The sequence below is a fragment of the Hydrogenophaga sp. genome (genome assembly GCF_051860785.1).
Taxonomy (GTDB): Bacteria; Pseudomonadota; Gammaproteobacteria; order Burkholderiales; family Burkholderiaceae_C; genus Hydrogenophaga.
Window position 1 is genome coordinate 110,649 of record NZ_JBIMLB010000002.1, and the last position, 112,098, is coordinate 222,746.

The 112,098-nt window shown below is 65.5% G+C and carries 107 protein-coding genes, 1 tRNA gene and 1 riboswitch (2 of these 109 running past the window's edge); of the genes, 69 read left to right on the forward strand and 39 right to left on the reverse strand.

Annotated elements, in window-relative coordinates; all coding sequences use genetic code 11:
* From ACTIF6_RS03555 to ACTIF6_RS03675, 25 genes are all read left to right on the forward strand, one after another.
* Positions 1-1,360: the end of a DUF3683 domain-containing protein gene (locus ACTIF6_RS03555; RefSeq protein WP_439586630.1), read on the forward strand. 2,519 nt of this gene lie to the left of the window's left edge; only the last 1,360 of its 3,879 coding nucleotides appear in the window; its start codon lies beyond the left edge, outside the window; its stop codon occupies positions 1,358-1,360.
* Positions 1,361-1,383: 23 nt separating this feature from the next.
* On the forward strand, positions 1,384-1,797 hold the full coding sequence (locus ACTIF6_RS03560; RefSeq protein ID WP_439586631.1) for a gamma-butyrobetaine hydroxylase-like domain-containing protein: 414 nt from the start codon (positions 1,384-1,386) through the stop codon (positions 1,795-1,797).
* A 17-nt stretch (positions 1,798-1,814) separates the two neighbouring features.
* Positions 1,815-2,546, forward strand: coding sequence for a bifunctional demethylmenaquinone methyltransferase/2-methoxy-6-polyprenyl-1,4-benzoquinol methylase UbiE (gene ubiE, locus ACTIF6_RS03565; RefSeq protein ID WP_439586632.1), 732 nt, complete (start codon positions 1,815-1,817; stop codon positions 2,544-2,546).
* 43 nt (positions 2,547-2,589) lie between these two features.
* Positions 2,590-3,585 carry a Tim44 domain-containing protein gene (locus ACTIF6_RS03570; RefSeq protein ID WP_439586633.1) on the forward strand — a complete coding sequence of 332 codons (996 nt, stop codon included), beginning with the start codon at positions 2,590-2,592 and terminating at the stop codon, positions 3,583-3,585.
* A 31-nt stretch (positions 3,586-3,616) separates the two neighbouring features.
* Positions 3,617-4,225, forward strand: a complete 609-nt coding sequence (locus ACTIF6_RS03575; RefSeq protein WP_439586634.1) for a hypothetical protein — start codon at positions 3,617-3,619, stop codon at positions 4,223-4,225.
* Positions 4,222-5,787, forward strand: a complete 1,566-nt coding sequence (ubiB, locus tag ACTIF6_RS03580) for a ubiquinone biosynthesis regulatory protein kinase UbiB (protein ID WP_439586635.1) — start codon at positions 4,222-4,224, stop codon at positions 5,785-5,787. Before ACTIF6_RS03575 ends, ubiB begins: the two co-directional genes overlap by 4 nt.
* Before the next feature lie 139 nt (positions 5,788-5,926).
* Complete coding sequence (locus tag ACTIF6_RS03585) at positions 5,927-6,277, forward strand: FmdB family zinc ribbon protein (protein ID WP_439586636.1); 351 nt, start codon at positions 5,927-5,929, stop codon at positions 6,275-6,277.
* 7 nt (positions 6,278-6,284) lie between these two features.
* Entirely contained in the window at positions 6,285-6,965 is a 681-nt protein-coding gene (locus ACTIF6_RS03590) for a DUF502 domain-containing protein (protein WP_439586637.1), read from the forward strand.
* Between the two features lie 48 nt (positions 6,966-7,013).
* Positions 7,014-8,813: an aspartate--tRNA ligase gene (gene aspS, locus ACTIF6_RS03595; protein WP_439586638.1), complete on the forward strand. Its 1,800-nt coding sequence runs from the start codon at positions 7,014-7,016 to the stop codon at positions 8,811-8,813.
* Positions 8,814-8,951: 138 nt separating this feature from the next.
* Complete coding sequence (locus tag ACTIF6_RS03600) at positions 8,952-9,272, forward strand: DUF883 family protein (protein ID WP_439586639.1); 321 nt, start codon at positions 8,952-8,954, stop codon at positions 9,270-9,272.
* A 20-nt stretch (positions 9,273-9,292) separates the two neighbouring features.
* On the forward strand, positions 9,293-9,664 hold the full coding sequence (locus ACTIF6_RS03605) for a phage holin family protein (protein WP_439586640.1): 372 nt from the start codon (positions 9,293-9,295) through the stop codon (positions 9,662-9,664).
* Positions 9,661-9,963: a YqjK family protein gene (locus ACTIF6_RS03610; RefSeq protein ID WP_439586641.1), complete on the forward strand. Its 303-nt coding sequence runs from the start codon at positions 9,661-9,663 to the stop codon at positions 9,961-9,963. The genes ACTIF6_RS03605 and ACTIF6_RS03610 overlap by 4 nt, the downstream gene beginning before the upstream one ends.
* 7 nt (positions 9,964-9,970) lie before the next feature.
* Positions 9,971-10,429: a dihydroneopterin triphosphate diphosphatase gene (nudB, locus tag ACTIF6_RS03615; RefSeq protein WP_439586642.1), complete on the forward strand. Its 459-nt coding sequence runs from the start codon at positions 9,971-9,973 to the stop codon at positions 10,427-10,429.
* 23 nt (positions 10,430-10,452) lie between these two features.
* Positions 10,453-11,181 carry an endonuclease/exonuclease/phosphatase family protein gene (locus tag ACTIF6_RS03620; protein WP_439586643.1) on the forward strand — a complete coding sequence of 243 codons (729 nt, stop codon included), beginning with the start codon at positions 10,453-10,455 and terminating at the stop codon, positions 11,179-11,181.
* A gap of 47 nt (positions 11,182-11,228) precedes the next feature.
* Complete coding sequence (gene clsB / locus ACTIF6_RS03625) at positions 11,229-12,494, forward strand: cardiolipin synthase ClsB (RefSeq protein WP_439586644.1); 1,266 nt, start codon at positions 11,229-11,231, stop codon at positions 12,492-12,494.
* Entirely contained in the window at positions 12,491-13,519 is a 1,029-nt protein-coding gene (locus tag ACTIF6_RS03630) for a ligase-associated DNA damage response exonuclease (protein WP_439586645.1), read from the forward strand. The genes clsB and ACTIF6_RS03630 overlap by 4 nt, the downstream gene beginning before the upstream one ends.
* Positions 13,516-15,288, forward strand: a complete 1,773-nt coding sequence (locus ACTIF6_RS03635) for an ATP-dependent DNA ligase (protein WP_439586646.1) — start codon at positions 13,516-13,518, stop codon at positions 15,286-15,288. Before ACTIF6_RS03630 ends, ACTIF6_RS03635 begins: the two co-directional genes overlap by 4 nt.
* Positions 15,289-15,356: 68 nt before the next feature.
* Positions 15,357-16,085 carry a GTP cyclohydrolase I gene (folE, locus tag ACTIF6_RS03640; protein ID WP_439586647.1) on the forward strand — a complete coding sequence of 243 codons (729 nt, stop codon included), beginning with the start codon at positions 15,357-15,359 and terminating at the stop codon, positions 16,083-16,085.
* Positions 16,086-16,111: 26 nt separating this feature from the next.
* On the forward strand, positions 16,112-16,534 hold the full coding sequence (locus ACTIF6_RS03645; protein ID WP_439586648.1) for a BLUF domain-containing protein: 423 nt from the start codon (positions 16,112-16,114) through the stop codon (positions 16,532-16,534).
* A gap of 8 nt (positions 16,535-16,542) precedes the next feature.
* Positions 16,543-17,376 (forward strand): DUF429 domain-containing protein, encoded by an 834-nt coding sequence (locus ACTIF6_RS03650; RefSeq protein ID WP_439586649.1) that lies wholly within the window; start codon positions 16,543-16,545, stop codon positions 17,374-17,376.
* Between the two features lie 75 nt (positions 17,377-17,451).
* Positions 17,452-17,643: riboswitch (FMN riboswitch) on the forward strand.
* Between the two features lie 90 nt (positions 17,644-17,733).
* Positions 17,734-18,231: a 6,7-dimethyl-8-ribityllumazine synthase gene (locus tag ACTIF6_RS03655; RefSeq protein ID WP_439586650.1), complete on the forward strand. Its 498-nt coding sequence runs from the start codon at positions 17,734-17,736 to the stop codon at positions 18,229-18,231.
* Between the two features lie 49 nt (positions 18,232-18,280).
* Positions 18,281-19,123, forward strand: coding sequence for a helix-turn-helix domain-containing protein (locus ACTIF6_RS03660; protein WP_439586651.1), 843 nt, complete (start codon positions 18,281-18,283; stop codon positions 19,121-19,123).
* A gap of 75 nt (positions 19,124-19,198) precedes the next feature.
* The gene (locus ACTIF6_RS03665) at positions 19,199-19,642 is read left to right on the forward strand and encodes a VOC family protein (RefSeq protein ID WP_439586652.1); all 444 of its coding nucleotides are present in this window, start codon (positions 19,199-19,201) and stop codon (positions 19,640-19,642) included.
* A 119-nt stretch (positions 19,643-19,761) separates the two neighbouring features.
* Positions 19,762-19,983, forward strand: a complete 222-nt coding sequence (locus ACTIF6_RS03670; RefSeq protein WP_439586653.1) for a hypothetical protein — start codon at positions 19,762-19,764, stop codon at positions 19,981-19,983.
* 86 nt (positions 19,984-20,069) lie between these two features.
* A complete protein-coding gene (locus ACTIF6_RS03675) occupies positions 20,070-20,495 on the forward strand; it encodes a thermonuclease family protein (protein WP_439586654.1) in 426 nt (141 codons plus the stop codon).
* Positions 20,496-20,498: 3 nt separating this feature from the next.
* Here ACTIF6_RS03675 and ACTIF6_RS03680 read toward each other — a convergent pair whose 3' ends face one another.
* The 3 genes from ACTIF6_RS03680 to gpmA form a co-directional block, all read right to left on the reverse strand.
* A complete protein-coding gene (locus ACTIF6_RS03680; RefSeq protein ID WP_439586655.1) occupies positions 20,499-21,251 on the reverse strand; it encodes a HesA/MoeB/ThiF family protein in 753 nt (250 codons plus the stop codon).
* A gap of 46 nt (positions 21,252-21,297) precedes the next feature.
* Positions 21,298-22,773 (reverse strand): S41 family peptidase, encoded by a 1,476-nt coding sequence (locus ACTIF6_RS03685; RefSeq protein WP_439586656.1) that lies wholly within the window; start codon positions 22,771-22,773, stop codon positions 21,298-21,300.
* A 150-nt stretch (positions 22,774-22,923) separates the two neighbouring features.
* Positions 22,924-23,667: a 2,3-diphosphoglycerate-dependent phosphoglycerate mutase gene (gpmA, locus tag ACTIF6_RS03690; protein ID WP_439586657.1), complete on the reverse strand. Its 744-nt coding sequence runs from the start codon at positions 23,665-23,667 to the stop codon at positions 22,924-22,926.
* Positions 23,668-23,749: 82 nt separating this feature from the next.
* Here gpmA and ACTIF6_RS03695 point away from each other — a divergent pair, with 82 nt between their 5' ends.
* From ACTIF6_RS03695 to ACTIF6_RS03710, 4 genes are all read left to right on the forward strand, one after another.
* Positions 23,750-24,160 carry a rhodanese-like domain-containing protein gene (locus ACTIF6_RS03695; protein ID WP_439586927.1) on the forward strand — a complete coding sequence of 137 codons (411 nt, stop codon included), beginning with the start codon at positions 23,750-23,752 and terminating at the stop codon, positions 24,158-24,160.
* A 35-nt stretch (positions 24,161-24,195) separates the two neighbouring features.
* Positions 24,196-24,453, forward strand: coding sequence for a glutaredoxin 3 (gene grxC / locus ACTIF6_RS03700; RefSeq protein WP_439586658.1), 258 nt, complete (start codon positions 24,196-24,198; stop codon positions 24,451-24,453).
* A gap of 108 nt (positions 24,454-24,561) precedes the next feature.
* Positions 24,562-25,020: a protein-export chaperone SecB gene (gene secB, locus ACTIF6_RS03705; protein ID WP_428288285.1), complete on the forward strand. Its 459-nt coding sequence runs from the start codon at positions 24,562-24,564 to the stop codon at positions 25,018-25,020.
* Between the two features lie 26 nt (positions 25,021-25,046).
* Positions 25,047-26,069 carry an NAD(P)H-dependent glycerol-3-phosphate dehydrogenase gene (locus ACTIF6_RS03710; protein WP_439586659.1) on the forward strand — a complete coding sequence of 341 codons (1,023 nt, stop codon included), beginning with the start codon at positions 25,047-25,049 and terminating at the stop codon, positions 26,067-26,069.
* Here the strand turns inward: ACTIF6_RS03710 and panC are convergent.
* The 3 genes from panC to panB all read right to left on the reverse strand — a co-directional run bounded on the left by panC (position 26,066) and on the right by panB (position 28,681).
* Positions 26,066-26,917 (reverse strand): pantoate--beta-alanine ligase, encoded by an 852-nt coding sequence (panC, locus tag ACTIF6_RS03715; protein ID WP_439586660.1) that lies wholly within the window; start codon positions 26,915-26,917, stop codon positions 26,066-26,068. The genes ACTIF6_RS03710 and panC overlap by 4 nt on opposite strands.
* A 52-nt stretch (positions 26,918-26,969) precedes the next feature.
* Positions 26,970-27,665: a hypothetical protein gene (locus tag ACTIF6_RS03720; RefSeq protein ID WP_439586661.1), complete on the reverse strand. Its 696-nt coding sequence runs from the start codon at positions 27,663-27,665 to the stop codon at positions 26,970-26,972.
* A gap of 128 nt (positions 27,666-27,793) precedes the next feature.
* On the reverse strand, positions 27,794-28,681 hold the full coding sequence (panB, locus tag ACTIF6_RS03725; protein WP_439586662.1) for a 3-methyl-2-oxobutanoate hydroxymethyltransferase: 888 nt from the start codon (positions 28,679-28,681) through the stop codon (positions 27,794-27,796).
* 72 nt (positions 28,682-28,753) lie between these two features.
* On the opposite strand from panB, the gene nadC reads away from it, so the two are divergent.
* Together nadC and nadA are read left to right on the forward strand one after the other, a co-directional pair.
* Positions 28,754-29,617, forward strand: a complete 864-nt coding sequence (gene nadC / locus ACTIF6_RS03730) for a carboxylating nicotinate-nucleotide diphosphorylase (protein WP_439586663.1) — start codon at positions 28,754-28,756, stop codon at positions 29,615-29,617.
* A 27-nt stretch (positions 29,618-29,644) separates the two neighbouring features.
* A complete protein-coding gene (gene nadA, locus ACTIF6_RS03735) occupies positions 29,645-30,763 on the forward strand; it encodes a quinolinate synthase NadA (RefSeq protein ID WP_439586664.1) in 1,119 nt (372 codons plus the stop codon).
* A gap of 73 nt (positions 30,764-30,836) precedes the next feature.
* Here nadA and nadB read toward each other — a convergent pair whose 3' ends face one another.
* From nadB to ACTIF6_RS03755, 4 genes are all read right to left on the reverse strand, one after another.
* Positions 30,837-32,444: an L-aspartate oxidase gene (gene nadB / locus ACTIF6_RS03740; RefSeq protein WP_439586665.1), complete on the reverse strand. Its 1,608-nt coding sequence runs from the start codon at positions 32,442-32,444 to the stop codon at positions 30,837-30,839.
* A 94-nt stretch (positions 32,445-32,538) separates the two neighbouring features.
* A complete protein-coding gene (locus ACTIF6_RS03745) occupies positions 32,539-33,390 on the reverse strand; it encodes a segregation and condensation protein A (protein WP_439586666.1) in 852 nt (283 codons plus the stop codon).
* A gap of 8 nt (positions 33,391-33,398) precedes the next feature.
* The gene (locus tag ACTIF6_RS03750; protein ID WP_439586667.1) at positions 33,399-33,611 is read right to left on the reverse strand and encodes a DUF3460 family protein; all 213 of its coding nucleotides are present in this window, start codon (positions 33,609-33,611) and stop codon (positions 33,399-33,401) included.
* 50 nt (positions 33,612-33,661) lie between these two features.
* The gene (locus tag ACTIF6_RS03755; RefSeq protein WP_439586668.1) at positions 33,662-35,305 is read right to left on the reverse strand and encodes a SulP family inorganic anion transporter; all 1,644 of its coding nucleotides are present in this window, start codon (positions 35,303-35,305) and stop codon (positions 33,662-33,664) included.
* Positions 35,306-35,403: 98 nt separating this feature from the next.
* On the opposite strand from ACTIF6_RS03755, the gene bamE reads away from it, so the two are divergent.
* The gene (bamE, locus tag ACTIF6_RS03760; protein ID WP_439586669.1) at positions 35,404-35,913 is read left to right on the forward strand and encodes an outer membrane protein assembly factor BamE domain-containing protein; all 510 of its coding nucleotides are present in this window, start codon (positions 35,404-35,406) and stop codon (positions 35,911-35,913) included.
* Positions 35,914-35,925: 12 nt separating this feature from the next.
* Here the strand turns inward: bamE and ACTIF6_RS03765 are convergent, their stop codons facing one another.
* The gene (locus tag ACTIF6_RS03765) at positions 35,926-36,666 is read right to left on the reverse strand and encodes a YoaK family protein (protein ID WP_439586670.1); all 741 of its coding nucleotides are present in this window, start codon (positions 36,664-36,666) and stop codon (positions 35,926-35,928) included.
* 14 nt (positions 36,667-36,680) lie between these two features.
* Positions 36,681-38,729, reverse strand: coding sequence for a methionine--tRNA ligase (gene metG, locus ACTIF6_RS03770; RefSeq protein ID WP_439586671.1), 2,049 nt, complete (start codon positions 38,727-38,729; stop codon positions 36,681-36,683).
* 150 nt (positions 38,730-38,879) lie between these two features.
* Here metG and apbC point away from each other — a divergent pair, with 150 nt between their 5' ends.
* Positions 38,880-39,971: an iron-sulfur cluster carrier protein ApbC gene (gene apbC / locus ACTIF6_RS03775; RefSeq protein ID WP_439586672.1), complete on the forward strand. Its 1,092-nt coding sequence runs from the start codon at positions 38,880-38,882 to the stop codon at positions 39,969-39,971.
* A gap of 2 nt (positions 39,972-39,973) precedes the next feature.
* Here apbC and ACTIF6_RS03780 read toward each other — a convergent pair whose 3' ends face one another.
* Positions 39,974-41,527: a benzoate-CoA ligase family protein gene (locus ACTIF6_RS03780; RefSeq protein WP_439586673.1), complete on the reverse strand. Its 1,554-nt coding sequence runs from the start codon at positions 41,525-41,527 to the stop codon at positions 39,974-39,976.
* A 19-nt stretch (positions 41,528-41,546) separates the two neighbouring features.
* Positions 41,547-43,121, reverse strand: a complete 1,575-nt coding sequence (locus ACTIF6_RS03785; RefSeq protein ID WP_439586674.1) for a 3,4-dehydroadipyl-CoA semialdehyde dehydrogenase — start codon at positions 43,119-43,121, stop codon at positions 41,547-41,549.
* Positions 43,122-43,297: 176 nt separating this feature from the next.
* Here ACTIF6_RS03785 and ACTIF6_RS03790 point away from each other — a divergent pair, with 176 nt between their 5' ends.
* The 8 genes from ACTIF6_RS03790 (at position 43,298) to ACTIF6_RS03825 (ending at position 53,022) form a co-directional block, all read left to right on the forward strand.
* Complete coding sequence (locus ACTIF6_RS03790; protein ID WP_439586675.1) at positions 43,298-44,242, forward strand: helix-turn-helix transcriptional regulator; 945 nt, start codon at positions 43,298-43,300, stop codon at positions 44,240-44,242.
* Positions 44,243-44,390: 148 nt separating this feature from the next.
* Positions 44,391-46,058, forward strand: a complete 1,668-nt coding sequence (boxC, locus tag ACTIF6_RS03795) for a 2,3-epoxybenzoyl-CoA dihydrolase (RefSeq protein WP_439586676.1) — start codon at positions 44,391-44,393, stop codon at positions 46,056-46,058.
* 129 nt (positions 46,059-46,187) lie between these two features.
* Positions 46,188-47,615 carry a benzoyl-CoA 2,3-epoxidase subunit BoxB gene (gene boxB, locus ACTIF6_RS03800; protein WP_439586677.1) on the forward strand — a complete coding sequence of 476 codons (1,428 nt, stop codon included), beginning with the start codon at positions 46,188-46,190 and terminating at the stop codon, positions 47,613-47,615.
* 41 nt (positions 47,616-47,656) lie between these two features.
* Entirely contained in the window at positions 47,657-48,958 is a 1,302-nt protein-coding gene (boxA, locus tag ACTIF6_RS03805; RefSeq protein ID WP_439586678.1) for a benzoyl-CoA 2,3-epoxidase subunit BoxA, read from the forward strand.
* A gap of 130 nt (positions 48,959-49,088) precedes the next feature.
* Positions 49,089-49,721 (forward strand): DUF3305 domain-containing protein, encoded by a 633-nt coding sequence (locus ACTIF6_RS03810; RefSeq protein ID WP_439586679.1) that lies wholly within the window; start codon positions 49,089-49,091, stop codon positions 49,719-49,721.
* A 2-nt stretch (positions 49,722-49,723) separates the two neighbouring features.
* Positions 49,724-50,359, forward strand: a complete 636-nt coding sequence (locus tag ACTIF6_RS03815) for a DUF3306 domain-containing protein (RefSeq protein WP_439586680.1) — start codon at positions 49,724-49,726, stop codon at positions 50,357-50,359.
* Positions 50,286-52,388, forward strand: coding sequence for a 4Fe-4S binding protein (locus ACTIF6_RS03820; protein ID WP_439586681.1), 2,103 nt, complete (start codon positions 50,286-50,288; stop codon positions 52,386-52,388). The genes ACTIF6_RS03815 and ACTIF6_RS03820 overlap by 74 nt, the downstream gene beginning before the upstream one ends.
* 13 nt (positions 52,389-52,401) lie before the next feature.
* Positions 52,402-53,022: a TorD/DmsD family molecular chaperone gene (locus ACTIF6_RS03825; RefSeq protein ID WP_439586682.1), complete on the forward strand. Its 621-nt coding sequence runs from the start codon at positions 52,402-52,404 to the stop codon at positions 53,020-53,022.
* Between the two features lie 21 nt (positions 53,023-53,043).
* Here the strand turns inward: ACTIF6_RS03825 and ACTIF6_RS03830 are convergent, their stop codons facing one another.
* Together ACTIF6_RS03830 and ACTIF6_RS03835 are read right to left on the reverse strand one after the other, a co-directional pair.
* A complete protein-coding gene (locus ACTIF6_RS03830) occupies positions 53,044-55,149 on the reverse strand; it encodes a sensor histidine kinase (protein WP_439586683.1) in 2,106 nt (701 codons plus the stop codon).
* On the reverse strand, positions 55,146-56,531 hold the full coding sequence (locus tag ACTIF6_RS03835) for a sigma-54-dependent transcriptional regulator (protein WP_439586684.1): 1,386 nt from the start codon (positions 56,529-56,531) through the stop codon (positions 55,146-55,148). The genes ACTIF6_RS03830 and ACTIF6_RS03835 overlap by 4 nt, the downstream gene beginning before the upstream one ends.
* Before the next feature lie 441 nt (positions 56,532-56,972).
* Between ACTIF6_RS03835 and ACTIF6_RS03840 the strand changes: the two genes are divergently transcribed.
* From ACTIF6_RS03840 to ACTIF6_RS03885, 10 genes are all read left to right on the forward strand, one after another.
* Positions 56,973-57,206 carry a formate dehydrogenase gene (locus tag ACTIF6_RS03840; RefSeq protein WP_439586685.1) on the forward strand — a complete coding sequence of 78 codons (234 nt, stop codon included), beginning with the start codon at positions 56,973-56,975 and terminating at the stop codon, positions 57,204-57,206.
* Between the two features lie 16 nt (positions 57,207-57,222).
* Positions 57,223-60,186, forward strand: coding sequence for a formate dehydrogenase subunit alpha (locus ACTIF6_RS03845; RefSeq protein WP_439586686.1), 2,964 nt, complete (start codon positions 57,223-57,225; stop codon positions 60,184-60,186).
* A gap of 10 nt (positions 60,187-60,196) precedes the next feature.
* Complete coding sequence (gene fdh3B / locus ACTIF6_RS03850) at positions 60,197-60,799, forward strand: formate dehydrogenase FDH3 subunit beta (protein ID WP_439517667.1); 603 nt, start codon at positions 60,197-60,199, stop codon at positions 60,797-60,799.
* A complete protein-coding gene (locus ACTIF6_RS03855; RefSeq protein ID WP_439586687.1) occupies positions 60,796-61,050 on the forward strand; it encodes a hypothetical protein in 255 nt (84 codons plus the stop codon). Before fdh3B ends, ACTIF6_RS03855 begins: the two co-directional genes overlap by 4 nt.
* A 9-nt stretch (positions 61,051-61,059) precedes the next feature.
* Positions 61,060-62,292, forward strand: coding sequence for a formate dehydrogenase subunit gamma (locus ACTIF6_RS03860; RefSeq protein WP_439586688.1), 1,233 nt, complete (start codon positions 61,060-61,062; stop codon positions 62,290-62,292).
* Between the two features lie 34 nt (positions 62,293-62,326).
* The gene (locus ACTIF6_RS03865) at positions 62,327-62,710 is read left to right on the forward strand and encodes a hypothetical protein (protein ID WP_439586689.1); all 384 of its coding nucleotides are present in this window, start codon (positions 62,327-62,329) and stop codon (positions 62,708-62,710) included.
* A 100-nt stretch (positions 62,711-62,810) separates the two neighbouring features.
* The gene (locus ACTIF6_RS03870; RefSeq protein ID WP_439586690.1) at positions 62,811-63,671 is read left to right on the forward strand and encodes a formate dehydrogenase accessory sulfurtransferase FdhD; all 861 of its coding nucleotides are present in this window, start codon (positions 62,811-62,813) and stop codon (positions 63,669-63,671) included.
* A gap of 59 nt (positions 63,672-63,730) precedes the next feature.
* The gene (upp, locus tag ACTIF6_RS03875) at positions 63,731-64,363 is read left to right on the forward strand and encodes a uracil phosphoribosyltransferase (RefSeq protein ID WP_439586691.1); all 633 of its coding nucleotides are present in this window, start codon (positions 63,731-63,733) and stop codon (positions 64,361-64,363) included.
* A gap of 145 nt (positions 64,364-64,508) precedes the next feature.
* Positions 64,509-67,052, forward strand: a complete 2,544-nt coding sequence (locus ACTIF6_RS03880) for an ABC transporter permease (protein WP_439586692.1) — start codon at positions 64,509-64,511, stop codon at positions 67,050-67,052.
* The gene (locus tag ACTIF6_RS03885) at positions 67,049-67,468 is read left to right on the forward strand and encodes a group II truncated hemoglobin (protein WP_439586693.1); all 420 of its coding nucleotides are present in this window, start codon (positions 67,049-67,051) and stop codon (positions 67,466-67,468) included. Before ACTIF6_RS03880 ends, ACTIF6_RS03885 begins: the two co-directional genes overlap by 4 nt.
* 9 nt (positions 67,469-67,477) lie before the next feature.
* Here ACTIF6_RS03885 and ACTIF6_RS03890 read toward each other — a convergent pair whose 3' ends face one another.
* The 3 genes from ACTIF6_RS03890 to ACTIF6_RS03900 all read right to left on the reverse strand — a co-directional run bounded on the left by ACTIF6_RS03890 (position 67,478) and on the right by ACTIF6_RS03900 (position 69,444).
* Positions 67,478-67,735 carry a hypothetical protein gene (locus ACTIF6_RS03890; protein ID WP_439586694.1) on the reverse strand — a complete coding sequence of 86 codons (258 nt, stop codon included), beginning with the start codon at positions 67,733-67,735 and terminating at the stop codon, positions 67,478-67,480.
* 68 nt (positions 67,736-67,803) lie between these two features.
* On the reverse strand, positions 67,804-68,811 hold the full coding sequence (locus ACTIF6_RS03895; protein WP_439586695.1) for a TRAP transporter substrate-binding protein: 1,008 nt from the start codon (positions 68,809-68,811) through the stop codon (positions 67,804-67,806).
* Positions 68,812-68,868: 57 nt separating this feature from the next.
* Positions 68,869-69,444: a hypothetical protein gene (locus tag ACTIF6_RS03900; RefSeq protein ID WP_439586696.1), complete on the reverse strand. Its 576-nt coding sequence runs from the start codon at positions 69,442-69,444 to the stop codon at positions 68,869-68,871.
* 218 nt (positions 69,445-69,662) lie between these two features.
* On the opposite strand from ACTIF6_RS03900, the gene ACTIF6_RS03905 reads away from it, so the two are divergent.
* Entirely contained in the window at positions 69,663-70,505 is an 843-nt protein-coding gene (locus tag ACTIF6_RS03905) for an IclR family transcriptional regulator (RefSeq protein WP_439586697.1), read from the forward strand.
* Between the two features lie 7 nt (positions 70,506-70,512).
* Here the strand turns inward: ACTIF6_RS03905 and ACTIF6_RS03910 are convergent, their stop codons facing one another.
* Entirely contained in the window at positions 70,513-71,148 is a 636-nt protein-coding gene (locus tag ACTIF6_RS03910; protein ID WP_439586698.1) for a Smr/MutS family protein, read from the reverse strand.
* An 18-nt stretch (positions 71,149-71,166) separates the two neighbouring features.
* Positions 71,167-71,859 (reverse strand): RadC family protein, encoded by a 693-nt coding sequence (radC, locus tag ACTIF6_RS03915; protein WP_439586699.1) that lies wholly within the window; start codon positions 71,857-71,859, stop codon positions 71,167-71,169.
* Between the two features lie 65 nt (positions 71,860-71,924).
* On the opposite strand from radC, the gene ACTIF6_RS03920 reads away from it, so the two are divergent.
* From ACTIF6_RS03920 to ACTIF6_RS03950, 7 genes are all read left to right on the forward strand, one after another.
* Positions 71,925-72,371, forward strand: coding sequence for an FKBP-type peptidyl-prolyl cis-trans isomerase (locus ACTIF6_RS03920; RefSeq protein ID WP_439586700.1), 447 nt, complete (start codon positions 71,925-71,927; stop codon positions 72,369-72,371).
* Positions 72,371-73,342, forward strand: coding sequence for a 4-hydroxy-3-methylbut-2-enyl diphosphate reductase (ispH, locus tag ACTIF6_RS03925; protein ID WP_439586701.1), 972 nt, complete (start codon positions 72,371-72,373; stop codon positions 73,340-73,342). The genes ACTIF6_RS03920 and ispH overlap by 1 nt, the downstream gene beginning before the upstream one ends.
* A gap of 42 nt (positions 73,343-73,384) precedes the next feature.
* Positions 73,385-74,698 carry a serine--tRNA ligase gene (gene serS, locus ACTIF6_RS03930; RefSeq protein ID WP_439586702.1) on the forward strand — a complete coding sequence of 438 codons (1,314 nt, stop codon included), beginning with the start codon at positions 73,385-73,387 and terminating at the stop codon, positions 74,696-74,698.
* Positions 74,699-74,753: 55 nt separating this feature from the next.
* A complete protein-coding gene (locus ACTIF6_RS03935; RefSeq protein ID WP_439586703.1) occupies positions 74,754-75,194 on the forward strand; it encodes a hypothetical protein in 441 nt (146 codons plus the stop codon).
* Positions 75,195-75,304: 110 nt separating this feature from the next.
* Positions 75,305-75,865 carry a FecR family protein gene (locus ACTIF6_RS03940; protein WP_439586704.1) on the forward strand — a complete coding sequence of 187 codons (561 nt, stop codon included), beginning with the start codon at positions 75,305-75,307 and terminating at the stop codon, positions 75,863-75,865.
* A 113-nt stretch (positions 75,866-75,978) separates the two neighbouring features.
* Positions 75,979-76,497, forward strand: a complete 519-nt coding sequence (locus tag ACTIF6_RS03945) for an OmpA family protein (RefSeq protein ID WP_439586705.1) — start codon at positions 75,979-75,981, stop codon at positions 76,495-76,497.
* A gap of 90 nt (positions 76,498-76,587) precedes the next feature.
* Positions 76,588-78,603, forward strand: coding sequence for a 4-oxalomesaconate tautomerase (locus ACTIF6_RS03950; RefSeq protein WP_439586706.1), 2,016 nt, complete (start codon positions 76,588-76,590; stop codon positions 78,601-78,603).
* Between the two features lie 85 nt (positions 78,604-78,688).
* On the opposite strand, the gene ACTIF6_RS03955 is transcribed toward ACTIF6_RS03950, so the two are convergent.
* Together ACTIF6_RS03955 and ACTIF6_RS03960 are read right to left on the reverse strand one after the other, a co-directional pair.
* Positions 78,689-79,774, reverse strand: coding sequence for a porin (locus ACTIF6_RS03955; protein ID WP_439586707.1), 1,086 nt, complete (start codon positions 79,772-79,774; stop codon positions 78,689-78,691).
* 29 nt (positions 79,775-79,803) lie between these two features.
* Entirely contained in the window at positions 79,804-80,775 is a 972-nt protein-coding gene (locus tag ACTIF6_RS03960; protein ID WP_439586708.1) for a Bug family tripartite tricarboxylate transporter substrate binding protein, read from the reverse strand.
* A 137-nt stretch (positions 80,776-80,912) separates the two neighbouring features.
* Here ACTIF6_RS03960 and ACTIF6_RS03965 point away from each other — a divergent pair, with 137 nt between their 5' ends.
* Positions 80,913-81,839 (forward strand): LysR family transcriptional regulator, encoded by a 927-nt coding sequence (locus ACTIF6_RS03965; protein WP_439586709.1) that lies wholly within the window; start codon positions 80,913-80,915, stop codon positions 81,837-81,839.
* Between the two features lie 7 nt (positions 81,840-81,846).
* Here ACTIF6_RS03965 and pcaB read toward each other — a convergent pair whose 3' ends face one another.
* The 5 genes from pcaB to ACTIF6_RS03990 all read right to left on the reverse strand — a co-directional run bounded on the left by pcaB (position 81,847) and on the right by ACTIF6_RS03990 (position 86,472).
* Positions 81,847-83,193, reverse strand: a complete 1,347-nt coding sequence (gene pcaB / locus ACTIF6_RS03970; RefSeq protein WP_439586710.1) for a 3-carboxy-cis,cis-muconate cycloisomerase — start codon at positions 83,191-83,193, stop codon at positions 81,847-81,849.
* Between the two features lie 31 nt (positions 83,194-83,224).
* On the reverse strand, positions 83,225-84,058 hold the full coding sequence (locus ACTIF6_RS03975) for an HpcH/HpaI aldolase/citrate lyase family protein (RefSeq protein WP_439586711.1): 834 nt from the start codon (positions 84,056-84,058) through the stop codon (positions 83,225-83,227).
* A 14-nt stretch (positions 84,059-84,072) separates the two neighbouring features.
* Positions 84,073-85,263 (reverse strand): CaiB/BaiF CoA transferase family protein, encoded by a 1,191-nt coding sequence (locus tag ACTIF6_RS03980; protein ID WP_439586712.1) that lies wholly within the window; start codon positions 85,261-85,263, stop codon positions 84,073-84,075.
* A gap of 16 nt (positions 85,264-85,279) precedes the next feature.
* On the reverse strand, positions 85,280-86,137 hold the full coding sequence (locus ACTIF6_RS03985; RefSeq protein WP_439586713.1) for an FAS1-like dehydratase domain-containing protein: 858 nt from the start codon (positions 86,135-86,137) through the stop codon (positions 85,280-85,282).
* 244 nt (positions 86,138-86,381) lie between these two features.
* A tRNA-Ser gene (locus ACTIF6_RS03990) sits at positions 86,382-86,472 on the reverse strand.
* Between the two features lie 110 nt (positions 86,473-86,582).
* On the opposite strand from ACTIF6_RS03990, the gene ACTIF6_RS03995 reads away from it, so the two are divergent.
* Positions 86,583-88,010: a sensor histidine kinase gene (locus ACTIF6_RS03995; protein ID WP_439586714.1), complete on the forward strand. Its 1,428-nt coding sequence runs from the start codon at positions 86,583-86,585 to the stop codon at positions 88,008-88,010.
* Here ACTIF6_RS03995 and ACTIF6_RS04000 read toward each other — a convergent pair.
* The 7 genes from ACTIF6_RS04000 to ppc all read right to left on the reverse strand — a co-directional run bounded on the left by ACTIF6_RS04000 (position 87,999) and on the right by ppc (position 96,159).
* Complete coding sequence (locus ACTIF6_RS04000; RefSeq protein ID WP_086122810.1) at positions 87,999-88,592, reverse strand: LuxR C-terminal-related transcriptional regulator; 594 nt, start codon at positions 88,590-88,592, stop codon at positions 87,999-88,001. The two genes, ACTIF6_RS03995 and ACTIF6_RS04000, sit on opposite strands and share 12 nt — an antisense overlap.
* A gap of 247 nt (positions 88,593-88,839) precedes the next feature.
* Positions 88,840-90,132 carry a tryptophan--tRNA ligase gene (locus ACTIF6_RS04005; RefSeq protein WP_439586715.1) on the reverse strand — a complete coding sequence of 431 codons (1,293 nt, stop codon included), beginning with the start codon at positions 90,130-90,132 and terminating at the stop codon, positions 88,840-88,842.
* A 19-nt stretch (positions 90,133-90,151) separates the two neighbouring features.
* On the reverse strand, positions 90,152-90,820 hold the full coding sequence (locus tag ACTIF6_RS04010; RefSeq protein ID WP_439586716.1) for a site-2 protease family protein: 669 nt from the start codon (positions 90,818-90,820) through the stop codon (positions 90,152-90,154).
* 46 nt (positions 90,821-90,866) lie between these two features.
* Entirely contained in the window at positions 90,867-91,502 is a 636-nt protein-coding gene (locus ACTIF6_RS04015) for an L-threonylcarbamoyladenylate synthase (protein ID WP_439586717.1), read from the reverse strand.
* A gap of 34 nt (positions 91,503-91,536) precedes the next feature.
* On the reverse strand, positions 91,537-92,448 hold the full coding sequence (locus tag ACTIF6_RS04020) for a DMT family transporter (RefSeq protein WP_439586718.1): 912 nt from the start codon (positions 92,446-92,448) through the stop codon (positions 91,537-91,539).
* Positions 92,445-93,299 (reverse strand): 3',5'-nucleoside bisphosphate phosphatase, encoded by an 855-nt coding sequence (locus ACTIF6_RS04025; protein WP_439586719.1) that lies wholly within the window; start codon positions 93,297-93,299, stop codon positions 92,445-92,447. Before ACTIF6_RS04025 ends, ACTIF6_RS04020 begins: the two co-directional genes overlap by 4 nt.
* 43 nt (positions 93,300-93,342) lie before the next feature.
* Positions 93,343-96,159 carry a phosphoenolpyruvate carboxylase gene (ppc, locus tag ACTIF6_RS04030; RefSeq protein ID WP_439586928.1) on the reverse strand — a complete coding sequence of 939 codons (2,817 nt, stop codon included), beginning with the start codon at positions 96,157-96,159 and terminating at the stop codon, positions 93,343-93,345.
* A gap of 127 nt (positions 96,160-96,286) precedes the next feature.
* Between ppc and hemC the strand changes: the two genes are divergently transcribed.
* From hemC to ACTIF6_RS04050, 4 genes are read left to right on the forward strand one after another with little or no spacing between them, the layout of a single operon-like run.
* Positions 96,287-97,243, forward strand: a complete 957-nt coding sequence (gene hemC, locus ACTIF6_RS04035; RefSeq protein ID WP_439586720.1) for a hydroxymethylbilane synthase — start codon at positions 96,287-96,289, stop codon at positions 97,241-97,243.
* 4 nt (positions 97,244-97,247) lie between these two features.
* The gene (locus ACTIF6_RS04040; RefSeq protein ID WP_439586721.1) at positions 97,248-98,114 is read left to right on the forward strand and encodes a uroporphyrinogen-III synthase; all 867 of its coding nucleotides are present in this window, start codon (positions 97,248-97,250) and stop codon (positions 98,112-98,114) included.
* A complete protein-coding gene (locus tag ACTIF6_RS04045; protein WP_439586722.1) occupies positions 98,111-99,304 on the forward strand; it encodes a uroporphyrinogen-III C-methyltransferase in 1,194 nt (397 codons plus the stop codon). The genes ACTIF6_RS04040 and ACTIF6_RS04045 overlap by 4 nt, the downstream gene beginning before the upstream one ends.
* Entirely contained in the window at positions 99,304-100,617 is a 1,314-nt protein-coding gene (locus ACTIF6_RS04050; RefSeq protein WP_439586723.1) for a heme biosynthesis protein HemY, read from the forward strand. The genes ACTIF6_RS04045 and ACTIF6_RS04050 overlap by 1 nt, the downstream gene beginning before the upstream one ends.
* Positions 100,618-100,875: 258 nt before the next feature.
* On the opposite strand, the gene ACTIF6_RS04055 is transcribed toward ACTIF6_RS04050, so the two are convergent.
* Positions 100,876-103,932: an Rne/Rng family ribonuclease gene (locus ACTIF6_RS04055; protein WP_439586724.1), complete on the reverse strand. Its 3,057-nt coding sequence runs from the start codon at positions 103,930-103,932 to the stop codon at positions 100,876-100,878.
* Positions 103,933-104,525: 593 nt separating this feature from the next.
* Here ACTIF6_RS04055 and ACTIF6_RS04060 point away from each other — a divergent pair.
* The 3 genes from ACTIF6_RS04060 to ACTIF6_RS04070 all read left to right on the forward strand — a co-directional run bounded on the left by ACTIF6_RS04060 (position 104,526) and on the right by ACTIF6_RS04070 (position 106,460).
* The gene (locus tag ACTIF6_RS04060; RefSeq protein WP_439586725.1) at positions 104,526-105,518 is read left to right on the forward strand and encodes an RluA family pseudouridine synthase; all 993 of its coding nucleotides are present in this window, start codon (positions 104,526-104,528) and stop codon (positions 105,516-105,518) included.
* A gap of 70 nt (positions 105,519-105,588) precedes the next feature.
* A complete protein-coding gene (locus tag ACTIF6_RS04065; protein WP_439586726.1) occupies positions 105,589-105,897 on the forward strand; it encodes an H-NS histone family protein in 309 nt (102 codons plus the stop codon).
* Positions 105,898-105,962: 65 nt separating this feature from the next.
* Positions 105,963-106,460, forward strand: coding sequence for a low molecular weight protein-tyrosine-phosphatase (locus ACTIF6_RS04070; RefSeq protein WP_439586727.1), 498 nt, complete (start codon positions 105,963-105,965; stop codon positions 106,458-106,460).
* Here the strand turns inward: ACTIF6_RS04070 and ACTIF6_RS04075 are convergent.
* The 3 genes from ACTIF6_RS04075 to ACTIF6_RS04085 form a co-directional block, all read right to left on the reverse strand.
* The gene (locus ACTIF6_RS04075; protein WP_439586728.1) at positions 106,447-108,132 is read right to left on the reverse strand and encodes an AMP-binding protein; all 1,686 of its coding nucleotides are present in this window, start codon (positions 108,130-108,132) and stop codon (positions 106,447-106,449) included. The genes ACTIF6_RS04070 and ACTIF6_RS04075 overlap by 14 nt on opposite strands.
* 94 nt (positions 108,133-108,226) lie before the next feature.
* Positions 108,227-109,027 carry a 2-keto-4-pentenoate hydratase gene (locus ACTIF6_RS04080; RefSeq protein ID WP_439586729.1) on the reverse strand — a complete coding sequence of 267 codons (801 nt, stop codon included), beginning with the start codon at positions 109,025-109,027 and terminating at the stop codon, positions 108,227-108,229.
* 14 nt (positions 109,028-109,041) lie between these two features.
* Complete coding sequence (locus ACTIF6_RS04085; RefSeq protein ID WP_439586730.1) at positions 109,042-109,974, reverse strand: LysR family transcriptional regulator; 933 nt, start codon at positions 109,972-109,974, stop codon at positions 109,042-109,044.
* Positions 109,975-110,106: 132 nt separating this feature from the next.
* Between ACTIF6_RS04085 and ACTIF6_RS04090 the strand changes: the two genes are divergently transcribed.
* On the forward strand, positions 110,107-112,098 hold the 5' portion of the coding sequence (locus ACTIF6_RS04090) for a thiamine pyrophosphate-dependent enzyme (RefSeq protein WP_439586731.1). The gene runs 156 nt beyond the window's last position; 1,992 of the gene's 2,148 nt are visible here — the first part of the coding sequence; it begins with the start codon at positions 110,107-110,109; its stop codon lies beyond the right edge, outside the window.

The window sequence follows — 112,098 nt, forward strand, 5'->3', positions numbered from 1 at the left end:
CCTGCTTTATTCGCCGCGCAACAAGATCCTGGCCACGTCGCTGCTGATCGAGGCGTTTCTCTACGAAGAGCAGACGCGTCGGGGCATCAGCATCAAGCACTGGGAAGAATTCGAGGACGTGGCCGACCACTGCACTGTGTGCCACAAGTGCCTGTCGCCTTGCCCGGTGAAGATCGACTTCGGCGATGTGACGATGAACATGCGCAACCTGCTGCGCAAGATGGGGCAGAAGAGCTTCCGCCCCGGCAACGCGGCGGCCATGTTCTTCCTGAACGCGACCAACCCTGAAACCATCAAGTTCATGCGGGGCGCGATGGTGGGTGTGGGCTTCAAGGCCCAGCGCCTGGCCAACGACCTGTTCAAGCGCCTGGCGCGCAAGCAGACCAGCGCTCCGCCGGCCACGCTGGGTGCTGCTCCCATCAAGGAACAGGTGATCCACTTCATCAACAAGAAGATGCCGGGCGGCCTGCCGAAGAGGACCGCGCGCGCCTTGCTCGACATAGAGGACAAGGACTACGTGCCCATCATCCGCAACCCGGTAGCCACCACGGCGGAAACCGAGGCGGTGTTCTATTTCCCGGGCTGTGGTTCCGAGCGCCTGTTCAGCCAGGTGGGTCTCGCCACGCAGGCCATGCTGTGGCACGCGGGTGTACAAACCGTGCTGCCGCCGGGCTACCTCTGCTGCGGCTATCCCCAGCGCGGCAGTGGCCAGTTCGACAAGGCGGAAAAGATCATCACCGACAACCGGGTGCTGTTCCACCGTGTGGCCAACACCCTCAACTACCTGGACATCAAGACGGTGGTGGTGAGCTGCGGCACCTGCTACGACCAGCTCCAAGGGTATGAGTTCGACAAGATCTTTCCAGGCTGCCGGATCATCGACATCCACGAGTACCTGCTGGAAAAAGGCATCACGCTGGGCGCGGGGCAGGGTGGCTACCTCTACCACGACCCCTGCCACACGCCCATGAAGCTGCAGGACCCGATGAAGACCGTCAAGGGACTCATGGGCGACAACGTGCTGGAGAGCAAGCGCTGCTGCGGCGAATCGGGCACGCTGGGCGTGACCCGACCCGATGTCTCCACCCAGATCCGCTTCCGCAAGGAAGAGGAGATCCAGAAGGGCGAAGCGGCGTTGCGCGAGGCTGGCACCGTGGGTGAAAAGGACAACGTGAAGATCCTGACCTCGTGCCCCAGCTGCCTGCAGGGGCTGTCGCGCTACACGGACGACCTTCAGAACGGGCTGCTGGAAGCCGATTACATCGTTGTGGAAATGGCGCGCCAGATTCTGGGTGAACAGTGGTTGCCCGAGTACGTGGCCAAGGCCAATGAAGGCGGCATCGAGCGCGTGCTCGTCTGACCGCAGACCCCACGGAGACCACCATGGCCGGACTTGACAAGAACACCCCCACGCCGGAATCGATCACCCTGCACCAGCAGTCGCGCGTGCTGGAGATCGGCTTTTCCGACGGCAGCGAGTACCGCATTCCTTTCGAGCTGATGCGCGTGTGTTCGCCGTCGGCGGAAGTGCAGGGCCATGGCAAGGGCCAGGAAGTGCTGCAGACCGGCAAGCGCGACGTGGACATCGTTGCGCTGGAGCCGGTGGGCAACTACGCAGTGCAGCCCACCTTCAGCGACGGTCACAGCTCCGGCATCTTTTCCTGGGACTACCTGTACTTTCTGGGCTCTAAACAGACCGAACTGTGGGCTGATTACAACGCACGGCTGGTGGCAGCGGGTGTGGAGCGCGACGCGCCGATGCCGGAAAAAGGCGGCCACGCCTGCGGTAGTCATTGAGCAGAACGGAGCACCCCATGGCATCGACGCATTTCGGATTCAAGACGGTCGACGAAGGCGAGAAGGCGCAGCGCGTGCGAGGCGTGTTCGATTCGGTGGCGCCCAAATACGACGTGATGAACGATCTCATGTCGGCCGGGCTGCATCGGCTGTGGAAGCGTTACACGATCAGCGTGGCCAATCCACAGCCCGGCGATCAGGTGCTCGACATTGCCGGTGGCACCGGTGATCTGGCCCTGGCCTTCGCACGCAAGGTGGGCGAGAGCGGGCGTGTGGTGCACACCGACATCAACGAAGCCATGCTGCGCGAAGGCCGCACCCGCCTGCTTGATAACGGCGTGGTGCTCCCCACCTTGGTCTGTGATGCCGAGCACCTGCCTTTTGCCAGCGATTCCTTCGATCTGATCACCGTGGCCTTCGGCCTGCGCAACATGACGCACAAGGAACTTGCGCTGAGTGAGATGTATCGCACGCTCAAGCCGGGGGGCAAGCTGCTGGTGCTGGAGTTTTCCCGGGTGGCGAAGCCCCTGGAAAAAGCTTATGACTGGTACTCGTTCAACGTGCTGCCCAAATTGGGCAAGCTGGTGGCCAACGACGAGGCCAGTTACCGCTACCTCGCCGAGTCCATCCGCATGCATCCAGGGCAGGAAGCCTTGAGGCAATTGATGCGCGAGGCAGGCTTCGGTCATGTCGATGTGCACAATCTGTCGGCCGGGGTGGTCGCGCTGCACGTGGGCATCAAGTGTTGATCCGGTCTGGATTTTTTGTTTGTAATTTGTAGGGGGCAAAGGCATGAACAAGTTGTGGTCGTTGGTTCTGGTGTGCGTCATGGCGCTGGGATCGCAGGATGTGTGGGCCAAGCGCATGGGCGGTGGCATGTCGTTCGGCAAGCAGTCGGGCAACGTGACGCAGCAGCGCAACGCCGCCCCGCCTGCGCAGCAGCAGGCTGCGCCCGCGCAGAACGCAGCGCGCCCTGCCAACGCCGCCAACCCTGCCGGTGCGGCCGCAGCAGCGCCCAAGCGCCCCTGGGGTGCCATGCTGGGCGGCCTGGCGGCTGGCCTGGGCCTGGCCTGGCTGGCCTCGGCGCTGGGCTTTGGCGAAGCGTTTGCCCAGATTCTGCTGTTCGCCTTGCTGGCGGTCGTGGTCATGGCCGTGATCGGTATGGTCATGCGTCGACGTGCCTCGTCTTCCCAGGGCCTGGCCTACCAGGCCGCTGGCCAGACCGGCAACTCCCAGTACGACCCGGCCACACCGCGCAGCTACCTGCCGCAGAACGTGGGCAACGACGCTTCGGCGCGTCCCTGGGAACGCAGCGGCCCGGTGGCGCTGGACAACCGCAACGTCCACAGTGGTGGTGGCTCCCTGATCGGCTCTGCGCTCGGGGGTAGCCAGTCCTGGGGCGTGCCGGCAGGTTTCGACGTGGACGGTTTCCTGAGTGCGTCCAAGAAGAATTTTGTGAACCTGCAGGACGCCTGGGATCGCTCCGACATCCCCAGCCTGCGCGCCATGATGACCGACGGCATGCTGGAGCAGATCCGCAGCCAGCTTGCCGAACGTGAGCAGGCCAGCGCCGGCATCCAGAACAAGACCGAGGTCGTCATGCTGGACGCGCAACTGCTGGGCATCGAGGAAATGGACGACGAGTACATGGCCAGCGTGGAGTTCTCGGGCCTGATTCGCGAAGACGCTTCCGCTGGGCCGAACCCGTTCCGCGAAGTCTGGAACATCACCCGTCCCAAGAGTGGCTCGGGTGGCTGGCTGGTCGCCGGCGTTCAGGCGCTCCAGTAAGGCAGGAAAGAGGTGTCAGAATCGGGCGGTCATGAACCATGAACCACCCGCTCCACCACCTGCTGCTGGCCCCGGGCCGCTGAATTTCCTGCAATCCCTGCTGGGTGCCATTCGTCCGCCTGAATGGGTTGTGGACGAATTGCAGAACCGGTTGGTGCTCTTTCTCAACCACGTCTTGATGCAGGAGAAGGTTGCGCAGGATCGCCTGCGTCGCCAGAAGGGCAAGGCGGTGCGCATCCAGTGGGGCGACTTCCACCTCACGCTGGCATCCACCGCCGCAGGCCTGCTGGAGCGTTGTACCCCGGACACGAAGGCCGAACTCAGCATGACGCTGACGCAGACTTCGCCTTTCGATCTCGCACAGAGCCTGCTGGCCGGGGACAAACCGGGCGTGGACATTCAGGGCGATGTGCAACTGGCTGCCGAAGTGGCCTGGCTGGTGGACAACGTGCGTTGGGACGTGGAGGAAGACCTGTCCCGCGTGCTGGGCGATGCCACGGCCCACACGCTGTCGCGGTTCGCGCGCTCGGCGGCCCAGGCCGTCAAGGCCTTTGTCGACCGTCTCCCGGCAGGCTTTCCGCCCAGGCCACCCAACGCCGCTGCACCCGCCAGCGAACGCCCCGACGGTCCTTCGGCATGACGCGTCTGTTCCGCGGCGCCTTCATCGTCTGGGTGGTGTTGCGCTACGGGCTCGACGAGCTCGTGCTTTCCAGCTTCCGTCGGCCCGCCATCCGGCTGCTCACGCGCATCGTCTCGATCGGCCGGAACCTCGATGCACCACGCGGCCAGCGCCTGCGCCAGGCCCTGGAACGCCTGGGGCCGATCTTTGTCAAGTTTGGCCAGGTGCTGTCGACCCGGCGCGACCTGCTGCCCAGCGACATTGCCGACGAGCTGGCCCATCTGCAGGACCGGGTGCCGCCCTTTCCCAGCGCCGTGGCCGTGGCCACCATCGAGCGCGCCTTCGGCAAACCCCTCTCCGAGGTGTTTACCCATTTCGAGCAGGTGCCGGAGGCGAGTGCCTCCATCGCCCAGGTGCACTTCGCCACACTGCGCGACGGACGCCACGGGGGGCGAGACGTGGCGGTCAAGGTCCTGCGGCCCAACATGCTGCCGGTGATCGACAAGGACCTGAGCCTCATGCGCATGATGGCCGGCTGGGTGGAGCGCCTTTCCGCCGACGGCAAGCGACTCAAGCCGCGAGAGGTGGTGGCGGAGTTTGACAAATACCTGCACGACGAACTCGACCTGCTGCGCGAAGCCGCCAACGCTGCCCAGCTGCGCCGCAACATGCAGGGCCTGGACCTGGTGCTCATTCCCGAGATGCTCTGGGACTATTGCCACACCGACGTGATGGTGATGGAGCGCATGCATGGCGTCCCCATCAACCGTGTCGATGAGTTGCGCAGCCAGGGGGTGGACATTCCGAAGCTGGCACGCGATGGCGTCACCATCTTCTTCACGCAGGTGTTTCGCGACGGCTTCTTCCATGCCGACATGCACCCAGGCAACATCCAGGTCAGCACGGCGCCCGGTACTTTCGGGCGCTACATCTCGCTCGATTTCGGCATCGTGGGCACGCTCACCGAGTTCGACAAGGAGTACCTGGCGCAGAACTTCACCGCGTTCTTCCGGCGCGACTACAAGCGCGTGGCGGAACTCCACATCGAATCGGGCTGGGTGCCGGCCGACACACGGGTGGACGAACTGGAGTCGGCGATTCGCGCCGTCTGCGAACCCTATTTCGATCGGCCGCTGAAGGAAATCTCGCTTGGCCTGGTGCTCATGCGCCTGTTCCAGACCTCGCGTCGCTTTCACGTGGAAATCCAGCCGCAACTGGTGCTGCTGCAGAAGACGCTGCTCAACATTGAAGGGCTGGGGCGCGAACTCGACCCCGAACTCGACCTCTGGAACACCGCCAAGCCCTTCCTGGAGAGCTGGATGATCGAGCAGGTGGGTCCCCAGAAACTGTTGCAGCAACTCAAAACCGAGGCTCCGCAGTACGCCAAGCTGTTGCCGGCGCTGCCGCGTCTGCTGCACGACTATCTGCAGCACAAACCGCACGAACTGCGCCGGGCGATCGATCAGCTCGTGGCCGAGCAGCGCCGCACCAACCGCCTGCTGCAAGGCCTCATTTACGCCGGCCTGGGCTTTCTGCTGGGGCTGCTGGCCATGCAACTGCTGGTGCGCGTGCAGCTCTGGTAGCGTCCGATACCCGGGCGGGCGGAGGCGAAACCCTCAATTTATAATGACGGGTTTTGTTCCACGCCCCAGGCGAGGAGCGTCTGGCGTCGCTTCGCGACCCTCTTCTTGCGGCGCTCCCGCACCTCAACCGGTTCACGTCATGCCCATCTATGCCTACAAGTGCGAGTCCTGCGGCCATGCCAAGGACGTGTTGCAGAAAATGTCGGACGACCCGCTCAGCGTCTGCCCTGCGTGTGGCCAGGCCACTTTCCGCAAACAACTGACCGCCGCCGGCTTCCAGCTCAAGGGATCGGGCTGGTACGTCACCGATTTCCGTGAGGGTCAGAAGCCTGCCGCTGCCGCTGCCACCCCGGCTGCAGAGTCCGCCAAGCCGGCCGGGGAGTCTGTCCCCGCCCCATCTCCCGGCACAGCGGCTGCCCCTGCCCCTGCGGCTGCAACCCCGGCGGCAGCGCCTGCTGCCACGCCCGCAGCGCCTCCCACGACCACCTGAGCATCCCATGCCCTCCCTTCGCAAGTGGCTGTTCTCGGGCCTGCTGGTACTGGTTCCTCTGATCGTCACCCTCTGGGTGCTCGAGTGGGTGGTCAGCACGCTCGACCAGACGCTGCGCATCCTGCCCACAAGCTGGCAACCCGACCAGCTGCTGGGCGTGCACATCCCGGGGCTGGGCGTGCTGTTTGCGCTGGTGGTGGTGCTGTCCATCGGCGCGCTGGCGTCCAACATCATCGGCAACAAGCTCGTGCACTGGTGGCACGCGCTGTTGCACCGCATCCCCGTGGTGCGGTCGGTGTATTCGGGTGTCAAGCAGGTGTCCGACACGCTGTTTTCGGAGAAGGGCAACGCCTTTCGCAAGGCCTTGCTCGTGGAGTGGCCGCACGAGGGCATGTGGACCATCGCCTTCCTCACGGGCACGCCAGCGGGCGATGTGTTGCGCCACCTGCAGAACAAGCCCGGCAGCATGGGCGAGTTCGACGAATTCCACAGCGTCTACGTGCCTACCACCCCCAACCCCACCGGTGGCTACTTCGTGATGGTGCGAAAGAGCGCCTGCGTGGAGCTGGAAATGAGCGTGGACGAGGCGCTGACCTACATCGTGTCCATGGGCGTGATCGTGCCCGGTGGTCCCAAGAATGCCCAACTCAGGGTGGTTGCCGACGCAACTGCCCGCTCGAATCCCTGATGTTGACCGGCAGGACCGTCCTGCCACTCTGTTGAAAGAAGAAACCCGATGGCCATGCGTTCCCACTATTGCGGTCTTGTGACCGAAGCCCAACTGGGCGAAACCGTCAAGCTCTGTGGCTGGGTGAACCGTCGGCGCGACCATGGTGGCGTGATCTTCATCGACCTGCGCGACCGCGAAGGCTATGTGCAGGTGGTCTGCGACCCCGACCGCGCAGAGATGTTCAAGACGGCCGAGGGCGTGCGCAACGAGTTCTGCGTGCAGGTCACCGGTCTGGTGCGCGCGCGCCCGGCGGGCACCACCAACGACAAGCTCAAGAGCGGCCAGATCGAGGTGCTGTGCCACGAGCTCAAGGTGCTCAACCCCTCGGTCACACCGCCGTTCCAGCTCGACGACGAGAACCTGTCGGAGACCACGCGCCTCACGCACCGCGTGCTCGACCTGCGCCGTCCCTACATGCAGAACAACCTGATGCTGCGTTACCGCGTGGCCATGGAAGTGCGCAAGTTCCTCGACGCCAACGGCTTCATCGACATCGAAACGCCCATGCTTACCAAGAGCACGCCAGAGGGCGCGCGAGACTACCTGGTGCCCAGCCGCGTGCACGCCGGCCATTTCTTTGCCTTGCCGCAGTCGCCGCAGCTTTTCAAGCAGTTGCTCATGGTGGCCGGCTTCGACCGCTACTACCAGATCACCAAGTGCTTCCGCGACGAAGACCTGCGCGCCGACCGCCAGCCCGAGTTCACGCAGATCGACATCGAGACCTCGTTTCTCACGGAAGAAGACATCCGCGACATGTTCCAGGGGATGATCAAGACGGTGTTCCAGAACACGCTGGGTGTGGACCTGGGCGAGTTCCCCATCATGGCGTACAGCGAGGCCATGCACCGCTTCGGCTCCGACAAGCCCGACCTGCGCGTGCGGCTCGAATTCACCGAGCTCACCGACGTGATGGGCGACGTGGATTTCAAGGTTTTCTCGGCGCCCGCCACCATGAAGGGTGGCCGCGTGGTGGCGTTGTGCGTGCGCGGCGGTGGCGACATGAGCCGCAGCGAGATCGACGCCTACACCGAGTTCGTGAAAATCTACGGCGCCAAAGGCTTGGCCTGGATCAAGGTCAACGACCCTGCCAAAGGCCGGGACGGCCTGCAAAGCCCGATCGTGAAGAACCTGCACGACAAGGCGGTGGCCGACGTGCTGTCGCGCACGGGCGCCAAGGCCGGTGACATCATATTTTTCGGTGCGGACAAGGCCAAGATCGTCAACGACGCCATCGGCGCGCTGCGCCTGAAAATCGGCCACAGCGAGCTCGGCCGCAAGAACGGTTTGTTCGAAGACCGCTGGGCCCCCATGTGGGTGGTGGACTTTCCGATGTTCGAGCACGACGAGGAAGCCGATCGATGGACGGCGGTGCACCACCCCTTCACCGCGCCGAAAGACGGGCACGAGGACTGGATGGTCACGGCCCCGGAGAAGTGCATCGCCAAGGGCTACGACATGGTGCTCAACGGCTGGGAAATCGGCGGCGGTTCGGTGCGCATCCACACGGCGGCCGTGCAGCAGAAGGTGTTCGACGCGCTCAAGATTTCGCCCGAGGAAGCGCAACTGAAGTTCGGTTTTCTGCTGGACGCGCTTCAGTACGGCGCACCGCCCCATGGCGGTCTGGCCTTCGGTCTGGACCGTATCGTCACGCTCATGACGGGTGCGGAGTCCATCCGTGACGTGATTGCCTTCCCCAAGACCCAGCGCGCGCAGTGCCTGTTGACCCAGGCGCCCAGCCCGGTTGACGAAAAACAGTTGCGCGAGTTGCACATCCGTCTGCGCAACGCCGAGGCGGCCAAAGCCTGAGGCTCCTGCGAGACGACTTCCGGAAGGGCGCCAAAGGGCGCCCTTTTTGTTGTATCGCACCACTTTGCGCGGATATCTGCAGGGAAGTTTTTCGTTCTGATCGGGTTTGTTAGGATGGCCTTTTGAAAGGAGTCCGACATGAGCACCCGCAAGACCGAATCCATCGACCCCAAAGAGAAGCTCGTTGCCGATCTCCAGCGCGTCATTGCCGATGCTGAAGAACTGATGCAGGCCACCGCCCACCAGACCGAGGGCAAGGTGGCCGAGTTGCGCGAGCGCATCAACGAGAACCTGCGCGCTGCGCGCCACAAGCTGGCCGATGCGGAAGACACCATCAAGGAAAAGACGCGTGAGGTGGCCCGGGCCACCGATGACTACGTGCACGAGCACCCTTGGCGCGCCATCGGCACCGCCGCTGGGGTGGGCCTGGTCATCGGTCTGCTGATCGGGCGTCGCTGAACCCGGCACCGGAACACCTCATGGCTTCGCCGCAACGCCTGTCTTCGTCGCTGCGCGGTCTCGCCAGCACGGTGCTGGAACTGCTCCAGGTTCGCCTGGAGTTGTTCAGCGTGGAAGCGCAGGAAGAGGTGCTGCGCGTCGGTGCGCTGATGGTGTATGGCGCCATCGCGGTCACCTTCCTCAGCCTGGGCCTGACCTTCCTCGCCTTGTTCATCACGGTGGCCCTGTGGGACAGCCACCGCCTGCTGGCCCTGGGCATTTTCACGGCGCTCTTCCTGTTGACGGGTGGGGTGGCCGCCTGGCTGGCACGCGGGCGGGTGCAGAGCGGCACCCGCCTGTTCTCAGCCAGCATCGAAGAGCTGCGGCAGGATCGTGCGGAGCTGGGCTCATGAATCCGCGTGCCCGGGTGCTGGCACGCCGCCGCGAGCGCCTGGTGCAGCGTTCGTCGTACCTGCGTCGGCAGGCCGAAACTGAAGTACGGGGTCTGCAATCGACCTTCACCTGGGTCGACCGGATTCAGGACGCCTGGCACTGGTTGCGCGCCAACCCGCTGGCGGTGGCCGGCGGTGTGGGTGCGCTGGCGCTGTGGCGGCCGCGAAGAGCGCTGGGCCTGGGGGTTCGTGCGTGGTCCATGTGGCGTCTGGTGCGCCGCGTGATGGCGCTGCGCGCCGCGTTCATGCCACCTCGCTGAGCGTTCCATGAAGATTCCCCAGTCGGTGCTGGTGGTGATCCACACGCCGGCGCTCGAGGTGTTGCTGATCGAACGCGCCGACGCAGCGGGTTTCTGGCAATCGGTGACTGGCTCCAAGGACACCGAGGAAGAAAGCTTCGAGGCCACAGCGGTGCGCGAGGTGAGGGAAGAAACCGGGCTCGACGCACGCGCACCCGGTCACCTGTTGAGCGACTGGGCGCTGGAGAACGTTTACGAGATCTACCCGCAGTGGCGCCATCGCTACGCGAGTGGCGTCACACACAACACCGAACACCTGTTCGGGCTGCGCGTGCCGCTAGCGGTGCCGGTGGTGCTCAGCCCGCGCGAGCACAGCGCCCAGATCTGGCTGCCCTGGGCCGAAGCGGCCGAGCGCTGCTTTTCACCGTCCAACGCCGAAGCCATCACATGGCTGCCCCGCCTTGCGGCTGCGTTCACCATCGGTTAACCACCTGATGGCATGATTTGCCCATGAGCATCCTGCGCGTCGCCACTTACAACATCCACAAAGGCGTCCAGGGCCTGGGGCCAGCGCGCCGGCTGGAGATCCACAACCTGGCGCATGCGGTGGAGCAATTCGACGCCGACATCGTCTGCCTGCAGGAGGTGCGCCGCCACCACAGGAAGCTCGAAAAGCACTTCACCCGCTGGCCCGACCTGGACCAGGCCAACTACCTCACGCCCGACGGCTACGAGGCGGTCTACCGCACCAACGCGACCACCCGTCATGGCGAGCATGGCAACGCCCTGCTTTCGCGCTGGCCGGTTCTCGACAGCAATCACTCCGACGTGTCCGACCACCGTTTCGAGCAGCGCGGCCTGCTGCACGTGCAGCTCTTCATCGAAGGTGTCGACGTGCACGTGGTGGTGGTGCACCTGGGGCTCATCCACGCCAGCCGCGAACGCCAGGTTCAGCGCCTGGGCCAGTACATCGCCAACGAACTGCCCGAGACCGCACCGTTGATCGTGGCGGGCGATTTCAACGACTGGGGCGCACAGCTGCTGCGGCCCATGGCCGACCTCGGCCTGCGCACCTTCGAAGGCATCCGCCTCCCCACCTATCCCTCGCGCCTGCCGCTGCTGCACCTGGACCGCATCTTCGTGCGGGGCCTGCGCCCGCTCTCGGCCCAGGTGCCGCATGGCAAGGTGTGGTCGCGCATGTCCGATCACCTGCCGCTGATTGCCGAGTTGGAGCTGTGAGCGCCGACCCTTCAGATCGTCAGGCTCGACGAGCCTCTCCCGGCCCGATGCGAGGGGGCCACCAGTTGCTGTTGCTGCAGGGCGGCGCCGAGTTCTTTCCGGCCCTCGTCGAGGCCATGGACGAAGCGCGTCAGGTGGTTCACCTGGAAACCTACATCTTCGAGTTCGCGGGATCGGCACTCGCCGTGGCCGAAGCGCTGGAGCGCGCCGCCCGACGCGGCGTGGTGGTGCGCCTGGTGATCGATGGTGTGGGGTCGCCCAGCGTGCCCGCCGAGTGGCGCGAGCGTCTGGAGCGAGCGGGCGTCATGCTCTACATCTACGCACCATTGGGCCGTCTAGGCCTGCTGCTGCCCAGCCGCTGGCGGCGCCTGCACCGCAAGCTCTGCGTGATCGACGGCACCGTGGGTTTCTGCGGCGGCATCAACATCATCGACGACCAGGACGACGTGGCGCTGGGCCGCCTGTCTGCACCGCGCCTGGATTTCTGCCTGCGAGTGGCCGGCCCGCTGGTGCAGGACATGGTCGACACCATGGAGCAGCTCTGGTGGCGCCTGCGGGCGGCGAACAAGGCCCGTCAGCGCGAGTTCAAGGCGGCATGGGATGCGCTGCGCGAGTCCCGGCCTGCGGGGGACTTCTCGCGCCTGCTGCGCAAGATCGAGGCCCACGCTGGTGCGGCGGTGGGGCGAGGTTTTTCCGGCTCGGGCAACGAGAGCGCACCTGCGCCCCTGGGCGTGGACGGCGCACGCGCGTGCCTCCTGCTGCGCGACAACGTCGGCCACCGGCACGACATCGAGCGCGCCTACCTCAAGGCCATTGGCGATGCGCGGCACGACATCGTGATCGCCAACGCCTATTTCATTCCCGGGCGCAAGCTGCGCAGGGCCCTCAAGATGGCCGCTTCGCGCGGCGTTCGCGTGCGCCTGCTGCTGCAAGGCAAGTACGAGCATTTCCTGCAATACCGCGCGGCTCGCCCGGTGTACGCGCCGCTGCTGGCGGCGGGCATCGAGATCCACGAGTACGCGCCCAGCGCGCTGCACGCCAAGGTGGCGGTGGTCGACGAGCGCTGGTGCACAGTAGGTTCCACCAACCTCGATCCGCTGTCGATGTTGCTGGCGCGCGAGGCGAATGTGATGACCACCGACCGCCGCTTCTCCAGCCTGCTGCAAAGCTACCTGAATGGCATCGTGCTCAACGCCGGGAACACCCTGGATGCCCAGACACTGAGCAGCCGGCCCTGGCATGAGCGCCTGCTTGACCGCGTGGCCTTCGGCATCATGCGGACCACGCTGTTCCTCACCGGCCATCGCTATTGAAGCCCGATCTCATCGTCCAGCGCCCCGAGGGCCTGTATTGCCCGCCGGGTGACTTCTATATCGATCCCTGGCGACGGGTGGACCGGGCCGTGATCACGCATGCGCATGCCGACCACGCTCGCGTGGGACATGCGCACTACCTGGCCACGGCGGTGTCCGAGGGCTTGCTGCGTTCCCGGTTGGGTGCGGACATCACCTTGCAGGGCGTGGCCTATGGCGAGGCCGTGGTCCACCACGGCGTGCGCATCTCGCTGCACCCGGCCGGCCACGTGCTGGGTTCGGCGCAGGTGCGCGTGGAGCACGAGGGCCAGGTCTGGGTCGCCAGCGGCGACTACCGGCCCACGCCAGCAGGCGCCGTGCCTGACCACACCTGCGCGCCTTTCGAACCCGTGCGTTGCGACGTCTTCATCACCGAATCCACCTTCGGCCTGCCGATCTACCGCTGGCGTCCAGACGCCGAGCTGTTCGCGCAGATCAACCAATGGTGGGCCGACAACGCCGCCGCCGGGCGCGCCAGCGTGCTGGTGTGCTACAGCCTGGGCAAGGCGCAGCGCATCCTTGGCGGCGTGGACGCGTCCATCGGCACCATCGTCTGCCACGGCGCTGCCGATGCGCTGAACCGGGTCTACCGCGCAGCGGGTGTGTCATTGCCCGAGACGACCACGGTCACCGAGGTCGCCGATCCGGCCCTGCTGCGCCGGGCGCTGGTGCTGACGCCGGGCAGCGCACTCGGCACCCCCTGGATCCGCCGCTTCGGCGATTTCTCCGATGCCTTTGCCAGCGGCTGGATGCAGGTGCGCGGCATGCGCCGGCGCGGCGGGCACGACCGCGGTTTCGTGCTCAGCGACCACGCCGACTGGTCGGGCCTGCTCGGCGCCATCGAGGCCACCCGCGCCGAGCGCGTCATCGTCACCCACGGCAGCGCGGTTGAACTGGTGCGCCACCTGAACGAGCGAGGCCTGCGCGCCGAAGAGTTCCATACCGAATACGGCGACGACCAAGAGGCCCGCGCCGAGACCGCATGAACCGGTTCGCTGCCCTGTTCGCCGAGCTCGACGCCAGCACCGCCACCAGTGCCAAGCTGGCGGCGCTGCAGCGCTACCTGGCTGATGTGGACGATGCCGATGCCGCCTGGGCGGTGTACTTTCTCTCGGGCGGCAAGCCGCGCCAACTGATCAAGACGGCGCGCCTGCGCGAGCTCGCCATCCAGGCCGCAGGCCTGTCCGACTGGCTGTTCGAAGCTTGCTACCAGACGGTGGGTGATCTGGCCGAGACCATTGCGCTGGTGCTGCCCGACGCGGTCGATGCCGGCGGCATGGACGTCTCGCTGAGCCAGTGGATGCACGAGCGCCTGCTGCCGCTGCGCGGCCAGGACGACGACACTGTGGCCCGCGCGCTGCTGGGCTGGTGGGGCGAGCTTGATCCCACTGGCCGCTTCCTGCTCATCAAGCTGGTGGGCGGTGGATTCCGGGTGGGTGTGAGCAAGCTGCTGGTGCAACGTGCCGTCGCCGCCCATGCCGGGCTTGACGCCCGCCACGTGGCCGCTCGCATGATGGGCTACACCGACAGTCAGCGTGCGCCGACCGCAGCCATGTACCGCGCGCTGATCTCGGATGAGGCGGAGCAGGAAACCGAGCCCAGTCAGCCGTACCCGTTCTTTCTCGCCAGCGCGCTCGACGCCGAAACCGCCACCGACCTGCGCACCCGGGAGCCGGTGGGCAACTGGCTCGCGGAGTGGAAGTTCGACGGCATTCGTGGCCAGATCGTCAAGCGCGCCGGGCGCGTATGGGTCTGGTCGCGCGGCGAGGAATTGATGAGCGAGCGCTTCCCCGAGCTGTTGGCGCTCGCGCAGCGCTGGCCCGATGGCACTGTGGTCGATGGCGAAATCCTGGTCTGGGACGCATCGGCCGTCACGCCGCTGCTGCCCGGCAGTGAGCGCCCTGGCCGGCCCGCGCCTTTTTCCCTGCTGCAACAACGCATCGGCCGCAAGACCCTTGGCCCCAAGGTGCTGGCCGATGCACCCGTGAGCTTCATGGCCTACGACTTGCTGGAAGCCGAAGGCGTGGATCTGCGCGGCCTGCCGCAACACGAGCGCCGCTCGCGCCTGGCGTCACTGGCCGCCGCGCTCGACGGCGCACCCGGACCGCGCTTGTGGCTCTCGCCCGTTCTCGCCGTCGAGACATGGGACGCACTGGCCGCGCTGCGTGTGCAGGCGCGTGAACTGGGTGTCGAAGGGCTCATGCTCAAGCACCGCGACAGTGTCTATGGCACCGGACGGCAGAAGCGCGATGGCGATGGCGCGCGGCTGGCCTGGTGGAAATGGAAGCTCGATCCGTTCACGGTGGATGGCGTGCTGATCTACGCCCAGGCCGGCCATGGTCGCCGCGCGTCGGTTTACACCGACTACACCTTCGCGGTCTGGAACCGCGCGCCGAAAGATGCAGCCGAAGTGGAGGCCGTGGTCGAGGCGATCGCCGGGCGCCGCCCTGCCGACCCCGATGGCCTGCAGCTGGTGGCCTTTACCAAAGCCTATTCGGGACTGAGTGATCAGGAGTTCGATCGCGTGGACGCGGTGATCCGCAAGACCACGCTGGAGAAGTTCGGGCCGGTTCGCAGCATGCGGCCCACGCTGGTGTTCGAACTCGCTTTCGAGGGCATTGCGCGCAGCGCGCGCCACAAGAGCGGTGTGGCGCTGCGCTTTCCGCGCATGCAGCGCCTGCGCCCGGACAAACCGCTGCACGAGGCCGATACCCTGCAGGACCTTCAGCGCCTGCTGGAGACCCCGCAAGCCTGAAAACCCCTGTCTGTCGGGCGCTATTTCCCCCATGAGGTCTGGCCCGGAGTCCGGTGTTAGCATGCGCCATGCTGAGGAAAACCGAACCCGACATGACCCCCGCCGCCCCCCCCGACGACGACATCGGTGTGCCCGTTTCCGTCAAGATCCGCGAGCGCGTCAAGGCGGCTCGCAAGCGCTTCCATTCCAACGACAACATCGCCGAATTCATCCAGCCCGGTGAGCTCGACCAGTTGCTCGAGGAAGTGACGGTTCATATGCAGGGCGTGCTCGACGCCATGGTGATCGACACCGAGAACGACCACAACACCGGCGACACCGCGCGCCGTGTGGCCAAGATGTACCTCAAGGAGGTGTTCAATGGCCGTTATGTGCACGGCCCGAGCGTCACCGAGTTTCCCAACGCCGAACACCTCAATGAGCTGATGATCGTGGGCCCGATCACCGTGCGCAGTGCCTGCAGCCACCACTTCTGCCCCGTCATTGGCCGCATCTGGATCGGTGTGATGCCCAACGAGCACACCAACGTGATCGGCTTGTCCAAGTACGCGCGGATGGCCGAGTGGATCATGGGCCGTCCGCAGATCCAGGAAGAGGCGGTGGTGCAACTGGCCGATCTGATCCAGGAGAAGACCCAGCCCGATGGACTGGCCATCGTGATGGAGGCCAGCCACTACTGCATGGCCTGGCGCGGCGTGAAGGACATGGACAGCAAGATGATCAACTCGGTCATGCGCGGCGTGTTCCTCAAGGACTCCAACCTGCGGCGGGAATTCCTCGCGCTCATTCCCCGCTGACCCACCCATATTCGAAGAAGAACCCTATGCTGGTACGCCTGCTCTACGTCAGTCGCGCTGTTGAAAAAGACGCCAAGGCCATCGAGTCCATCCTGGAGGCCTCGCGCTCGCACAACCTGGGCAACGGCATCACCGGCGTGCTCTGCTACGGTGGTGGCGTGTTCCTGCAGGCCATCGAGGGCGGGCGCAGTGCGGTCAACGCGCTCTACAACCACATCGTGGCCGACCCGCGACACGCCGGCGTGGAACTGCTTCACTACGAGGAAATCTCCGAGCGCCGCTTCGGCGGCTGGACCATGGGCCAGGTCAATCTCTCCAAGCTCAACACCTCCATCGTGCTGAAGTACTCCGAGCGACCCGAATTCGATCCCTATGCCGTATCGGGCAAGGTCTCGCTGGCGCTGCTGGAAGAACTGATGGCAACGGCCAGCATCATCGGCCGCGCCTGAGCGCGGTCGTGAGTCCGCTCCTGCTCGGCTGCGATTTCACCAGCGCGCCGAGCCGCCGCAAACCCATTGCCCTGGCCGTGGGCCACATCGACCGTGGCCGTGTGCTGCTCGACACCATGGAGCGGTTCGAGTCGCTGGATGGCTGGCGTGAGCGCCTCGCCGCGCCTGGCGAATGGGTGGGTGGCTTCGACCTCCCATTCGGCTTGCCACGCGAACTCGTCACCACCCTGGGATGGCCCACGGACTGGGGCGCCTGCATGGCGCACTATGCCGGGATGTCCCGCCCCGCCATTCGCGATGCCTTCTCGTCGTTCTGCGATGCAAGACCGGCTGGCGGCAAGTTCGCCCACCGCGCCACCGATGGCCCCGCCGGCTCCAGCCCGAGCATGAAATGGGTCAATCCACCCGTGGCCTACATGCTGCACGCGGGTGTGCCGCGCCTCATCGAAGCCGGCGTGACACTGCCCAGCCTGTGGCCGGGCGACGGCACGCGCGTGGGGCTGGAAGCGTATCCCGGCCTGCTGGCGCGCAGCGTGCTGGGCACGGTCTCGTACAAGAGCGACGACAAGGCCCGCCAGACGCCGGATCGCCTGATCGCACGCAAGACGCTCGTGAATGCGCTGGAGAACGGGCAGGCTCCATTGCTGGCCACCTGCGGTCTGCGCCTGCGGCTCACCCATGGCCAGCGCGATGCCCTCGCCGACGACGCCAGCGGCGACAGCCTGGACGCCGTGCTGTGTCTGCTGCAGGCTGCTTGGGCTCTGCACCAGCACGAGGCGGGTCACCCCCGCTGGGGTTTGCCGGAGTTCGATCCGCTCGAAGGCTGGATCGTCGGCGCCTGAGCCTTCAACCCGAGTGACAGTGGGGTTGGCGGACCCTGCCTACAATGAGATCGGTTCGGCCCATGTGCCGGACAACAGCGTTCTCAGGGCGGGGTGAGATTCCCCACCGGCGGTGATGGTGGCGTGGCGACACGACCATACGAGTGCCGCGAGCGCCCAGGCACCCATTCGGTGGGGTGCCCGGGGTCAGCAGACCCGGTGAGATCCCGGGACCGACGGTAAGACATCCGCCAGCGGGTGTCAGAGTCCGGATGAAAGAGAGCGCGAGCCGCATGCCCGGATGGTGCCTTCGCGCCATCGGATGGCATTCGCGCTTGTGCGCCCTGATTTTTTGGCCCCTCTCATTTCGAGAAATCCATGAATCAGTCAGAAACCTCCCCCTCCGTTCAACTGCCGGGCCACCTGCGTTTCGCCTTTGTCGAAGCGTCCTGGCATGCGGACATCGTGCACCAGGCGCGTGACGCCTTCTTTGCCGAGATGGCGAAAAGCGGTTTCGATACCGACGCGATCGACGTGTTCGACGTGCCCGGTGCGTTCGAGATCCCGCTGCACGCCCAGCGCCTGGCCCGTTCGGGACGCTACGCGGCCGTGGTGGGCAGCGCGCTGGTGGTCGACGGCGGTATCTACCGCCACGACTTCGTGTCGCAAACCGTGGTGCAGGCGCTCATGGACGTGCAACTCGACACCGGCGTGCCCATGATCTCCGCCGTGCTCACGCCGCACCACTTTCACGAACACGCCGAGCATAGAAAATATTTCCTGCGGCATTTCGCCGTGAAGGGCACCGAGGCCGCGCAGGCCTGTCTGCAGACGGTGGCCGGGCTGCGGCGGCTCGACGAGCGCCTGAGCGCCTGATACGCTGGTGTTTCCGGGCCAGGGGTCCGGCCTGTCGCGAGGACCCGCCATGACCACACTGCAACGCCCGCCGATGCCCGCACTGCGACCTTTCGTGTCGCTGGTGTGGGCGAGCGAAGGCGGTGCATCCGGCGTCGCAGAACAGGCGGTGCGCGAGCACGCGCTGCCCACCGGCATGATGCACCTCGTGCTGCGCCTGACCGACAGCCCGTTGCGCATCGCAGACCTGCGCAACGACCCCATCGCGCGGACCATGCCTGCTGCGCTGGTGGGTGGCGCGCGCTCCGGCTTCTACGTGCGGGAGAGCTCAGGGGCCTCTTGTTCGGTGGGCGCGGTGCTGCGTCCGGGTGCCGCACCCTGCCTGTTTGGTGTGGGCGCGGATGAACTGGCCGAGCGGCACACGCCGCTGGAAGATCTGTGGGGCGAGGGCGTTCGCCGTTTGCGGGCTCGGTTGCAGGAGACCCAGGGGGCCGAAGACCGGCTGACCCTGCTCGAAGCCGCGCTTCTGGCGCACCTGCCACGCGTGCGCGGGCTGCATCCCGCGATCGCTTCCGTGTTGGGCGAGAAGCCCGCCACCTGGACCGTGGCGGATGCCGTGCGCCACAGCGGCGTCAGCCATCGCCGGTTCATCGCGCTGTTCCGGCAGTCCGTGGGCCTGCCACCCAAGAGCTGGCTGCGGGTGCAGCGGTTCCAGGGGGTGCTCTCCGCCATGGGCCGGGACGCAGACGAGCCGCTCGCTGCGCTGGCAGCGGACGCCGGCTACAGCGACCAGTCTCATTTCAACCGCGATTTCCTGGCGTTCGCCGGCGTCACGCCGCAAGCGTATCGGCGCCTCTCACCGGCTCACGCCAATCACCTGCCGATCGAGAGCGTGCCCCCGCCATCGGCCTGAGGTCAATTTTTTTCTATACGCCCCGGCACCGTGTGCAGAAGATGCCACTCTCTTCATAACTTCCAGAGGTGACTCATGAAAATCGAAGAAGTGTTTGCCTACCTGTGCGTGTCCGACACCGCCGCCGCCATCGATTTCTACCAGCGCGCTTTCGGCGCAAGCGAGAAATTCCGTCTGACCGAACCCAGCGGTCGTATCGGCCATGCGGAGATGGCGTTCGGGCCCATGACGGTGATGTTGTGCGACGAGTTTCCGGAGTACGGTATTCGCAGCGCCTCGTCCATCGGCGCGACGCCGGTGTCCATCCACCTGCACGTGGACAATGCCGATCGCATGATCGAACAGGCTGTGGCAGCCGGCGCCAGCCTGGAGCGAGAGGCGCAGGACGCGTTCTACGGCGAGCGCTCAGGGGTGGTGCGTGATCCGTTCGGGCATCGATGGCTGGTTGGCCATTCGATTGAGGAGGTGGCGACCGACGAGATGCAGCGCAGGTACACCCGCCTGTTCGATGCCCCCTGAGCACGTGTTGTTGCATGCCCGCAAAGAGCGTCTGTGTTTGATGCATCATCGGCACTGCGCTGCGTGACGTCCATGTCGGACGTACAACGGAAGCGCGAGACCTTCAGAGGACATCACCCATGAACACCGCAAAGTTGATCGGCATCATCCTCATCGCCGCCGGCGCCATCGGCCTGGTTTATGGCAGCTTCAGCTACACCAAGAACACAGAGGCTGTGAAGCTCGGCCCCCTGGAGCTCTCCGTGAAGGAAAAGGAAACCGTCAACGTTCCGGTATGGGTCGGCGTCGGCGCGATCGTGGTCGGTGCCGTTCTGCTCGTCATGGGTGGCAAGAAAGGGTGAGGCCTCTGCGCAGGCTGGTCCTGTGCCTGGCGGCGCTAACCTGCATCGCGACCCGTGCTCAGACACTTGAGTCCCGCGATGACCATGTGTATCCCGCCCGCGTGAGCCGCGTGTTCGATGGCGACACCCTGTGGGTCAAGCCGCTCGCGGGTGGGCGCTACCGCAAGCTTCGTCTGGACGGCATCGACGCCCCCGAAATCTGCCAGGTGGGTGGTGAGGCCGCGCGCGATGCGCTGGCCGCGCGCGTGCTGGACCAGGTGGTGCAGGTGCGCGTGAGAAGTCACGACGACTATGGAAGGGGGCTGGCCCGCATCAGCCACCGGAGTGAAGATGTGGGCGGCTGGTTGGTCGCGCGCGGCATGGCCTGGTCGTACCGCTGGGGTCGCAGCCCGGGGCCCTATGCGCGGCAGGAAGACGCCGCGCGAAAGGCAGGCCTGGGTGTGGTGGCCGACGCAGCCGCCGAGTTGCCACGCGACTTTCGCCGCCGACACGGCCCCTGCCATCTGCCCTGAGCCTCAGGCGCGTGTCGAACACACCTCGCAATGCGGATTGCGAGGCAGCGCGATCTGATGGAAACCCATGTCCCGCGCATCGAGCATGAGCAATTGACCTGCAAGCCGCGAGCCCAGGCCGGTGAGCAGCTTCAGTGCTTCGGCCGCCTGCATGCTGCCAACGATGCCGACCAGCGGCGCGAACACGCCCAGCGTGGCGCAGCGCGTTTCTTCCAGCCCGGCGTTTTCGGGAAACACGCAGGCGTAGCAAGGTCGATCGGATTCGCGGGTGTCGTACACACTGAGCTGTCCGTCCATGCGGATGGCCGCGCCCGATATGAGCGGCCTGGCGTGCTTCACGCAAGCGCGGTTGATGGCGTGGCGAATGGCGAAGTTGTCGGTGCAGTCCAGCACCACGTCGGCCTGGGGGACCCACGCATCGAGCAAGGCTTCGTCGGCGCGTTGTACCAACGGCGTCACGCGCACGTCGGGATTGATGGCTGCGATGGCATCGCGCACCGACTGGGCCTTGGGGTGACCCACGCGTGCCAGGTTGTGTGCGATCTGGCGCTGCAGGTTTGTCTCGTCGACCACGTCGTGGTCCACCACCGTGATGCGGCCCACGCCAGCGCTGCCCAGGTAGAGCGCTACCGGCGAGCCCAAACCCCCCGCGCCGATGATCAGCGCATGCGAAGCGAGCAGCTTTTCCTGGCCCTCGATGCCGAGTTCGTTGAGCAGGATGTGGCGCGAATAGCGCAGGAGCTGAGCGTCGTCCAAGGCAGTGTCCCAGGGGGGGCCCGCAGGCAGCCGCCCTGTGTGAGCGTCAGTTTTCCTTCTTCTCGGGCGGACGCACTTCCAGCGTCTTGCTCACCAGCACGGGTCGACCCTTGAGCTGGTTCAGGGCTTGCTGAAGCTGGAAGTCCTTGTCGCTGCCGAACTCGGGCACGAGTCGCTGACCCGGGTTCTTCCGGGCTTCTTCTTCCACCCGCTTGCGTGCGGCCTCGCGGGCCTCATCGCGCTGCTGCTCTTCGGCGCGGCGCGCGTCCGTCATGGGCGGCTCTGCCGGATTCTTGCCGTTGCCCAGGTGCTTCTGCAGGTCCGCCTCGCGGGTTCGCAGCGCCGCGAACACATTGCCTTCCTGCGTCTCGTCGACCATCACGTCGGGCACGATGCCCTTGGCCTGGATGGAGTTGCCCGAGGGCGTGTAGTAGCGCGCGGTGGTGAGCTTGAGGCCGGTGTCCGGGGTCAGCTGGCGCACCGTCTGCACGGAACCCTTGCCGAACGTCTGGCTGCCCAGAATGGTGGCGCGCTTGTGGTCCTGCAGGGCGCCGGCCACGATCTCGCTCGCCGAGGCCGATCCTTCGTTGACCAGCACCACCAGCGGCACCTTCTTGAGCGCACCCTTGGTGTTCTCCGTGAGTCGCTTGATGGGGTCGGTGCCGCCGCGGCGCAGGTAGTGCTGCGGGATCGCCTTGTAGATGAACTTGCTGTCTTCGAGCTGCCCGTTGGTGGACACCACGGTCACGTTCTCGGGAAGGAACACGGCCGACAGGGCGACGGCTGCGTCCAGTAGGCCCCCCGGGTCATTGCGCAGGTCCAGCACCAGGCCCCTGAGGTTGGGGTCCGCCTTGTAGACGTCCTCGAGCTTGCGGGCGAAGTCCTCGATGGTGCGTTCCTGGAACTGGGACACGCGCACCCAGGCGTAGCCGGGTTCGACGACGCGGGACTTCACGCTCTGTGTCTTGATTTCCTCGCGCGTGATGGTCACCGGGAAGGTGCGGTCCTCGTCTTTGCGAAAGATGGTCAACAACACTTTGGTGCGGGGCTCGCCGCGCATGAGCTTGACGGCATCGTTGATCGTCAGGCCCTTGACGGCGGTGTCGTCGATCTTGGTGATCAGGTCACCCGACTTGAGACCGGCGCGAAAGGCGGGCGAATCCTCGATGGGGGATACCACCTTGACCAGGCCGTCTTCCATGGAGATTTCGATGCCGACACCCACGAATCGGCCGCTCGTACCTTCCCGGAATTCCTTGTAAGACTTCTTGTCGAAGTACTGGGAATGGGGGTCCAGGCTGGCCACCATGCCGGAAATGGCCTCGGAAATGAGCTTCTTCTCGTCGACTGGTTCCACGTAGTCGGTCTTGACCATGCCGAAGACGGCCGCAAGCTGCTGCAGCTCTTCCAGTGGCAGGGGGGCAAGCGTGCCGCGCGCAACCGCCTGGAGCTGAACCGTGGTCAAGGCCCCGGCCACCGCACCAATGGCCACCCAGCCTGCGATCTTCAGCTTGTGACTCACCTGTTTTGCCATCGAAATACCCCAAATAAGACGCCCGAGCAGGGCCTGCCAGGCCCTGTCGGACCAATATACACCTTGGAGCAAGGCGGATTGGGTCGGTTCCCCAAGTCTCGCCCTGGTTATTCGATGTAGGCGTGAAGGATCACCCGGTCAGGCCTTGCCCTGCGCCGCGACCGAAGCGGCTGCCTTGGCCGCTGCCTCGGCGTCGCCCAGGTAATAGTGCTTCAGGGGGCGCAACTCGGCATCGAGTTCGTACACCAGCGGTATGCCGTTGGGGATGTTGAGACCGACGATGTCGGCGTCGGAAATGCCGTCGAGGTACTTCACCAGGGCGCGGATGCTGTTGCCGTGCGCGGCCACCACCACGCGCTTGCCGGAGCGAATGGCCGGAGCCATGGCCTCATTCCAGAATGGCAGCACGCGCGCCACGGTGTCCTGGAGGCACTCGGTCAGGGGAATCTCTTCGGGCTTGAGGCGGTCGTACCGGCGGTCGCCACGCTCGCTGCGCGGATCCCCGGGCTCCAGCGGCGGCGGCGGGGTGTCGTAGCTGCGGCGCCAGACCAGCACCTGTTCGTCGCCGTACTGGCGTGCCATGTCGGCCTTGTTCAGGCCTTGCAGCGCTCCATAGTGACGCTCGTTGAGCCGCCAGCTGTGCACCACCGGCAGCCAGGTGCGGTCCATTTCATCGAGCACATGCCAGAGCGTGCGGGTGGCGCGCTTGAGTACGCTGGTGTAGGCCAGATCGAAGTCGTAGCCCTCAGCCTTGAGCAGGCGACCGCCGGCCTTGGCCTGTTCCAGTCCGGTCGGGGTCAGGTCCACATCGGTCCAGCCAGTGAAGCGGTTTTCGAGGTTCCAGGTGGATTCGCCGTGGCGGATCAGAACGAGTTTGTGCATGAAAAAGGGGCGTGTTGAGAGTCGAGAGCGGGCGAAGCGAGCGAGCATTCTAAAATCTCCCGCTTACTCGAAAGGTATCTCCGTGAGTTTCTTCATCGAAAACTGGGTTCTTATCGCCGTGGCATTTTCTGCTGGCGCCATGTTGGTCTGGCCTGCGGTCTCTGCGGGCGGTCGCGCCGGGACGCTCAGCGCCACGCAGGCGGTGCAGCGCATGAACCGTGAGAAAGCGGTTGTGATTGACGTCAGCGAGCCCAAGGAATTTGAAGCCGGGCACGTGATAGGGGCGAAGAATCTGCCTCTGAACGAGCTCGAGGCCAAGCTGCCGACAGCGGTCAAGAACAAGGCCACGCCGTTGATCATGGTGTGCGCCACAGGCGCGCGGGCCAACCGGGGTCTGGCCATAGCGAAAAAACTGGGCTATGCCGATGTCCAATCCCTGACCGGCGGCATGGGTGCATGGCGCTCGGCCAGCCTGCCAGTGGAAAAAGCCTGATCATCCAAACTTTCGGATTTCAGGAAATTGCCCGCATGGCCAAGGTCAAGATGTTCACCAGTGCCTACTGTCCGTACTGCAGCCGGGCCAAATCGCTGCTCGAGCGCCGGGGCGTGGTCGATCTGGAAGAAATCTACGTGGACGGCCAGCCCGGTTTGCGGTCTCAAATGACCCAGTTGACCGGGCGCACCAGCGTGCCGCAGATCTTCATTGGCGACACCCATGTCGGTGGTTGCGACGACCTGCACGCGCTCGACGGCCGTGGTGGCCTGATGCCCCTGCTGCAGGCTTGAGCGGCCCGAGGGGGCGCGATGGACTGCCTGCCATAATTGCCATCTTTGCCCGCTGCGGGATCGACGCCCCGGCGGGCTTGACTTTTTCCCCCTCTTTCGAGACACACCATGGCAGAAAACCAGGAACCCACCTTCCAGATTCAGCGCGTCTACCTCAAGGAGGCCTCGCTGGAGCAGCCCAATTCGCCGGCCATCCTGCTGGAACAGGAGCAGCCTTCGGTGGACATCCAGCTTGGCGTGGAGGCCAGCCCGGTCGCCGACGGCATCTTCGAGGTCTGCGTGACCGCAACCGTCACCACCAAGATCAAGGACCGCACGGTGTTCCTGGTGGAAGCCAAGCAGGCCGGCATTTTCGAGATCCGCAACCTGCCGCAGGACCAGATGGGCCCCATCATGGGCATTGCCTGCCCCCAGATCGTGTACCCCTACCTGCGCAGCAACGTGGCCGACCTGGTCCAGCGTGGCGGCTTCCCGCCGGTCCATCTGGCTGAAATCAACTTCCAGGCCATGTACGAGCAGCAGCAAGCCCAGGCGGAGCAGGACGCGCCGCGCATCGTGACGCAGTAAGCAGCTCACTGCCCGGCACAGGAGAGATGAAAATCGTCGTGCTTGGAGCGGGTGCCTGGGGCACCGCGCTGGCTGCGAGCGCGGCCGCTCAGGAAGGTGAGTTCCGGCAAGTCAGCCTGTGGGCGCGCGATGCGCGGCAGGCAGAAGACATGCGTGTCCACCGCGAAAACCGCCGCTACCTTCCCGGCCTGGCACTGCCGCCGACCCTCGCCCTCACCAGCGGGCCCATGGACGACCATGCTGCCGAATGGCGCGATGCCGATCTCCTGGTGATCGGCACCCCGATGGCCGGGCTGCGCGGGCTCCTGGGTCAGTTGACGGAACATCCCTCGCCAGTGGCCTGGCTCTGCAAGGGTTTCGAGGCGCCACAGGAGGACGCGTGGTCCGCAGGTCTGCTGGGTCATGAAATCCGCGCGCAGGTGGCGCCTCGGCTCAAGGCTGGCGTGCTCAGCGGGCCCAGCTTTGCACAGGAAGTGGCGCACGGCCAGCCCACCGCGCTGGTGGCTGCCAGCGAGCATGCCAGCGTGCGCGACGTGCTGGTGGCGGCCTTTCACAGCCCGATCCTGCGCGTGTATGCGAACGAAGACATTGTGGGCGTCGAGGTGGGCGGTGCGATCAAGAACGTGCTGGCCATTGCCACCGGCCTGTGCGATGGGCTTGGGCTGGGGCTGAACGCGCGCGCCGCGCTGATCACGCGGGGTCTGGCCGAGATGACACGACTGGGGCTGGCGCTGGGCGCACGCGCGGAAACCTTCATGGGCCTCTCAGGCCTGGGGGACTTGGTGCTCACGGCCACGGGCGACCTGTCGCGCAACCGCAAGGTCGGCCAGTTGCTGGCCGAAGGCATGAACCTGCGGCAGGCGGTGGATTCGCTGGGCCATGTGGCCGAAGGCGTCTACACCGCACGAACCGCCGTGCAGCGCGCCCGCTTGCTGGGGGTGGACATGCCGATCAGCGAGGCCGTGGTGGCGCTGCTCGAAGGCCGCCTGAAACCCGCGCAGGCCGTGGCCACGCTGATGGGCCGCGACCCCAAGCAGGAAACGCTTTAGATCTCGAAGTTGTCGATGAGGCGGGTCTTGCCCAGACGCGCCGCACCGAGAACCACCAATGCATCGCCTGCCTGTGGCGACTGCAGGTCCGTCCGGCGACGCACGGTCAGGTAGTCGGGTTGCCAGCCGCGCGCGGCCAGCGCCTGCATGGCGCGGTCTTCCAGTGCAGGCAGGTGGCGCACCAGGCCGTCGGCGGCGGCCAGCGCATCGCGTCCGAGCGCGCGCAAGGCCAGCGAAAGCTGGACCGCTTCGGTGCGCTCGGTCTCGCTCAGATAGCCATTGCGCGAACTCAGCGCCAGTCCATCGGCTGCGCGTTGCGTGGGCACGCTCACGATGCTGACCGGCAGCGCAAACTGCTGCACCATGCGGCGAATCACCATCTGCTGCTGGTAATCCTTCTGACCGAAGACGGCGTAGCGCGGGCCCTTGGCTTCGCTCAGCACGGTCTGGAAAAGCTTCATCACCACCGTGCACACGCCGGTGAAGAAACCGGGTCGGAAGTGACCTTCCAGGATGTCGGCCAGTTCGGTGGGCGGCTGTACCTTGAAGCCCTGTGGTTCGGGGTACATCTCTTTTTCCGAAGGCGCAAACACCACGTCGCAACCCTGCGCGGCGAGCTTGTCGCAATCGGCCTGCAGGGTGCGTGGGTAGGTGTCGAAATCCTCGTGCGGTGCGAATTGCAGGCGGTTCACGAAGATGCTTGCCACGGTGACGTCACCCAGCGGCTTCGCGGTACGGACCAGGTCCAGATGACCGTCGTGCAGGTTGCCCATGGTGGGCACCAGAGCGGGCGAGTTGAAAGGGCGCAGCGCGGTGCGCAGTTCCTCGATGGTGTGGACGATTTTCATGAGATGGGCGGTGGGGCCGAAGCGATGGGCCGGGGCATTATCGCCTTGCTCCTCACGGACGGCTGGTGGCTTCCTGCAGCACGCCGCCGAGCGAATGCGCCTGGGGTGCATACCATTGCATGGTGGCTCCGCCTACGCTCAGGAACGCAGCGGTCAAGGCGAACGGCACAGCCGTGCGACGCAGTGCGGTTTCCAGCCAGTGCCGTGATTCCAGGTGGCGCAGTCGTCGGTAGAGCGTCGCCGCCAGCACGCCGTCCAGCAGCAACTCGGCGAACAGTCCGGGCGCTGCATACAGGATGTAGAGAGAAGATACCGCCGCGCCCAGCATGCCCACAAGCAGCGCTGCGACCAGCAGAAGTCCCAGCAGGGGCAAGGCGGCCTCATCGGCATCACCCACGGAAGCCAGTCCATCACTGACGAGACTGGAACCCGGCAACTCGCTGGGATCGACAGGGTTTGCCGGTGCGTCGAATTGAGCCGAGGCGCCACCTCCACCGAAATCCCCGCCGCCACCGCTCTGCAGATCGGCAAGGCATTCTGAATCGGCACCGCCGTTCGATGCCCCGTTCCCTGAGATGGTGGGCACATCCGCGTAGTCGGAGGCCTTGGTTTTCATCCACAGCCAAAGCAGCAGGAGAAACACCCCGTATGCGAAGCCGACCGACACCGGGTATCGCATCCACATGGCCTGCAGGCCTGCTTGCAGGAGCAGAAAGGAAGCCAGGAACCCGCTTGCTCCCGTGAGCATGACCAGGAAGGCCATCTGCAACCGGGGCCAGGAGTCTTGTTCCAGCCGAATCCGCAGATGTGTGACGGCGCGGGATCGGGATGACGCAGGGAAGCGGTGCTCCCTCAAGGACGGCCCTGTGGCGCCTCTCACCACGCGTGCAATTGGTCGTCGGGGAAGCTGCCGTCCTTGACGGCGGCCACATACGCCGCCATCGCCTCGCGCACGCCGCTGACGCCTTCCATGAAGTTGCGCACGAACTTCGGGTTCTTGCCCAGGTTCACGCCCAGCATGTCGTGCATCACCAGCACCTGCCCGGCGGTGCCCTTGCCGGCGCCGATGCCGATGGTGTGGCAGTGCGGCAGTTGTTGCGTGATTTCGGCCGAGAGGGCGGCGGGCACCATTTCCAGCACCAGCATGGTGGCGCCGGCGTCCTGCAGTTCGAGCGCATGCCGCTTGAGCGTGAGCGCGGCCGCATCGCCGCGGCCCTGAACGCGGTAGCCGCCGAGGGCGTGCACCGTCTGTGGCGTGAGCCCGAGGTGGGCACAGACCGGGATGCCGCGCTCGACCAGGAAACGCACGGTTTCGGCTGTCCAGCCACCGCCTTCGAGCTTGATCATGTGCGCGCCCGCATGCACCAGTTGCGCCGCGCTGCGCATGGCCTGTTCTTTCGATTCGTGGTAGCTGCCGAACGGCAGGTCGCCCAGCAGCCAGGCCGTGCCCTGCACGCGACGCAGGCCGCGCGCCACGCTCTCCACGTGGTAGGCCATGGTTTCGAGCGTGACGCCTGCCGTACTGGCCAGGCCCTGGCAGACCATGCCCAGCGAGTCGCCCACCAGGATGCATTCGACGCCCGCCGCATCGGCCACGGCGGCGAAGGTGGCGTCGTAGGCCGTGAGCATGGTGATTTTTTCACCGCGCTCGCGCAGTTCATTCAGGCGCGGCAGGCTGACGGGTTTGCGCTGGGGCAGGGGCGATGCCGTGGGCAGCGTGCCATAAGGCGTGGCCATGGGCGCGGTGGTGGTGGGGGTGCTCATGCGTGGTTCCCGCGTGTTTCAGGGGTGGGTGAGAATGCGGGACTATAGACCATCCCGTTATGCTTGCGGCCCATGAAACATCTCTCCGAATTCACTTCCTTTGACATTGAAGAACTGGCGCGCGCCGACGTGGCCAGAGCGCTGGCGGAGGACGTGGGCGAAGGGGATCTGACGGCTGCATTGGTCGATGGCGATCGCATGGCGCGTGCGCGCATCCTGGCGCGCGAATCGGCGGTGATCTGTGGCACACCCTGGGTGGAAGCGGCGGTGCTCGCGCTGGATCCGCAGGCCCGGTTGCAATGGCACGCGGCCGAAGGCCAGCGCTGCGCGGCGGACCAGACCGTGCTCTCCATCGAAGGCCGCGCACAGAAGCTCCTGACAGCCGAACGCACGGCCCTCAATTTCCTGCAACTGCTCTCGGCCGTGGCGACGCAGACGGCGACGTACGTAGACGCCGTCGCCGGCACGCGCGCGCGCATCGTGGACACGCGCAAGACCTTGCCAGGCTTGCGGCTGGCGCAGAAATACGCGGTGACGACCGGTGGCGGACTGAACCACCGCATCGGGCTTTACGACGCGGTGCTGATCAAGGAGAACCACATTGCCGCTGCGGGTGGCGTGGCCCAGGTGCTGCAACGCGTGCGCGATACCGCGCCAGCAGCCCGCTTCGTGGAGATCGAGGTGGAGACGCTGGCCCAGCTCGACGAAGCCCTGGCCCACGGCGCCACCATGGTGCTGCTGGACAACATGGCCAACGCCGACCTGCTGGAGGCCGTGCGCCGAAATGCCGGGCGCGCGGTGCTTGAAATCTCGGGCGGCGTCAACTTGAAGACCGTGCGCGCCCTTGCAGAAACCGGTGTCGACCGCATTTCCATCGGGTCACTCACCAAGGACATCCGGGCGATCGATTTCTCCATGCGCTTCGAGACCCTCTGAAGCGGCTCACCTGGAAGATACAACCACATGAACCCCACGAACGAATCCAGCGGCGACGTCATCGACGTCGAATACGAACAACCGGCCTGCCCCACGCAACACGCCTGGGCACGCGTGCCGGTGGAGCCGGGGCCGAAGCAGCGCGCCGCGCTCAAGGAGCGCATCCGCGCACTGCTCAAGGAGCGCAACGCGGTGATGGTGTCTCACTACTACGTGCACCCTGACCTGCAGGATCTGGCCGTGGAGACCGGCGGCATCGTGAGCGATTCGCTGGAGATGGCGCGCTTCGGGCGCGACCATCCCGCCACCACCCTGGTGGTCTCGGGCGTGCGCTTCATGGGCGAGACGGCCAAGATCCTGAGCCCGGAGAAGACCGTGCTCATGCCCGATCTGGATGCGAACTGCTCGCTCGACCTGGGCTGCCCCATCGATGAATTCAGCGCCTTCTGCGATGCGCACCCCGACCGCACGGTGGTGGTGTACGCCAACACCAGTGCAGCGGTGAAGGCGCGGTCGGACTGGTTGGTGACCTCCAGCTGCGCGCTTGACATCGTGAGCGCACTCAAGGACAAGGGCCACAAGATCCTGTGGGCGCCCGACAAGCACCTGGGTGCCTACATTCAGCGCGAGACCGGTGCCGACATGGTGATGTGGACGGGCTCCTGCATCGTGCACGACGAATTCAAGTCGTTCGAACTGGAGGCGCTCAAGAAGGAGCATCCCAAGGCAAAGGTGCTGGTGCACCCGGAAAGTCCAGCGGAAGTGGTGGCCCTGGCCGACGCCGTGGGCTCCACCTCGGCCATCCTGAAGGCGGCGCGCGAGATGGACGCCACCGAGTTCATCGTGGCCACCGACAACGGCATGATGCACATGCTGCGACAGCAGAACCCGGGCAAAGTGTTCTTCGAAGCACCCACCGCCGGCAACAGCGCCACCTGCAAGAGCTGCGCGCACTGCCCCTGGATGGCAATGAACGGGCTGGCGGGCGTGGCGCAGGTGCTGGAAAAGGGGCTGAACGAGATCCACGTCGATCCGGCGCTCATCCCGCGCGCGCGTCAGCCCATCGATCGCATGCTGGCGTTCACCTCCGCGCTGAAATCTGGCAACAACCCTGGCGCGCTGGTGCCCCATATCGGCGCGGCCTAGCGGCGCCACAACCGAGGATGCCGCGGAACTGGCTCTGCCAGGCCGCAGGCATCGCCCCCTTGGGGGGTGCGCGTCAGCGCGCGGGGGGGACCAATATCGTCGGCTTGGCTTCCGGCAGCAACTCGGGGTAGTCGCGGCTGAAGTGCAGGCCGCGGCTCTCGCGGCGCATCATGGCCGACATGACGATCAGGTCAGCCACCTGCACCAGGTTGCGCAGCTCCAGCAGGTCGCGCGTGACGTGGAACTGCGAATAGAACTCGTGGATTTCCGCTTGCAGCAGCGAGATGCGGTGCGCGGCGCGCTCCAGTCGTTTGTCGGTGCGCACGATGCCCACGTAGTCCCACATGAAGCGGCGCAGTTCATCCCAGTTGTGCGAGATGACCACGTGCTCGTCGGCGTCGGTCACGCGGCTGTCGTCCCACAACGGCATGGCTGGCGTGGCCGCACCCGGGGCGCTTCGGATCGCACCCACGGCACCTTGTGCGAACACCATGCACTCCACCAGCGAATTGCTGGCCAGGCGGTTGGCGCCGTGCAGGCCGGTGCAGGTGGTCTCGCCCACCGCATACAGCCCGGCGATGCCGGTGCTGCCGGTGAGATCGGTCACCAGGCCGCCGCAGGTGTAGTGCGCCGCGGGCACCACGGGGATGGGCTCCCGGGTGATGTCGATGCCCAGCTCGGCGCAGCGCGCCAGGATGTTGGGGAAGTGCTCGCGCAGGAACTCGGGCGGCTGGTGGGAGATGTCCAGGTGCACGCAGTCCAGGCCGTGCTTCTTCATCTCGAAGTCGATCGCGCGGGCCACCACGTCGCGCGGCGCGAGTTCGGCACGCGGATCATGGTCGGGCATGAAGCGGTGTCCGCCGTGGGAGGCAGGCAACTTGAGCAGCCCACCTTCCCCGCGCACCGCCTCGGAGATCAGGAAACTCTTGGCGTGTGGGTGATACAGACAGGTAGGATGGAACTGGATGAATTCCATGTTGCCCACCTGGCAACCCGCGCGCCAGCCGGCCGCGATGCCGTCGCCCGTGGCGGTGTCGGGGTTGGTGGTGTAGAGGTACACCTTGCCCGCGCCGCCCGTGGCCAGCACGGTGTGGGTGGCGCTGAAGGTCACGACCTCGTCGCGCACGGTGTCGAGCACGTAAGCGCCATGGCAGCGTGTGGCCGCGCGAGGCGCCGGATCGTGACCGGGCAGCTTGCGGTCGGTGATGAGGTCAACCAGCATGTGGTGCTCGAACACCTGGATGGCCGGTGTGGCGAGCACGCGCTCGATCAGCGTGGCCTGCACCGCCGCGCCGGTGGCGTCGGCGGCGTGCACGATGCGCCGGTGGCTGTGGCCGCCCTCGCGCGTGAGGTGCAGTTCGCCGTCCTCGGTGGAGAAGGGCACGCCGAGTTCCTGCAGCCAGGCGATGGCCGCCGGGGCGTTTTCTACGGTGAAGCGTGTGGCTTCCAGATCGCACAGGCCTGCGCCCGCCACCAGCGTGTCGTCCACATGCGAGGCGTAGCTGTCTCCCTCGGCCAGCACGGCGGCGATGCCGCCCTGCGCCCAGTTGCTGGAGCCATCGGTGAGAGCCCTTTTGGTGACGACGGCCACGCGGTGGGTGGAGGCCAGGTGCAGGGCGGTGGTGAGACCCGCCAGGCCGCTGCCGATGATCAGGACGTCGAAACGGTGCAGGTCGGTCATGTCGAAGAGTGAGTCGAGCCGCCGCCGGGCCGCTCCCAAGGCGGCTCAGCCCCCGTGGGGGGCAGCGACCCGCGAAGCGGCGGAGCGTGGGGGTTCATGTGGGCGAGTACGCCAAGCGGACGTAGATGGGGGCAAAGGCTTCGGCCTGGGTCAGCTCGATGAGCGTTTCCTTGGCCAGCTCCAGCATGGCGATAAAAGTGACCACCAGCACGGGCGAGCCGTGCGTGGGGTCGAACAGCTCGCCGAACTCGACGAACTTTCGACCTTGCAGGCGGCGCAGCACGATGCTCATGTGCTCGCGCACCGAGAGTTCTTCACGGCTGATCTTGTGGTGCTGCACCAGCTTGGCGCGCTTGAGGATGTCGCGCCAGGCGCTTTGCAGATCGATGGCGTTCACATCGGGAAAGCGCGGCGCCAGCGCCTGCTCCACATAGACTTGGGCGCGCAGGAAATCGCGGCCGTATTGCGGGCAGTCGGCCAGGCGCTGCGCGGCCAGCTTCATCTGCTCGTATTCCAGCAGGCGGCGGACCAGTTCGGCTCGCGGGTCCTCGGGCTCCTCGCCTTCGGCCGTCTTCTTGGGCGGCAGCAGCATGCGCGACTTGATCTCGATCAGCATGGCCGCCATCAGCAGGTACTCGGCCGCCAGTTCCAGGTTGCTGGCGCGGATTTCATCCACGTAGGTCAGGTACTGGCGGGTCACCGCCGCCATCGGGATGTCGAGGATGTTGAAGTTCTGCTTGCGGATCAGGTAGAGCAGCAGGTCCAGCGGACCTTCAAAGGCTTCCAGGAAAATCTGCAGCGCATCGGGCGGGATGTAGAGATCGCGCGGCATGGCGAACAGGGGCTCGCCGTACAGGCGGGCCAGCGCCACGTGGTCCACCACGCTGGGCAGCACCGCGTCCAGGCCCTGAGGGGCCTCGTCGAGCATGTGGGGCTCGCCGGTCATTCGGAGGCTCAGATGTGGTCGGAGCCGGTCTGGTACACGTAGGGCTGCTGCGGCACGCGGGCGGCTTCGGCCCTGGCCTGGAATTCCCGGTCGATCTGCTTGTCCCACAGCAGCGCACGGCCCTTGCGCTGCTCCTGCTCCAGCGAAGGCTTTTTCTGCTTGAGCGACTCGATGAACTGGGTCGCGTCGGAGGTGTAGTCGGGGCGGCGGAAGAAGGACATGGTGGGCAGCCGGGGCGGGCGCAGGGGAAAGCGGCGATTTTACCGGTCTGCTACTGGCAGGTGTTCAGCCGGCTGGCAAAGCCCGATCGTTCGATCAGGGAGCGTGGCTGATCATGCAGCCCCACCATGCCCAGATGGCCACCGCGCTTGTGCACCGCCTTGTGCAGCTGTTCCAGCGCATCGAGCCCCGAGGCGTCCAGGGAAATCATATGACTGGCGTCGAGCATCACGTTCACCGGCGATGGCGAGGTTTCCACGGCGGTCACGATCGGATCGATCTTGGTGACAGCGCCGAAGAACAGCGAGCCATAGAGCTTGTAAGTGAGTTGCTGCTCGGTGCGGGCCACCGGTTCGGCGCGAAAGATCGAACTCTGCCGGCGCACGAACAGCACCACGGCCAGCACCAGCCCGAGCTCCACCGCCACCGTGAGATCGAAAATGATCGTCACCGCGAAGGTGGACAACATCATCAGCCGGTAGTGGTTGCTGAATTGTTTCAGCCGGCCGAACTCGCGCCATTCCCCCATGTTCCAGGCCACGAACAGCAGCACGCCGGCCAACACCGCCAGCGGAATGTGGAACGCCAGCGGCGCGGCCAGCAGCACCACGGCGGCCAGGGTGATGGCATGTACCATGCCCGCCACGGGCGAGGCCGCGCCCGAGCGGATGTTGGTGACCGTGCGGGCGATCGTGCCGGTGGCCGGCATGCCACCGAAGAAGGGCACCACGGTGTTCGCGACGCCTTGTGCCATCAGTTCCTGGTTGGGGTCGTGCTTGGGCGCATCGCCCAACTGGTCGGCCACGCGGGCGCACAGCAGGGATTCGATGGCGCCCAGCATGGCGATGGTGAGCGTGGGCGTGACCAGCAGGCGCACGGTTTCCCAGGAGAAATCGGGCAGTTCGAAGGCCGGCACGCCCTGCGGGATGCCGCCAAAGCGTGTGCCGATGGTCTCCACCGGCAAGGCCAGCGCCCAGGCCAGCAAGGAAAGGGTGACCAGCGCCACCACCGGGCCCGGGATGCGTGAGGTGGCCTTGAGCGCGCTCACCCGGTCCAGCACCGCGATCTGGCGGCGGAACTGCGAGTCCACCGCCCACAGCCGGGGCCACACGAACAAGCCCAGCACGCACAACGCGCCCAGAGCGAAGGCAAACACGTTGAAGCTTCCGAGGTGCAGCGCCATGGCGTTGATCTGGCCGAAGAAACTCGCGGGCATCTTCGCGATGTCCAACCCCAGCAGGTCGCGCACCTGCGACAACGCGATCAGCACCGCGATGCCGTTGGTGAAACCGATCACCACGCTCACCGGCACGTAGCGCACCAGCGAACCCAGGCGAAACAGCCCCATGAGGAACAGCAGCACACCCGCGCTGGCCGTGGCGATCAGCAGGTTGGCCACGCCGTAGCGCTCGACGATGCCGTAGACAATGACGATGAAGGCACCCGCAGGGCCACCGATCTGCATGGAGGTTCCACCCAGGGCCGAAATGAGAAAGCCCGCGATGATGGCCGTCCACAGGCCGGCCTCGGGTTTGAGGCCACTGGCGATGGCAAACGCCATGGCCAGGGGGAGCGCCACGATGCCCACCGTCGCGCCCGCGCCGATGTCGCGCACCAGCTTGTCCCGGTTGTAGCCCTTCATGTCCTGCACGAGGCGCGGACGGAAGGGGGCCAGGGGCGGCAGTCCTTGGAGCATGGGGCATGTTACCTTTCGCAACCGTTCACGGGGCTGACAAACCGGCGGGTGGGGCCAGCGCGACTAAACTGGATTTTTCTGTTTTGACGAGGATCCGCATGAAATCTTCCTGGACGCGATGGCGTTGGCGCGTGGCGCTCCTGACCTGCGTCTGGCTGGTCGGTGGCTGCGACCCGCAGAACATCAGCGAACTCGAAGAGGGCGTGTCCACCGAGGCCGACGTGCGCGAACGCTTCGGCACGCCCGAAGCAGTGTGGGAGGCCGAGGACGGCGCTCAGATCTACGAATACAACCGCCAGCCCGCCGGCCACCGCAACTACATGATCACCATCGGCCCGGATGGTCGCATGGCCGCGCTGCGCCAGGTGCTGACACCACAGAACTTCAAGCAGGTGGTTCCCGGCATGCCCATGGAGACGGTGCGCCGCATGCTGGGCAAGCCGATGAAGATCACGACCTACGATATCAAGCGCGAAACCCACTACGACTGGCGTTACCTGGACGGTCCCAACGCGGGCGATTCGAAGATCTTCACCGTGGTGTTCGACCGCGACCTGCGCGTGGTGTCCACCGGGTCGACGCGGGACCCGGAGATCGATCCGAAGTAGGCGGGTGGCTCCTCAGGCCGCGCGCAGGCGTTGCCAGTCGTCCAGAGCCGGGCGCATGACCAGCAGCAACAGCATCAGCGCCAGGGGCAGGGTGCTGATGTAGCCCAGGTACTTGAAGCCAAGGGCCCCAGTCAGGCCACCCATGAAGAAGCAGGCAATGAGCTGGCTGTGCACACGCAGGCGGTAGCGATCGGCCAGCACCCGTGCCGAGCCTGCCTGCCGGTTCACGTAGAGCAGCTTGCCCAGTTCGATGCCGAGGTCGGTGACCAATCCTGTTACGTGGGTGGTGCGGATCACCGCGCGCGAGATCTTGGTGATCACCGCATTCTGCAGACCCATGATGAAGCACAGCACCACCACAGTGAGGGGCAGAAAGACCGGCGTCATGAAGCCGATGGCGGCCCCGAACAGGCCGAACACCAAAAGTGCTGCGGCTTCCAGGATGAGCGGCAGGCCGTAGGCGCTGCGCAATTCGTGCCGCATGCCCCAGTTCACCAGCCAGGCTGTGGTCATGGCGCCAAGCAGAAAAGCGAGCACCGATCCGACACCCGCCAGAGCCAGGGTGAATTCACCCAGCACCAGGTGGTCGGCCACCGAGGAGACGATGCCCGTCATGTGCGAGGTGTACTGACCCACGGCCAGAAACCCACCCGCGTTGGCCGCGCCGGCCACGAAGGCCAGCACCGAGCCGAGCTTCAGATCGGCCTGCGGCGTGCGCTGCAGACTGGTGAAGCCACGGATCGGCTTGAACATGGGCGATCGATCGTTCAGCGCACCCGCATGCCAGGCGTGGCGCCGGGCCAGGGGTTGAGCACATGGATGCCGGGCTGCGCCTTTTCGTCGGCGTGGCTGGCGGCCAGCACCATGCCTTCGCTCACACCGAATTTCATCTTGCGTGGCGCGAGGTTGGCCACCACCACGGTGAGCTTGCCCACCAGGTCCTCGGGTTTGTAGGCGCTGGCGATGCCGCTGAACACGTTGCGCGTGCGGCCTTCGCCCACGTCGAGCGTGAGGCGCAGCAGCTTGGTCGAGCCTTCCACGGTTTCGCAGTTCACGATCTGCGCGATGCGCAGGTCGATCTTCGCGAAGTCGTCGATGGTGATGGTCTCGGCGATCGGCTCACCACCCGGGACTGCGGCCACTTCGACTGGTGCGGGCGGGGGCTCGAAAAGCGCGTCGAGCTGCTTGACGTCCACCCGTTGCATGAGGTGCTGGTAGGGCTGGATGCGGGCCACGTCGGCGCGGTTGGACCAGGTCTTCAGGTCGGTGCCGGTCAAGGCCTGCACGCGTTGCGTCAGGTCGGGCAGCACGGGCGCAAGGTAACGCGCCAGCGCCGTGAACGCGTTGACGAGCACCGAACACACCTGGTGCAGTTGTTGGTCGTTGGCGCTGTCCTTGGCCAGGTCCCAGGGCTTGTGCTGGTCGACGTAGGCGTTCACGCGATCGGCCAGGGCCATGATCTCGCGCATCGCCTTGCCGTATTCGCGGTCGTTGTACAGCGCGGCAATGCTCGGCGCAGCGTCGCGGATGTCGTTCAACAGGGCCGCGCCTTGCGGGTCGAAGGTATGCGTGAGCCCGCCGTTGAAGCGCTTGGTGAGGAAGCCCGCCGACCGGGAGACGATGTTGACGAACTTGCCGATCAGGTCGCTGTTGACCCGCAGCATGAAGTCCTCGGAGTTGAAGTCCAGGTCTTCGTTGCGCGCCGACAGCTTGGCCGCGAGGTAGTAGCGCAGCCACTCGGGGTTCATGCCCAGGTTCAGGTACTTCAGGGGGTCGAGCCCGGTACCGCGGCTCTTGCTCATCTTCTCGCCGTTGTTCACCGTCAGGAAGCCGTGCACGAACACCGCGTTGGGCACCTTGCGGCCGCTGAACTTCAGCATGGCAGGCCAGAACAGCGTGTGGAAGGTGATGATGTCCTTGCCGATGAAGTGGTACTGCTCGGTGGACGGGTCGGCCATGAAGGCCTCGAAGTCGCGACCGGTCTTGTCGAACAGGTTCTTGAGCGAAGCGAGGTAGCCGATCGGTGCGTCCAGCCACACGTAGAAATACTTGCCCGGGGCATCCGGAATCTCGATGCCGAAGTAGGGCGCATCACGGCTGATGTCCCAGTCGCCCATCTTCGGCCTGCCGTCGTCGCCGGGGGCGATCCACTCGGTGATCTTATTGAGCACCTCCGGTTGCACCGCGCCGCTGGTGGTCCAGGCTTTCAGGAACTCGATGCAGCGCGGGTCGGAGAGCTTGAAGAAGAAGTGCTCGGAGTTCTTCAGCACCGGCTTGGCGCCCGAGAGCGCGGAATATGGGTTGATCAGGTCGGTCGGGCTGTAGACCTTGCTGCAGACCTCGCAGTTGTCGCCGTACTGGTCCTTGGCGTGGCAGTTCGGGCATTCGCCCTTGATGAAGCGGTCGGGCAGGAACATGTTCTTCTCGGGGTCGAAGAACTGTTCGATGGTGCGCGTCTCGATCAGGCCATTGGCCTTGAGCGCGCGGTACACGTCCTGCGCCAGCACGTGGTTTTCCGGGCCGTCGGTGCTGTGCCAGTTGTCGAAGCCGATGTGGAAACCGTCCAGGTAGGGCTTGCGGCCGGCGGCGATGTCGGCCACGAACTGCTGCGGCGTCTTGCCCGCCTTGTCGGCGGCGATCATGATCGGCGCGCCATGGGCGTCGTCGGCGCACACGAAGTTCACCTCGTGGCCCTGCATGCGCTGGAACCGCACCCAGATGTCGGCCTGGATGTATTCCATGATGTGGCCAATGTGGAAGTGGCCGTTGGCGTAGGGCAGGGCGGTGGTGACGAACAGGCGTCGCGGCTGGCTCATGGGAGGGGCTTTCTGTCGGGGAACCGGTCATTTTACGAGGCTATGCCCTCATGGCGCCTGTGTGAATGCCCCTCGCGGGGGCAGGACGTTAGACTCTTCCCCGCCTACCCGATAACCATTGCACCCCCACCCTTCTGGAGACCATTCCCCATGGCCGTTGATTCCCAGGCGCTGCTGACCGCGCTGCAAGGCGTGACCGACCCGAACACGGGCAAGGACTTCGTGTCCACCAAGGCGCTGAAAAACCTGCAGGCCAGCGACGGCGACGTGGCTTTCGATCTGGAAATGGGTTACCCGGCCAAGAGCCAGATTCCCGCCTTGCGCCGCGCGCTCATCGCCGCCGCCAAGTCGGTGCCCGGCGTGGACAACGTGTCGGTCAACGTCACGACGAAGATCACCGCCCATGCGGTGCAGCGCGGCGTGCAGCTCATGCCCAATGTGAAGAACATCATCGCCGTGGCCTCTGGCAAGGGCGGCGTTGGCAAGAGCACCACGGCCGTCAACCTGGCACTCGCGCTGGCGGCAGAAGGCGCGAAGGTCGGCATCCTGGATGCCGACATCTATGGTCCCAGCCAGCCGATGATGATGGGCGTGGAAGGCCGGCCCGAGAGCGAGGACGGCAAGACCATGGAACCGCTGGAGAACTATGGGGTGCAGGTCATCTCCATCGGTTTCCTGATCGACCGCGACGAAGCCATGATCTGGCGCGGTCCCATGGCCACGCAGGCGCTGGAGCAGTTGCTGCGACAGACCAACTGGAAAGAACTGGACTACCTCATCGTCGACATGCCGCCCGGCACCGGCGACATCCAGCTCACCCTGAGCCAGCGCGTGCCGCTCACTGGCGCGGTGATCGTCACCACACCGCAGGACATTGCGCTGCTCGACGCGCGCAAGGGCATCAAGATGTTCGAGAAGGTGGGCGTGCCGATTCTGGGCATCGTGGAGAACATGGCGGTGCACGTGTGCGAGAAGTGCGGCCACGTGGAGCACATCTTCGGTGCCGATGGCGGCAAGAACATGGCGGCCGAGTACGGCATGGACTACCTCGGCGCGCTGCCGCTGAACATGAGCATCCGCGTGCAGGCCGACAGCGGCATGCCCACGGTGGTGGCCGACCCGGAGGGCGAGATCGCCGGTCTCTACAAGGGCGTGGCGAGGCAGGTGGCGATCAAGATCGCGGCCAAGGCCAAGGATTTCTCGAGCAAGTTTCCAAGCATCAAGGTTTCCAAGGACACCTGAGCTCAGCCGGCTTCGCGCTCGCGCAGTCTGAAGCGCTGGATCTTGCCAGTCGCCGTCTTCGGCAGCTCCGGCAGGAACTCGATGAAGCGCGGGTACTTGTAGGGCGCGAGCTTTTCCTTCACGAAGGCCTGCAGTTCCGCTTCGGTCGCCTGCGCGCCGGCCTTGAGCACCACGAAAGCCTTGGTCTTGGTCAGGCCATCGGCATCCAGCTTGCCGATCACGGCGGTCTCGAGCACGGCGGGGTGCTGCACCAGCGTGGCCTCCACCTCGAACGGGCTCACGTAGATGCCGCTGACTTTCAGCATGTCGTCGTTGCGGCCGGCGTAGGTGCAGTAGCCGTCGGCGTCGCGCGTGTACTTGTCGCCCGCCTTGGTCCAGCCGCCCTGGAAGGTGTCGCGGCTCTTGTCGCGGTTGTTCCAGTACATCAGCGCAGCGCTTGGGCCGCGGATGTAGAGATCGCCGATCTCGCCGTCGGCCACCGGCTGGCCGTCCTCGCCGCGCAGTTCAATCTCGTAGCCCGGCACCGGCTTGCCGGTGGTGCCATAGCGCACGTCGCCCGGCCGATTCGAGAGGAACACGTGCAGCATCTCGGTGGAGCCGATGCCGTCGATGATCTCGACGTCGAAGTGCTTCGTCCAGCGCTGGCCGATGTCTTGTGGCAGGGCCTCGCCAGCGGACGAACACAGGCGCAGCGCGACATCGCTTTTGCCCGGCAGGTCCGGGCTCGCCAGCATGCCGCCGTAGCCCGTGGGTGCGCCGTAGAACACCGTGGGCTTCAGCTCCTTGAAGCGCTTGAAGCAGGCTTGCGGTGTGGGCCGCTCGGCCATCAGCACCACGCTGGCGCCCACGCTGAGCGGGAAACTCAGCGCGTTGCCCAGGCCGTAGGCAAAGAACAGCTTGGCGGCGGAGAACACCACGTCGTCTTCGCGCAGTTCGAGCACCGCCTTGCCATACAGCTCGGCCGTCCAGTACAGGCTGGCCTGCGTGTGCACCGTGCCCTTGGGCGCGCCAGTGGAACCACTGGAATACAGCCAGAAGGCCGGTTCGTCGCCGTGGGTGTCGGCCGCTTGCGCAGGCTCACTCTGCGCAACCAGCTTCGCGAAATCGTGCGCGCCCGATGGCAGTGGTTCGGTAGCGCGCGAGACGATGAGGTGTTGCACTTCGGTGGATTTCGAGGCCAGGGCGGTCTGCAGCGTGGGCAGCAGCGCCGCCGACACGAGCACGGCCTGGGCACGGCTGTTGGCCAGCATGTACGCATAGTCCTGCGCAGTGAGCAGGGTGTTCACCGCCACCGGCACCACGCCCGCGTGCAAAGCGCCCAGAAAAGCCACCACCCAGTCGCTGCTGTCGTGCATGAGCAGCAGCACGCGTTCTTCTCGCCGCAGGCCCAGGGTGCGGAGCGCGCCCGCGAAACGCTGCACCTGGTCGGCGAGCTGACCGTAGCTGAGAGACCCCTGGTCGTCGATCAATGCGGTTTTCTGCGCACGGCCGACGTTGAGTTCGAGCAAGTGGCTTGCGAAATTGAAGCGCTCGGGTGGGGCGGCGGTTGCGGTCATGTGGTGTCTCCTCTGCAGTTCAATACGTCAAGGCTACTGCCGAGGCAGCCAGTGCGTCCAGAGCGGCGCTGCTGGCCTGCACGGCGCTGCGGCGGTGGTAGAAGCCCAGTGCTCGCAGGCCACCCAGCTCTTCGCCGCCACCGGCGCGGCCCGGGCCGCCATGCAACGACATGGGCATCACGTTGCCGTGGCCGGTCTGGCTGGCCGCCACATCGGGCGAGATGGCGTGCACGCGTCCGTGTGCGGAGCCGAGTTCCAGCGCGGCGCGGGCGATGAAAGCGGGGTCGGCGCTGTACACCGAAGACACCAGTGAGCCTTCGCCGCGGTGGATGAGCTCGAAGGCCTGTTCGATGCTGTCGTAGGCCATGAGCGTGGCGACCGGACCGAACACCTCCACCTCGTGCAGCAGCCTGGCCTTCGCGGGCTCGCGCGATCCCAGCAGCACCGGTGCCACGCAGGCCGCCACGACCGGGTCGGCGTCCAGCAGCGTGGCACTGCCGCCGTCGAACAGCACATCAGCTTCCGCGCGCAGTCTCGCAATGCCTTCGAGCACGCTCGCCTTCTGCTCCTGGCTCACCAGCGAGCCCATGCGCACGGCTTCATGGCGTGGGTTGCCGACACTGGTCTTCGCCAGCTTGGCGCCGATGGCCTGGGCCGCGGCGTCGTACAACGCACGTGGCACGAACACACGGCGGATGGCGGTGCACTTCTGGCCGGCCTTGACCGTCATCTCGCGCACCACCTCGCTCACCAGCAGGTTGAAGGCCTCGCTGTCGGCGGTGGCAGCCGGGTCCAGCAGGGCGCTGTTGAGGCTGTCGGCCTCGATGTTGCAGCGCACGGAACGCTCGGCGACGGCGGGGTGGCTGCGGATGACGCGCGCGGTGTCGGCCGAACCCGTGAACGAGACCACGTCGAAGGGCTGCAGCTGATCCATCAGACCGGCGGATGAGCCGCAGACCACGGAGAGAGAACCTGGCGGCAGGATGTTGGCATCGATCACATCCTTCACCATGCGTTGCGTGAGCCAGGCCGTGGCGGTGGCGGGTTTCACGATCACCGGCACGCCCGAGAGCAGGGCGGGCGCGGCCTTTTCCCACAAGCCCCAGCTCGGGAAGTTGAAGGCGTTGATGAACAGCGCCACGCCGTGCGTGGGCTGCAGGATGTGCTGGGTCTGGAACGCCGGGTCCTTGCCCATGCGGATGCGCGCGCCATCGAGCAGGGCTCGCGCATCGCCCAGGGCCTCGCCCTGCTTGGCGTAGTAGCCCAGGGTGAAGATGCCGCCGTCGATGTCCACCGCCGAATCCTTGGTGGTGGTGCCAGAGTTGGCGGTGGCGATCTCGTAGTAGGCATCTCGGTTGGCTTGCAGCACCTTCACGATGACCGCGAGCAGGGCTGCACGCTGGCCGTAGGTGAGGGCGCGCAAGGCCTTGCCGCCTTGTTCCCGGGTGAACCGGAATCCGGCCTCCAGGTCCAGGCCGGCGTTGCCCACGCGGACCAGCTCGGTGCCCAGAATGGGGTCGAACAATGGCGTGCCGGTGCCCGTGGCGGTGTGCCATTGGCCGCCCAGGTGGTTGGGAAGCAGAGTGGTGGTCATGGTGTCTCCTGAAATGGGTCCCCGGGTTGCCAGGGCTGTTCGCGGCCATCTAATGGCGCTATAAATGCACTATCTTGCTTGCTGCGAATTGTGCATTAAAGTGCATGTTTGTCGGATTGGCAAGAGCCCTGAGGGTTATCCCTCCAGCCCCGACACTTTTGAAAGCCCTGTTCACCATGGATGCAGCCGACACCAGCGTGATGGCCTCCGCCGCAGGCCGGCCAGCCGATCCGGCCACCGAAGAACCCCGGCACCCTTTCCTGGTGTCGCTCGGAGAGCGGGTGCGCACCTTGCGCTCGCGCCGTGGCATGACGCGCAAGGCCGTGGCCCTCGCCGCCGACGTGTCCGAGCGCCACCTGGCCAACCTGGAATACGGTACTGGCAACGCGTCGATCCTGGTGCTCTTGCAGGTGGCCCAGGCCTTGCAATGTTCGCTGGCCGAATTGCTGGGTGATGTGAGCACAAGCTCACCTGAATGGCTGCTGATCCGCGAGCTGCTGGAAAAGCGCAGCGAATCGGACCTGCGTCGCGCGCGCATTGCCATCGGCGGGTTGCTGGGCGGCGGCGCGATGCCGGGGGACGACCCCGGCCGCAAGGCGCGCATCGCGCTCATCGGGCTGCGCGGTGCAGGCAAGTCCACGCTGGGCCAGCGCCTGGCCGACGACCTGGGTTTTGCCTTTGTCGAACTCAGCCGTGAGATCGAAAAGTTCGCCGGCTGCAGCATCAACGAGATCCACTCGCTTTATGGCACGCCGGCCTACCGCCGCTATGAACGCCGGGCTCTGGAAGAAACCATCCAGATCTACCCGGAGGTGGTGATCGCCACGCCGGGTGGGCTGGTTTCAGACGCCGCCAACTTCAACCTGCTGCTCTCACACTGCACCACGGTGTGGTTGCAGGCCGACCCGGCCGATCACATGGGCCGCGTGGCCGCACAGGGCGACATGCGCCCCATGGCCGCCAGCCGCGAGGCCATGGAGGATCTGAAGCGCATCCTGGCCGGGCGCTCGGCCTTCTATTCGAAGGCCGACATGAGCTTCAACACCAGCGCCTACCCGCTGGAGGAAGCCTTCATGGCTTTGCGCGAGCAGGTGCGGGAACTGGTCGACTTGCCGGTGTGACATGCAGAAAAGTGCATTGACGTTTTGAACTTTGTGAATTATTATTCACATCAACAGGTTCGAACCGGCCCATAGTGGCTTGGTTGTCGGGCCTGATCCCGCAGTCGTCGCCCGGCTGCCCGAGACCACCGCCCCGGAGACAACCACCATGAGCACCACCGCCACCCCGACCACCGTCGACTACCGCACCGACCCCAGCCAGTACCGCCACTGGAAGCTGTCTTTCGACGGCGCCATCGCCACCCTCGCGGTGGACATCAACGAAGACGCCGGTATCCGCCCCGGCTACAAGCTCAAGCTCAACAGCTACGACCTGGGCGTGGACATCGAACTGCACGACGCGCTCAACCGCGTGCGCTTCGAACACCCCGAAGTGCGCACTGTGGTCGTCACCAGCGGCAAGGACCGTGTGTTCTGCTCGGGCGCCAACATCTTCATGCTCGGCCTCTCCAGCCACGCGTGGAAGGTGAACTTCTGCAAGTTCACCAACGAAACGCGCAACGGCATCGAGGACTCCTCAAAGCACAGCGGCCTGAAGTTCGTGGCCGCGCTCAATGGCGCCTGCGCAGGCGGTGGTTACGAACTCGCGCTGGCCTGCGACGAGATCGTGCTGGTGGACGACCGGTCTTCTGCCGTGTCGCTGCCCGAAGTGCCGCTGCTCGGCGTGCTCCCCGGCACCGGCGGCCTGACCCGCGTCACAGACAAGCGCCATGTGCGCCACGACCTGGCCGACATCTTCTGCACCACCAGCGAAGGTGTGCGCGGCAAGAAGGCGGTGGACTGGCGGCTGGTCGACTCCATCGCCAAGCCGCAGCAGTTCGCCTCGCACGTGAAGGAACGCGCAGACGCGCTGGCCGCCCAGAGCGATCGCCCCGCAGCAGGCAAGGGCGTGTCGCTGCCCCGCATTGAACGCACCGACAGCGCCGACGGCCTGAGCTACAAGCATGTGAACGTGGCGATCGACCGCAGCAAACGCAGCGCCACGATCACCGTGAAGGCTCCCACCGGCGCGCAGCCCACCGACATCGCCGGCATCGAAGCCGCAGGCGCCGCCTGGTGGCCGCTGCAGATGGCGCGCGAACTCGATGACGCCATCCTGTGCCTGCGCACCAACGAACTCGACATGGGCACCTGGCTGCTCAAGACCGAAGGCGATGCCGCCGCGGTGCTGGCCAGCGACGCGCTGATGTTGGCCCACAAGGACCACTGGCTGGTGCGTGAAACGCTGGGCCTGATGCGCCGCACCTTCGCGCGGCTCGATGTGTCCTCGCGCAGTCTGTTCGCACTCATCGAATCCGGCTCGTGCTTTGCGGGTTCGCTCGCCGAGCTGGCCTTCTGCGCCGACCGTGCCTACATGCTCGCCCTGCCCGATGACGCGGATGCCGCGCCCAAGCTGCAACTGGACGAGTTCAACTTCGGTTACCTGCCGATGGTCAACGACCAGTCGCGCCTGCAACGCCGCTTCTACGAAGAAGTGGAACCGATGGAAGCCGCGCGCGGTGCCATCGGCAAGGCGCTGGATGCCGATGCAGCATTCGAACTCGGCCTGGTGACCGCCGCGCTCGACGACATCGACTGGGAAGACGAAGTGCGCATGGCGCGCGAAGAGCGTGCGTCCATGTCGCCCGATGCCCTCACCGGCCTGGAAGCCAACCTGCGCTTCGCCCAGAAGGAAAACATGGCCACCCGCATCTTCGGCCGCCTTACCGCCTGGCAGAACTGGATCTTCATCCGCCCCAACGCGGTGGGTGACAAGGGTGCGCTCAAGGTCTATGGCAAAGGCGACAAGGCCGCCTTCGATTTCAACCGGGTATAGGACCCCCCTGCGCCGCGCTGCGCGCGTCATCCCCAAGGGGACGATGCGAGCGGCCCGGCAAAGCCGGTTCCGCCGCATCCCAGATCAGAACCCTCGTCACTCCCTAGTCCCCACCCGCAGGAGATATCCATGTCCAGCATCAACTACAGCGAAAAAATCCCCAACAACGTCAACCTCAGCGAAGACCGCACGCTGCAGCGCGCGCTGGAAGGCTGGCAACCGAATTTCGTGAACTGGTGGGACGATGTCGGTCCCGATGGCTCGACCAACTACGACGTCTACCTGCGCACGGCCGTCAGCGTCGACCCGCAGGGCTGGGCGCAGTTCGGCCACGTGAAGATGCGCGACTATCGCTGGGGCATCTTCCTGAACCCGGGCGATGCGAACCGCGAGATCCACTTCGGTGACCACAAGGGTGAGAAGGCCTGGCAGGATGTGCCCGGCGAACACCGCGCCAACCTGCGCCGCATCATCGTCACGCAGGGCGACACCGAGCCCGCCTCGGTCGAGCAGCAGCGCCACCTGGGCCTGACCGCGCCCAGCATGTACGACCTTCGCAACCTCTACCAGATCAACGTGGAAGAAGGCCGCCACCTGTGGGCCATGGTCTACCTGCTGCACAAGCATTTCGGCCGCGATGGCCGCGAGGAAGCCGAAGCGCTGCTGCAGCGCCAGTCCGGCGACCAGGACAACCCGCGCATCCTCGGTGCGTTCAACGAGAAGACGCCCGACTGGCTGGCCTTCTTCATGTTCACCTACTTCACCGACCGCGACGGCAAGTTCCAGCTCTCGGCCCTGGCCGAGTCGGCATTCGATCCGCTGGCCCGCACGACCAAGTTCATGCTGACCGAGGAAGCGCACCACATGTTCGTGGGCGAGAGCGGCGTGTCGCGCGTGCTCGCGCGCACCGCGCAGGTGATGAACGAACTCAAGACCGACGACCCGCAGAAGGTGCGCGCCGCCGGCTGCATCGACCTCGGCACGATCCAGCGTTACCTGAACTTCCACTACAGCGTCACCATCGACCTCTTCGGCGCCGATCAGTCGAGCAACGCCGCCATCTTCTACAGCTCGGGCCTCAAGGGCCGCTACGAAGAAGGCAAGCGCACCGACGACCACGTGCTCAAGGGCCAGACCTACAAGGTGCTCGAGGTCAAGGACGGCCAGCTTGTCGATAAGGACGTGCCCATGCTCAACGCGCTCAACGAGGTGTTGCGCGACGACTTCATCAAGGACTCGGTGGCCGGCGTGAACCGCTGGAACAAGGTGCTGGAAAAGGCCGGCATCGCCACCCGCCTGACCGTGCCGCACAAGGCTTTCAACCGCCAGATCGGCGCGCTGGCCGGCATCAAGATGTCGCCCGATGGCCGCGTGGTGAGCGAGGCCGAATGGGCTGCGAAGAAAAACGAATGGCTGCCGACACCGGAAGACTTCGCCTTCGTCGCTTCGCTCATGGGCCGCGTGGTCGACCCGGGCAAGTTCGCGGGCTGGATCGCACCGCCTGTCATGGGTATCAACCGCCAGCCAGTCGATTTCGAATACGTCAGATTCGGTTGATCCCTCTCCTACACTGTCTCTAGATTCATCGGAGACTTGCCATGAACGCCATTGCCGAAGCCGCTGTCATCAAGCAGCACCTGATCGATCCCGAGATCTGCATCCGCTGCAACACCTGCGAGGCCACGTGCCCGGTGCAGGCGATCACGCACGACAGCGTCAACTACGTGGTCGATGCCTCGAAGTGCAACCTGTGCATGGACTGCATTTCGCCCTGTCCCACGGGATCGATCGACAACTGGCGCAGCATGCCGCGCGTGCGCGCGTACTCGATCGAAGAGCAACTGACCTGGGAAGAACTGCCAGCTGAGCTGCCGCCTGAGGAACTCGAAGGCCTGATCGAGGCCGGTGGCGATGTGGCGGTGGCGCCTGCCCACGCGGCTCCGCCTGCGGTGGTGAAGGACGCGAGCGGCACGGAGACCTTCAATTCGTCGGCCTACGGTGCCACGCTGCCGCCCTGGTCCGCCGCACACGCCTACAGCAACCTCTACGGCCCCAAGGCCGCGCAAAAGACCGTGACGGCCACGGTGGTGGGCAATGTGCGCGTCACCGAAGTCGGCAAGACCGCCGGCAGCGACTACGACACCCACCACATCGTGCTCGACTTCGGCGCCATGCCCTTCCCGGTGCTGGAAGGACAGAGCATCGGCGTGGTACCGCCCGGTGTCGACGACATCGGCCGCAAGCACCACGCCCGCCAGTACTCCATCGCCAGCCCGCGCAACGGTGAGCGCCCTGGCTACAACAACCTGTCGCTGACCATCAAGCGCGTGCTGCAGGACCACGACGGCGATCCCGTGCGAGGGGTGGCGAGCAACTACATGTGCGACCTCCAGGTGGGCGACAAGGTGGAGGTGATCGGGCCGTTCGGCACCAGTTTCCTCATGCCGAACCACCCGCGTTCGAACATCGTGATGATCTGCACCGGCACCGGCAGCGCGCCCATGCGGGCCATGACGGAATGGCGGCGGCGCCTGCGCGCCTCAGGCAAGTTCGAAGGCGGCAAGCTCATGCTGTTCTTCGGCGCACGCACGCAGGAAGAGCTGCCGTACTTCGGCCCCTTGCAGAGCCTGCCCAAGGACTTCATCGACATCAACTTTGCTTTCAGCCGGACGCTGGGAAAACCCAAGCGCTACGTGCAGGACGCCATGCGCGAACGCGCAGCGGATCTCGCCGTGCTGCTGCAGGACCCGAACACCTTTTTCTATGTTTGCGGCCTGAAGAGCATGGAAGAGGGCGTGGTGCTGGCGCTGCGCGATGTGGCGCAAGGTGCAGGCCTGAATTGGGAAACCATCGGCGCATCGCTCAAGCGTGAAGGGCGTCTCCATCTGGAAACCTATTGAAATAGGTTCCCCCCGCGCCGCGTCTGGCGGCGCGTCACCCCCAGGGGGCGACACCTGAGGCCCGGCAAAGCCGGTTCCTCGGTGTCCTCGACACGCTCGCGAGCTGAATGGCTTACATTGCGGTCTTCTTATGAAGATTGAACATACCCCGGTATCCGCACGCAGCCGTCCCGCCATCGAGGTCGATGTGGTGATGCGGCGCGAGCCGGTGAGTGGTCCCATGAGCCGCTGGCAGCCCTGGCGCTGGGTGCTGGCCGATGTGGTGTTGCGCTCCGAGCCCGACGACACTGGACCTGCCGATCCGCATCAAACCCATGAACCCCAGGCGGTGGAACCGGTGGACGCAACCAAGGCAAGCGAGCAGGCCACCCACTGGCTGTTCCCGAGCTTCCGCGTGGAACTGTTCCGCGACGATGCCGAGGGTTACTTCCTCAACCTCAACAGCCCCCATCCCTGCTTCTGGGTGTTCTGGCGCGCCGATGAAGCGCGCCTGCTCGACGGCGAGCCCATGGCCGTGCCGCAGGTCGTCACACTGAGCTACCACGACGCCGGTCGCTGGCTCGACGCGCAGGAACGTGTGGATCAGGTGCCGGCGCCGAGCGAAGTGGTGGAATGGTTGCGCAGCTATGTCGACGCCACCTACCAGCCCGAGCCGAAGAAGCGCAAGCGCCCCGACAGCTTCAAGCCGCTCACCGACCGTTTCGGGCAGCCGGTGCGAATCTCGACGGAAAAGGTCCGTGGTGGTGGATCACCGGGGCAATGACCATGGCCGCCGAAGACGACAGCAACTTCTTTTCGCGCTGGTCGCGCCGCAAGGTCCAGGTGCGCAGCGGCGAACCGCTGCCACCCGAACCCCCGGTGGTGCAGCAGGCCGCGCCCGCCGCGCCTGTGGCAGGGGCTGCTGCGGTGGTGCCCCCGCCCACGCCCGCTCCACAGGCGGAAGAGCAGCCGCCCGCCCTCACGCTCGAGGATGTTGCCCGCCTCACCCCCGATTCCGATTACTCGGCGTTCGTGGCGCGTGGCGTGCCTGCCGATGTGCGCAACGCCGCTGTGAAGAAGCTCTTCACCGACCCGCACTACAACGTGATGGACGGGCTGGACATCTACATCGACGACTACTCCAAACCCAGTCCTCTGTCCGTGGCCGAGATGGCGAAGATGGTCGGCGCACAGTTTCTGAAACTGGTGGACGACCCTGAGGACGCGCCAGAGAAGCAGGCGCGTCAGGACGGTGCTGCCACCGCAGCCCCCCCCGCCGTCACACCGGCCGACGAAGCCCGCCCCACGATCGCAACCGATTCCGATACCGATTCCCTGAAGCCACAAGATGACCACGCTGATCTGCAATTGCAACCAGACCATGCCGCTGAACCCCCAGGTTCTGGGCGAGGCGCTGGATGAAGACCTGACACTGCACACCACGCTGTGCCGTCGCGACGCACCGGCCTTCCAGCGCGCGTGCCGCAGCCAGGAAGAGCTGGTGGTCGCCTGCACGCAGGAAAGCCGTCTGTTCACCGAACTCTCGGAACAGACCGAGGGCGCGGTGCCACTGGACGTGCGCCCCATCCACTTCGTCAACATCCGCGAAACCGGGGGCTGGGGCCGCGAGGCCGCACAGGCGAGCCCGAAGATGGCCGCGTTGCTGGCCGCAGCGCGCCTGCCCGACGCCGAACCCGTGCCCACGGTCACCTACAAGAGCGCAGGACGCTTGCTGATCATTGGCGCGCTGGACGAGAGCGAGCGCATCGCCGCCATGGTGTCCGACACGCTGGAGGTCAGTCTCATGGCCACGGGCGGTGCCGGCATGCAGGCGCGGCAATACCCCGTGATCGCAGGCGAGCTCCAGCAGGTGCGTGGCTGGCTCGGTGCCTTCGAGGTGGAGTGGCAGACCAGCAACCCCATCGATCTCGACCTGTGCACACGCTGCAATGCCTGCCTGGCCGTTTGCCCCGAGGATGCGATCGGCCTGGACTACCAGATCGACATGGACAAATGCCGGAGCCACCGCGCCTGTGTGAAGGCGTGCGAGGCGGTGGGCGCCATCAGCTTCCAGCGTGAACCGCAGACACACAGCGAGCAGTTCGATGTGGTGCTCGACCTGCGTGTCACCCCTGCGTTCGATCAGCATGCGCACCCGCAAGGCTACTTTCACCTGCCTGGAGGCCTGCAGAACGCGACCGCCATGGCCACGGTCATCAAGCTGCGCGATCTGGTGGGCGAATTCGAGAAGCCGAAATTCTTCACCTACAAGCAGAAGCTCTGCGCGCACGGCCGCAACGAAACCGTGGGCTGCAACGCCTGTGTGGAGATCTGTTCGGCGCTCGCCATCAGCAGCGAGATCAAGCGCAACCAGATCGTTGTCAACCCCAACCTGTGCGTGGGCTGCGGCGCGTGCACCACCGTGTGCCCCACCGGCGCGCTGTCGTACGCCTACCCGCGCGCCAGCGAGCAGGGCGTGAAGCTGCGCACCGTGCTGGCCACCTATGCCAAGGCGGGCGGCAAGGACGCTGCCCTGCTGCTGCACAGCCAGGAAGCAGGCGCCGTGCTGATCGGTGACCTGGGCCGTGCGGCATCGCTGGACCGCAAGGGCGTGCGCGGCGTGCCCGCGCGCGTGATCCCCCTGCCGCTCTGGCACACGGCCTCCATCGGTCTGGACGTGTGGCTCTCGGCCTTTGCCTATGGCGCCTCGCAGGTGTGGGTGTTGATGACGGGCGAGGAAGCGCCGCAGTACCGGGATGCGGTGCGCGAGCAGATGGCCGTGGCTCAGGCGGTGCTGAGCGGGCTGGGCTACAACGGCCAGCATTTCCGGCTCATCGAGGCGCGCGATGCCAAGGCGCTGGACGCGATGCTGGGCGATGCGCCGGCGCAGGGCGTCAAGCGCCGCGCCACTTTTGCTATCCAGGCCGAGAAGCGCGCCACGGTGGAACTCGCCCTCGATCACCTCATGCAGGACAGCCTCGCCCACCGCCCCGCCGTGGAAGCGATTCCCCTGCCGCAGGCTTCATTGCTCGGCACCATCGCGGTCAACAAGGACACCTGCACGCTGTGCCTGAGTTGCGTGAGCGCCTGCCCGGCGAGCGCCCTGCAGGACAACACCGAGCGCCCACAACTGCGCTTCATCGAAAAGAACTGCGTGCAATGCGGCCTTTGCGCCAGCACCTGCCCGGAAGACGCCATCACGCTGCAGCCACGCCTGTTGCTGGGCGAGCAGCGCAAGCAGTTGCGCGTGCTCAACGAAGCACAGCCCTACCAGTGCATCCGTTGCAGCAAACCTTTCGGCACCCTCAAAGGCATCGAGGTGATGCTGGCCAAGCTTTCAGGCCATGCCATGTTCCAGGGCGAAGCACTGGAGCGCCTGAAAATGTGTGGTGACTGCCGGGTGGTGGACCTGTACTCCAATCCTGGCGAAACGCGCATCACCGATATCTGAACACTTTGCCCACATGAACAGCAACGCCATTCCCGTTTCCTCCGCGCTCGACGAAGAAACCGCCCGTGCCGAGGTCTATGGCCTGCTGGCCGCCCTGTACTACGCGCCACCTTCGCCGGAGCTGATGGCGCAGTTGCGGGTGGCGGTGACGGAAGCGCCGGCGGCCGGTGGTTTCCTGGAAGAGCCCTGGCGCGAGTTTGTCGCCGCGGCGCGCGCAGTGGACGACGGCTCGGTGGCGAGCGAGTACGACGCGCTGTTTGGCGGTGTGGGAAAGCCCGAGGTTTACCTGTTCGGCTCCCACTACCTGAGCGGCTTCCTGAACGAAAAGCCGTTGGCGGCATTGCGCAGCGACCTGGCCGAACTCGGCCTGGCGCGCGACGAAGCCATGCCCGAGACCGAGGACCACGTGGCCTACATCAGCGAGGTGATGCGCTACCTGATCGCGGGCGATGAGGTGGAAGTGGCCAACCTCACGCAACAGCAGAAGTTCTTCACCACTCACGTGCTGCCGTGGGTGCCGCAGATGTGCGATGCGATCGCTGCGCATCCCAAGGCTCGCTTCTATGGGGCGCTTGCGGGATTCACCCGCGCGTTCGTGAGCGTGGAGGCTCAGGGCTTCGACATGCTGGCTTGAGTTTCTCGTCCACGGTCATTCTCAAAGAGACCCAGGCCGCCCATCCCCGGTGCGCGCAGCATCTGGTGCCCGAGGCTCGGTCAGCAATCGCACCGTGAACGACGCCCCGGAAGCACCTTCGCGGTTGTCGGCGCTGATGCCGCCGCCGTAGCGCTCCACCAGACCCTGGCTGATCCACAGACCCAGACCGTTGCCATCGTTCTTGGTGGTGAAGAAAGGGCGGAAGAGCCGCTCGCGCACTTCTGGCGACAAGCCAGCACCACTGTCCTGCACCACCAGCATTGCACCGCGCGCCTGGCCGCCATCTTTGCCGTCCGGCCACCAGTCCCGTGTGATCAAACGCAGCTCACCCCCTTGCGGCATGGCCTGGATGGCGTTGATCATCAGGTTGATGATGACCTGCTGCAGCTCTTGCCGGTTGCAGCCCACACGGCGTGTGGCCTGGAAATCGCGCTCCACCGCAATGCTTGTCTGTGCCAGCAGGTGCCCCACCAGCACCAGGCAGTCTTCCATCGTGCGGTTCAGGTCCAGCGTTTCCACATAGCCCGCGTACTCGGTGGGCCGTGCGTACTGCAGCAGCTGCGTCACGATGATGCGCATGCGCTCCACCTGTTCGTCCAGCAGCTTCAGCTCGGACTTCACCGGTGCACTCGCTTCGCCGAGGGTCTCGCGCATCAGGTCCAGGTTGCCCTGCATCACCGCGATCGGGTTGTTGATCTCGTGCGCGATGCTCGCTGTGAGCTGGCCGATGGCGGCCAGCTTCTCGCTCTTCACCAGTTGCTGCTGCGCCAGTTGCAGCGAGGCATTGCTCGCTTCCAGCTCCTGCGTGCGCTCGGCCACCTTGTGGTCCAGCTCATCTCCCCAGCGTTGCAATGCCTCGGTCTTGTCGTCGATCACGTCGAGCAACTGGTCCAGGTGGCCGGCCAGCGCGCCCAGTTCGTCGCGCGCCGAGATTTCGCCCACGCGCGCCTGCGACTGGCCTTCTTCCACCAGCTGCATGGTGCGGTTCATCTGCTGCACCGGCTGGAAGATGCTGCGCGCCCAGCGCAGCGAGAACCAGGCCGACAGTGCCATCACCACCAGGAAGATCAGCCCCATCGCCGCCAGCATGGCGTAGCGCACCAGCCGGAACGGTGCTTCCAGGTAGCCCACATACAGCATGCCGATGCGCTGCTCGCGCGCATCCAGCAGCGGCTCGTAGGCGGAGACGTACCAGTCGTTCACCACGAAGGCGCGGTCCAGCCAGGTCTGGCCCCGGCCCAGCACCGCATCGCGCACCGTCTGAGAGACGCGTGTGCCGATGGCCCGCTGATCCTGGAACAGCCGCACGTTGGTGGTGATGCGCACGTCGTCCATGAACAGCGTGGCGGTCCCCTGGCTGCCAAAAGGCAGTGCGCCTTCGGGATAGACGATGCGGTTGATGTGATCGATGAAGTCCAGGTTCTGGTTGAGCAGCAGGCCACCAGCAAGCGTGGCGATGGTGCGGCCGTTCGCATCGAGCACCGGATGGGTGGACAGCATTACCATGGCGCGGTGCTCGGCGTCGCGTGTGGCGGGTGCGGCGTTGCGCGTGGCCACCAGTGGAATGCGCAGCCGGGGCACGAGGTGGGGCGCCAGCGCGGCCAGGGCCTCTGGGTCCAGAACCAGCAGGCGGGCGGCGCGGCTGGTCTGGGTTTCGCCCAGCGCCGCGGGCATGAGTGGAATCGGCGCGCTCGCGTCGCCCGTGCTCAGACCGGTGGGCACCGCACGCGCCAGCGGCCGGCCCTGCGGGTCGTACAGCAACAGGAAGTCGAGCGAGAGCCGTTCGCGGGCTGCCGCGAGCTGCTCGCTCAAGCCTCGTGCGTTGCCGGTGGGAGAGGGCTTCAATGCAGCAAACAACGCCTGGGATGCCGCCACGCCCTGCGTCCCCGAGCCCACCTCACTGAGCACCTGATCGAAGTAGCCATGGGCCACGGCCAGATCGCTGCGCACCTTGGTGATCAGCAGGCGGTCGTAGGCCGCATTGCCCCACAAGGCCAGCGCCAGCACAAGCAAGGGAAACGCCACCAGCAACGGCAGCAGCGCCATGGCCAGCAGCTTGTTGCGGACCGAGCCGGCGAGCCAGCGGGGTGCGCGCCAAAAGCTCACAAACTATTCCATTCGGCCACGCGGCGTTCGAGTGTGCGGCGCGAGACGCCCAGCAACTGCGCTGCGCGCGTCTTGTCGCCCTGCACCGAATCCAGCACGGTAAGGATGTGCATTTTCTCCAGCGTGTGCAGGTCGGTGGGGGCCTGCCGCGCCGTGCCACTCTCGTTCGCTGTCTTCACGCCCGGGTAGAGGGCCGACACGTTGAGGCTGCCCAGAATGAGCGAACGTTCGATCAGGTTGCGCAGTTCACGCACGTTGCCGGGCCAGTCGTACTGGCGCAGGAAATCCATTTCCCGATCGCTGATCGCCAGCGGTTCCACGCCAAGCGACGGTGCGAGCTGGGCGATGAAGTGCGCCACGAGTTCGGCAATGTCTTCCTTGTGGTCGCGCAGCGGCGGCAGCGTCAGGTCGACCACCTGCAGGCGGAAATAGAGGTCCTTGCGAAAACGCCCTGCAGCCACTTCCTCGCTCAATTGCCGGTTGGTGGCTGCGACGATGCGCAGGTTCAGCGGCACCAGTTGCTCGCTGCCCACGGGGCGGATCTTCAGGTCTTCGATGGCGCGCAGCAGCGTGGCCTGGATGGACAGCGGCAGCTCGGCGATCTCGTCCAGGAACAACGTGCCGCCTTGCGCGTAGTGGAACAGGCCGTCGCGCGCGCGGGTCGCGCCGCTGAAGGCGCCCTTGGCGTGGCCAAAGAGTTCGCTCTCGATCAGCTCAGGTGAGACCGCCGCGCAATTGACCGGCACGAAGGGCCCACCGGCGCGGCTGCTCAGCGCGTGCAGCTCGCGCGCGACCAGCTCCTTGCCGGTGCCCGACTCGCCTTGCAGCAGCACCGTGCTGTTGACGGGTGCTACCCGCGCGATCGACTGGCCGAGGTGCTGCATGGCCTGTGACGACCCCACCAGGGCGTTGCGCCCGGGGGTGCTGGTGACCGAGCGGCGCAGCACGAAGTTCTCGCGCCGCAGGCGCGAGCGTTCGTAGCAATGCTTCACCGCATTGAGGATCTGCGGCACGCGGAAGGGCTTGAGGATGAAGTCCGAGGCACCGGCACGCAGTGCCTCGATGGCGGTGTCCAGATCGGCAAAGGCGGTGATCAGGATCACCTCGCCATTGAAGCCTTGTTCGCGGAGTTCCTTGAGCCAGGCCACACCACTCTTGCCGGGCAGCGAGATGTCCAGGATCACCAGGTCCACGTGGTGGCCGCGCAGCCATTGCGCCCCGTCTTCGGCACTGCCGGCGCTCATCACGAAGTGGCAGCGCGGCGCCAGCGTCTTGACCAAAAAGTTGAGCATGCCCTGCTCGTCGTCGACGACGAGGATCGACCAGTCGGGCCAGCCTTCAAGGCTCTTTTCGGGGGAAGGGGGGTAAAGGGAGGTCTCCACCCGCCGGCATTCTACGGAGGAGGCCTACCAATTCAGTTGGGTATTGGGCGAAATCCCACGCACGAGCGGGTGCTTGATCGCTGTTGTCTTTTTTTTGGGTTGCGACAACTTGTCGCGCGCCACCGGACAGGCTGGCGCACCCACGGCGCAACGGGGTTCGTGTCACAGGGTTATCCCTTGCACTCTTCCGCCGCCGCATCACAAGATGAATACCAAAGCAACCAACTCCGAGTGGTGCGTGAGATGGCACGCTTCTGGCTATGAATTCAGGAGCGCAAACGCATGCTGCGCTGCGGCATTGCGCGATGAGAATGGCTCGCATCTCGTCAGAGCGCGACCGGCGTGTAACCGCTTGCACCGACTGTGTGCGCGGGTTAGATTCGACGTATGCAAAAAGCCCGTACGTTGTGTGGCGGGCCGGTGTTCAACCAGGAGACATGCATGTCCAAGTCCCCACGATCCACGCCCGAAGAAGGCCGTCCGAACCTCAAGCGCCGCACCCTGTTTGCCGGCGCCTCCACCGTGGGTGCCCTGGCCGCAGCCGCCACCCTCTTGCCTCGCGTGGCGCCCGAAGAGGCCACCGCCGCAGTCGAGTCCAAGCCGGCGCCGACCAAGGGCGGAGGCTACAGCCTGAGCGACCACGTCAAGCAGTACTACCAGACCACCCGCATCTGAGCGCACAGGAGGCCCCATGTTGTTGACCAAAAAATCGTCCTCGGGCGCACAGCCGTCGCGCAGCTCTTCCGGCTTCGTCCACAAGCTGCAGCGTGGCCTCTCGTCCGCGCTGCCCACCATGGACCGTCGCGGCTTCCTGCGCCGCTCCGGCCTCGGCGTGGGCGTGGGTCTTGCGGCCACGCAGCTCACGCTGGTGAAAAAGGCCAGGGCCGCTTCCGGCAAGTCCATCGACGGCACCGGCAAGATCGAAGTCAAGCGCACCGTCTGCACCCACTGCTCGGTGGGCTGCGCCACCGACGCCATCGTGGAGAACGGTGTCTGGGTGCGGCAGGAACCGGTGTTCGATTCACCCATCAACCTCGGCGCGCACTGCGCCAAGGGCGCTGCACTGCGCGAGCACGGTCATGGCGAGTACCGCCTGCGCTATCCCATGAAACTGGTGAATGGCAAGTACCAGCGCATCAGCTGGGATGTGGCGCTCAACGAGATCACCGCCAAGATGAAGGAACTGCGCGAGGCGAGCGGCCCCGACTCGGTGTACTTCGTCGGCTCCTCCAAGCACAACAATGAGCAGGCTTATCTGCTGCGCAAGTTCGTGAGCTTCTGGGGCACCAACAATTGCGACCACCAGGCGCGCATCTGCCACTCCACCACGGTGGCGGGTGTGGCGAACACCTGGGGTTATGGCGCCATGACCAATTCGTACAACGACATGCAGAACAGCAAGTGCGCGTTGTACATCGGCTCCAACGCCGCGGAGGCGCACCCGGTGTCGCTGCTGCACATGCTGCATGCCAAGGAGACCGGCTGCAAGATGATCGTGGTCGACCCGCGCTTCACGCGCACGGCGGCCAAGGCCGACGAGTTCGTGCGCATCCGCTCGGGCACCGACATCCCCTTCCTCTTCGGCCTGCTCTACCACGTGTTCAAGAATGGCTGGGAAGACAAGCAGTACATCAACGACCGCGTCTACGGCATGGAAGCCGTGAAGGCCGACGTGATGGCCAAATGGACGCCCGCCGCTGTGGAAGAGGCCTGCGGCGTCAAGGAAGAGCAGATGTTCAAGGTGGCCAAGATGCTGGCCGAAGCCAAGCCGGCCACCATCGTCTGGTGCATGGGCCAGACGCAGCACACCATCGGCAACGCCATGGTGCGCGCCTCGTGCATCCTGCAACTGGCCCTGGGCAACGTGGGCAAGAGCGGCGGCGGCACCAACATCTTCCGCGGTCACGACAACGTGCAGGGTGCGACCGACGTCGGCCCCAACCCCGACTCGCTGCCCGGCTACTACGGCCTGGCCGCCGGCTCGTGGAGGCACTTCGCCAACACGTGGGGCGTGGACTACGAGTGGATCAAGAAGCAGTACGCCGAAGGCACGATGGAGAAGCCCGGCATCACCGTGTCGCGCTGGATCGACGGTGTGCTCGAGAACAACGAGCTGATCGACCAGGGGCCGAACCTGCGCGGCGTGTTCTTCTGGGGCCATGCACCGAACTCGCAGACGCGCGGTCTGGAAATGAAGCGTGCCATGGACAAGCTGGACCTGCTGGTGGTGGTGGATCCGTACCCTTCGGCCACCGCGTCGATGGCGGCCATGCCCGGCAAGGCCGAAGACCTCAATCCCAATCGCGCGGTGTACCTTCTGCCGGCGGCGACCCAGTTCGAAACCAGCGGTTCATGCACCGCATCGAACCGCTCGCTGCAGTGGCGTGAAAAGGTCATCGACCCGCTGTGGGAGAGCCGCAGCGACCACATGATCATGCACCAGTTCGCTGAAAAACTCGGCTTCGCCACTGAGCTCAGCAAGAACTACAAGATGCAGAAGATCAAGGGGCTGGACGAGCCGGTGCCGGAAGACATCCTGCGCGAGATCAACAAGTCGGTCTGGACCATTGGCTACACCGGCCAGAGTCCCGAGCGCCTGAAGGCCCACATGCGCAACATGAACGCCTTCGACGTGAAGACGCTCAAGGCCAAGGGCAAGGTGGTCGACAAGGAAACCGGTTACGACATGACTGGCGACTACTTCGGTCTGCCGTGGCCTTGCTACGGCACGCCCGAGATCAAGCACCCTGGCTCGCCCAACCTGTACGACACCTCCAAGCATGTCATGGAAGGCGGTGGAAATTTCCGCGCCAACTTCGGTGTGGAGCGCGAGGGCAAGACCCTGCTGGCCGAGGACGGCTCGCACTCGGTTGGTTCCGAAATCACCACCGGCTACCCCGAGTTCGACCATGTGCTGCTCAAGAAACTGGGCTGGTGGGCTGACCTGTCCGAGGCCGAGCAGAAAGCGGCCGAAGGCAAGAACTGGAAGACCGACCCGACCGGCGCGATCATCCGCGTGGCGATGGCACACGGCTGCCACCCCTTTGGCAACGCCAAGGCACGCGCCGTGGTGTGGAACTTCCCCGACGCCGTGCCGCAGCACCGCGAGCCCATCTACGGCACGCGCCCGGACCTGGTGGCCAAGTACCCCAGCCACGACGACCAGAAGACCCGCTGGCGCCTGCCCATCCTCTACAAATCGCTGCAGGCCAAGAACGTGGCCGACAAGATGCACGAGAAGTACCCGCTGATCATGACCTCGGGTCGACTGGTGGAGTACGAGGGCGGCGGCGAGGAGACGCGCTCCAACCCCTGGCTGGCCGAGCTGCAGCAGGAGATGTTTGTCGAACTCAACCCGACGGCTGCGGCCGCTCGCGGCATCCGCAACGGCGAACGCGTGTGGGTGAGCACCCCCACCGGTGCCCGCATGAACATGCAGGCCCTGGTGACCGAGCGCGTCGGACCAGACACCGTGTTCATGCCGTTCCACTTCTCCGGCCGGTGGCAGGGTGAAGACATGAAGCCCTACTACCCCGATGGCGCCTTCCCGGTGGTGCGTGGCGAGGCCGTCAACACCGGCACTACCTATGGCTACGACATCGTCACGATGATGCAGGAAACCAAGACCACGATCTGCAACGTCGAGAAGGCTTGAGGAGAACAACATGGCACGAATGAAATTCATCTGTGATGCAGAGCGCTGCATCGAATGCAACGGTTGCGTCACCGCCTGCAAGAACGAGCACGAAGTGCCCTGGGGCGTGAACCGCCGCCGTGTGGTCACGCTCAATGATGGTGTACCGGGCGAGAAGTCGATCTCGGTGGCCTGCATGCACTGCAGCGATGCACCCTGCATGGCGGTCTGCCCCGTGAACTGCTTCTACCGCACCGACGAAGGCGTGGTGCTGCACGACAAGGACGTGTGCATCGGTTGCGGCTACTGCTCGTATGCCTGCCCGTTCGGCGCGCCGCAGTTCCCTTCGCAAGGCACCTTCGGTGTGCGCGGCAAGATGGACAAGTGCACGTTCTGCGCCGGTGGCCCTGAGGCCCACGGCAGCCAGAACGAGTTCGAGAAGTACGGACGCAACCGCCTGGCCGAAGGCAAGCTGCCCGCCTGCGCCGAGATGTGCTCGACGAAGGCTTTGTTGGCTGGTGACGGTGACGTGGTAGCCGACATCTTCCGCAACCGCGTGCTCCAACGCGGCAAGGGTGCCGAAGTCTGGGGCTGGGGCACCGCCTACGGTTCTGCACAGGGGACCAAGTCATGATGATTCGCCGCCTGATCTTTTCAGCCGCGCTGGCAACCGCCGTGCTTGCCCTGTCTGCTTGCGGCGACAAGCCCCAGGAAATGAACCAGGCCGGTGTCAAGCAGGACAGCGCGCCGTACCACGGTGTGGGCCAGAGCCAGTACGCGAACACCGGCTGGAAGCCTGGTGACAAGACGAGCTGGGAACAGCAACTCAAGACACGCGCGCAGTACGGACAGAACGACTACACCCGCATGGGCAACAGCAAGTAAGGACGAACCATGTTCACTTCGGTGTTGACAGGTGGCGTGCGCCGTCTGGTATCGCCCGCTTTCTGGTCCGTGGCGGTGCTGGCGCTCAGCGCCGGCTGGGCCAATGCCCAGGCCCTGAAGGTGGAACCCGTGCAGGAGGATCCGGCACCGGCCGCCACGCAGCCGGCCCAGCAGCAGGGGGGCATCCGCAGCGCCAACATCTTCGAGATCGCGCCCGATGCCAGCACCGACCCCAAGTACGGTGAGCAGACCAACGCCGAACGCGGCAAGGTGCAGCCCGGCAACAACGCGCCCATGTGGCGCGACGTTGGCAAGGGCGTGACCGGCACCACCAGCCTGCCCTACCTGGAGGCGGGCAACCTGATCCAGCCGTTCGTGAACTACCCGGGCGCGCGCCTGACCAACGCGGGCGAGGCCTGGCGGCAGGTTCGCAACAACTGGATCATTCCCTACGGTGGCTCGCTGTTGCTGGTGGTCATGGTCGCCATCGCGTTGTTCTACATGGCCAAGGGCTCGATCGACGTGCACGGTCAGCCCACCGGGCGCGTGATCGAACGCTTCACCTACCTCGAGCGCTCGGCCCACTGGCTCAATGCCATCGCCTTCGTGGCGCTTGCCATCTCCGGCATCGTCATGGCGTTCGGCAAGTTCTTCCTGTTGCCGATCATGGGCAGCACGCTGTTTGGCTGGTTCACGTATGCCTTGAAAAACCTGCACAACTTCGCCGGCCCGTTGTTTGCCGTCTCACTGGTCATCGTCATCGTGACCTTCATCAAGGACAATCTGCCGGCCAAGGGTGACCTCACCTGGCTGCTCAAGGGCGGTGGTCTGCTGGGCGGCAAGGAAGTGCCCTCGCACCGCTTCAACGCCGGCGAGAAGGTGGTGTTCTGGGCGGGCGTGTTCTTCTTCGGCCTGATCGTGGTGGGATCCGGCCTGTTCCTCGACAAGCTGGTGCCGTCGGTGGAATACACGCGCGGCAACATGCAGGTGGCGCACATGATCCACGCCAGCGCCGCGGTGCTGATGATGGGCCTCTTCATGGGCCACATCTACCTGGGCACCATCGGCATGAAGGGCGCCTACAAGGCCATGAAGACGGGCTATGTGGACGAGACCTGGGCCAAGGAACACCACGAGCTCTGGTACGACGACATCAAGGCCGGCAAGATCCCCGCGCAGCGCAGCAGCGGCCCGGTGGACGCGGGCAGCGCTGCCGAAGCGACCCGTGCCATCAAGGCTTGACGCTTCCAGAACACAAGAGACAAGGACATCAACCATGAAACGCAGCCTTCTGTGCCTTTCCCTGCTGCTGGCTTTTGCTGCCCACGCCAAGCTGCCTGCGCCGCCGCCACCCACCGAAGAAGCCAAGGCCAAGGCGGCCGAAGCCGCAGCCCGCACCGCCTGGGCCGCGAAGGTCGATGGCTACAAGCTTTGCGCGTCGATGGACAAGGCTGCCAGCAACTACTTCAAGACGGCCGCTGCAGCCGGCAAATCGGTCAAGCCCGCGGTGGCTGGGCCGCCTTGCACCGATCCCGGCCCGTTCGCCTATGTGCCGCCCAAGCCGGCCGAGGCCGCTGGCGCGCATTCCCCCGCAGCCACGGCGGTCAGCCCGCCCAGCAACCAGTCACCCGCTGGCCCCGCCACACCCGCCAAGAAATGACTTTGCCCGGCAAGGGCATCAGCCGATACCCCTTGCCCGTGCCTTGCCAAGGGCCGCACCTCCGGGTGGCGGCCTTTTTCATGCGGTAGTCTTCGTTCCCATGTTGCTTCCTCAACTCACCCAGGCCCGTGCACCGCTGACCCGCGAGGTCGAGGTGATGAATGAGCGCGGCGAGCGCGAGGCCATCTTCATCCCTGCCGAGCGCGATCTCACGGTGTACGTGGACAAGCGCGAGCTCGTCACGCTCATGACGCTGGGCGCGCATCCCGAGTGGCTGGTGCTGGGCTACCTGCTCAACCAGCGTCTGATCGCCTTGATCGACGAGATCGAATCCGTCACGGTGGACTGGGACGTGAACGCTGCTTCGGTGAAGACCCGCCACGGCATCGACCACATCGAGGAGCGCACGTCGAAACGGGTGGTCACCACCGGTTGCGGCCAGGGCAGCGTGTTCGGCAACCTGATGGACGAGATCGACAGCATCCGCCTGCCGGCCGATGCCGGGTTGAAGCAGTCGGAGCTCTACGCCATCGTCAACGCGATCCGTCTCAAGGAAAGCACCTACAAGTCGGCCGGCTCGGTGCACGCCTGTGCCTTGTTCTGTGGCGAGGAACTCCAGCTTTTCGTCGAAGACGTGGGCCGCCACAACGCGGTGGACACCATCGCCGGCTGGATGTCGCTGCAGGAATCGCTGCCCCCAGGCGAGAAGATCTTCTATACCACCGGCCGCCTCACCAGCGAGATGGTGATCAAGTCTGCCCAGATGGGGGTGGCCGTGGTGGTCTCGCGCAGCGGCATCACCCAGATGGGGCTGGACGTGGCGCAGCGCGTGGGCCTGTGCGCCATCGGGCGCGCCACGAACAAGCACTTCCTTTGCTATGCCAACCCGCAGAGACTGGTGCTGGACGCGGTGCAGCCCGCCACGCCTGTGGCCCGCGAGCGCGCCCCCAGCCCGTCCTGACGCGGCGAGGCCCGCGCGTTCGGGCATAAACTCGGAACACCGTTTTCCGAGACACCCCCATGAGCCGAGACGTCCACGTCATAGACCACCCGCTGGTGCAGCACAAGCTCACCCTGATGCGCCGCAAGGACACCAGCACCAAGAACTTCCGCGAACTGGTGCACGAGCTCAGCGCGTTGCTGGCCTACGAACTCACGCGCGAGATGCCCATGCAGGACATCGAGATCGAAACGCCGCTGGAGAAGATGACCTCGCGCGTCATCGACGGCAAGAAAATCGTGCTGGCTTCCATCCTGCGGGCGGGCAACGGCTTTCTGGACGGCATGCTGCAGGTGATTCCGGGCGCGCGCGTGGGCCACATCGGGCTGTACCGCGATCCGGCCACGCTGCAGGCGGTGGAGTACTACTTCAAGATGCCGCAGGACATGCACGAACGCGATGTGATCGTGCTCGACCCCATGCTCGCCACGGGGAATTCGGCCGTGGCCGCCGTGGACCGGTTGAAGAAAACCGGACCGCGCTCGATCCGGTTCGTGTGTCTGGTGACTTGCCCGCAAGGCCTCAAGACTTTCCACGATGCGCACCATGACGTGCCGGTCTACACCCCCGCGGTGGATCGCGGCCTGAACGATCATGGCTACATTGTCCCGGGGCTCGGGGATGCCGGTGACCGCATCTTCGGCACGAAGTAGGGCTCCCCCCGCGCCGCGCCTGCGGCGCGTCACCCCTCAGGGGCAACGCCTGCGGCCTGGCAAAGCCAGTTCCACGGCGTTCTGAACCAATCCACTTCGCGCCGGTCCGATGTGTGGGTTTTGTTGATGCGATAAGGTCCAAAGAATGAGTACCCCCCCTGCCTCACTCCCAATCCGCTTCTGGACCCTGGGCTGGTCCTCCCTGGTGCGCGACTGGCGCGCCGGCGAGTTGCGCCTGCTGATGCTGGCGGTCACGCTGGCGGTGGCCGCGCTCACGGCGGTGGGCTTCTTCGCCGATCGCCTGCAGGGCGGTCTCACGCGCGACGCCAGCGCCCTCATCGGTGGCGATGCGGTGGTGAGCAGCGACCACGTGCCACCGCCTTCCTTCGAAGCGCAGGCCCGCACGCTGGGTCTCACCACCACGCAATCGCTGGGCTTCCCCACCATGGGCCGTGCGCGCGACGAAGAAGGCGGCGCGGCGCGCCTCGTGGCCCTGAAGGCGGTGGGCGAGGGCTACCCGCTGCGGGGCACCCTGCGCCTGGCCGAGGCCCAGGGCGGACCCGACAGCGCTGTGAACGCGATTCCCGCGCCCGGTACGGTGTGGGTGGACGAAGCCTTGCTGGTCTCGCTCGATCTCAAGATTGGCAACCCTCTGCTGCTGGGCGACTCGTCTTTCCAGATCACCCGCATCATCGTGGTCGAGCCCGATCGGGGTGGCGGTTTCATGAGCTTCGCGCCGCGCGTCATGCTCAACGCTGCCGACCTGCCCGCCACCGGCCTGGTGCAACCCGCCAGCCGCCTGACGTACCGCCTGGCCGTGGCTGGCGACAGTGGCCGCGTGGCCGAGTTCAGCCGCTGGGCCGAGCAGGCCATGACGCAACCCGGGGTGCGTGGCATGCGACTCGAATCGCTGGAGGGCGGACGACCCGAGATGCAGCAGACCTTGGGGCGTGCCGAGAAATTCCTCAACCTCGTGGCCTTGCTGGCCGCGCTGCTGTGTGCCGTGGCCGTGGCCATCGCCGCCCGCGGCTTTGCGCAGCGCCACCTGGACGACTGCGCCATGCTGCGCGTGCTCGGCCTCTCGCAAGGCACCATGGCGCGCGCCTACACCTTCGAGTTCGTGCTGATTGGTCTGGCCGCCAGCGCGTTGGGCGTGGCGATCGGCTATGGGGTCCATCATGCGTTCGTGCTGTTGCTCGCCGGGCTGGTCGAAGCCAGCCTCCCCGCGCCCAGCATGGCGCCGGTGCTGCTGGGTCTGGGCATGGGCCTCACCCTGATGCTGGCGTTTGGCTTGCCGCCGGTGCTGCAGCTCGCACAGGTGCCACCGTTGCGTGTGATCCGCCGTGATGTCGGCCAGCTCAAGCCGGCCACCCTGGCCGTGCTGGGCCTGGGCATGGCCGGTTTCGCCGCGCTGCTGCTGGCGGCGAGCCGCGACCTGCTGCTGGGCGCCATTGCCGTCGGCGGTTTTGCCGCCGCCGTGCTGCTCTTTGCCGTGGCCAGCTATGCGGCGGTTCGCGTGCTGCGCGCCAGCGTGAACGAAGCTACCGCACCGCGTGCGCTCGTCATGGCCACGCGCCAGCTTTCTGCCCGCCCGGCCTACGCCGTGGTGCAGATCAGCGCACTCGCCGTCGGCCTGCTCGCGCTGGTGCTGCTGGTGCTGCTGCGCACCGACCTCATCTCCAGCTGGCGCAGCGCCACGCCACCCGACGCGCCCAACCGCTTCGTCATCAATGTGCAGCCCGAGCAGGGCGAAGCCTTCCAGCAGGCGCTGAAGGGTGCTGGCGTGCAGCGCTACGACTGGTATCCCATGATCCGGGGGCGTCTGGTCACCATCAACGGCAAGGGCGTGGTACCCGAAGACTTCACCGAGGACCGCGCGCAGCGGCTGGTGGATCGCGAGTTCAACCTCTCGAACACGCCCACCGTGCCGCCGCACAACCCGGTGGTGGCAGGCCGCTGGACCGACAACGAACCCGACGCGCTGAGCGTGGAAGAGGGGCTGGCCGAAGAACTGGGCCTGAAACTCGGCGACCGCCTGGGCTTCGACATCGCGGGCCAGGTGACCGAGGGCCGCATCACCAGCCTGCGCAAGGTGGACTGGGGGTCGATGCGGGTCAACTTCTTCGTGGTGTTTCCGGTGGCGGAGGTGCCGAACGTGCCGGTGAGCTACATCAGTGCCTTCCGCGCGCCAGAACCCTCCAACGGCTTCGACAACGCCCTGGTGCGCGAGTTTCCCAACATCACCAACGTCGACATGAGCCAGACCATTGCGCAGGTGCAGCGCGTGCTGGGGCAGGTCATCAGCGCGGTGGAGTTCCTGTTCGCCTTCACGCTCGCGGCCGGGCTGGTGGTGCTGCTCTCGGCTGTCAGCGCCACGCGGGGCGAACGTGAACGCGAGTTCGCCATCCTGCGCGCCGTGGGCGCTGGCTCCCAGCTGTTGCGCAACGTGCAGAGGGTGGAGTTGCTGGGTGTGGGCCTGCTCGCTGGCTTTCTGGCATCGGCGGTGGCGGTGGCGGTGGGCTGGGCGCTGGCGCGCTTCGTGTTCCAGTTCGCCTGGACGGCTTCGCCGTGGGTGCCGCTGGGCGGCGCCATCGCTGGCGCGCTGCTCGCGCTGCTCGCCGGCTGGTGGGGGCTGCGCAGCGTGCTGCGCACGCCCGTGGTGGAGACGCTGCGCAAGGCCTCCGCATGAACATTCCGATCTACAAACCGCAGGAACCCACCCGCTTCGAAACGCCGTACGAATGGATCGGGGGCGAGGAAAAAGTGCGCGCCCTGGTCGATCGTTTTTACGATCTCATGGACATCGAGCCCGGTTACCGCGAATTGCGCGCCGCGCACGGCAGCACGCTGGACAATGCGCGCCAGCGCTTGTTCTGGTTCCTGTGCGGCTGGATGGGCGGACCGCAGCACTACACCGAGCAGTTCGGCCACCCGCGCCTGCGCATGCGCCACATGCCGTTTGCCATCGGCATCGTCGAGCGTGACCAGTGGCTGGCGTGCATGGACCAGGCCATGGGTGAAACCGGTGTGGATCCGGCGCTGCGTGAACGCCTGAAAACCAGCTTCTTCCAGACGGCGGACTGGATGCGCAACACGCCGGCCTGAGGCCTTGACTCAGAGCGTGCCGAAATCGGTGTCGCTGGGGGCGTGCGCCGCACCCATGTAGAGCTTGAGGGTGGGGGCCTCACCGTCGTGTTCCCAGACGCGGCCCTGGATGGTGAACTGGCGACCCTGGAAGCGCACCACGTCGCCACGCTCGGGTGGCACCGAATGCCCGTTCCAGAACTGGGGGACCGTGATGGACGAACGCCGGATCCAGGTCTGGTCGTCGGCACTGAAAACGAAGATCACGCGCAGGGTGGGCAGGCTCATGGGGTTCCTCGGGCGGGCCACCGTGGCCCTGATGCGGAGAGCTTAGCGCAGCGCCGCCCACCCCCGTGTTACTTGATGCTGGCGCGAACTTTCTCGATCTCGGCGCGGTAGATGGTGACGATGGCCTGGTCGTAGGAAGAGGCGAACTTGTCCGCCACCGGCTTGGTCAGCTCACGCATCTTCTCCAGCGTGGCGGCAGGCACGTCGTTGATCTGCATACCCTTGGCCTCAAGTTCCTTGCGAGCGCCGCCGGCCGCTTCGCGGCTGAGCTTTTTCTGAAACTCACCGGCTTCCACGGCAGCTTCTCGCACGATCTTCTGCTCTTCCGGCGTGAGCCGGTCCCAGGTGCGCTTGCTGATGACCACCGGGTTGGCGGTGTACACGTGGTTGGTCACGCTCAGGAACTTCTGCACCTCGTTGAACTTGCTGGTCAGAATCACCGAGAAGGGGTTTTCCTGCGCATCCATGGCCTTGGACTCGAGTGCACCATAGAGCTCGGGGAAAGGCATGGGCACGGGGTTGGCGCCCAGGGCCCCGAAGCTTTCCAGGAACATGGGGTTGGGGATCACGCGCAGCTTGAGGCCCTTGAGGTCTTCCACGTTCACGATCGGCTTGCGGCTGTTGGTGAAATGGCGAAAGCCGGTTTCCCAGAATGCCAGGCCCACCATGCCGCGGTCGGCCAGCTTGGCACCCAGCGCCTGGCCAAACGGTCCTGCCACCAGCGCGTCGACCTGCTCGGCCTTGGTGAAGGAGAAAGGGATGTCGAGCAGCGTGTATTCCTTGATCACGCCACCCATGGTGGTGGCCGAGGGCATGGTGATGTCCTGCACGCCTCCCTGCACCGCACTCAACTGCTGGGCTTCGCCGCCCACCACGCCTCCGCCCAGCTCCTGCACCTTGATCTTGCCGCCCGTCTTGGCGGAGACGATCTCGCCGAACTTCTGGACCCCCAGCGAGATGGGATGACCCGGTTGCACGAGGTGCCCGAAACGGATGATCCGCTCCTGGGATTGCGCCTGGGCGCCGACACCGACCGCCGCGATCGTGGCGGCCAGCATCCAATGACGAACTTTCATGACTTGTCTCCTGGTTGGTGAAAATGGCCCAGTGGGCCGTGATGAAATCCGTGCGGATCAGGCGGTGTCTGCCCTGGTGGCGGAATGGCAGAGTTCGTGGAGTTCGCTCAATACGCCGCCTTGTGCTCCCAGTTCCTGCAAGGCGGCCTCTGACATTTCTTTGATCTGGAGATGGCGCAGCGAATCCAGGTCGTAGCCCGCGATCACGAGTACCCAGTCCGCGATGCGGTCGTTGCCGCGAATCTGTTGTTCGCGCGTGGTGGCAATCGGTGGCGTCTCGTGGCGCAGGAGATGGGCTCCCACGCAGCCGGGTTGCGTGGCGAGTACGTTCAGCTGATCCGAAAGAGCGCTCTGAAGACGGGCATGTGCGTCGGGCCGGGGCGAGAGTCGAACGGTGAGTGCATGCCTGGCCACCGCGCCGCCCGAGGAGGCCAGCACACGGCACTGGCTTCGCACCATGTTGCGGTGGTGCGGCATCATCTTGATGGACCACGGAGAGGGTGCGTTCAACCGCTCCAGGTAGGCAGGCGACTGGAGCACGCCGTAGTCGTCGAGCTCGTACATCTGAAAGATGCCTTCACCACCGGTGGCGCTGCTCCAGCGCGTGCCGCGGCAAAAACCGGGTATGGCCATTCGCTCCGGAAAGTGTTCGTGGGAATGCCAATGTTCAAACTCTGCAAGCTGGTCAGCAGCCATGTCCCACCACATCGCGAGCGCTGCATTTCCAAGAAGAGACATCGCCTGCCGACCTTTGATCGTTGTTTCCGAGGTGGCGAATGCTGCCATAAAGTTGAATGTCGTTCAATAAAAATATATCATTCAAAAAATGAACGATTTTGCAAAGGAAATCCATGAGTGGCGCACTTGAAAAGTCCCTGTCGATCCTCGAGTACCTGACCGAATATCCCGATGGAGTTGGACTGGCCCAGATCGCCACCGACCTCAATCAGTTGCGCAGTGGCTGTCATCGCACATTGCAAGAGCTCATCAAGTACGGTTATGTGCGGCAACTTCCGGTGCGCGGCGAGTACGCGCTGACGACCAAGATGGCGTCGATGGGCTTGAGCTTTCTCGGCAAGTCCGGCGTGGTGGACATCGCGCAACCGGTGATCAACCGGCTGGCTTCGGTGACCGAGGAACTGGTTCGGCTGGCCATCGTCGATGGCGAGCGCCTGACATTGGTTGCAAAGGCGCAAGGTGCGAAGTCTGGCCTGCTGTACGACCCCGACATGGGCATCGACCTGCGCCTGTCCTGCAGTGCGGCAGGGCAGGCCTGGCTCATGACCTTGCCGGAGGACGTGGCGATCGGATACGTGACCCGGCAAGGACTGGGTCTTCCCAAGCACTACGGCCCGAACGCGCCCACCAGCGTTCGCGCCTTCCTCAAGACGCTGGATGAACACCGCAAGCGGGGCTTCAGCGTCATTCAGGACGCCTACGCACCCGGCATGAGTTCCATGGCCGCACCGATCCACAAGGGAGACGCAGCGACTTCGGGTGTGATCATCATCGCGGGACCCACACCGCGCCTGGGTCTCAAGCGCATGCTGCAGTTCGGCCCCGCCTTGCTGCGAGCAGCCGAGGAGCTGGCGCTGGCGTCCAACGCCTCGCCGCTGCTGAAGTCCGCCAATGTGGGGACCTGGGGCAACGTTGCAGAGAAAGCCTCCACCAGCCGCGCGATGACGAGGCGATGAGCGCTCTTCACCCCGGCCGCAGCAGCACCACCAGCGCTCCGGCGCCACCCTCGGCCGGGCGTGCCTGAGCGAAGGCCATCACCTCGTTCTTCTGCACCAGCCAGCGCAGGACGCGCTGCTTGAGCACGGGCGTGCGCCCCGGCGAGCCCAGGCCCTTTCCATGCACCACGCGCACGCATCGAAGGCCATTCTGGTGAGCTTCCCGGATGAAGCGGCCCAGTGCTTCGCGGGCTTCATCGGTGCGCAGGCCGTGCAGGTCGATCTGCCGCTGGATGCTCCAGCCGCCTTCGCGCAGCTTGCGCACCACCGCCGGACCCAGGCCCGGGCGGCGGTAGCTCAGCATGTCGTCGGTGTGCAGCAGGGTTTCGACGTCGAACTCGTCCGACAGGGCTTCGCGCATCACGGAAGCCTCGTCGCGCAGGCGCTGCACGGGTTGCGGATCCACCGGCACGCGGCGTGGGGGAATGCGGCCCTTGTCGACCAGCGGTTTCACGGGGCCAACGGCGAGTGCAAACAGCTTCTGCTCGCGCTCGCGGCGCGCCTGCAACAGGCGCTCGGCCTCCCGCCGGGCGACCTCGGCGGCTGCCTGCTCGGCCATGGCGCGCTTGAATGCCTGGAGCTCTGACAGCGTACGGACTTTCATTCGCTCATTGTCGCCCGCTCAGACCAACCCCATCTCGGCCATGGACGCGGCCTGCTCGCGCGTGACGATGAAGTGGTCGAGCACGCGCACGTCCACCAGCGCCAGGGCGGCCTTGAGGGTGCTGGTCAATGTTTCGTCGGCGCGGGACGGTCGCGCTGCGCCGCTGGGGTGGTTGTGGGCCAGCACCACCGCAGCACAATGGTGGTGCAGCGCGCGCAGCACCACTTCGCGTGGGTAGACGCTGGTCTGGGTGAGCGTGCCGCGAAACAGCTCCTCCAGCGCGATCAGGCGGTTCTGGTTGTCCAGGAACATCACCGCGAACACCTCGTGGTGGCGTCCGCCGAGCTGCAGTTGCAGGTAGTCGCGCACCGCCTGCGGGCTGTCGAACACCGGGCTTTGCTGCAGCCGGTGCGCCAGCGCGCGGCGTGCAAGCTCCAGCACCGCTACCATTTCGGCGCGTTTGGCTGGCCCCAGGCCCTTGATCTGGCGCAGAGCCTCGGCGCCTGTGTTCAGCAAGCCACCCATTCCGCCAAAGCGGTCGAGCAGTTCCTGGGCGAGCTGTACCACGTGTTTTCCGGGGATGCCGGTGCGCAGCAGCAGGGCCAGCAGTTCGGCGTCGCTCAGTGCCGATGGTCCGCGTGCCAGCAGCTTTTCGCGCGGGCGCATGTCGCTCGGCAGGCTCTTGAGCCCGGCAGTCAGAAGGCCTTCCATGCGGTTTTTCTCCCTGTTGTGGCCTGCTTTTTACAATAGGCGGTGTTCCCACTACTCCCCCACCCATGCCACACGTCGAAGAAGGTTCCTTTCTTACCCTGCACTACCGCATGTCCGGGCCGCAGGGGCAGGTGATCATCGACACCTTCGGTGGCCAGCCCGCCACGCTCAGCCTGGGTGCGGGCGAGCTCTCGCCGGCCATCGAGCAGCGCCTCATCGGGCTGGAGGAGGGCGTGCAGACGGTGATCGAGCTCGACGAGGGCGAGGCCTTCGGCGAACGCCAGCCCGAGATGGTGCAATGGGTCGCGCGCAAGCTGCTCAACGAACTGGGCGATCCGCACGAGCAGTACGTGGCGGGCGACGTGGTGCAGTTTCCCACGCCCGATGGCCTGGGAAACTACGCCGGCGCCGCCGTGGAAGTGCGCGAGGACGGTGCGGTGCTGTTCGACTTCAATCACCCGCTGGCCGGGCAGCGGGTGCGCTTCGAAGTGCAGCTGATCGGGGTGCTGTGATGCCGGACTCGCAGGAAATCATTCTCGCGGAGCCACGGGGCTTCTGTGCCGGCGTGGACCGCGCCATCGAGATCGTGGAACGCGCCATCGCGAAGTTTGGCCGACCGATCTACGTGCGCCACGAGATCGTGCACAACACCTACGTGGTGAACGACCTCAAGGCCAAGGGTGCGATCTTCATCGAGGACCTGGCCGATGTGCCACCCGGCGCCACGCTGGTGTTTTCCGCGCATGGCGTGAGCAAGGCCATCCAGCAGGAGGCCCAGCAGCGCGGGTTCCACGTGTTCGACGCCACCTGCCCGCTGGTGACCAAGGTGCACGTGGAAGTGGCCAAGCTGCACCGCGAAGGCTTCGAGTTCATCATGATCGGCCACAAGGGACACCCCGAGGTGGAAGGCACCATGGGCCAGCTCGATAGCGGCATCCACCTGGTGGAAGACGTGGAAGACGTGGCGCGCGTGGCACCGGCGCAGACGCAAAAGCTGGCTGTGGTCACGCAGACCACGCTGTCGGTGGACGACGCCGCGCAGATCCTGGGTGCGGTCAAGGCGCGCTTCCCGCAAGTTCGCGAACCCAAGCAGCAGGACATCTGCTACGCCACGCAGAACCGGCAGGACGCCGTCAAGCTGCTCAGCCCGCAGGTCGACATCGTGATCGTGGTCGGCAGCCCCACCAGCTCGAACAGCAACCGCTTGCGCGAGGTCGCGATCAAGCTCGGCACCCCCAGCCACATGGTCGACAACGCCGACGAGCTCCAGGCCGAGTGGTTCGTGGGCAAACGCCGGGTGGGCCTGACCGCCGGGGCTTCGGCGCCCGAGATCCTGGTGCGCCAGGTGATCGACCGCATCAAGTCCATGGGCGCGATTTCCGTGCGCACCATGGACGGCCTGACCGAGACCATCAAGTTCCCGCTGCCGAAGGGTCTCAAGACCGAGGGCGGCGATACCGCACCGCTCGATCACCTGCGCTGACAAGCGCCCGGCCCGTCGAGGGCGCAAAACTACAATCGCCGCATGCTAGACATCGTCCCACTGAGAAAAGACCTTGACGCCGTCGTGGCGCGCCTGGAAACCCGCAAGCAGCCTCAGCCCTACCTGGACGTGGCGGCCTTCCGCGCGCTAGAGACCGAGCGCAAGACGCTGCAGACGCGCACCGAAGACCTGCAAAGCCAGCGCAACACGCTGTCCAAACAGATCGGCCAGCTCAAGGCCAAGGGCGAGAACGCCGACGCGGTGATGGCCCAGGTGGCGTCCTTCAAGGCCGAGCTCGAAGCCTCCGGCGTCCGGCTGGAAGCCATCCAGGCCGAGCTGCAGGCGCTGCTGCTGGCCGTGCCCAACCTGCCGCATGAGAGCGTGCCCGTGGGCAGCGACGAGAGCGGCAACGTGGAACTGCGCCGCTGGGGCACGCCGCGCGCCTTCGATTTTCCGCTGCGCGACCACGTCGATATCGGCGAGAAGCTCGGGCTCGATTTCGAAACCGGCACCAAACTGGCCGGTTCCCGCTTCACCTTCATGCGTGGCCCCATCGCCCGCCTGCACCGCGCGCTTGCGCAGTTCATGCTCGACGTGCAGACCCAGGAGCATGGCTACACCGAGTGCTACACGCCGTACATCGTCAACGCCGAAACGCTGCACGGCACGGGCCAGTTGCCCAAGTTCGAAGGCGACCTGTTCGCGGTGAAGAAGGGCGGCCAGGAAGGCGAGCCCGTGCCCGACACGCAGGCCCTCTACCTGATTCCTACCAGCGAGGTGACGCTGACCAACGTGGTGCGCGACACCGTGCTGGCCGAGGCCGATCTGCCGATCCGCATGACGGCGCACACACCGTGCTTTCGCTCCGAGGCCGGCAGCGCCGGGCGCGACACGCGCGGCATGATCCGCCAGCACCAGTTCGACAAGGTGGAGATGGTGCAGATCGTGCACCCCGAGAAAAGCTACGAAGCGCTCGACGCCATGACCGGCCACGCCGAGGCCGTGTTGCAGAAGCTCGGCCTGCCGTACCGTGTGATCGTGCTCTGCACCGGCGACATGGGCTTTGGCTCGACCCGCACGCACGACCTGGAAGTGTGGGTGCCTGCGCAAGGCACCTACCGCGAGATCAGCTCGGTGTCCAACTGCGAGGCTTTCCAAGCACGCCGCTTGCAGGCCCGCTTCAAGAACGCCCTGGGCAAGAACGAATTGGTGCACACCCTCAATGGGTCGGGCCTGGCCGTGGGCCGCGCGCTGGTGGCGGTGCTGGAGAACTTCCAGAATGCCGACGGCAGCGTGACCGTGCCCGAGGTGCTGCGACCCTACATGGGGGGGCTGGAGAAGCTCACCCCGGCCTGAGTCATACCTGCGCCGGTTGCCGAAAATCCAGCCACGACTTAACCCTGACAACGCCATGCCCAGCCAACGCCGCCATTCCGCTCGCATCCTCTTCGCCCTGGTTCTGCTGTCTTTCCTGACCACAGCCTGTGCCGTGCGGGAAAAGCGCCTGTACCAGGGTGTTCAGTTGCCGAGCAGCCAGGTGGCGGTGGTGAAGGCGCTGGACCCATCGCAGGCATCCGGTGGCTCGGTGCGCTTCTTCCTGGGATTCGAGTCCTTCATGAAGGACGGAGACCCACAGCGCACACCCGTCAACGACATGTGGAACGGCTATCCCACGAGCGTGGAGTCGCTGCCTGGCGACTACACCATCATTGCCTATTGCGCCAGCGGAGGATTCTTTGCCCATCCTTCGATCAAGCTCAGGCTGGAGGCCGGAAAGACCTACACCCTGCGTTGTGGCTTCACGCCCAACGACGTGAACAGGTTCCTGGTGTCGGTGGATTCCGTCAGGTAGGCCCGCCCACGGCCCTGTGGCCCATGTGGCGAAGGGGGTGGGCTTCAAGGGTTTGATCCGTGGCATTTGTCACGATGCGGTGTGCCAGGGACCGCGGCGCGAGTTCGTGTGTGCGCCAGCGAACAGTGCGCGGCATCGACGCACTTCTAAGCTCCGACCTTTCGTTCTCCAAAGGTCGCGCCATGCTCAATGTGTTTGTTCACGGGTTCCGCTCCAGCCCACCCGTTGTCGCGCTGGTGGGACTTCTGGCGGCGTTCGGGGTGGTCGACCCCGCAGGCGCCAACGATGGCCCCATTGCGACGCTGAAGCGTGCCTCCGGGGACATCAGCGTGATGCGCAAGGACAGCACGCTGGACGCAGGATCCGGCACGAAGCTGTTCATCTCGGACCGTATCGTTTCAGGCGCTGATTCGTCGGCTGGCATCGTGTTCAGGGATGGCACCGTGCTGACCGTGGGACCGTCTGCAGACGTGGAGATGCGCGACTACACCTTCGAGCCCAGAAGCGAGAAATACGAATTCTTCGTCTACCTCGCGCGAGGCGCGGCGATCTACGCGTCGGGAATGATCGGCAAGTTGTCGCCAGAGGCGGTCAAAGTGGCCACGCCCATTGCGACCATTGGCGTTCGCGGCACGCGGTTCATCGTCGACGCAGGCCAGCCCCGGCCATGAGGGCGACATCCGCACGAGGCTGGCGACTCATCGCGCTGATCCTGATGGCTGGCGCCATGCTGGGGGGATGCGCCACCCAGCCCCACCCCGTCCCGAGAACGACCGTTGTCCTGATGCCTGACGAAGACGGCAAAGTGGGTGCGGTCTCGGTGGTGTCCTCGTCGGGCGAACAAGCCCTCAGCGCAGGCTTCACCTACACGATCGTGGACGGCGCCAACGCCGGACCATCGGCCGCGAGCGCCGTGGATCGCGATGCCCTGAACAGGAAGTACGGCGCGCTGATCAACGTGCAGCCGCCGATGCCCAGGACGTTCACCCTTTATTTCTTGCTGGACAGGACCGAACTGACGGAGGAGTCAAAAGCCATGCTGCCTGCCGTGTTCGCTGCCGTGCGAGAGCGGAGACCAACGGGTATCACGGTCTTCGGTCACGCTGACGCCGCTGGCTCGTCTGTGCGAAACCTGAAGCTGTCGGCTGAACGGGCCGAGGTGGTGGCCGGTTTGCTCCGCACCAACGATGCTTTGCTGAAAGACATTGAAGTGCAATTCTTCGGCGAGACGAGGCCACTGACAACGTCCGGCCCGGGTGGCTCGGAAGCCAGAAACCGGCGTGTGGAAATCCTGATCCTCTGAAGATGACTCGACGGAGATTGATGCAACGCAAACATCAATCGTGAATCAATGTGCAATTCTCAACATTGATGATCGATTCGACAATGCGGCATGAGCAAGACCATCCCATGTGTGCTGATGCGCGCCGGCACCTCGCGCGGCCCCTTTTTCCTCCGTGAATGGTTGCCCGCAGGCGACGAGGCGCGTGACCAGGCCTTGATCGGTGCCATCGGCGCTTCCGACCCGCTGCAGCTGGACGGTGTGGGGGGTGGAAGCACGCTGAACAGCAAGGTCGCCATCGTTTCGCGCTCCCGTGAGCCGGGCTGCGATCTGGACTACTTGTTCGCGCAGGTCGGCGTGGGTCACCGTTCGGTCGACACGCGTCCCAACTGCGGCAACATGCTGTCGGGCGTGGCGCCGTTCGCCATCGAGCAAGGCCTGGTGAAGGCGCAGGACGGCACCACCAAAGTCCGGGTGCACAACGTCAATACCGGCGCACGCATCGATGTCACGGTGCGCACGCCCGGCGGTCGCGTCACCTACGAGGGAGACGCGCGCATCGACGGCGTGGCGGGCACGGCCGCGCCGATCCTGCTGGACTTTCTGGACGCCTGGGGCGCTGTCACCGGGCAGGTGTTTCCCACGGGCCAGCGCATCGATCGCATTCAAGGTATCGAAGTCAGCTGCATCGACGCGGCCATGCCGCTGATGATCGTGCGCGCGGCCGACCTGGGCGTCAGTGGCAGGGAAAAGCCTGTGGCGCTGGACGCCAACACCGCCTTGCTCGAGCGCATCGAATCGTTGCGGCTGGAGGCGGGCTTGCGCATGGGCTTGGGAGACGTGTCCAACAGTGTGATTCCCAAACCCGTTCTGGTCAGTGCGGGGGACTCGGCCAACAGCATCACTTCGCGATACTTCACGCCCCGGCGCTGCCATGCCTCGCATGCCGTGACAGGCGCCATTGGCGTGGCCAGTGCGTTCGCCCTGCCTGGAACGGTGGCCAGCGGCTTGGCGCGCGCGGCCGGCTGCCATCAGTTGACGGTGCTTCACCCCGCCGGGCAGATCGACATCGAGGTGGAACTGAGCGACGCAGGCGCCGAGATCAGCATGCAGCGCGCCGCCCTGGTGCGCACCGCGCGCAAGATCATGCAGGGCGAACTGCATCTGCCCGACTATGTGTTCTCGCGCCCGGAAGAGACCACCCAGCCCGTCGCGCGCAAACCCATCACCCTGATCGTGCCTACCAGCGCCGGCGGGGGTAACGACACCATGGCGCGCATCATTGCGGCCAAGCTGGCGCCGCTGCTGGGACAGGAAGTGCTGGTGGACAACCGCGCTGGCGCCAACGGTGCGGTGGCCAGCGAGTACGTGGCCAGGGCAGAGCCCGACGGCCAGACACTCATGTTTGGCTACGTCGGCACGCACGCCATGAACCCGGCGTTGCAGACGCTGGGCTACGACCCGGTTGCCGACTTTGCGCCCATCGGCGTTGTCGGCTCCTCGCCCACGCTCATGGTGGTGCATCCCGAGGTGCCGGCCCGAGATGTGCAGTCCTTGATCGCTGCCTTGCGCGCTCAGCCTGGCCGCTATGGCTACGCATCGGCGGGCGATGGCACACCACCTCATTTCGCCGCCGCCTTGTTCCAACTGGCCAGTGGCACTTCCATGATGGGCACCACCTACGAGGGCGCTGCGCCGGCCATCGCCGACACGGCCAGCGGCCGGACGCAGCTCATGTTCCCGAGCCTGTTCACGGCCCATCCTTTCGTGCACAGCGCGCGTCTGCGGGCGCTGGCGGTGGCAGGTCCGCAGCGGCTGGCGGGATTGCCCGACGTGCCTACCCTGGCCGAGGCCGGCGTGCCCGGCGTGGACGTGACACAGTGGTATGGCCTGTTCGCACCTGCGCGCACGCCACTGGAGCGGGTCGACGCGTTGAATCGCGCATTGAATCAGGTGTTGGCCGATCCCGCTGTCGTAGAGCTGTTCGAGCGACATGGCGCCCGGGTGGAGGCCGGCACGCCACAGATGCTGGCCGACCGCGTGCAGGCCGATCTGTCACGCTGGCAAGTGGTTGTCGCTCACGGTGGTCTGGGCGGAACCGAGCAACGCGTCACGGCACTCGAATAGGACCGCGCCAGAACGCATGCGCACCAGATAAAAAAGACGCCATGGCGAACCATGGCGTCCTGCGATGACCGCTGAGCAACGCGAATCAGAAACTGTGCCGGATCCCCACGCCCAAGCCTGTCGCCTTGGACTTGTTCGCAGTGCCCTGGAAGTTGCCGCGCCAGGCCGTGTGGTCAAACTCCAGATAAGCCACGCTGCGTTTGGACAGCTTGTATTCCGCGAAAGCGGCCGTGCGGCCATAACCGTCGTCTGCCCCAGCACTGCGATCACGCGAGACGCGGTAGTGCGCCAGCGTCAGGTCGATCTTTGCACCCATCGGTACGGTGGTACCCAGACCCACAGTGCGCAGCGTGGTGTGCGCCGTGGCGCTGGTGTCGGCCTTGCTGCGCCCGTAGATGCCCGCTACGCGGATGTCTCCGCTCATGACGTAAGCGGCCCCCAGCACATGGCCTCGCAGGCTCAATGCGTCGGTGCTGTTCTGGAAACCCTGGTGAGCCGCAGACAGTTGGAGCTTGCCAGCCTTGTAGCCCAACCCCACACCTGTGGAGCTGAGCGCACCGCTGTTCCCGGCCACCTCTCCGAAGCCATGCATCAGCCGCAGATTGAAGCCATTGAATTCACCGCTGTACTTGATGCTGTTGTTCAGTCGGTACGAGCCGGTGCTGGAGCCAGTGGCTCCAAAGCCGATGCCCAACTGGTGTTGACTCAGCGCGGCCACGTTGATACTGGGATTGAAGCTGGCCAGGCGCATGCCCAGGGGATCGACAGGGGAGACCGCGTCGGCCAGCAGGGTGGTCTGCCGCCCCATGCTGAGCGTGCCCCAGCGGCTGCCCAGGCCGACCCAGGACTGACGGTCGAAGTAGATCGTGGAGCTGGCGGGCATGCCGTTCTTGACGTTGATGCCCGATTCGAGCTGGGCTTGTGCGCTGAAGCCACTGCCGAGGTCTTCCTGCACACGCACGCCCCAACGGCTGGTGTTGTTCAGGCCGCTGACCATGGTCGTGAGAGAGCTGTTGCTGGGCGTGAACTCGGTGAGGCCGCTGGCCCTGCGAACCGCCATGTCGACAATGCCGTACAGACGGACGCTACTCTGGTCTTGCGCCTGCGCGCTGGCTGCAGAAAGCACGCACAAGGAAGCCATCGCCACCGGTGAAAAAAGGGTTCTGTGCATGGAGGTCTTCTGGAAAGTGGTCGGCATGATCAGTCCGCCTTCAGTTTCGTGGCCTGGACGACCTTCTTCCATTTCACCTGCTCGGCAGCCATGAAGCTTCGCATCTGCGGGAGGGTCATGGCTTCGACTTCGGCGCCATGTTCAACCAGTCGCTTGGCAGTGGCCTTGTCTGCCAGGATCTGGTTCAACACGGTGTTCAGCTGCTCGAGCACCGGAGCGGGCGTTTTGGCGGGTGCAAAGAACGCGTACCACTGCGACACGTCCACGCCGGCAACGCCTTGTTCGGCCAGCGTGGGAACATCCGGCAGCATTTCGGAGCGCTTGCTGCCGGCCACACCCATGGCCTTGAGTTTGCCGCTCTTGACATGGGGAAGGGCTGTGAACAGGCTGGGAAACATCACCTGGGTCTGTCCGGCCATGGTGTCGTTCACCGCGGGTGCCGAGCCCTTGTACGGCACATGCAGCATCTCGACACCGGTGGAGAGCTTGAACATCTCGGCCGCGAAGTGCGGCGCTGTTCCGTTGCCGGCAGAGGCGTAGGTGAGCGGGTCCTTGCTGCCCTTGTGCTGTGCAATCAGCTCCTTGACGTTGTTGGCCGCGACCTTGGGGCTGGTCACCATCAGGGTGGCCGACGAGCCCACCATGCCGACGGGTTCGAAGTCCGCGATCGGGTCGTAGCGGAGTTTCTGGAGTGCGGGATTCATGGCATGCGTGGCGATGTAGCCCAGCATCAGCGTGTAGCCATCCGGCGCGGCGCGCTTGACGAACTCGCTGGCAATGGAGCCGTTCGCACCGGCCTTGTTCTCCACGATCACGGTCTGCTTGAGCGCCACCGACATCGCCTGCCCGATGGTGCGCGCCAGGGCGTCATTGGCGCCACCTGCCGACGTGGGTACCACGATGGTGATGCTCTTCTCTGGCCAGGCCGCCGACGCGGTGCCGCAGGCCAGGGTGATCGCGGCCGCGATGGCCCCGAACAAGGCTTTTTGTCTGGATTTCATTTGTCTACTCCGGTGGGTGATTCAAAGGTTGGCATGGAAACCAGGGCCAATGGTCGGTTGCAGCACCCGTTTTGTGAATTGCATCTTTGCGATGGATTGATGCACACTCTCGATCACCGAAGTCATCACACCGCGCCATGGCCATCAACTTCAACCTCAATGATCTCCAGGCTTTCCGGACCGTGGCCGAGTTGTCCAGCTTTCGCAAGGCGGCAGACGCGTTGCACGTGTCCCAGCCGGCCTTCAGTCGGCGCATCGAGAAGCTTGAAGAGGCGCTCGGCGTGAAACTGCTGGAGCGAACGACACGCAAGGTAAGCCTCACCGCTGTGGGTCGCGATTTCGATCGCAAGGTGCAGCAGCTCCTGGACGATCTCGACAACACGCTCCTGGGCATTCGCGGTGTGGCTGGGACACGCATGGGCGAAGTCACCATCGCCTGCGTGCCGTCCACGGTCTACTACTACCTGTCGCAAGTGGTGTCACGCTACCACGAGCGCTACCCGAAGATCCGCGTCAAGGTATTCGATGCGGGCGCCAACGACGTGTTGGCTGCGGTTGCGCGCAGCGAGGCGGATTTCGGGCTCAACTTCATCGGCAGCCAGGAGCCTGACATCGAATTCAAGCCGCTGTTGGAAGAGCGCTTCGTGGCCGCCTGCCGGCGCGATCATGCGCTGGCGAAAAAGCGCAAGGTGACTTGGGCCGAGCTGGGGCAGTACGACTTCATTTCGGTCAGCAAGACATCCGGGAACCGGCTGCTGCTGGACCAGGCGCTGGCCGGTCTGCCCGGGCGACCCCAGGCCATCTACGAGGCTCAGCATGTGACCACCATGCTGGGGCTGGTGGAGGCGGGCCTGGGCGTGGCTGCGGTGCCATCGCTGGCCATGCCGGCGGCTGACCATCCGCTGCTGGTCAGCGTGCCGCTGGTGGAGCCAATCGTGACGCGCAACGTGGGGCTGATCCGGCGCAAGGGCCGGCCGCTGTCGCCGGCGGCGCAGCAGCTCTATGATTTCTTTGCGGACATGAAAGGCAAGCGAGCCATCGCGCCAAAGCGCACGCCCGCCTGACGCGACGTCAGCCGCGCGCGGCCAGCACCCGGTCCACCATCACACCCGCCTGACCCAGGTGGTTCGCCGGCTCGCACATCGCCTCCAGCTGCGCGCGCGTCACGTGCTTCGTGATTTCCGGATGCACAGCCAGGATCTCGATCAGCGGACGGTCTTTCGCAATGGCCTCCCTGCAGAGGTCGTAAACCAGGTCGTGCGCATACTCGCGGCCGATGTAGGGGCCCAGGCCCATCATCACCGCCTCGGACATCACCAGACCGTTGGTCATGTCGATGTTCGAGCGCATGCGCCCCGCATCCACTTCCAGACCCTTGAGCACGAACTTGGTCTGCTTCAGCGCGCCGGACGTCAGGCAGAAGATCTCGGGCAGCGACACCCATTCGATCTCCCAGGGGCCGGTGGAGCGTTCGTGGTCGGCCACCATGGCGTCCATCAGCGCGGCGGCGTGCTGGCGGGCCACCGAGATGTTGGCGTGGATGTACAGGCATGAGATGGGATTGCGCTTCTGTGGCATGGTCGAGGACGAACCGCGCCCGGGTGCATAGGGCTCGAACACCTCGGCCACCTCCGTCTGCATCATGAGCTTGACGTCCATGGCGATCTTGCCGAGCGAGCCGCCCACCAGGCCCAGAAACGCGCCCACTTCGGCGACCGTGTCGCGCACTGTGTGCCATGAAATCAACGGCTGCGCCAGACCGAGTTCCTTCATCAGTCCGGCCTGCGTTTCCATGGCCCCCTTTTCCAGCGACGACAGCGTGCCCGAGGCGCCGCCGAATTCCCCCATGAGCACGCGTGGCTTCAGTTGCTTCAACCGCTCGCGATGGCGGTCGATGCCGGCCAGGATGCAGGCCATCTTGTAGCCAAAGGTGATGGGGGTGGCCTGCTGGAGATTGGAACGGCCGATGACCGGCGTGTCCCGGTGCTTTCTGGCCAGCGTGGCCAGCGCGTTGCCGATCTCGTCCAGATCCTCCTCGATCAGCGCGAGGCCTTCACGCATTTGAAGCACCGCCGCTGTGTCGGTGATGTCTTGTGTGGTGGCGCCCCAATGGCAGTACTCGCCCAGCTTGTCGCGGCAGTTGGCGTTGATCTGGTTGACCACGGCAATGATGGGATAGCCGATCTGTTCGGTCTTGGCCTTGAGCTGCACCCAGTCGATCTGCGAGAGCTCGCAGTTGCGCACGATCTCGTCGGCGGCCTCTTGAGGAATGATGCCGAGCCGGCCCTGCACCTTGGCCAGTGCGCGCTCGATGTCCAGGTACTTGGCGGTGCGGTTCTCGTCGGACCAGACGTCGCGCATGCGGACGTCGCTGAACATGTCGCCGAAGATGCGTGAATCGATGATGGTGGAAGCCATGGTGTCCAGTCTTTCAGATAGGGGAAGGGGGTCACTCGCGGGCCAGGCTGAGCGTGCGCTGGGCTTGCAGGACGACAGGGCGGTCGACCATGCGACCGTCCAGGCTGGCCGCACCGGGTGAAGCCGAGTCGGCCGCCATCACGCGGCGTGCCCAGTCGAGTGCCTGGGCACTCGGTCGAAGCGCTGCGTGGACCGGAGCCACCTGGCTGGGGTGGACGCACAGCTTGGCGCCGAAGCCTAGTTGGCGCGCCTGCGCCAGGTCGGTCAGCAGGCGCACGCTGTCGTCCAGCTGCGGGGTGACACCGGCCACCGGCGCCGGCAGCCCGGCGAGACGCGAGGCGATCGCGATGCGGCTGGCCGCGTAGGCGAGTCCGCTGGCGTCGTCGGTGATGTCGATGTCCAGGTCGAGTGCGAAGTCCAGCGTGCCGAACAACAGCCGGGCGACGCCGGGCGCTGCAGCAAGCTCGTCGACGCGGGCCACGCCGCGTGCACTCTCCATCAGCGCCATGACCTGGGCGCCCGGGATCGCGGCGGCCACGGCGGCGATTTGCCAAGGTTCCTCGACCTTTGGCAGAACGGCTTGCGTGCAGCCGCAATCCTTCAATGCACGCAGGTCGTCGCCGAAGCATGGTGAGGCGGCGTCGTTGATGCGCACGGCAATGCGGGCGCGATCTGCCGGTGCGGCGCCAGCGTACCACCTGGCGATGGCATCCCGGGCCCGCGGCTTGTCGGCTGCTGCCACGGCGTCTTCCAGATCCAGCAGTACGCAGTCGGCGCCGCTGGCCAGCGCCTTGCCGAATCGCTCGGGGCGCGTGCCGGGCACGAAGAGGTAGGTGCGCGGCTGGGGGTCGGTCGAGGTGGTCATGGAGCGCTTGTTCTTCAAACCGCCTGCGCTGCGTGCAGGGATTCGATCTCTCGTGCGCCGTAGCCCAGTTCGGTGAGGATGGCGTCGGTGTGCTCACCCAGACCGGGCACAGGGTCCATGCGCGGGCCGATATCCCAACTGCCTGGTGGGAGCATCGCAGGCAGTGGGCCTTGCGGCGAGCCAACCTCCCTCCAGCGGCCACGGGCCTGGAGTTGTGGATGGGCCCAGACCTCCGCCATGGTATTGACCTTGGCATTGGCGATTTGCGCCAACTCCAGCCGTTCAACCACCTGGGTGGCGGTCAGTGTGGAAAAAGCGTCCACGATGATCTGGCGCAACGCCACGCGTTCGGCCACGCGCTTGAAGTTTGCGGTGAAACGCGCGTCGGTGGCCAGCGCGGGCTGCTGCAACACCTTCTCGCAGAAGCTCAACCATTCACGCTCGTTCTGCAGGCCCAGCATCACGGTGCCCCCATCGCCGGCAGGGAATGGGCCATACGGGTAAATGGTGGCGTGGCTGGCACCGGTGCGCGGTGGCGGCGCAGCGCCTTCGAAGGCATAGTAAAGCGGGTAGCTGGTCCACTCCGCCAGCGACTCGAGCATGGAGATGTCGATGCGCTGGCCTCGGCCGGTCTGGCCACGCTGTATCAGCGCCGCCAGAATGTTGGTGTACGCGTACATGCCAGCGGCGATGTCGGCAATGGACGGTCCCGCCTTGCACGGCTCGTCTGGCGTTCCGGTCACCGAAACAAAACCGGCTTCGCTCTGGATCAGGAGATCGTAGGCCTTCTTGTCGCGGTAGGGGCCTGGGTTCACCGGGTCGTCCCCGTAGCCCGAGATGTCGCACACGATCAAGCCAGGCTTGCGTTGTGATAGTTGCTCGTAGCCCATGCCCAGCCGCGCGGCGGCGCCCGGAGCCAGGTTCTGCACCACGACGTCGGCCTTTTCCAGTACCAGGCGTTCGAGTACCTGCGCGGCGTCGGGGTGCTTGACGTCCAGCGTCAGGCTTTCCTTGGAGCGGTTGGTCCAGACGAAATGCGAAGCCAGCCCGCGCACGCGCTGGTCGTAGCCGCGTGCAAAGTCGCCGCTGCCAGGGCGTTCGATCTTGATGACCCGGGCACCCAGGTCGGCGAGCTGGCGGGTGGCAAACGGCGCGGCGATCGCATGTTCGAGCGTGACGACGGTGATGCCTGTGAGTGGTTGCATGCTCTCGTTCTCCGGGTCACCGAAGCGTGGCGGTGGCGTCCATCGTCAGCCAGCCCTCGTGGTCGCTGGCCCACAGGTGCACGGTCTTGCCGTCGGCCTGCAACTCGCCATTGACGTGGAACGGGTGCAGGTCGAACGTCGGCCGGACGGCCTTGAAGCGGAAGCTGATCACGTCGACACCGGGCATCTGCCGGCGCAGAAGATCCAGCAACAAGGTGGCGATGAGGGGGCCATGCACGATGAGGCCGGGGTAGCCTTCCACCTCGGTCACGTATTTCCGGTCGTAGTGGATGCGGTGGCCGTTGAAAGTCAGCGCCGAATAGCGAAACAGCAGCACGTCGTCAGGCACGATCTCGCGTCGCCATGCACCTTGCCCGGCGGCTTGTGGCGGTGGTGTCACATCGTTCGGACCCTGCGCCTCGCGGTAGACGATGTCATGGAACTCGATCAGCGCGGGTTGGCTGGCGCCGTTGCAGCGAAGCTCGTGACGAACCTTCACGAAGACCAGTTTTCCTGTTCGGCCTTCCTTGATGCTCACATCGTCGATGGTGGATGTACGGGCCACCTCATCGCCCACGCAGATGGGCGACTGGAAGGTGAACTGGCTGCCCGCCCACATGCGACGAGGCAAAGGCACTGGTGGAAGAAAGCCTCCGCGTCTGGCGTGCCCGTCGGCACCGATGTCCGACTGTCGGTGCAAGGGCAGGAAGTACAGCCAGTGCCACAGCGCCGGCAGCGGCCTGCCGGCAGAGATTTCGCCCGCCGGATGGTCCAGCGTAGCCGTGAGAGCCGCAACGGGCGTCGCGGTGATGGTGTCCAGAACAGTCTCGCTGCGTCCGATCCAGTTCCTCAATTCGACATCTGCGGTCTCCACCTGCGTCTCCAGTTGGGCTGCGTCATGCAGCGCTGGACGGAGTCTCGATCACTCAGGCCTGAAATGGAATTGCAACATTCCGATCTATCAATGCGCAGAACGCAACAATGTGAGATAGGTCCAATCCCTCCCGACATGGAGGAAGCGGTGGACGTTGAGCAGCCCGAACTTCAACTCAACGCTCTGTCCCGGTAGCGCCAGGCACAAAAAAAGCGGCCCGCAGGCCGCTTTTCTTCTGGTGTCATGGCGGAGAGGGTGGGATTCGAACCCACGGTACGTTGAAAACGTACACGGGATTTCGAGTCCCGCGCATTCGACCACTCTGCCACCTCTCCGTGTTCGAAGCCTGCAATTCTAGCAGCAGGCTCCGTGAGATTTTCGATCCCCTGCCGGGTGCTTGCCGGTGAGACAATGCGTGCACCTGCGCATGCCCACGTGGCCCTTCATGCTAGTCGACACCCAACCTGCCACTTACCAGCACGTGCCCGCCTCGCCTGAAGTGAGGGATACCTGGGTCGTCTCCCACCTCATTGGCGTGCTCATGGACAACATGGGCCCTTCGCTGCTGGCCACCGCGCTGGCATTGCCTTTGTTGACTTATCTCATGGCGGGGCATGTGGACCCCTGGGGCCTGGGGGTCTGGGCGGTGCTCACGCTGGTGATGCTGGTCTACCGCTACCGGCTCATCGGGTTGTACCGCTTGCGCTACGACAGCCTGGAAGGTCCGCAGCGCATGAATTTCCTGGAGCGCTATCGCTGGACTTGGACCGCATCGGCGTTCCTGTGGGGCGGGCCGGTGATCCTGACGTATCAGCAGGCTCCGCATGCGGTGCAGTTCATCTGTGGCCTGGTGGTGCTGGGCCATGGCCTGCTCTCGCTCACGTCGTTCAGCGCCTACCTGCCGGTGTTCCGCCACTACGCGGGCACGTTGATCCTTTCGGTTGCCGTGGGGTTGATGGCCAACACGATCCAGTTCATCGAACGACCCGGCACGATTCAGATCGGGTTGGTGTTGCTGGCGCTGCTGCTGGTCTTCTGGGGCTTGCTGGTGATGGCAGGCCGGCGTCTTCATGAAGTTCACCGATCCAGTTTCGAGCTGCAGTTCTCCAATCAGGAGCTCATCGATTCGCTGACGCTGCAGACACGCGCCTCGTTGCGCGCAGTGGCCACCAAGAATCGCTTCCTGGCATCGGCCGCGCACGACCTGCGCCAGCCCGTGCATGCGCTGAGCCTGTACGCGGACTGGCTGGCCACCGAGCCCGAAATGGCGCGAGACATCGCACCGCGAATCCTGCAGTCGACTCGCGCCATCAATGAGTTGTTCGATTCGTTGTTCGACCTCACGCGCATCGATGCGGGCAACTACAAGGTGCGGCTGCAGCACGTCGATGTGCGCAAATTGTTTGCCGATCTTTCCATGCAGTTCGAGCCCGTGGCGGTGGGCAAATCGTTGCGGCTGCGCACGCATGCCCGGCCGTGCACCATCTGGTCAGACCCGGTGGTGCTGCGCCGCATCCTCGGGAACCTCTTGTCCAATGCCCTGCGTCACACCCACCAGGGCGGCGTGTTGCTGGGGTTGCGCCAGCGCGAAGGCATGCTGGTGTTCGAGGTATGGGACACCGGTGTGGGCATCGCGCGCGAGCACCAGCAGGCGATCTTTCAGGAGTTCTTTCGGGTGTCCCAACACCAGGGCACGGAGGACAGCCTCGGCCTGGGCCTGACCATTGTCTCGAAGCTCACCTCGCTCATGGGCTACCAGTTGTCCCTGAACTCGGAAGCCAGCCGGGGCAGCGTGTTCCGGGTGATGCTGCCAGCGTTCACGCAGCAGGAGCCTGCGGGGAGCCCGGAGCCGGGGAGGCGCTCAGAGGTCTAGAAGACCGGCCGTGCGAGCCAGGTGGCTGGCTTGCGAGCGGCTCTTCACATTGAGCCTGCGGAACAGCCGCCACAGGTGGACCTTGACGGTGTGCTCGCTGATCTGGAGCTGCTCGGCAATATCGCGGTTGCTCAGGCCCCGGTCCAGCATCACCAACAACTGCTTCTGTCGCTTGGAGAGTTTTTCTGGAATGGTGGGGGCGTTCTCGTCTTCCACTTCTTCGGCCAGGAATTCGCGCAGCACCTTGGCGATCTGGGCCGCGCCGGCCGACTTTTCGACGTAGGCGTCGGCACCGGCCTCGCGGGCCAGGTCTTCGTAATCGGAAGACGGGGAAGCGGAGAGCACGATCAGGGACGTATCGGGCAACATCTGGCGCACTTCGCGCACGCCCGAAACCCCGTTGGTGTCGGGCAGTTTCAGGTCCAGGCAGACCAGTTCAGGTTCACCATGCTCGGCAATGGCCTTGCTCACGGCAGCCAGACGCTCCAGTTCAACCACCTGGGTGGATGCCCTCAGGCGGCGAAGCAGCATGACGACGGCTTCCCGCATCAGCGGATGGTCGTCAATTACGAAAATACTCATGTCTGGCGCGCGGTAATAAGGGGTTTCAATACGACAGCATATCGAGATCAGTGGCTCTTGGCGATAGCCGGAGCTGTTCAAAGGCAGTCGTTCTTTTTACTTTTGTACAGGTTGTTGACCTGGGATTCGAACTCACTGCCTCAAAACCACCTGAATCTTGGGCTGAGGAACGAATGTACATGACTAAGGAACACGCGGGGGTAGATTTTCCACGAATCTTGGGAAGGTTCCGATCCACCAGTGAGCATCAAGCCGCTGGCAGCTGGAAATGCGCGAGGGCCGCGGCCAATGCTTCCGCATCGGCCTGTACCGCCAATTGGGGTTGCATCGCATCCAATGCCGCGATGCCGAGTTGTTGCAGGCTGGCAATCGCCTGGGCTGCCTGACGTGGTGAGTCGAAGCCGCGGCTTTGCAACAGCAATTGGCCACCTGGATCCAACAGCTTGAAATAGAACAGCCCGTCGTTTTCGCGGTATTGCTTGAAAGCGGGCGCGGCTGTCCTGGCCAGTTTTTCCTTCGGACCTGTCTGCGCGCTGTCGAGCCGGCGCAGGCCGACCGCGTCGCGCAGCCGGGCGGTGAAGGGCGTGGCGATGGCCCGGGCCTTGCGGGCGCCGTTCTGCAGGGTTTTCTCGATGCGGGCCGGTTCCTGGATCAATTGGTCGTACACCGCGCGCATGGGGGCGATCTCCTGATCCAGCCGCTCGAACACCCTGAGCTTGGCGTCGCCCCAGGCAATGCCTTCAGCGTAGGCGCGAGCCAGGGCTGCGGTTTCCTCCGGTGAGGCGAAGGCCTGGTAGAGCTGGAACAGCGCCGAGCCCTCGGTGGACTTGGCCTCGCCGGGCGCGCGCGAGTCGGTCACGATGCCCATGATGAGCTTCTTCAGTTGCTCGCGCGGCGTGAACAGCGGGATCGTGTTGTCGTAGCTCTTGCTCATCTTGCGGCCGTCCAGGCCAGGCAGTGTGGCCACGTGCTCCTCGATCACCGCTTCGGGCAGCGTGAAATGCTCGCCGTAGAGGTGGTTGAAGCTGGCCGCCATGTCGCGCGCCATCTCGATGTGCTGGATCTGGTCGCGGCCCACCGGCACCTGGTGGGCGTTGAACATCAGGATGTCGGCACCCATGAGCACCGGGTACATGAAGAGGCCTGCCGTCACACCCGCGTCGGGGTCCACGCCGGCAGCGGTGTTCTTGTCCACGGAGGCCTTGTAGGCGTGGGCGCGGTTGAGCACGCCCTTGCCGGTCACACAGGTCAGCAGCCACGTGAGTTCGGGAATCTCGGGGATGTCGGACTGCCGGTAGAAGGTCACGCGTTCGGGATCGAGCCCGCAAGCCAGCCAGGTGGCGGCGATCTCCAGCGTGGAGCGTTGCACACGCGCAGGCTCGCCCACCTTGATGAGGGCGTGGTAGTCGGCCAGAAAGTAGAAGCTCTCCACCTCGGCCAGGCGGCTGGCGCGCACGGTCGGGCGGATGGCACCCACGTAGTTGCCCAGATGGGGCGTACCGGAGGTGGTGATGCCGGTGAGGACGCGTTGGGTTTTCATGGACGATGGACGGTTCGGGTCAAAGCAGCAACATGCGAAGGGGTGTGAGCAGCGTCTCGATGGCACTGCCGGTGAGCATCATGAGTGGGCGCAGCCACAGATTGCCCACCACACCGCTGATGACCAGCGCCATCACGATGAAGAAGCCCCAGGGCTCCACGCGGGAGACCAGCTCGGCCTGTTTCCAGGGCAGCAGGCCGACCAGGATGCGGCCGCCATCCAGTGGCGGCAGGGGGAACAGGTTGAAGGCGAACATCACCAGATTGACCAGCAGGCCCGCCTGGCACATCTTGAGGAAGAAGGGCTCTTCCACGCCCGACGACAGCAGCACATAGAACAACACCATCCAGCCGATCGCCTGAACCAGGTTGGCGCCGGGGCCGGCCAGGGCGACCCAGATCATGTCGCGCCTGGGGTTGCGCAGTCGCCCGAAATTCACCGGCACCGGTTTGGCATAGCCGAACAGGAATGCGCCCGAGGTAGCGAAGTACAGCAGCAGCGGCATGGCAATGGTGCCCACCGGGTCGATGTGCTTGATCGGGTTGAGCGTGATGCGCCCCATCATCTCGGCCGTGTTGTCGCCAAAACGCTTCGCGGCGTAGCCATGCGCCGCCTCGTGCAGCGTGATGGCGAACAGCACCGGAATGGCGTAGAGGGTGACGGTCTGAACGATCTGGGCGATATCCATGGGTAGAGTGGCTGCGGGCAAACGCGTATTGTCCCAGAGCGCGAGGCTACAGGCCGAGCGCGACCAGCGAGCCTTGTCCGGTGCGCAGCACCTCGGGCTCGCCACCGGTGCCCATGGGGGTCAGGTCGATCACGGTGGTGGGCTCCAGCGCACAGGCTCCCGCATCGATCACGCCGGCCAGATCGTGTTCGAGCCGTTCCCGGATGTCGTGCGCGTCGTTCAGGGGATCGGCCTCGCCTGGCAGGATCAGTGTGGTGGCCAGCAGGGGCGCGTTGTGCAGGGCCAGCAGGTCTTGCAAGGTCTTGTGCGCAGGGACGCGCAGGCCGATGGTCTTGCGCGAGGGATGGCTCACGCGCCGGGGCACTTCCTTGCTGGCTTCCAGGATGAAAGTGTAGGCGCCAGGCGTGGCCAGCTTGAGCAGTCGGTACTGCCGGTTGTCCACTTTGGCATAGCTCGCCAGTTCGCTCAGGTCGCGGCAGAGCAGGGTGAGGTGGTGCTTGTCGTCCACCTCCCGGATGCGGCGCAGGCGGTCGGCGGCGGCCTTGTCGTCGAGGTGGCAGACCAGCGCGTAGCTGGAATCGGTGGGAACGGCGAGCACCCCGCCGCGTTCGAGCAACTGCACCGCCTGCTTGAGCAGGCGAGGTTGCGGGTTCTCGGGGTGGACGTCGAAGTACTGGGACATCGTTCGATTGTGATCGGGGTGAGCCCGCGCGGCCTCAGGCCTCGGGCTGGTCTACGGGCAGGCGCTGATCGCGCGCTGTCAGCCAGCTGGCGGTGGCGCCGCACAGAACAATCAGCGCCATGCCCACGAGTTCCAGTTGCCCCGGTATGTGGCCGAACACCACCCAGCCACAAAGCATGGCAAAGCCGATCTGACCATAGAGGTAGGGCGTGAGTGTGGATGCCTGTGTGCGCTTGAACGCCAGGATCAGCAGGAAATGCCCCACGGTGCCCATCAGGCCGATCAGGCACAGCAGTGCAAAAGTGGTGGTGTCGGGAATGGCCTGCCAGGCCACGGGAAGCGCCAGGCTGGCCATGAGGGCGCCCACCCACCCCGTGTAGAAATGCATGGTCATGGGGTCTTCGGTGCGCGCCATCTTGCTGGTGAGAATCTGGAACCAGGCGTAGGTGAAGACCATCACCAGCGGCAGCAGGCTCGCCCAACCGACCACATCACCGCCTGGCTGAACCACGAGCAAGGCACCCGCGAAACCGCCCGCCACCAGCAACCAGCGCATGGCCGACACCCGTTCCTTCAGGAACAGGGCGGCCAACAGGGTGACCACCAGCGGCGTGATCATGACGATGGCGGTGAACTCTCCCACGGGCATGTACTGAACGCTGATGAACGACAGCGCGCTGACCAGCAGCAGCAGGGCGCCTCGCAGCACCTGGAAGCGCGGGTGCGCTGTCTGCAGGAGGTTGCGTCCGCGCAAAGGGAGCATGACGGCGGTGACGACCACGGCCTGGAAGATGTAGCGGAACCACACCGCCATCAGCACCGGCACAAAGGCACCGATGTACTTCACTGTGGTGTCCAGTACGGCAAAGAAGGCGGTTGCCAGGATCAGAAAGGCAATGCCCAGCGCGGCCTGCGTCGGGGGAGGGCGCGAAGCGTCGACCTTCACTGGATGCGCGAGGCCAGGAGTTCCCAGACGGGGGTGACGCTTCCGGGCAGGTCCGGCAGCTTGCCGAGATCTGTATGGCTTTCCTCGGGGCTGTGGAAGTCGCTGCCGCGCGAAGCCGCGAGGTCGAATTCCTGGCAGTAGCCGGCGTACTTCACGTAGTCGGCCTGCCCGTGTGCGCCGGTCATCACTTCCACGCCCTGGCCACCGTGCGCCTTGAACTCGGTGAACAAAGCGAACTCTTCGGTCGGGGTGAGCTTGTAGCGCCCCGGGTGGGCGATCACGGCCACGCCGCCGGCTCCGCTTATCCAGCGCACCGCATCGCCGAGCGACGCCCAGCGGTGCGGCACGAACCCAGGCTTGCCTTCGGTGATGTACTTGCGGAACACTTCGTTGGTGTCCTTGCTGACGCCGATCTCCACGAGGTAGCGCGCGAAGTGCGAGCGCGAGATCAGTTCAGGGTTGCCGACGTACTTCAACGCGCCCTCATAGACGCCCGGAATGCCCACGCGCGCCAGGTCGTCGCTCATTTCGCGGGCGCGTTCCTCACGGCCACCGCGCGTGGCGCGCAGGCCAGCCAGCAGCGCTTCGTTCGTGGGGTCCATGCCCAGGCCGACGATGTGCACCGTGATGCCGGCGAACGTCACGGAAATCTCGGCGCCCGTGAGGTACGAAAGTCCGACCTCGCGCGCGGCGGCGAGGGCACGTTCCTGGCCACCCAGCTCGTCGTGATCGGTCAAGGCCCAGAGTTCCACGCCGTTGGCCTTGGCGCGCTGCGCCAGCGCCTCGGGCGTGAGGGTGCCGTCGGAGACGACGGAGTGGCAGTGCAGGTCGGCGTTGGTCAGGGTGTTCACAGACTCATTCTAGGTTTTGCCCGATCGCCGCGCTGAACAGAGGCTACCCCGTGTTCCGCAGACCCGCCGCAATGCCGTTGATCGAGATGTGGATGCCCCGGCGCACCCGCTCGTCGCGATCGGCCTCGTTCTCGCCAGCCCGATAGCGCCGCACCAGTTCCACCTGCAGGTGATGCAGGGGGTCGATGTAGGGAAAGCGGTGGCGCATGGAGCGCTGCAGCGCGGCGTTGTTCACCAGGCGCTGCTTCTCGCCGGTGATGAGTGCCAGTGCAGCGGCGGTGCGGTGCCACTCGGCCTCGATGGCGGTGAACACCTTGGTGCGCAACCGTTTGTCGTCCACCAGTTCGGCGTAGCGCGAGGCCAGCGCCAGGTCGCTCTTGGCCAGCACCATGTCCATGTTGGAGAGCAGTGTGCTGAAGAAAGGCCACTGCTTCACCATTTTCTGCAGCAGTGCTTTTTGCGCAGCCACGCCCTTGGCGCCATCGCGGTGCAGGAAGGCATGCACTGCCGAGCCAAAGCCATACCAGCCGGGCAGCGTGAGGCGGCACTGGCCCCAACTGAAGCCCCAGGGAATGGCGCGCAGATCCTCGATCTTCTGCGTGGACTTGCGTGAGGCCGGGCGCGAGCCGATGTTGAGTTCGGCGATCTCGCGGATGGGCGTGGCGGCGAAGAAGTACTCGGCAAAGCGCGGGGTGTCGTACACCAGCGCGCGGTAGGCGGCCATGCTCTGGCGCGAAATTTCATCGGCGGCCTCCAGAAAGGCTTTGGGTGCAGCGCGCGTGGGCTGCAGCAGCGTGGCCTCCAGCGTGGCGGCCACCAGCGTTTCCAGGTTGCGCCGGCCGATCTCGGGGTTGGCGTACTTGGAGCCGATCACCTCGCCTTGTTCGGTCAGGCGGATCTGGCCGCGCACGGTGCCCGGGGGTTGTGCAAGGATCGCCTGGTAGCTCGGGCCGCCGCCCCTTCCCACGGTTCCGCCCCTGCCATGGAACATCCGCAGCTGAATGGCGTGCGGGCTTTCCTGGTTCAACTTGTCGAACAGCTCGACCAGTGCGATTTCGGCGCGGTACAGCTCCCAGTTGCTGGTGAAGATGCCACCGTCCTTGTTGCTGTCGGAGTAGCCCAGCATGATGTCCTGCTCGCTGTACCCATCGGCCGCACCACGCTGCACCATCGCGCGCACGCCGGGCAGGTCGTAGTACTCGCGCATGATGGGCGCGGCATTGCGCAGGTCTTCGATGGTTTCGAACAGCGGCACCACGATCAGGTCGCACACCGCGTCCTCGCCCAGCGTGCCTCGCATCAGGCCGGCTTCCTTCTGCAGCAGCAGCACTTCCAGCAGGTCGCTCACGGTTTCCGTGTGGCTGATGATGGCGTGGCGGATGGCCTGCGCGCCGAAACGCCGACGCCCGCTGCTTGCGGTGTCGAAGATGGCGAGTTCACCCAGTGTGTGCGCCGAATAGCTGACGCCGGGGACGCGCAAAGGCCGCGCGTCGTTGAGCTGGCGCAGCAACACGGCCCGCTTGCCCGCTTCGTCCAGTCTGGAGTAGTCGGCCTCGATGCGCGCCACCGCGAGCAGTTCGGCCACCACCTCTTCGTGCTTGTCGGAACTCTGGCGCAGGTCCACCGTGGCGAGGTGAAAACCGAACACCTGCACCGCGCGCATCAGCGGCGCCAGGCGCGCACGGGCCAGCGCCTCGCCGTGGTGGGTTTTGAGCGAGGCTTCGATGACGCGCAGGTCGTCCAGCAATTCGGTGGCGCTGGTGTAGGGATCCTGCGGCGCCACCGCGTGGCGAGCGGCGTCGCCGCCTGTGAGCCATTTGAGCGTGGCGGCCAGGCGCGCATACATGCCTGTGAGCGCGCGGCGATAGGGTTCGTCCTGCCGGTGCGCGTTGGTGTCGGGTGAACGTTCAGCCAGCGCCTGCATGGCCGGGCTCACGCTGTTCAGCATGGCCGAGACCGAGAGTTCTGCGCCCAGGTGGTGCAGTTGCGTGAGGTGGTGGCGCAGCACCATGTCGGCCTGGCTGTTCAGGGCCAGCTCCAGCGTCTGCGCGGTCACGTTGGGGTTGCCGTCGCGATCGCCGCCAATCCACTGGCCCATGCGGAGGAAGGGCGCGATGTCCGCGAACTGGCCGCCCTCGCCCAGACCTTCTTCCAGCTCGCGGTACAGGCGCGGAATTTGGCCGAGAAAGGTGGCTTCGTAGTAGCTCAGCGCATTCTCGATCTCGTCGGCCACCGTGAGCTTGGTGAAGCGCAGCAGGCGCGTCTGCCAGAGCTGCGTGACGCGCGCACGGATCTGCGCCTCGTTGTCGGTGCGCTCGCGCGGCAGGATGTCGTGCTCATCGCGCTCGGCCAGCAGCCGCGCGATGGCGCGTTCCGCGTCCAGGATGCTCTTGCGCTGAACCTCGGTGGGATGGGCAGTGAGCACCGGCGAGATGTGACTTTGCGCCAGCGTGCGCACCACTTCGGCCGGCGCGATGCCGGCCTTGTGCAGGCGCTGCAGCGTGCGCGCGAGACTGCCTTCCTGCAGGTCACCGGCGCGCTCGTGCACCGCACGGCGGCGGATGTGGTGACGGTCTTCGGCCAGGTTGGCCAAGTGGCTGAAATAGGTGAAGGCACGGATCACGCTCACCGCGCGGTCGCCGCTCAATCCCTTGAGCAGTTTCTTCAGCGCCTTGTCGGCCGACTGGTCGGCGTGTCGCCGGAACGCCACCGACAGCTGGCGGATCTGCTCGATCAGGTCGTAGGCGGCCTGGCCCTCCTGCTCGCGGATCACGTCACCCAGGATGCGGCCCAGCAGTCGGATGTCCTCGATGAGCGGCTGGTCCTTGTCGGTGCGGGTGGGCTTGCGCGTCATGGGCATGGCGATGAAAGAAGATGGGCCGGCGTTGCGGCAAACGGCCATGCTAGCATTCAAAAACACCCCTTCAGTTACCAGCCGGGTACCGAATCACGCAGTTGTTCCGGCTCGGCAGATGCACCCTTCACCCATGCCTTCAAGCGCTGCCCCACTGGCCATCACCATCGCCACCCGCGAAAGCCGGCTGGCCCTCTGGCAGGCCGAGCACGTCAAGGCGCTGCTCGAAGGTCTGGGCCACCGCGTGACGCTGCTGGGCATGACCACACTGGGCGACCAGATCCTGGATCGCAGCCTTTCCAAGGTGGGTGGCAAGGGCCTGTTCGTCAAGGAACTCGAAGTCGCTCTGGAGGAAGGCCGCGCCGACATCGCCGTGCATTCACTCAAGGACGTGCCCATGGAACTGCCCGCAGGCTTCGCTCTGGCCTGCGTGATGGAGCGCGAAGACCCGCGCGATGCCTGGGTGTCGCCACATTGCGCGGGGCTGGCAGACCTGCCTGCCAATGGCGTGGTGGGCACCTCCAGCCTGCGCCGCCTGGTGCTGCTGCGCGAGGCGCTTGAGCAGGCGGGCCGTGGCGACGTGCGCATCGAGCCGTTGCGTGGGAACCTCGACACCCGCCTGCGCAAGCTCGATGAAGGCCAGTACCACGCCATCGTGCTTGCCGCCGCCGGGCTCAAGCGCCTGGGCCTGGCGGCGCGCATTCGCCACATCTTCGAACCGGTCGAATCGCTGCCTGCGGCGGGGCAGGGCGCGCTGGGCATTGAGGTGCGCGCCGACCGCGCCGATCTGCTGGCCGCCCTGGCGCCGCTCGCGCACGCGCCCACCTGGCAGCGCGTGGCGGCCGAGCGCACCGTGTCACGCGCCATGGGCGGCAGTTGCTCGATGCCGCTGGCAGCGTATGCCGAATGGGATGCGGGCGGCCAGTTGCACCTGCAAGCGGCCTGGGGCGATCCTGATGGGCGCCAGGCGGTGGTGCGTGTGGCCGGCCAGGCAGCCGTGAATTCTCTGGCGGACGCCGAAGCGCTCGGGCAGCGCGTGGCCAGCGACCTGCGCGCGGCGGGTGCGAAGCCGCCCATGGCGGAGGTCTGACCCCTTGGCCACCACCCAACGCCCGACGGCCGACGCGCGTCGGATGGATCGACTCATCGTCACGCGCCCCGCGCCCGATGCACAGACCTGGGTGAATGCGTTGCGCGAACAGGGTTGGCCCGCGCATGCGCTGCCGTTGATCCGCATCGACGAGCCCGAAACACCGGACGGGCAGGAAAGCCTGCGCCACTGGCGTGCCCATTGGCCGCAGGCCAACGCCATCCTGTTCGTCAGCGGCGCGGCGGTGAACCATTTTTTTGCGCAGCGCGTGGCGTCGCCACCGGCCGACCTGAAGACCCGCTTCTGGGCACCGGGTCCGGGCACAGCACGCCTGCTGACGCAAGCTCTTGGCCCGCTGGGCATCGACACAGGGTGCATCGATTCTCCGCTGGCCGACGCCGAACAGTTCGACTCCGAGCACCTGTGGCCTCGGGTGGTCTCGCAGGTGGGACCCGATCGCCTGGTGCTGATCGTTCGCGGCGCATCACCAGGACATGACGTTTTGCCGGATCGGAGCGAAGTCGCTGGCAGCGGGCGCGACTGGCTCATCCAGCAATGCCTCGCGCTGGGTGCGCGGGTGGAAGGCTGCGTGGCGTATGTGCGGCACCCGCCGGTGCTGAATCAGGCCGATGCGGCGTTGATCCACTCTGCCGTTGAACCCGGCAGCGCCTGGCTTTTCAGCAGTTCCGAAGCCCTTCGCACCCTGCGCGCCTTGCGGCCCACCTCCAACTGGTCGCTGGCCAGCGCACTGGTCACGCATCCCCGGATTGCTGATGCCGCCCGAGAGGCCGGTTTCGGTCACGTGCTTGTGACACGGCCAGCAATTGGCGATGTGATGCGCACCCTAGAATCGGTGTGGTACCGACCATGAGCGCATCTTCCTCCGACTACCCCACCCCCACGCCAGCAGAACCTGCTGTCGCCCATCCCCCTGCGCCCGCAGCGGCGCCTTCCGCAGCGCCGCGCGCCGGCCGAGGCCTCGCCCTGCTGGGGCTGACGCTGGCGGTGCTGGCGCTCGTGCTCGGCGGCCTGCTCTGGCAGAAATTCAACCTGACCCAGCAGGAAATGGCGCGCCGCGCACAGGATTCCGCCACCCTGGCGGGTGATGCGCGCCGCTACGCCGAGCAGGCCGAAGCGCTCACGCAGGAACTGCAGGCCCGGCTCGCGGTGGCCGAGCTGCGGCTTTCCGAGGTGAGCCTGCAGCGCAGCCAGCTCGAAGAACTCATGCTCTCGCTTTCGCGCTCGCGCGACGACAACCTGGTGCAGGATCTGGAGTCGGCGGTGCGGCTGGCCCAGCAGCACGCCCAGCTCACCGGCAGCGCGCAACCCCTTATCTCTGCCCTGCAGGCGGCCGACCAGCGCATTGCACGCGCTGCCCAGCCGCGCCTGAACCCGGTGCAGCGCGCCATTGCTCGCGACATCGAACGCATTCGGGGCGCTGCCCTGGCCGACATCCCTTCGCTCGTGCAGCAGCTTGATGAACTGGCCCGCCAGATCGACGACTGGCCGCTGCTCAACCAGGTCGGTCCCGGCCACCCGGTGACGGTGCCCAGGACCAAGGCCCGCAAGCCCCCTGCGCCTGTGGCTGCGCCCGCGTCGGCTCCGGTCGAGCCGGCGCTGGAAGGCCGTTCAACGGAGGCCGCCGCAGAAGACGGCGCGCCGGTGGGTTGGGGTGAACGCCTGTCCGGCTGGTGGGCGGGCTTGTGGGAGCGCATCGTGGCCGACGTGTCGCGCAGCAGCCGCGAGCTGGTTCGCGTGAGCCGCATCGATCGGCCCGAGGCCATCCTGCTTGCACCCGACCAGGCGCTCTTCCTGCGCGAGAACCTCAAGCTCAAGCTCCTCAATGCGCGGCTTGGCCTGCTGGCTCGCCACATGCGTTCCACCCAGGCCGATCTGATCGCGGTGGAATCGGCGCTGGGGCGCTACTTCGACACCTCGGCGGCGCCCATTGCCCAAGCCCAGAGCACCTTGGCCAGGTTGCGCAAGGAGCTCGTGGAGAGCGATCTGCCGCGCCCTGAAGAAACGCTGGCGGCGCTGAACGCGGCCGCGGGAGGCCGCTGATGGCGGCCCGCTTCGGTGGCGCCATGCGCAGCGTGTTCTGGCTGCTCGGTCTGGCGGCCCTGGCGGTGGCGCTCGCGCTGCTGGTGGGCCACAACAACGCCACGCTCACGCTGTTCTGGTCGCCCTACCGGTTCGACGTTTCCTTCAATTTCGCCATCTTCTGCCTGATCGTCGGCTTCGTGCTCCTGTACGTGGCCATGCGCGCCTTCGCAATGCTGCGCGACTTGCCGGCCCAGGCGCAGCGCTGGCGCAGCCAGCAGGTCGAGCGCGTGGTGGTGGGCCACGTGATGGATGCGCTGTCGCACCAGCTCGCCGGGCGTTTCGTGCGCGCCCAGTCGGCGGCGCAGCAGGCGGTGGACCAACTGCGTTCCGTGCCGGCGGGTCAATGGCCCAGGCGCGACCAGATGCAGTTGCTTGCGCACCTGCTGGTCGCCGAGAGTGCGCAATCCCTTCAGAACCGCGAACGCCGCGACGAGAACCTGCAGGCTGCGCTCAGCCCCAAGCTCGCTCGCAGTGCGCCCGATGCCCACGAAGGCGTGTTGTTGCGCGCAGTGCGTTGGGCAATAGAAGACCGCGATGGAGACGCTGCACGCACCCGCCTCGCCGAACTTCCTCAAGGTGCGGCGCGGCGCATCGTCGCGCTGCGCCTGAAGCTGCGCATTGCGCGCTTGGGTGGCGCATCCGGGGAGGCCCTGGAAACCGCGCGCCTGCTGGCCAAGCACCGCGCCTTTTCCCCCGAGGCCTCGCGCAGCATCGTGCGAGGGCTGGCACTTGATGCCCTGAGCGAGGCACACGATCTCGCCCAGCTCGATGCGTTCTGGAACGGTCTGGATGCCGATGAGCGCACCATGCCCGAACTTGCGCTGGCCGCGGCCCGGCGTGCGAACCAGCTCGCAGTGAGTGTGCGTGCCGAGGGTGGCGAGCAGGATCGGATGGCCGCCTCGCAGCGCGTGCGTGCCTGGCTGGACCCGCTGTGGCCGACGTTCGACACACTGGATCCGGTCCAGCAACGCCAATGGGTCATGGCCCTGGAGCCGGGCCTGGACCAGCTCGACGCGCAGGGGCTGGCGCAACTGGAACAACTGCAGCGTCAGATCCCGCAAAACGCCAACCTGCAGTACCTGGCCGGACAGGCCTGCCTGCGTCGGCAGCTCTGGGGCAAGGCAGCCCAGATGCTGGGCCAGGCCAGCCACAGCCTGCGCGACCCGGCCCTGCTGCGCCGCACGTGGCGGGGTCTTGCGCAACTGGCGGAAGAACGCGGCGACGAAGCCGCTGCCCAGGCGGCGTGGAAGCAGGCCGCAACGCTGGACTGACTCCCCCCTGCGCCGCTGCGCGGCTTCCCCCCTCTCTGGCGCGCCTGCGGCGCTTGGAGGGGGGACGATGCCTGTGGCCCGGCGAAGCCGGTTCCACGGCATCTCTGGACGCTGACACGCGCTTCGGAGAGAAGGGTTGCTCATCAAGAGACAGCGAGGGTCCGGCTCCGCCGGCCCCAGCTGTCGTCCCCCCTCCAAGCGCCGCAGGCGCGCCAGAGAGGGGGGAAGCCGCGTCAGCGGCGCAGGGGGGAGTTCTCTCTACCCTTCAAACGGCAGCGTCATGTTGCGCAGGTCCTTGCGCGTTTCCACCAGCACCAGCGGACCTTCGTCGATCACCACCGGCGGGCGGGGCTCGCGCGGCACGTGAATCGGCTTGGGCTCGGCGGCGATGGCGGCCTGCGCCTGGGCAACTTTCTGCGCGTCGGAGTTGACCCATTCCAGACCACTGGCCTGGGCCACCTGCTGGAGGTCGTCGATCGAGAGCACGTAGGCCTGTACCTTGGGAAGCGTGCGCGCAGCAGGCGCTTGGGCAACGGGCGCGGCCACAGGCGCCGGACGTGCAGGCGCTGGCGGCCGGGGCGCTGGCTGGGGCGCCACCTCGACAGGAGCGGCCACTTCCACGGGCGGCACGGGGGTGACGACCGGTGCCGCAGATTCTGCGGGCGCAGCGGCTTGCGTGGCGGGTGCATTCAGATTCACCGGCGCAGCGTCCGGCGTGGGTACGCTGAAATAGCTGCGCATCGGGGCCTCGTACGCGGCAGCCTCGGCTTCGTCGGCTGGTGAGCTGTAAGCCATCGGTTGCGTCACCGGGGCGTCCGGATCGGCCTCTGCTTGCGCTTCCGCTTCGCGGGGTGCGCGCTCGCGGCGGTCACGGCCGTAGCGATCGCGGTTGCGGTTGCGGCCACTGCGCGGCGTGCCAGCTTCTCCTTCGCCTTCACGGGGCGCAGTTTCGGCAGCGGCGTCTGCGCCGGTTTCGTTGGCGGCAACGTCAGCGGCTTCGGGTCGAGCGGTGCCTTCCTGAGCCTGCTCACCACCCTGGCGGCGGCGGTTGTCTCCGCGCGGACGGCGCTCGCGGCGCTGTCCTTCGGCCTGCTCGGCCACCTGGCCATCACCGGCTGGGGCGCCCAAAGGCAACGCAGCAGCGGCGACGGCACCACCAGCTTCCACCGGTGCGGCATCGCGACGGCCCTCGCCGCGACCTTCGCGGCGGTTGCGGCCTTCGCCGCGGTTGTCGTTGCGCCCTTCGGCACGGCCCTCGCCCCGTGGTTCGCCGCGTCGGCCTTCGCCACGTCCTTCGCCACGACCCTCGTTGCGTCCTTCCACTCGGCCTTCGGCACGGCCTTCCACCGGGCGGCCTTCGCCACCACGGCCGTTGTTGCGATTGCCTTCACGGCCTTCACGGCCTTCGCGCGAGCCACGGCCCTCAGCGCCGTTGCGGCCACCGCGACCCCGGCCATCACGACCACCTTCACGGCGACCATCGGCACGTTCTTCGCGTGCACCGGTCTTGCCGGGAGCTGGCGGCACCACGATCGGCGTTGCGGGTTTGGCTGCTGCCGGTTCGGCACCGAACAGGCTCTTGAGCCAGCCGAAGAAGCCCTTCTCGGCCGGTGCTGGGGCGGGTGCCACCGGTGCCGGCCTGGCCACCACGGGGGCGGCGGCGGCCACTGGCGCAGCAGCGGCCTCGGGGCGCGGTGCGGCCACGGGTGCCGGGCCATCGGGCAGCACGCCCTTGATCACCGGTTCCTGCTTGTTGGTGCGCTCCTGGCTGCGGCGCGTGAAGCTGGCCACGTCGTCCACTTCCTCGGCCATCTTGTAGCTCGCGTCCAGGTTGTCCAGGCGCGGGTCGTCGTGCTTGAGACGCTCGAGCTTGTAGTTGGGCGTGTCGAGCGACTTGTTGGGCACCAGCAGCACGCTGATGCGCTGCTTGAGTTCGATCTTTGTGATCTCGGTGCGCTTCTCGTTGAGCAGGAAGCTGGCCACTTCGACCGGCACCTGCACGAGCACGGCGGCCGTGCTGTCCTTGAGAGACTCTTCCTGGATGATGCGCAGGATCTGCAGCGCCGAGCTCTCGGTGTCGCGGATGTGGCCGGAACCACCGCAACGCGGGCAGGGGATGGAGGCACCTTCGTTGAGCGCGGGTTTCAGACGCTGGCGGCTCATTTCGAGCAGGCCGAACTTGCTGATGGCACCGAACTGCACACGGGCACGATCCTGGCGCAGCGCGTCACGCAGGCGGTTTTCCACTTCGCGGCGGTTCTTCGACTCTTCCATGTCGATGAAGTCGATCACGATCAGGCCGCCGAGGTCGCGCAGGCGGGCCTGGCGCGCCACTTCGTCGGCGGCTTCCAGGTTGGTGCGGGTCGCGGTCTCCTCGATGTCGCCGCCCTTGATGGCGCGTGCCGAGTTCACGTCCACCGCCACCAGCGCTTCGGTCTGGTCGATCACGATGGCGCCGCCCGACGGCAGATTGACCACGCGGCTGTACGCGGTCTCGATCTGGTGCTCGATCTGGAAGCGCGAGAACAGCGGTGCGTCGTCGCGGTAGCGCTTCACGCGGTGCCCGTGCTCGGGCATCACGTGGCTCATGAACTGGTGAGCCTGTTCGAAGATGTCGTCGGTGTCGATCAGGATCTCACCTATGTCGCTGTTGAAGTAGTCGCGGATCGCACGGATCACCAGGCTCGACTCCTGGTAGATCAGGAAAGCGCCCTTGGCGCCCTTGGTCGCACCATCAATGGCGTTCCAGAGCTTGAGCAGGTAGTTCAAATCCCACTGCAGCTCGGCGGCGTCGCGGCCGATGCCGGCGGTGCGCGCGATGATGCTCATGCCGTTGGGGTATTCGAGCTGGTCCAGGGCCTGCTTGAGTTCCTGGCGGTCTTCGCCTTCGATGCGGCGGCTCACGCCACCACCGCGCGGGTTGTTGGGCATGAGCACCACGTAGCGGCCGGCCAGGCTGACGAAAGTGGTGAGGGCAGCGCCCTTGTTGCCGCGTTCTTCCTTCTCCACCTGCACCAGCAGTTCCTGGCCTTCGCGGATCACATCGTTGATGCGTGCCTGGTTGACCGAGACACCGGCGGTGAAGTACTGGCGCGAGATTTCCTTGAAAGGCAGGAAGCCATGGCGCTCCTCGCCGTAGTCAACGAAACAGGCCTCCAAAGAGGGCTCCACCCGGGTGACCACGGCCTTGTAGATGTTGCCCTTGCGCTGTTCGCGCCCTTCGATTTCGATTTCGTAGTCGAGCAGTTTCTGCCCGTCCACAATCGCCAGCCGGCGCTCTTCGGCCTGCGTGGCGTTGATCAACATGCGTTTCATGATGCGTTTTCCTTCGTTCCAGCACAACAGCGCTCGGCCCATCGGGCCAAAGCGCCAACTCGCCGTGAACCAGCGGGAAAAGCGAACGAGGAAGGAATTGCCGGAGAGCCGTTGACCCGCGGTTCGCGGGAGGCGTTCAACACAGGCGGGCACCGGGGTGCCGCGCGTCGAACCGCCAGGTCAGGGCGTAGGCGCGTGGAGTTGGGTGAACAGGGATGGCTCGATGGCTGTCAGCGACATGGATCTGGCCGGTCTCACTCTGGTTTCACTTGTGTCCTCACCCAGCCTCATTCCGGGGCTGGGCGATTGGGGTATTCCGTATTCGGGTTCGCGTTTTCTTCAGCGGATTCGCCCGCAGCTTCAACCGATCCGGTGCCTCACCTGAATTCACGCTGCAATGCGTCAGGCAGAGGCGCCAGACCCGGGTGCTGAGGGTGGCAACCAACCCGTGTCTGGCCTCTTGCCCGGCAAGATCAGGCCTCTGCCCAGGGTGACTGGCTTAAACTCAAAGCAAATCAATCACTTACGGCACACGACGGGTGTGGCGCATTATAGTCAGCTCCCCGCCCTTTGTGGTGGCCTAATTCCGCACCATGTCCAGCCAGCCGCCGTCCGCGGAAGTCCGACAGATCACGGTCGACGAAGAGTCGGCCGGTCAGCGTCTGGACAATTTCCTCATTCGCATGCTCAAGGGTGTGCCCAAATCGCACATCTACCGGATCATCCGGTCGGGTGAAGTGCGCCGCAACAAGGGGCGCGTGGGGGCCGATGACCGGGTCGCGGCTGGCGATGTGCTGCGCATTCCGCCGATTCGACTTTCCGGGCGTGCCGAGGAAAAAGCCGCCAATCCGGCGCCACCGCGCGAGTTTCCCCTGATCCACGAGGACGAGGCCTTTCTGGTCATTGACAAACCCGCTGGCGTGGCCGTGCATGGCGGCAGCGGCGTGAGTTTTGGCGTGATCGAGCAAATCCGCCAGGCGCGCCCGCAAGCCCGCTTCCTTGAATTGGTCCACCGGCTCGACCGTGAAACCAGCGGCCTCCTGTTGATTGCCAAGAAAAAAAGTGCGCTCAAGGCATTGCAGGACCAATTCCGCGAGCGGACGACCGGCAAGACCTATCTGGCGCTGGTCAAGGGCGCCTGGCCGGCGCGGTTGAAGGTGCTCGACCAGCCGTTGCACAAGTTCCTGCTGCCCGACGGTGAACGGCGCGTGAAGGTGACCAGCCGCGAAGACCCGGAGGGCATGCGCTCCGTGACGCTGGTGAAGGTGGCCTCGCGGCTGCAGGCACCGCACGAGCTTTCGAGCTCCTCGCCCGAGGGGTTCACGCTGCTGGAAGTCACCATCAAGACCGGCCGCACCCACCAGATCCGGGTGCACCTGGCCAGTGCCGGGCACCCGATTGCTGGCGATGAAAAATACGGCGATTTCGAACTCAATCGCCTATTGCAACGCTCGGGATTGAAGCGCATGTTTCTCCACGCGTGGCGTCTGGCATTGACGCACCCCCTCACGTCGGCTCCCATTGAGTTACAAACTGAATTGCCTGCGGAACTCCAAAACTGGGTGACATCCCAGAAATCTCATTAAAATTGCACCCGCATCGTTGGGATGCAATAAATAATTCCGGCAAAGATCTTCGAATAAAAGGATATCCAAAATGGCAACCTATTCCGAACTGATGGCGCAAGCCCAGAACCTGATGGCGCAGGCCGAGCAGGCCCGCAAGAATGAAATCTCTTCCGTGATTGCCGACATCAAGGCCAAGATGAAGCAATTCGGCATTACCACTGCCGATCTGGGTGGCAGCACAGGCGGTGGCAAGAAGGCCGGCAAATCCAAGTCGGGGGCCCCCGCCAAGTACCGCGGCCCCAACGGCGAACTCTGGGCCGGTGGCCCGGGCCGCAAGCCCGAGTGGGTGCGCACCGTGCTTGCTTCGGGCAAGAGCCTGGACAGTTACCTCATCTGAAGCCATCTTTCTCTGAGGTACAAGGCCCGCCTCTGGCGGGCCTTGTCTTTGGTAACCTCAACGGAATGTTTCGAATTCTTGTCGTCTGCATGGGCAACATCTGCCGATCGCCCATGGCCGAGAGCGTGATGCGCGCCGATCTGGCTCGCCTGCAACTCCTGCACGCGGTGGAGGTGGATTCGGCCGGGACCTATGCGGGTCGTCAGGGTGAGAAGCCCGATGCCCGCGCCATCGAACTGGCCAGGACGCGCGGCTATCTGCAGATCGAGCAGCAGCGTGCCCGGCGTGTCAACGCAGAAGACTTCGAGTCCTCCGACCTGATCCTGGCCATGGACCGGCTGAACCTGAGTCGCCTCGAGCGGCAATGCCCGCCCGCGCACCGACACAAACTCCATCTGTTCCTGTCTTACGCCGGCATCGACGAGCCAGAGGAAGTGCCTGACCCGTACTACGGGAACATGGACGGCTTCTCGGTGGTGCTGACTTTGTGCGAGCGGGGCAGCCAGGGCGTGCTCCAGCGCGTAGCGCGGGAGCACGCAGCCCCTGGCGTCACTGCCAGATGATCTTCTTGCCCGACGTTTCCCACGCGTCGTAGTTCTTCGCGTACAGGTCTTCGATGCGGTTGCGCTTGACTTTGAAGGTGGGCGTGATGATGTCGTTGTCCACCGTCCACGCGGTGGTGACGACCACCAGGCATTGAAGCTGCTCGTGCGGGTCGAGCGTGCGGTTGATGTCCTTGAGGTGAGCCGCCAATGAGACTTCCAGCTCGGTGCGGGCACCGGCATCTGCCACGCGCGCCACCGCGTCGGCGTTGAGCATCACGATGCCCAGCGGCTGACCGAGATTGGCACCTGTGACCACGCAGGCCTCCACGGCATCGTGCATGACCAGCTTGTCTTCGATCGGTGCGGGCGCCACATACTTGCCCTTGCCGGTCTTGAAGAGGTCCTTGACGCGGCCGGTGATGCGAAGCAGGCCTTGCGCATCGATGCTGCCCTTGTCACCCGTCTTGAGCCAGCCGTCTGCGGTGAAGCACTCGCGGCTCTTCTCGGGCTCCTTGTAGTAGCCCAGCATCAGCGCCTGGCTGAGCATCTGCACCTCGCCCGTTTCCGGATCCAGGCGCTGCTGCACGCCTTCGTACACCGGACCCACCGTGCCTTGCTGGTTCTTGCCGGGTTCGGTGATGTGGGAGAGCGCCAGGTTCTCCGTCATGCCGTAACCTTCGTTGATGTGCAGGCCCAGCTTGCTGTACCACTGCAGCAACGCAATCGGCATCGGTGCGGCACCACCGGCGGCGAACTTGCACTGATCCAGGCCCAGGGCCTTCATCACCTTCCTGCGCACGATGCTTCCAAGGATGGGAATGCCGAGCAGGCGGTTGAGCTTCGCCGGCGGCATCTTGTGATGAATGCCTTGCTGGAACTTGACCCACAGGCGCGGCACCGAGAAGAAGATGGTGGGGCGGGCGCGCTGCAGGTCGGCGGTGAAGGTGTCGAGCGATTCGGCGAAGTACACGTGCATGCCCGTGCGCAACCAGCCATGTTCCACCAGCATGCGCTCGACCACGTGAGCCAATGGCAGGTAGGACAGCATGCGGTCTTCGCCCGACATGGGGATGCGCTTGAGGCCGGCGTCCAGCGCCCAGGCGAAATTACCGAAGCTGTGCATCACCCCCTTGGGCATGCCCGTGGTGCCGGACGTGTAGATGAGCGTGGCGAGGTCGTTGCCGTCGCGCACCGGCTGGCCTTGCAGCGGTGCATTGCGCGCACAGATGGCGTCCCAGCTTTCGTAGCTGCGAATCGCGTCATCGGGAGAGAGCGCGTAGCTGATGCAAGGCATGCCGGCCGGCACGCCAGGCTTCATGCCTTCCCAGCCATCCAGCTTGCCCACGAAACAGGCCTTGGACTCGCTGTGCGTGAGGATCTGGCGGATCGTCTCGGGCGCGAGCGTGGGATAGAGCGGCACCGACACGTAGCCAGCCATCCAGATCGCCAGGTCGCTCATCATCCACCAGGCGCAGTTCTTCGAAAGGATGGCCACCTTGGCACCGGGTTCCCAGCCCTGCGACTGCAGGTGGGTGGCCATGCGGCGCACCTGTTCGCCGATCTGGCCCCAGGTGAAGTCCTGCACCGCGCCGCCACCCATGGGTTGCGTGAGGGCCACGCGGTTGGGGGCGGTTTTTTCCCAGTGGTAAAGGCGCTGAAGGGCCAGCAGTTCAGGTGCGACTTGGCTCATGTGATCTGTCTCCGCTTTGAATTGGAAAGCGCGAATCTAACCCGCTCGGGCTCTCCTGTTTAGAGGGGTTTACCTGCAAGGCCGGCCCGGTGGGTCAGTCGACGAAGCGCACCGAGAGGCCGTCGAGTGATGACGAGAAACGGGCAGACCAGTGCTCGCCCGGCTGCACGGGCCAGGCGTCGGTCCAGGTGCCAGTGGTGACCACGTCGCCTGCTTGCAGTTCCGGTGCACCGGGGCAGGCGCGCAGGGTGCTGACGAAATCGAGCAGGGCGCGCAAGGGGCTGTCGAGCACGTTGGCGCCCAGGCCCTGGTCCACCTGTTGCTCGCCCAGGTGCAGCGACACGCTTGCGCGAGCCAGCAACGCATCCAGCGCGAGTGCGCTGTCGGCCAGTTCGCGCACCGGCGTGCGCCGGCCCACCAGCAGACGCACGTGCAGCGCACCGTCGGCCACGGTGTCGGCTGGCAGGAACTTCCAGTCCGGCAGATGCGACTGCACCACCTCGAACCCTGGCGCGACCCAATCGATGGCTTCGAACAACCGGTCCAGCGTGGCATCGGGCGCTGGTGGGGCTTTCATGCCAAACACGGTTTCAGGCTCCAGGCGCGGCTGGCAGGTGCGTGCGAGCGACACGGTGCCTTCGCCTTCGCACAGCGTGAGCGTGGTGTTCCACACGGTGCCCCAGATGGGCGCAAACACGTTGTAGCGCGGCCAGATGGTGCGGTTGGTGAAGCCCACCTTGAAGCCGCGCGGTTGCTCGCCACGAGCCATGCGCAATTGCCGCACCTCCAGTTGCCGTGCGTACGCCTCATCCAGGCCGAAGTGGGGGTCCTTGGTGAGCGGGGCAGGCCAGAGTCGGCCCTGGTCCAGGTGATCGAGCAGGGTTTGAGGCGTCATGGTTCACATGATATTCAGGCGTCGCCTTTCGCCCGTCCGAACAGCCGGTGCACCTGGGCGCGGATCCATTGGTGCGCGGGATCGCGCGCTGTGCTCTCGTGCCATACCAGGCGCACTTCGTAGGTGGGTGCAGCGGCGCGTGGAAGTTCCCAGACGCGCAGATCTCGGCGCTGGCCCAGGTTGGCGGCGTACATCTGCGGAACGATGGTCAGCAGGTCGGTGTTGAGCGCGAGCTCGGGCAAGGCGCCGAAGTGGCGCGCGCGCAGCACGATGCGCTCGGACAGTTTCATGCGCAACAGCATCTTCTCCACGCTGCCGTGGAAAGTGGCGGTGGGCGAGGCCACCACGAGCGAGGCCTCGGAGAGCTGGCGTGCGCTCAGTGTGCGGCCCACCTTGCCGGAGTGGGGCCGCCAGTCGGTCGAGGTCAGTGCCACGTAGTGCTCGCGAAACAGGAGGTCGGAGCGCACCCCCCGGTGGCGGGGTTGCAGGATGCCGATGGCGAAGTCGATGTCGCGAGATTCGAGCGCGGCGGGCACGTCTTCGGCTGCCACCGAGACGTTGGTGAGGTGCGCCTGTGGCGCTTGCTGGCGCAGCGTGGCGGCCAGCTCCGGCAGGAACATGATCTCTCCCAGGTCCGACAGCGAGAGGCGCCAGCGCATCTCGGTGTGTGCGGGGTCGAATTCATCGCGCACCATCACGGCGCCTTCCAGCAGTTGCAGTTGCACCTGCACCTCGGGTGCCAGGCGTTCGCACAGGCGCGTGGGCTTGAGTCCGCGGGGCGAGCGCACGAACAGATCGTCCTGGAAGTATTCGCGCAGCCGCGCCAGCGCGTTGCTGGTGGCGGGCTGCGACAGCGAGAGTGCCTTGCCAGCGGCCGTGACCGACCCGTTGCGGTGGATGGCCACGAGCACGCGCAGGAGGTTCAGATCGAGCTGCCGGAAGTTCATGTGAGGCCCTGGAACGGTTCTAAGGGTTGTCCCGAATTATCGGTTTCATGAATGTGCCACATCCGATCAATCCATTGGTCAGATGGTGATGCCTCCCCTAAATTCCTGTCCACAACGACAGGAGACCCACGATTGGAACGTTCATTCCACAGCGAGATTGAGGCGCTGAAGCTCGGCAGCGGCCAGACCTTCCATGGTGAAGGCATTCTGGCCGTGACCAAGGCCCTGTTGCAGTCGGGCGTGACCTACGTGGGCGGCTACCAGGGCTCGCCGATCTCGCACCTGCTCGACGTGATGGTGCAGGCCAAGCCCTATATGGACGAACTCGGCGTGCACGTGGAAGCCTGCACCAACGAGAGCTCGGCGGCGGCGATGCTGGCCGCGTCCATCATGTACCCGGTGCGCGGCGCCGTGACGTGGAAGTCGGTGGTGGGCACCAATGTGGCGTCCGATGCACTCTCCAACCTGGCGTCGCCCGGCGTGATGGGCGGCGCGCTCATCGTGGTGGGCGAAGACTATGGCGAGGGTGCCAGCGTGATCCAGGAACGCACGCACGCCTTTGCGCTCAAGTCGGCGCTCTGGCTCATGGACCCGCGCCCCAACCTGCCCACCATCGTGCGCATGGTCGAGAAGGCGTTCGAGCTCTCCGAGGCCTCAAGCACGCCGGTGATGATGGAGTTGCGCATCCGCGCCTGCCACGTGCAGGGCAGCTTCGTCGCCAGCGACAACATCGCACCCGCCATCTCCAGCCGCCTGCTGCAACAGGAAGCCGCTTCCTTCAGCTACGACCGGCTTTCGCATCCGCCCTCCACCTTCCGGCACGAGAAGCACAAGTACGAAGTGCGCATGCCCGCCGCGCGCCAGTTCATCGCCGAGGCGGAACTCAACGAGCTGTTCGACGGCCAGCATGCGGACGTCGGCCTCATCGTGCAGGGGGGCCTCTACAACACCACCATCCGTGCCTTGCAGCAAGCCGGCCTGGCCGACGCGAGTGGCGAGACCCGCTTGCCCATGCTGGTGCTCAACGTGGTTTATCCGCTGGTGCCCGAGCAGATTGCCGCGTTCGCCGCCGGCAAGCGCGCGGTGCTGGTGATCGAAGAGGGCCAGCCCGAGTTCATCGAGCAGGAGATTGCCACGCTGCTGCGCCGCGCCGATCTGCAGACGCACCTGCACGGCAAGGACCTGCTGCCCATGGGTGGAGAGTACACGGCTGAAATCCTGCTCAAGGGCCTCGCCGAATTCGTGGATCGTCATGTGCCGGCGGTGGACACGTCGGCAGCGAAGGCCTTCAGCACGGATCTGGTGGAGGTGCGTCAGCGCGCGCTGGCCGAACTGGGTGGCGGCGTGCCCGCGCGGCCACCGAACTTCTGCACCGGCTGTCCCGAGCGTCCCGTGTTCGCGGCGCTCAAGCTGGTGGAACGCGATGTCGGCAAGCTGCACATCTCCACCGACATCGGCTGCCACTCCTTCGCCACCTTCGAACCGTTCTCGTTCGGCAACTCCATCCTCGGCTACGGCATGAGCATGGCGTCCAGCGCGGCGGTGAAGAACTTCTCTGCCAAGCGGCCGATTGCGATCATGGGCGACGGTGGCTTCTGGCACAACGGCCTGCTCTCGGGCGTGAGCTCGACCCTGCTCAACCAGGGCGATGGCGTGCTGGTGATCATGAAGAACGGCTACACCTCGGCCACTGGCACGCAGGAAACCATGTCTTCGCCGATGTCGGAAGCCAAGCGGGTGGCCGAAGGTTCCAGCGCCACGGCCGACGAGATGACGATCGAAAACACGCTCAAGGGCATGGGCGTGAAGTGGGTGAAGACGGTGCACAACTACCGCGTCTCGAAAGTGCGGGATCTGCTGAAGGACGCCGTGAACTCGCCCTTCATGGGCCTGAAGGTGGTGATCGCCGAGGGCGAATGCCAGCTGGAGCGTCAGCGCCGCCTGAAACCCATTCGTGCGCGCCGCCTGAAGGAAGGCCTGCGCAGCGTGCGCACGCGCTATGGCGTGGACGAGGACACCTGCACCGGCGACCACTCGTGCATCCGCCTCTCGGGCTGTCCCACGCTGACCGTGAAGCCTTCGAGCGATCCGCTGCGTCGCGAACCGGTGGCGCACGTCACCAAC

Excerpts from the sequence above, each read along its gene's own strand:
- ACTIF6_RS03815 (WP_439586680.1), top strand. The coding sequence starts at position 49,724 with ATGGCCGCCGAAGACGACAGCAACTTCTTTTCGCGCTGGTCGCGCCGC.
- ACTIF6_RS03605 (WP_439586640.1), top strand. The coding sequence starts at position 9,293 with ATGGCTTCGCCGCAACGCCTGTCTTCGTCGCTGCGCGGTCTCGCCAGC.
- boxA (WP_439586678.1), top strand. The coding sequence starts at position 47,657 with ATGAACGCCATTGCCGAAGCCGCTGTCATCAAGCAGCACCTGATCGAT.
- nadA (WP_439586664.1), top strand. The coding sequence starts at position 29,645 with ATGAACCCCACGAACGAATCCAGCGGCGACGTCATCGACGTCGAATAC.
- ACTIF6_RS03960 (WP_439586708.1), bottom strand. The coding sequence starts at position 80,775 with ATGAAATCCAGACAAAAAGCCTTGTTCGGGGCCATCGCGGCCGCGATC.
- nadC (WP_439586663.1), top strand. The coding sequence starts at position 28,754 with ATGAAACATCTCTCCGAATTCACTTCCTTTGACATTGAAGAACTGGCG.
- metG (WP_439586671.1), bottom strand. The coding sequence starts at position 38,729 with ATGAGCCAGCCGCGACGCCTGTTCGTCACCACCGCCCTGCCCTACGCC.
- panC (WP_439586660.1), bottom strand. The coding sequence starts at position 26,917 with ATGAAAATCGTCCACACCATCGAGGAACTGCGCACCGCGCTGCGCCCT.
- ACTIF6_RS03845 (WP_439586686.1), top strand. The coding sequence starts at position 57,223 with ATGTTGTTGACCAAAAAATCGTCCTCGGGCGCACAGCCGTCGCGCAGC.
- ACTIF6_RS03590 (WP_439586637.1), top strand. The coding sequence starts at position 6,285 with ATGCCCTCCCTTCGCAAGTGGCTGTTCTCGGGCCTGCTGGTACTGGTT.
- folE (WP_439586647.1), top strand. The coding sequence starts at position 15,357 with ATGCTGAGGAAAACCGAACCCGACATGACCCCCGCCGCCCCCCCCGAC.
- ACTIF6_RS03810 (WP_439586679.1), top strand. The coding sequence starts at position 49,089 with ATGAAGATTGAACATACCCCGGTATCCGCACGCAGCCGTCCCGCCATC.
- gpmA (WP_439586657.1), bottom strand. The coding sequence starts at position 23,667 with ATGCACAAACTCGTTCTGATCCGCCACGGCGAATCCACCTGGAACCTC.
- ACTIF6_RS03560 (WP_439586631.1), top strand. The coding sequence starts at position 1,384 with ATGGCCGGACTTGACAAGAACACCCCCACGCCGGAATCGATCACCCTG.
- ACTIF6_RS03895 (WP_439586695.1), bottom strand. The coding sequence starts at position 68,811 with ATGAAAGTTCGTCATTGGATGCTGGCCGCCACGATCGCGGCGGTCGGT.
- ACTIF6_RS03920 (WP_439586700.1), top strand. The coding sequence starts at position 71,925 with ATGCCACACGTCGAAGAAGGTTCCTTTCTTACCCTGCACTACCGCATG.
- ACTIF6_RS03645 (WP_439586648.1), top strand. The coding sequence starts at position 16,112 with ATGCTGGTACGCCTGCTCTACGTCAGTCGCGCTGTTGAAAAAGACGCC.
- ACTIF6_RS03600 (WP_439586639.1), top strand. The coding sequence starts at position 8,952 with ATGAGCACCCGCAAGACCGAATCCATCGACCCCAAAGAGAAGCTCGTT.
- ACTIF6_RS03765 (WP_439586670.1), bottom strand. The coding sequence starts at position 36,666 with ATGTTCAAGCCGATCCGTGGCTTCACCAGTCTGCAGCGCACGCCGCAG.
- hemC (WP_439586720.1), top strand. The coding sequence starts at position 96,287 with ATGCCTTCAAGCGCTGCCCCACTGGCCATCACCATCGCCACCCGCGAA.
- ACTIF6_RS04055 (WP_439586724.1), bottom strand. The coding sequence starts at position 103,932 with ATGAAACGCATGTTGATCAACGCCACGCAGGCCGAAGAGCGCCGGCTG.
- bamE (WP_439586669.1), top strand. The coding sequence starts at position 35,404 with ATGAAATCTTCCTGGACGCGATGGCGTTGGCGCGTGGCGCTCCTGACC.
- secB (WP_428288285.1), top strand. The coding sequence starts at position 24,562 with ATGGCAGAAAACCAGGAACCCACCTTCCAGATTCAGCGCGTCTACCTC.
- fdh3B (WP_439517667.1), top strand. The coding sequence starts at position 60,197 with ATGGCACGAATGAAATTCATCTGTGATGCAGAGCGCTGCATCGAATGC.
- ACTIF6_RS03785 (WP_439586674.1), bottom strand. The coding sequence starts at position 43,121 with ATGACCACCACTCTGCTTCCCAACCACCTGGGCGGCCAATGGCACACC.
- boxB (WP_439586677.1), top strand. The coding sequence starts at position 46,188 with ATGTCCAGCATCAACTACAGCGAAAAAATCCCCAACAACGTCAACCTC.
- ACTIF6_RS03975 (WP_439586711.1), bottom strand. The coding sequence starts at position 84,058 with ATGACCACCTCGACCGACCCCCAGCCGCGCACCTACCTCTTCGTGCCC.
- ACTIF6_RS03945 (WP_439586705.1), top strand. The coding sequence starts at position 75,979 with ATGCCTGACGAAGACGGCAAAGTGGGTGCGGTCTCGGTGGTGTCCTCG.
- pcaB (WP_439586710.1), bottom strand. The coding sequence starts at position 83,193 with ATGGCTTCCACCATCATCGATTCACGCATCTTCGGCGACATGTTCAGC.
- ACTIF6_RS04005 (WP_439586715.1), bottom strand. The coding sequence starts at position 90,132 with ATGAAAACCCAACGCGTCCTCACCGGCATCACCACCTCCGGTACGCCC.
- apbC (WP_439586672.1), top strand. The coding sequence starts at position 38,880 with ATGGCCGTTGATTCCCAGGCGCTGCTGACCGCGCTGCAAGGCGTGACC.
- grxC (WP_439586658.1), top strand. The coding sequence starts at position 24,196 with ATGGCCAAGGTCAAGATGTTCACCAGTGCCTACTGTCCGTACTGCAGC.
- ACTIF6_RS03820 (WP_439586681.1), top strand. The coding sequence starts at position 50,286 with ATGACCACGCTGATCTGCAATTGCAACCAGACCATGCCGCTGAACCCC.
- ACTIF6_RS03965 (WP_439586709.1), top strand. The coding sequence starts at position 80,913 with ATGGCCATCAACTTCAACCTCAATGATCTCCAGGCTTTCCGGACCGTG.
- radC (WP_439586699.1), bottom strand. The coding sequence starts at position 71,859 with ATGGAAGGCCTTCTGACTGCCGGGCTCAAGAGCCTGCCGAGCGACATG.
- ACTIF6_RS03755 (WP_439586668.1), bottom strand. The coding sequence starts at position 35,305 with ATGCTCCAAGGACTGCCGCCCCTGGCCCCCTTCCGTCCGCGCCTCGTG.
- ACTIF6_RS03935 (WP_439586703.1), top strand. The coding sequence starts at position 74,754 with ATGCCCAGCCAACGCCGCCATTCCGCTCGCATCCTCTTCGCCCTGGTT.
- aspS (WP_439586638.1), top strand. The coding sequence starts at position 7,014 with ATGGCCATGCGTTCCCACTATTGCGGTCTTGTGACCGAAGCCCAACTG.
- ACTIF6_RS03980 (WP_439586712.1), bottom strand. The coding sequence starts at position 85,263 with ATGCAACCACTCACAGGCATCACCGTCGTCACGCTCGAACATGCGATC.
- nudB (WP_439586642.1), top strand. The coding sequence starts at position 9,971 with ATGAAGATTCCCCAGTCGGTGCTGGTGGTGATCCACACGCCGGCGCTC.
- ACTIF6_RS03575 (WP_439586634.1), top strand. The coding sequence starts at position 3,617 with ATGAACCATGAACCACCCGCTCCACCACCTGCTGCTGGCCCCGGGCCG.
- ACTIF6_RS04010 (WP_439586716.1), bottom strand. The coding sequence starts at position 90,820 with ATGGATATCGCCCAGATCGTTCAGACCGTCACCCTCTACGCCATTCCG.
- ACTIF6_RS04070 (WP_439586727.1), top strand. The coding sequence starts at position 105,963 with ATGTTTCGAATTCTTGTCGTCTGCATGGGCAACATCTGCCGATCGCCC.
- ubiE (WP_439586632.1), top strand. The coding sequence starts at position 1,815 with ATGGCATCGACGCATTTCGGATTCAAGACGGTCGACGAAGGCGAGAAG.
- ACTIF6_RS03900 (WP_439586696.1), bottom strand. The coding sequence starts at position 69,444 with ATGGCCATACCCGGTTTTTGCCGCGGCACGCGCTGGAGCAGCGCCACC.
- ACTIF6_RS03655 (WP_439586650.1), top strand. The coding sequence starts at position 17,734 with ATGAATCAGTCAGAAACCTCCCCCTCCGTTCAACTGCCGGGCCACCTG.
- nadB (WP_439586665.1), bottom strand. The coding sequence starts at position 32,444 with ATGACCGACCTGCACCGTTTCGACGTCCTGATCATCGGCAGCGGCCTG.
- ACTIF6_RS03570 (WP_439586633.1), top strand. The coding sequence starts at position 2,590 with ATGAACAAGTTGTGGTCGTTGGTTCTGGTGTGCGTCATGGCGCTGGGA.
- ACTIF6_RS03620 (WP_439586643.1), top strand. The coding sequence starts at position 10,453 with ATGAGCATCCTGCGCGTCGCCACTTACAACATCCACAAAGGCGTCCAG.
- ACTIF6_RS03710 (WP_439586659.1), top strand. The coding sequence starts at position 25,047 with ATGAAAATCGTCGTGCTTGGAGCGGGTGCCTGGGGCACCGCGCTGGCT.
- ACTIF6_RS03860 (WP_439586688.1), top strand. The coding sequence starts at position 61,060 with ATGTTCACTTCGGTGTTGACAGGTGGCGTGCGCCGTCTGGTATCGCCC.
- ACTIF6_RS03585 (WP_439586636.1), top strand. The coding sequence starts at position 5,927 with ATGCCCATCTATGCCTACAAGTGCGAGTCCTGCGGCCATGCCAAGGAC.
- ACTIF6_RS03635 (WP_439586646.1), top strand. The coding sequence starts at position 13,516 with ATGAACCGGTTCGCTGCCCTGTTCGCCGAGCTCGACGCCAGCACCGCC.
- ACTIF6_RS04060 (WP_439586725.1), top strand. The coding sequence starts at position 104,526 with ATGTCCAGCCAGCCGCCGTCCGCGGAAGTCCGACAGATCACGGTCGAC.
- ACTIF6_RS03665 (WP_439586652.1), top strand. The coding sequence starts at position 19,199 with ATGAAAATCGAAGAAGTGTTTGCCTACCTGTGCGTGTCCGACACCGCC.
- ACTIF6_RS03790 (WP_439586675.1), top strand. The coding sequence starts at position 43,298 with ATGGATGCAGCCGACACCAGCGTGATGGCCTCCGCCGCAGGCCGGCCA.
- ACTIF6_RS03905 (WP_439586697.1), top strand. The coding sequence starts at position 69,663 with ATGAGTGGCGCACTTGAAAAGTCCCTGTCGATCCTCGAGTACCTGACC.
- upp (WP_439586691.1), top strand. The coding sequence starts at position 63,731 with ATGAGCCGAGACGTCCACGTCATAGACCACCCGCTGGTGCAGCACAAG.
- ACTIF6_RS03865 (WP_439586689.1), top strand. The coding sequence starts at position 62,327 with ATGAAACGCAGCCTTCTGTGCCTTTCCCTGCTGCTGGCTTTTGCTGCC.
- ACTIF6_RS03720 (WP_439586661.1), bottom strand. The coding sequence starts at position 27,665 with ATGCTCACGGGAGCAAGCGGGTTCCTGGCTTCCTTTCTGCTCCTGCAA.
- ACTIF6_RS03780 (WP_439586673.1), bottom strand. The coding sequence starts at position 41,527 with ATGACCGCAACCGCCGCCCCACCCGAGCGCTTCAATTTCGCAAGCCAC.
- ACTIF6_RS04075 (WP_439586728.1), bottom strand. The coding sequence starts at position 108,132 with ATGAGCCAAGTCGCACCTGAACTGCTGGCCCTTCAGCGCCTTTACCAC.
- ACTIF6_RS04085 (WP_439586730.1), bottom strand. The coding sequence starts at position 109,974 with ATGAACTTCCGGCAGCTCGATCTGAACCTCCTGCGCGTGCTCGTGGCC.
- ACTIF6_RS03840 (WP_439586685.1), top strand. The coding sequence starts at position 56,973 with ATGTCCAAGTCCCCACGATCCACGCCCGAAGAAGGCCGTCCGAACCTC.
- ACTIF6_RS03825 (WP_439586682.1), top strand. The coding sequence starts at position 52,402 with ATGAACAGCAACGCCATTCCCGTTTCCTCCGCGCTCGACGAAGAAACC.
- serS (WP_439586702.1), top strand. The coding sequence starts at position 73,385 with ATGCTAGACATCGTCCCACTGAGAAAAGACCTTGACGCCGTCGTGGCG.
- ACTIF6_RS03870 (WP_439586690.1), top strand. The coding sequence starts at position 62,811 with ATGTTGCTTCCTCAACTCACCCAGGCCCGTGCACCGCTGACCCGCGAG.
- ACTIF6_RS04015 (WP_439586717.1), bottom strand. The coding sequence starts at position 91,502 with ATGTCCCAGTACTTCGACGTCCACCCCGAGAACCCGCAACCTCGCCTG.
- ACTIF6_RS04000 (WP_086122810.1), bottom strand. The coding sequence starts at position 88,592 with ATGAGTATTTTCGTAATTGACGACCATCCGCTGATGCGGGAAGCCGTC.
- ACTIF6_RS03890 (WP_439586694.1), bottom strand. The coding sequence starts at position 67,735 with ATGAGCCTGCCCACCCTGCGCGTGATCTTCGTTTTCAGTGCCGACGAC.
- ACTIF6_RS04050 (WP_439586723.1), top strand. The coding sequence starts at position 99,304 with ATGGCGGCCCGCTTCGGTGGCGCCATGCGCAGCGTGTTCTGGCTGCTC.
- ubiB (WP_439586635.1), top strand. The coding sequence starts at position 4,222 with ATGACGCGTCTGTTCCGCGGCGCCTTCATCGTCTGGGTGGTGTTGCGC.
- ispH (WP_439586701.1), top strand. The coding sequence starts at position 72,371 with ATGCCGGACTCGCAGGAAATCATTCTCGCGGAGCCACGGGGCTTCTGT.
- ACTIF6_RS03880 (WP_439586692.1), top strand. The coding sequence starts at position 64,509 with ATGAGTACCCCCCCTGCCTCACTCCCAATCCGCTTCTGGACCCTGGGC.
- ACTIF6_RS03610 (WP_439586641.1), top strand. The coding sequence starts at position 9,661 with ATGAATCCGCGTGCCCGGGTGCTGGCACGCCGCCGCGAGCGCCTGGTG.
- ACTIF6_RS03745 (WP_439586666.1), bottom strand. The coding sequence starts at position 33,390 with ATGACCGGCGAGCCCCACATGCTCGACGAGGCCCCTCAGGGCCTGGAC.
- ppc (WP_439586928.1), bottom strand. The coding sequence starts at position 96,159 with ATGCCCATGACGCGCAAGCCCACCCGCACCGACAAGGACCAGCCGCTC.
- ACTIF6_RS03670 (WP_439586653.1), top strand. The coding sequence starts at position 19,762 with ATGAACACCGCAAAGTTGATCGGCATCATCCTCATCGCCGCCGGCGCC.
- ACTIF6_RS03995 (WP_439586714.1), top strand. The coding sequence starts at position 86,583 with ATGCTAGTCGACACCCAACCTGCCACTTACCAGCACGTGCCCGCCTCG.
- ACTIF6_RS03950 (WP_439586706.1), top strand. The coding sequence starts at position 76,588 with ATGAGCAAGACCATCCCATGTGTGCTGATGCGCGCCGGCACCTCGCGC.
- panB (WP_439586662.1), bottom strand. The coding sequence starts at position 28,681 with ATGAGCACCCCCACCACCACCGCGCCCATGGCCACGCCTTATGGCACG.
- ACTIF6_RS04045 (WP_439586722.1), top strand. The coding sequence starts at position 98,111 with ATGAGCGCATCTTCCTCCGACTACCCCACCCCCACGCCAGCAGAACCT.
- ACTIF6_RS03750 (WP_439586667.1), bottom strand. The coding sequence starts at position 33,611 with ATGTCCTTCTTCCGCCGCCCCGACTACACCTCCGACGCGACCCAGTTC.
- boxC (WP_439586676.1), top strand. The coding sequence starts at position 44,391 with ATGAGCACCACCGCCACCCCGACCACCGTCGACTACCGCACCGACCCC.
- clsB (WP_439586644.1), top strand. The coding sequence starts at position 11,229 with ATGCGAGGGGGCCACCAGTTGCTGTTGCTGCAGGGCGGCGCCGAGTTC.
- ACTIF6_RS03910 (WP_439586698.1), bottom strand. The coding sequence starts at position 71,148 with ATGAAAGTCCGTACGCTGTCAGAGCTCCAGGCATTCAAGCGCGCCATG.
- ACTIF6_RS04065 (WP_439586726.1), top strand. The coding sequence starts at position 105,589 with ATGGCAACCTATTCCGAACTGATGGCGCAAGCCCAGAACCTGATGGCG.
- ACTIF6_RS03885 (WP_439586693.1), top strand. The coding sequence starts at position 67,049 with ATGAACATTCCGATCTACAAACCGCAGGAACCCACCCGCTTCGAAACG.
- ACTIF6_RS04080 (WP_439586729.1), bottom strand. The coding sequence starts at position 109,027 with ATGACGCCTCAAACCCTGCTCGATCACCTGGACCAGGGCCGACTCTGG.
- ACTIF6_RS03660 (WP_439586651.1), top strand. The coding sequence starts at position 18,281 with ATGACCACACTGCAACGCCCGCCGATGCCCGCACTGCGACCTTTCGTG.
- ACTIF6_RS03955 (WP_439586707.1), bottom strand. The coding sequence starts at position 79,774 with ATGCACAGAACCCTTTTTTCACCGGTGGCGATGGCTTCCTTGTGCGTG.
- ACTIF6_RS03855 (WP_439586687.1), top strand. The coding sequence starts at position 60,796 with ATGATGATTCGCCGCCTGATCTTTTCAGCCGCGCTGGCAACCGCCGTG.